Genomic DNA, 111,296 nt, shown 5'->3' with positions numbered 1-111,296 from the left:
GCTGCGGGCCCAGGTCACGGCGCGCGGCCGTCCCGCAGCCGGCGAGCAGCGCCGTCCAGCATTCGGCCGCGGCCCGGTCGGTGCGCACCGCCTGGTCCAGCAGCGGCCACGCGCCCAGGCGGCGAGCCGCGTCCACCGTCAGCGGGAGGAACGTCACCCCTGCTCTCCTTCCGCCACCGCGCCGATCGCGCCGTCACCCACCCGCACGCGCAGCTGGGCACCGGCCTCGACTTCGGAGACGGAGCGGAGTACCTGGAGGTTGCCTTCGGCGTCGACGAACTGCACAACCGCGTACCCGCGGGCCAGCGTCGCGGCCGGCCCGAGCGCGGTGAGCCGGGCCCGCGCGCTCGCGGTCTCGGCCTGGTCCTTGGCGAGCAGGGTCAGCATGGCGCGGCGCGCGCGTTCGCGGTGGACGTCGACGTCGTCCTGGCGGCGCTGGATCGGGCCCAGCGGGTCGGCCAGCGACGGGCGGCTGCGGATCTGGGTCAGCAGCCGCGTCTGGGTGTCGACCCAGCCGTGCAGCGCGCGGCGGCCGCGATCGCGCATCTGGCGGACCCGCTCGGTCTCCTCGCGCAGGTCCGGCACGATCCGCTTGCTCGCGTCGGTCGGCGTCGAACAGCGCAGGTCGGCGACGTGGTCGAGCAGCGGGGTGTCCGGCTCGTGCCCGATCGCGCTGACGACCGGCGTGCCGGCGGCCGAGACCGCGCGGCAGAGCGCCTCGTCGGAGAAGGGCAGCAGGTCCTCGACGCTGCCGCCGCCGCGGGCGATGACGATGACGTCGATCTCAGGATCGGCGTCCAGGATCTTCAGCGCGCGCATGACCTGCGGCACCGCCTGCGAGCCCTGGACGGCGGTGTTGAGCACCTTGAACCGGACGTGCGGCCACCGCGTCTGGGCGTTGACCAGCACGTCCCGCTCGGCGGCCGACGCGCGGCCGGTGATCAGCCCGACGCCCTTCGGCAGGAATGGGATCGGCCGCTTGCGCTGCGGCGAGAAGAGGCCTTCGGCGGCCAGCAGCTTCCGCAGCCGTTCGATCCGGGCCAGCAGCTCGCCGATGCCGACCGCGCGGATCTGGTCGGCGCGCAGGCTGATCGTGCCGCGGCCGAAGAAGAACGACGGCTTCGCGTGCACCACCACGCTGGCGCCTTCGCGCAGCGGCGGCTCCATCTCGCGGATCAGCCAGTTCGGGCAGGTGACCGACATCGAGACGTCGGCCGAGGGGTCGCGCAGCGTCAGGAACGCGGTCTGCGTGTTCGGCCGGGAGTTGACCTGCGTGACCTGGCCCTCGACCCAGACCGTGCCGAGCCGGTGGATCCAGTCGCCGATCTTGCGCGCGACGGTCCGGACCGGCCAGGGCTTCTCGGCGGTGCTCGCTTCGGTCTCGGTCACGGGCCTTCCGTGCCGTCGCCGTTTTCCTTCGCCTGCTCGGCCTTGCGGGCGTTGGCGATCCGGCGCGAGAGCATCCCGGTGAAGGACGAGCGGTCGGCGTTCGCGCGCTCGTAGTCGAGGATCGTCTCGAGCTGGGAGATCGAGAACTGGCGCAGCCGCGCCCGCAGCTGCGGGAGGGTGAGCTGGTCGTAGCCGGTCAGCCCGGCCGGGCCGTCGTACCCGCCGGCGCTGGTGCGCGGGGTCTCGTCCTTGGTCTTCTTGTCGACCGCGGGCGTGCCGGGCTTCGGCTTGTTCTCCTCCGCGGCGTCGTTCTCGCCGTCGGCGTGCTCCTCGGCGAGCGCGCGCTCTTCCTCGGCCCACGGGTCGCCGAGCTCCTCTTCGAGCTCGGCCGCTGACGGAACGTGACCGTTGATGTCCGTGATCTCGGACCGGGGCTCGGGCACGTCGGCGACCGGCGCCAGGTTCGGCCGGGCGGGGGAGACGTCGAGGTCCTCGTCGAAGGTCGCCCAGCTGGGCGTGTCCTCGACCGGGCGCAGGCTCGAGAGGGCGTTGTCACCCTTGATCGCCAGCTCGGTGACGTGCTGCTGCACCCGCATGGACGCCTGCAGGACCTGGCTGACCACGGTCACCGGGAGCCCGGCGAGCTGCCGGGGAAGCTCACGAACCCGCTCGGCGGTGCTGACGGCGAGGCCCGCGGCGACCCGGAGGGGGAGCGGGAATGGCTTCATGCGTATAGCCTGCCGCATCTACGCCATCCTGCCCAACCGAAAGGGTGGGTTCGGGTGCTGAGCGTGACCCCACGCACAGCTCTGAAGAGGGACGAAGCTCACCCGAAAGGGACTTCGAGTTCGTCTCGGGACTGCCCGTACCCTGGGTGCCATGAGTTCAGCGAGTCCCGGAATCGAGCCCGCGGGTACCCCGACGATCACCGGAACCGCCTCCGGCAAGCGGGTGCTGCTGGCCAAACCCCGTGGTTACTGCGCGGGTGTCGACCGCGCGGTGATCGCCGTCGAGAAGGCTCTCGAGGTCTACGGCGCCCCGGTGTACGTCCGCAAGGAGATCGTGCACAACAAGCACGTGGTCGAGACGCTGCGCGAGCGCGGCGCGATCTTCGTCGACGAGACGTCCGAGGTGCCCGAGGGCGCGCTCGTGGTGTTCTCCGCCCACGGCGTCTCGCCGATGGTGCACCAGGAGGCGGCGGACCGGAACCTGCGCACGATCGACGCGACCTGCCCCCTGGTGACGAAGGTGCACAAGGAGGTCAACCGCTTCGCGAAGGACGACTACGACATCCTCCTGATCGGCCACGAAGGCCACGAGGAGGTCGAGGGCACCGCCGGCGAGGCGCCGGACAAGGTCCAGCTGGTCGACAAGGCCGAGGACGTCGACAAGGTCGAGGTGCGCGACCCGTCGAAGGTGATCTGGCTGTCCCAGACGACGCTGTCGGTCGACGAGACGATGGAGCGCGTCGACCAGCTCCGCGAGCGCTTCCCGGGGCTGGCGGACCCGCCGAGCGACGACATCTGTTACGCGACGACCAACCGTCAGGTCGCGGTCAAGGCGATGGCCGCCGAGTGCGACCTGGTGCTGGTGGTCGGGTCGACGAACTCGTCCAACTCGAAGCGCCTGGTCGAGGTGGCGCTGAAGGCGGGCGCCCGGGCGTCGTACCTGGTCGACTTCGCGCACGAGGTCGACGAAGCCTGGCTTTCCGGCGTGACGACGGTGGGGGTCACCTCGGGTGCTTCGGTGCCGGACGAGCTGGTCATGGACCTGCTGGCCTGGCTGGCCGAGCGGGGCTACGGCGACGTCAACGAGGTCACGACGGCGAACGAGAAGATCACTTTCGCGCCGCCGAAGGAGCTGCGCAAGGTCTGAGCTTGGTGAACGGCGGCCACTTCCCGCTCTCGCTCTCGCGGGAGGTGGCCGCCGTTTCGGGTTCAGCGGTCTTCGTCGTCCCAAGGACGGTTCCGGCGCGGCGGCGCCCCCCGGCCCCCGGACGGCCGCCGCGGCGGCGTGTCCCGGCCGTCTTCCGCGGGCGGACGCGGACGTCGCCGCGGAGCATCACCGGCAGCGCGAGGCTGGCGGCGCGGATCACCTTCGTCCGGCCGCGGCGCCCTACGTCCCGCCGCGGGCGGCGGCTTGCGCGCCCCACGGTCACGTTCGGCGGGCGCGGCCCGCTGCGGACGACGTTCACCCTCGGCGGGCGGGCGCGGCCGGCGGGGCGGTTCGCCTTCCCGGCCACGCCGGCTCGGCGGCACCGGGGTCTGGCCGGTGCGGTTCGAGCCCGCCGGCCGCGGCCGGTTCGCGCGCGGCTTCTCGTCACCGTCGTCGTCGGCGGCGGCGCGCTTGGCCTTCTTCGGGGCGTCCGGGTCGCGCTCGCGGGCGATCCGGACGAACCCGATCAGCAGCGTGATGCCGGTGGTGATGGCCATGATCGGGAAGCCGTTGATCAGCGGGGTGCCGATGCTCAGCACCTTCGAGAGCGTGTCGTCGCCCTCGGACCCCGAGGTCAGCAGGATCACAACCGGCACGGTCACGGCCAGCACGAGCGGCGGCATGACCATCGGCCCGAACAGCCCCCGGCGGCGCACCGCGCAGACCGCGATCACGGCCCCGCCGACGTAGAGGACCGTGAAGATCACGGGGATGGTGGTCTGGGTCGGCTTCCCGACGAGGGCGCCGACAACGGCCAGCCCGAGGCCGACGAGAACCGCCGCCCACCACGGAAGCCCCCGCCTCGAACCGACGACAGGACGCTCGTCCCACGGCACGGGGACGTCGTCGGCATCTGGATCGCTCTGGCGATCGCGAATCGCGGTCACAGCACAACACCGTATCTCGTGGTTGTGAAGATCTTGCCAGCACCGCCGCCGACGTGGGTGTATCGCCACCCGGCGGCGTGATTCCGGTGGCGGGGCGGGGTGGTGCTGTGGTGGCGCCGGGGTGGTGCTGTCGTGGTGGTCCAGTCCTTTCGGATCGAGGTGCCGGGGCGGGGTTGTCGCAGGTGGGGGCGTTGGGGTGTGGTTTGGCGGGGTGGGTGCGCTCGGATGTCGAGGGGTCGAGCGCGAACCGCTGGGCGGCTGGCGCGGCGGTGTTCCCGCTCACGCACCGCTGCGGCGATGAGTGGTCGCTGGATGCGGAGCTTCGCTGCGACCTGCCGCTGGGCGGCCGCGAGCGCAGCCCCGCCGGGCTGTGCGGTGGTCGCTGTGGCCGCCGGCCGGTCGAGCCAGGGTCGCCGAGGGCCGGGGGCGTCGGCGGCAACCCGCTGCCTCGGCTGGCGCGAGTCGCTGCGCGACCGCACTTACTGCCGCCTCGCCAGGGCAAGCGAGTCCGTCCGTGACCTGCCGCTGGGGCACCGCGAGCGCAGCCTGCCGGGCTGTGCGGCGGTCGCCGGTCACCGCAGCCGCCAGGTGAGCCACACGTTGCCGAGTGGTGGGGGCGAGTGGCTAGCCGAACCTCGCCATCGCAGTTGGCGCGAGCGCAGGCCGGTGCGTGCGATTGCGCCCACGCACCGCCGAGCACCTAGTCACCCTGCGGGTGACGAGGCGAGCTGCGACGCAGCTCGCTGCGCGACCGCGCACATCGGCCTCGCCCGGTGCCGAGTCCCGCCGCGAGGGCTGGCCGGCCCGAACGAGGGCCGCCGAGCGCTGCGAGCGCAGGTTTGCTGCGCGGCCGCGCCGTCGCGCATATCGCTATCTCGCGGGGCACCATGTCTGGCCGCGAACGCAGGGCCGCTGCGCTGCCAGCATTGCCGCCGTGGCCACCGACCCGCGCACTGCCAGCACTGCCGCGGGCCATCCCGCCCTGGCCGCAGTCCGCTCGCCATCGCGGCCTCGCCCCGCCATGGCACTCCCCGCGGCATCCGATCGGTCGGTTCGCGTACCCAAGCGATCACCTCGCCGACCGACCTCCGGACACCCGAGCCATCCGTCCGAGACCCGGCCCGAGGACCCGCCGTCCAACCGCGACCCGGCGCGAAGAGCCAGCCGCCGCCAAACCTCAGCTAGCCGCCAGTTCGTCCCCCTTCCGCACCGGAGGAACCGGCGCCGGGCTCCCCGACGCCTCGCTGAGCGGAGCCACCGTCGCCCGGAAGGTCTCCAACGCCTCCAGCTCTCGCCTCCGGGCCGACAGGAACCGCTGGAGATGGGTGCTCGACAGGTTCAGCGCGTCCACCGCGCCGCCCGCTGCGCGGTGGGCCGCCGCTGCTCCTGTGCGGACCGCGTCGATGTCTGCTTCGAGTGTTCGGTCGCTGGCCGCGAACAGGGCCGCCGAGGCCAGGACTCCGAAGCCGGTCGGGCCGCACAGGAACACCCGGCGGTCGATGAGCCAGCGCAGCAGCTCCGGGTCGGTGTCCAGCGCCGCGACCACCGCCGCGTCGGACGGGACGAACATGATCGTGCCGTAGATCGCGTCCGCCCAGCGTTGGTAGCCCTTGCCCGCCAGCTCCGCCGCCCGAGACCGGATCTGCCGGACGTGCGTGCGCAGCGCGTCGAGCCGCTCCTCCGGGTTGTCCGTCTCCACCGCTTCGGACCACGTGGCCATGCTCGCCTTCGCGTCGACCGGCACCGTGCGGCCGCCGCCCACCCGCAGCACCATGTCCGGCTTCGCCGCGCCGCCGCCGGCCAGGTCGGTCTGCAACGTGAAATGGAGCTCCTCGCGCAACCCCAGCGCCCGCGCCGTCTCGACCAGCACCTGCTCGCCCAGCTCGCCGCGTCCGCTGATCGACGCGAACGCCACCTCGTACCGCCGCAACGCCAGCTGCTGCTGATCCGCCTTGGCCCGCTCCGCCGCCACCAGCCGGGCCGCCGCGTCCGCCCGGCGCATCCCGTCGTTGTACAGCCGCCACAACACCGCCACGGCGAACAACAGCAGGACCGCGAGCACGATCGCCGCCGTGGTCAGCACTGTCGCCACTGGTCTCTCCTCCCTCCGGGCCGCCTGGATCGGACCGCGGGGACATCATGGCGGACCGCACCGACAAAAATCGCACCCGTTCCGTCGCTCCGGGTAGCTGACCTGCAAACAAATCGGCCGCACGCAGGGCGTGTCCGATCCGCACGCTCGTGTTAGTACACACGTTCGAGTGAGCCGGCGGCGAGTCGGCGCGATTTCGTCGGAGCCGGGTCGTACCTTGGCCACCGTGAGATTCCTGCACACCTCCGACTGGCACGTCGGCCGCACGTTCCACGGCGCCGACCTGCTCGCGGAACAGGAAGCGGTGCTCGGGCACCTCGCCGACCTCGTGGCCGGCGAGGCGATCGACGCCGTCCTGGTGGCAGGCGACATCTACGACCGCGCGGTGCCCTCGGCCGAGGCGGTCCGGGTGGCCACCGCGGCCGTCGCCCGGATCCGCGCGGCCGGCGCGCAGCTGGTCGTCACCCCTGGGAACCACGACTCGGCGCCCCGCCTCGGCGCCTTCGCGGAGTTCGCCGCGGCGGGCGGGCTGCATCTGCGCACCACCGTCGGCGGGCTGGCCGAGCCGGTGCTGTTCGACGACGACCACGGGCCGGTCGCCGTCTACGGAATCCCTTACCTGGAGCCGGAACCGGCCCGCCACGCGCTGGGTGTGCCGGAGGCGCGCGGCCACACCGGCGTGCTCACCGAGGCCATGCGCCGGATCCGTGCGGACCTCGAAACCCGGCCGGGCACCCGGTCCGTCGTGCTCGCGCACGCGTTCGTCACCGGTGGCGAACCCACGGATTCGGAGCGCACGATCGCGGTCGGCGGGGTCGAGCAGGTGCCCGGCTCGGTCTTCGACGGCGTCGACTACGTCGCGCTCGGCCACCTCCACGGCCCGCAGACGCTCGCCGAGCACGTGCGGTACTCCGGCAGCCCGCTGGCATACTCGTTTTCCGAGGCGCGGCAACGGAAATCCGTCTGGCTGGTCGACCTGGACCACAGTGGACTCGCCGAGGTCCGCCGGCACGAGCTGCCCGTCCCGCGCCAGCTGGCCACCCTCCGCGGCGAGCTCGAAAGCCTGCTGGTCGCGCCGGAACACGACACGCTCCTCGACCACTTCCTCTCGGTCACGGTCACCGACCGGGTGCGCCCGGTCGACGCGATGCGGCGGCTGCGCGTGCGGTTCCCCCATGCCGTGCACCTGGAATGGGAACCCGAGGGCGGGTCCGCCGGCGCCCCGCTGCGGTACTCCGACGCCGTGCGCGGCCGGTCAGACATCGAGATCTCGCGCAGCTTCCTCGACGACTGCCGCGGCGCCCCGCCGACCGAGAGCGAAGAGAAGCTCCTTTTCCACGCCCTCGAAGCGGCCGACCGGGGGGCACTCGCGAAATGAGGCTGCACAGGCTGGAGGTCGAGGCCTTCGGGCCGTACTGCGCGCGCGAAGTCGTCGACTTCGACGTGCTCGGCGCCGACGGCCTCTTCCTCCTGCACGGCGAAACCGGCGCGGGCAAGACCACCTTGCTCGACGCGATCGCGTTCGCGCTGTTCGGCGTGGTCCCCGGCGCGCGCAACGAGGCGAAGCGGCTTCGCTGCGATCTGGCCGAGCGCGACCAGATCACCGAGGTCGCGCTGGAGCTCACCGTGCAGGGCCACCGCCTCAAGATCGTGCGCAACCCGGAGTACCAGCGGCCGAAACGACGCGGTGAGGGCACGACCACCCAGCAGGCGCGCGTCTCGCTGAGCTGGGTCGGCACCGCGCCCGCCGGCCTGCCGCCGGAGGGCCTGATCCGGATCGAGGAGGTCGCGCGCACCGTCGAGCGGCTGCTCGGGATGACCGCGGCCCAGTTCTTCCAGGTGGTGCTGCTGCCGCAGGGCGAGTTCGCCCGGTTCCTGCGGTCGGACACCGCCGAGCGCGAGAAGCTGCTGGAGCGGCTGTTCGGCACCGAGCGCTTCGCCGACGTCGAACGCTGGTTCGTCGACCTGCGTGCCGAGCGCGGGCGGTTGCTCTCGGAACGCCAGGGCGAAGTGCGGGAGCTGCTGGCGAGGTACGCGCAGGAGGCGCAGCAGGATCCGCCCGAAGAAGCCGTGGCCGAGTGGGTCGGCAGTGTGCTCGCGACGGCGGAAGAGCGCGTCGGACAGGTCACCGCGGAGGAGAACCGGGCCCGGTCGGCCGCGCAGCGCGCCGACGTCTACCTGCAGGAAGAACGCGCGGGCGCCGAGAAGATCCGGCGGGTCCGCACCGCGCACCTGCGGCTCGTCGAGATCACCGAGCAGGCGCCGCAACGCGCCGAGTGGGCGCAGGAGGTCGCGGCCGCGCGGCGGGCGGCCGGGGTGGCCGTCGAGGCCGAGCTGCTGGATCGCCGGGCCGCCGAACTGACCGAGGCCGAGCAGGCGGAGAAGGCGCGAGGGGCCGAGCTGCGCGAGTTCGGCACCCGGGCGACCGGCGATCTGAAGGCGCGGGCGGCCACCGCGCGCGAAGAAGCCGGCGCGGTGGCGGAGCTGGTCGCCGAGGCCGAGCAGCAGGAGCTCGACGTCATGCGGCGCGACGACCGGAAGCTGGCCGCCGTCACCGCCGGGCAGCAGGTCGAAGAACTCACGGCCGAGCTGGCCGCGATCCCCGGCCAGCTGGGCAAACTGCGGTCGGACGCCCTCGCGGCGGCCGAAGCGGAAGCGAAGCTCGACGGCGCCCGCGCCCGGGTCGACGAGCTGAGGACCTTCGCGCGTGACGCGGCCGAGCTGCCCGAGGCTCGCGCGAAAGTCGGGCGTGGCGAAGCGAAGCTGCGCGAAGTCGTCGACGCGCATCAGGCGGCCCGGCAGCACCGGCTCGACCTGCGTGAGCGGCGCCTCGACGGGATGGCCGCCGAGCTGGCCGCCGCCCTGCCGGCGGGCGGGCCCTGCCCGGTGTGCGGATCGGCTGAGCACCCGGCGCCCGCGAACCGGGACGTCGAGCTCGTCGACCCGGCCGAGGAACGGGCCGCCGAGGAAGCCGAGCAGGCCGCCGACGCGGTGCGGCAGCGGGTCGTCGTCGCGCTGGAAGAGGCCAAGGCGCGGCTGGCGGGCCTGCTGGAGCGGCTGGGCGAGCGGACGGCCGAGTCGATCACGGCCGAGCTGGCCGAAGCCCGTGCCACGGTCGGTTCTTTGACGCAGCAGGCAGCGGCGAAGGCGAAGCTCGGCGAGCAGGTCGTCCTTCTGGAACGCGACCTCGAGCTGCGGACCGAGCGGCGGCACCGCGCCGAGCAGGCGATGGCCGAGGCCACGGCCGACGTCCGGGCGCTGGACGAACGGCTCGCCGAGCGCGAACGCCGTCTGGTCGCCGGGCGGGGTGAGTTCGCGGACGTCGGCGCCCGGCGAACGCACCTGATCGGGCTCGCCGGCGCCTTGGAAGCGGTCGCCGAAGCCAGGACGGCGGTCGCGGGCGCCCGGGAACGCGTTGCCCAGCAACGCACGCTGGTCGAGGCGGCAGTCAAGGCGAAGGGGTTCACGTCGCTGAAGAAGGCGCGGGCCGCGATGCTGCCGGACGAACAGATCGAGAAGCTGGAGCAGGGCATCGCCGAGGCCGAAGCGGCCGCGGCGGGAGCGCGGGCGCTGCTGTCCGAACCGGACCTCTTCGGGATCTCGCCGGACGACGTCGCGGACGTCGGCCGCGCGGCCGACTCGGCGCAGCTGGCGCGGGCCCGCGCCGACTCGGCGTACGCCGCGCTGCGGGTCGCCACCGCGCAGCACAAGGAGCTGAACCGGCTGGCCGGCCTGCTTCGCAAGGCGCTGGCCGGGCTCGCCCCGGCCGAAGCGGAGTACGCCGAGCTGCGCGCGCTGGCCGACGTGGTCAACGGGCGCGGGCAGAACAGCCGGAAGATGTCGCTACGGTCGTACGTGCTGGCCGCGCGCCTGGAGGAGGTCGCCGTCGCCGCCACCCACCGGCTGCGGACGATGAGCCAGGGGCGCTACTCGTTTGTGCACTCGGACGCGGCCGGCGCGCGCGGCACCCGCGGCGGCCTGGGCATCGACGTGCTGGACGATTACTCCGGCACGATCCGGCCGGCGAAGACGCTGTCCGGCGGCGAGTCGTTCCTCGCGTCGCTGGCCCTGGCGCTCGGACTGGCAGACGTCGTCGCCGGGGAGACCGGCGGCGCGCTGCTGGACACGCTGTTCGTCGACGAGGGCTTCGGCACGCTGGACGCCGAAACCCTCGACGTCGTGATGAACATCCTCGACGAGCTCCGCGCGGGCGGCCGGGTCGTCGGCCTGGTGTCGCACGTCGAGGAGCTGCGGCAGCGCATCCCGACCCGGCTGCGCGTCCGGAAGTCCCGCACGGGCTCGACCGTGGAGGTGCGTGCCGGCTGAAGACTCGGACAAGATGAAGGCATGACGGACCAGCCGCCGAACGGCCTGCCCCGCTATCGCCTGCTCACCGGACCGGACGACGCGAAGTTCTGCCACCGGGTCAGCGAGGCGCTGGAGCTCGGTTACCGCCTGCACGGCTCACCGGCCGCGACCTTCGACGGTGACCAAGTGATCGTGGCCCAAGCCCTGCTGTGGCAGGGCGAGCAAGGCTGACGCCGGGTCAGGCCGCGCGCCGGAGGTACATCCCGGCGTAGGAGCACCACGGCGTCCACGCCCGGGCTCGTTCGGACAGCGAATCCGGTGTGATGCCGAGGGTTTCGGCGCCCCTCCGGACGGCGGTGTCACCGGTCAGCAGGACGTCCGGTGCGCCAAGGACGCGCATGAGCACGTAGTCCGCGGTCGACGCCGTGATGCCAGGGCACGCCAGGAGGTCGGTGCGCAGCTCGGCCGCATCCCGGCCGACGTGGACGTCCAGCGTGCCCTCGGCCAGCGCGGCAGCGACACCGGTGACGGCCTCGCCCAGCTCCGCCGTCGCGATCTGGGCCGCCGTCGGGAACAGGCGCGTCACGCCCCACTCGCCCGGCACCTCGTTGCCGAGCGCCGCGGGAACGCGGTCACCGAGCAGGGCGCGGAGCACCAGCTCGTCACCGTCGACCGTGCCCGGGACCCGGATGCCCGGCACGGCTTCGACTATCGGCGCCAGCGCCGCGTCGGCGCCGAGGACACGGGTGACCGCCGCGGGGTCGGCGTCCAGGTCGAGCAGCCGGCGCACCCGGCTGACCGCGCTGCCGAGGTCGCGCAGGTCGGTGAGCAGCAGCTCGCAGCGCACGTGGTCCGGCTCCGGCGTCAACCGGACGACGCCGCTGCCGTGGGCGAGCCGCAGCGTGCGGGCGTACGACGTCACCGTGACTTCCTCGACGCCCGGTACCGCGTAGGCCGCGAAGAAGCGAAGCAACCCAGGCGCGTCGAAAGGCGGCCTGAACGGCAACCGCAGGCTGAGGCGCGTCCCACTGACGTCGCCGTGACGTCCCCGTCGAGAAGCCGCGAAGGCGCGAAGCTGCGACGGCGTTGTCGCGAACACCTCGCGGATCGTCTCGTTGAACTGCCGCACGCTGGAGAAGCCCGCCGCGAACGCGACGTCCGTCAGCGGCAGCCCGGACATCTCGATCAGCAGCCGCGCCGAATGCGCGCGATGCGCCCGGGCCAGCGCCAGCGGGCCCGCGCCCAGCTCGGCGGTGAGCACCCGGCCGAGCTGGCGTTCCGAATAACCGAGGCGCCGCGCGAGGCCCGGCACACCTTCGCGCTCGACGGTCCCGTCCGCGATCAGGCGCATCGCCCGCGCGGCGAGGTCGGCGCGCACGTCCCAGTCCGGCGAGCCGGGCACGGCGTCGGGCAGGCACCGGCGGCAGGCGCGGAAGCCGTTGGACTGCGCGGCCGCGGACGTCGGGAAGAACCGGACGTTCTGCTCCTTCGGCGTCGACGCCGGGCAGGACGGGCGGCAGTAGATGCCGGTGGTGCGGACGGCCATGATGAACTGGCCGTCGAAGCGTGAGTCGCGGGCGGTGACCACGCGGTAGCAGCGCTCGGCGTCGCGCCAGAGTGCGAGCGTTTCGGTGACCATGGATCCGAGCATGCCAGCAGGTCAGCGCCATCGCTGGCGGAAATCCGACGCGGCGCTGGGCGCGTGGGGCCCGGCCGGGCGAGCCACGTAGACTGCGAGATCGTGAGTCTGACCCTCGGTATCGTCGGCCTGCCCAACGTCGGCAAGTCCACCCTGTTCAACGCGCTGACCCGCAACGACGTTCTCGCCGCGAACTACCCGTTCGCGACGATCGAGCCGAACGTCGGCGTGGTGCCGCTGCCGGACCCCCGGCTGGACAAGCTGGCGGAGCTGCACAAGTCGGAGAAGATCGTGCCGGCGGTGGTGTCCTTCGTGGACATCGCGGGCATCGTGAAGGGCGCGTCCGAGGGCGCCGGGCTGGGCAACAAGTTCCTCGCGAACATCCGTGAGGCCAACGCGATCTGCCAGGTCATCCGCGTGTTCGACGACCCGGACGTGATCCACGTCGACGGCCGCATCGACCCGTCGAGCGACATCGAGACGATCAACACCGAGCTGATCCTCGCCGACCTGCAGACGCTGGACAAGGCGCTGCCGCGGCTGGAGAAGGAAGCGCGGACGAAGAAGGAGAACAAGCCCGCGCTGGACAACGCGCAGAAGGCGAAGGAGATCCTCGACGCCGGACGCACGCTGTTCCAGGCGCAGAAGGAAGTCGACTTCGACGCGCTGCGCGAGCTGAGCCTGCTGACGACGAAGCCGTTCCTCTACGTCTTCAACGCCGACGAGTCGATCCTCACCGACGAGGCCCGCCGCGAGGAGCTGGCGAAGCTCGTCGCGCCCGCGGACGCGGTGTTCCTAGACGCGAAGGTCGAGGCGGAGCTGCTGGAGCTGGACGACGAGGAGTCGGTCCGCGAGCTGCTCGAGTCGGTCGGCCAGCCGGAGCCGGGCCTGTACTCGCTGGCCCGCGCGGGCTTCCACACGCTGGGGCTGCAGACGTACCTGACGGCGGGCCCCAAGGAGTCCCGCGCCTGGACGATCCCCCAGGGCGCAACGGCCCCCCAGGCGGCGGGCGTGATCCACACGGACTTCGAGCGCGGCTTCATCAAGGCGGAGATCGTCTCGTACGACGACCTGATGGCGGCAGGCTCGATGGCGGCGGCCCGGGCGGCGGGCAAGGTCCGCATGGAGGGCAAGGACTACGTCATGGCTGATGGCGACGTGGTGGAGTTCCGCTTCAACGTGTAGGCGCTGCGTGAGTCACCAGGTGCTGACGAGCGCCCTGGTCGCGGCGTCGGCATCCTGGCCCGAAATTCGGGCGACCATGGCGGTCTTCAACGCACGTGCAGCCTGCCCGAAGATCATTTCGGACGAGTTGACGAGGTCGAAGCCCGCGCGGTCGATCGTGAGTGTCCCCGCCGGAAGGCTTGGCCCTTCGTCGAGCGCGTCGGCCACTGCTCGGGCGAACTCACCGGGCAGCCCGACGGTGAACGGTTCCTTCCAGAGCTCGCTCGGGCAGGTCGGCTCCTCGTCGGCGTCGAACAGCCCGAAGGTCGCCACGGCGACGGCCAGCTGAGTCCGGTCGCCCTGGCCGGGCACGAACTGTCCACCGACAAGAGCGCGTGGAGCGAGACCGCCGAACCGTCGCAGGACTTCGACGTGCATCCGGATGGGGTTCGCCGGGACGCCGATCGCCGCCCGGGACGATCGCAGCCACTCCGCGGCCTGGTAGGCCGCGGGGTGATCGCCTTCGCCGATCGCGACGAGGCCGTGCCGTTCCACTTCGACGATCATCGTCACGCTCGATCACTGGTTGTTATTTTCATTGGACGCAGGATAAACTGCGCCCAATGAAAGCGTCGCCGAGCCTGCTGCCCCTGTTGCGTTCGCGCATGCAGGGTGAGCTGCTCGCGCTCGTCCTGCTGCACCCGGAGCGCGAGTACACCATCACCGAGCTCGCCGACGCCTGTGGTGTCACGCCCACCGCCGTCCTGCGGGAGGTCGAGCGGCTCGTCGAGGGCGGGATCCTGGACGCCCGGCGGGTCGGGCGGAGCCGGCTGGTCAAAGCCCGCACCGATACCCCCCTCTACCGGCCGTTGAGCGACCTCATCGCGGTCACCTTCGGGCCGATGCCGCTGCTCGCCGAGGCCCTTTCCGGGCTGGCCGGCGTGACCGAGGCCTTCATCTACGGCTCGTGGGCGGCGCGCTACCGCGGTGAACCCGGCCCGCCGCCCGGTGACGTCGACGTCCTTGTTGTCGGCTCGCCCGATCCGGACGAGCTCTTCGACCTGGCCGAAGGCGTGTCGCGGCAGCTGAACCGTGAGGTCAACGTGCACCGGATCTCGCCGGAGTCGTGGGCCGCGGAGACGGCGGATCCGTTTGTCACCAGCGTGCGTGAACGTCCGCTGGTCCCGGTGAACCTCGGCCAGGAGGCCTGATGCCCCAGTGGAACCAAGGACGTGAGCGGATCGACGCGTTCATCACCCGCGGTGCGATCGAGCACGTTCCGGCGTCGCGGGAGGCCGCCGAGGCCGAGCTCGTCCGCGCGCGCACGCACCTGGCTTCGGCGCTGCGGCTGAAGGAAACCGATCCGGAAGGCGCGTACACGCTGGCTTACGACGGCGCGCGGCGTGCGTTGGCGGCCGTCCTGCAGAACCAGGGCCTGCGTGTGACGAGCCGGGGTGGGCACGTCACCGTCTACGAGGCCGTTCTCGCTCAGCTCGACCCGCCGCTGGGGCACGTGCTGCGCCCCTTCAACCGGATGCGGGCCCGCCGCAACGAAGTCGCCTACCGATCCTCGGAGGCGCCTTCGCTGACGGCGGAGGACGTGGCGGCCGACGTCCCGAAAGTGGAGGCCCTCATCGAAGTGGCCGAGAAGGCGATCCCGAACATGCCGCGGTACTGACGGCGGCGGTTCAGCCGAGCAGGCCCATCAGGGCGATGGCGATCAGCACCACCGCGGGGGCGAGGGCGTTGATCCAGGCGCGCTGGGCGGCGGTGAGGGTGGCGGTGCTGTTCATGGCTCTTCCTAAGGCCGAATCCGATGCTTCCGCCCTGCTCAGCGCGCTGATCTTGCGGTTTGTTAGCGGCTGTGATCGAACTCACCGGCATCCGGGTGACGGCGGCCGCGGGCGGTGAACCAGAGCACACCGCCGGCCGCTGCCACCATCGTCGCGAATGCCGCCGTGCCGACCACGATCGCCTGCGTCATGTCTCGTCTCTCCTAGCAAAGTTGTTTACCGAGAGACGTCGAAACGGCCAAAAAGTGCACTGAGCGTAACCGAGGTCACAGAGAAGAAAGCACCGAGTCGATCTCGGCGGCCAGCGAGAAGTCCTTCTCCGTCAAGCCGCCCGCCGAGTGGGTCGAGAGGCGGAACGTCAGCGTGCGCCAGCGGATGTCGATGTCCGGGTGGTGGTCGGCCGCTTCGGCGAGCACCGCGACGCGGTCCACCACCTCGATCGCCTGCGGGAAGCTCGCCAGCTCCACCTCGCGGGAGATCACCGCGCCGGACCGGGTCCAGCCGGCGCCCAGTCGTCCGTCGGCTTCGGAGTCGCTCAAGATTTCCGTCATGTCTCCATGGTCGTACGTCCTGGACTACGCTGCACGGTTGCCACGGGAGTCCGGTCAGCCGGGCTGAGAGGCGGGTCACCCCGCGACCGTTCGCACCTGACCGGATCATGCCGGCGAAGGGAGGGCTCTTCCTCCTCGTCCGGTGAAAGTGCAGGAGGGTAGATGAAACGCAGGGCTGTTCGCGCCGCGACGGCCGTCGCCGCCGTCAGTGCCGTCGCCGCGGCGTGCTCGCTGTCGGACGGTGACGGTGGCACGCAGCAGACGCCCACCGTCACCCTCGTGACGCACGACTCCTTCCTGGCCCCGCAGGAGGTGCTCGACGCCTTCCAGAAGCAGTCGGGCATCAAGATCTCCGTGCTCAAGCAGGGCGACGCCGGATCGCTGACCAACAAGCTCGTGCTGACCAAGGCCAACCCGGTCGGCGACGTCGCGTACGGCGTCGACTCGACCTTCGCCTCGCGCGCGCTCACCGAAGGCGTCTTCGAGCCCTACACCAGCCCGGAGGCCGACCGCGGGCCGCAGCGCTACGCCGTCGACCCCGAGCACCGGCTCTCCGCGGTCGACGTCGGCGACGTCTGCGTCAACGTCGACACGAACTACTTCACGAGCAAGGGCCTCGCGGCCCCGGAGACCTACGACGACCTCGCCGACCCGAAGTACAAGGACCTGCTGGTCGCCGAGGACCCGGCGACCGCTTCGCCCGGGCTGGCGTTCCTCCTCGGCACGGTCGCCAAGTACGGCGAGGCGGGCTGGAAGGACTACTGGACCAAGCTGAAGGCCAACGGCCTCAAGGTCGTCAGCGGCTGGGAAGAGGCCTACACCAAGGACTTCTCCGGCTCGTCCGGCAAGGGACCGCGCCCGATCGTCGTTTCGTACGCCTCCTCGCCGGCCGCCGAGGTGGGTGACGACGGGAAGCCACGCACCAAGGCGCTGCTCGACACCTGTTACCGCCAGGTCGAGTACGCGGGGGTGCTGGCGAACGGCAAGCAGACCGAGAGCGCGCGCAAGGTCGTCGACTTCCTGCTGTCGCAGCAGTTCCAGGCGACGGTGGCCGCGAACATGTACGTCTACCCCGCGCGCCAGGGGGTCGACCTGCCCGCGGGCTGGGCGCAGGTCGCGCCGCTGCCGCAGAAGCCGCAGACGCTGCCCGCGGACCAGGTGCAGGCCGGACGCGAGAAGTGGATCGGCGAATGGCGCACGCTCGTGCAGTCCTAGCCCCACCACGGACGGCCCGAGGCCTCGGCCTGGCGCTGCTCGGCCTGGCCCCGATCGGCTTCCTGGTCGTGTTCTTCGCCTGGCCGGTGCTGGCGATCGTCGGCCGCGGGTTCGCCGCGGGCGGGCTCGACGCGGTCCTGGGCGACCCGCGGACCTGGCAGCTGGCCGGGTTCACGGTGGCGAGCGCGGCCGCGTCGACAGTGGTCGCCGTGCTGGCCGGGCTGCCCGTGGCGTTCGTGCTGGCCCGGGTGAAGCTGCCCGGCGTCGGCCTCGCGCGGACGCTGGTGCTGGTGCCGTTCGTGCTGCCGACCGTCGTGGTCGGGCTGGCGTTCCGGGCGCTCTGGCCGGACGGCGGCGTGCTGCCGATCGTGCTGGCCAACGCCTTCTTCAACGTCGCCGTCGTCGCGCGGACCGTCGCCGGGCTGTGGGCACGGCTGGATTCGCGGACGACCGACGCCGCCCGTGCGCTGGGTGCGTCACCGTGGCGGGCGTTCCGCTCGGTGACGCTGCCGGCGCTGGCGCCCGCGATCGCGTCCGCCGCGGCCGTGGTGTTCCTGTTCTGCGCCACCAGTTTCGGGGTGGTGCTGATCCTCGGCGGCGCGAAGTACCGGACTCTGGAGACCGAGATCTACCTGCGGACGGTCGACCTCCTGGACCTCTCGGGCGCGGCGGCGCTTTCGCTGATCCAGTTCGCCGCCGTGGTCGCCGCTCTCGTTCTCGGCGGCCTGGCGCGACGTCGGAAGGAAGGCGCCCGGACCGGGGCCGGCCAGGCGCGGCGCCCGCGCGGCGGTGAGTGGTGGGCTGTCGGCGTCGCTGGAGTCGTCCTGGCTCTGGTGCTGACGCCGATCGTCGCGCTGCTCGCCGAGTCGGTGTCCAGCTCGGACGGCTGGAGCTTCGCCGGTTATCGAGCGTTAACCAGCACTGGCGAGAAGGGCGCGCTGCAGGTCTCCGGCTGGGACGCCGCGGTGAACTCGCTGAAGGTGGCCGTCGACGCGACGCTGCTCGCGATGGTCGTCGGGGTGCTCGCGTCCGTGGTGCTGGTGGCGCTGCGGCGGTCGCCGACCCGGGCCGCGCGCGGGCTCGGCGAAACCATGGACGCCGTGCTGATGCTGCCGCTCGGGGTGTCCGCGGTGACCGTCGGGTTCGGGTACCTGGTGACGCTCGACGCGCTGCCCGGCGACCTCCGGACGTCGCCCTACCTGGTGCCGCTGGCCCAGGCGCTCGTGATCATCCCGCTGGTCGTGCGGATGGTGCTGCCGGTGCTGCGCTCGGTCGATGTCCGATTGCGGCAGGCCGCCTCGACGCTCGGGGCGAGCCCGCTGCGGGTGTGGCGGGAGATCGACCTGCCGCTGACGCTGCGGCCGCTGGTCGCCGCCGCGGGGTTCGGGTTCGTCGTCGCGCTCGGCGAGTTCGGGGCGACGAGCTTCCTCGCGCGGCCGACGGCGCCGACGCTGCCGGTCGCCGTCGCGTCGCTGATGGCGCGTCCGGGGGAGCTGAACAACCAGATGGCGTACGCCGCGTGCGCGCTGCTGATGCTCGTGACGGTGCTGGCGGTCGCGCTGATCGACCGGCTCGGGGCCGCGCGCGGCCGGGTGGGAGAGTTCTGATGGCGCTGTCGGTGCGGGACCTGACGGTCCACTACGGATCGTTCACGGCGGTGCGCGACGTCCGGCTGGACATCGCCGACGGCGAAGTGCTGGCGCTGCTCGGCCCGTCGGGCTCGGGCAAGTCGACGCTCCTGCGCGCGATCACCGGGCTCGAGCCGTCGGCGCGCGGCACGGTGAGCTGGGACGGCGACGACCTCGGCGCGGTGCCGGTCCACCGCCGCGGCTTCGGGCTGGTCTTCCAGGACGGCCAGCTGTTCGGCCACCGCGACGTCGCCGCGAACATCGCGTTCGGCCTGCGGATGCACGGCGTTCCCCGCTCCCAGTGGGCTTCGCGGGTGGCCGAGCTGCTGGCGCTGGTGGGGCTCTCGGGCTTCGAACGCCGGCGCGTCACGGAGCTGTCCGGTGGGCAGGCGCAGCGGGTCGCGCTGGCCCGGGCGCTGGCGCCGAAGCCGCGGCTGCTGCTGCTCGACGAGCCACTGTCCGGTTTGGACGCCGGGTTGCGCGAGCAGCTGGCGATCGACCTCGCGGACCTGTTGCGGCGCAGCAAGATCACGGCGTTGCTGGTGACGCACGATCAGGAAGAGGCGTTCACACTGGCCGACCGGGTTGCGGTGCTCGACGCGGGTGAGGTCCCCCAGGAGGGCGCGGTCCGGCGCGTGTGGCGCAACCCGGCGGACGACGACGTGGCGCGGTTCCTCGGCGTGACGACCTTCGTGGCCGGCGTCGCGGCGGGCGGAGTGGTGCACACGGAGCTGGGTGACGTCGCGCTCCCGGACGTCGACGACGGCCCGGTCCGGCTCGGCCTGCGGCCGCATGCTTTGCGGGTGGCCGCGGAAGGCGTGCCGGGCGAAGTCGTGGCGGCGGTGCACCGGCGGGAGCACGTCCGGCTCGTCGTGAAGCTCGCGGAGTCCACAGTGGACGCGGTCGCGCCGGCGGCGTCGGACCTGCGGGCCGGGGACGCGGTGACGCTGGAGTTCGACCCGGACGGCGTCGCGCTGGTCGGCTGACTCAGCCGGCCCAGTGCGCGAGGAGGTCCAGCGCGGACTCCGACGGGCTGCCGGGTTCCGCGGTGAAGGTCACCAGCCGCTGGCCCGAGGAGTCCGGCAGCTCGAAGTTCTCGAACCGCAGCGTCAGCTCGCCCGCGACCGGGTGGCGGAAGCGCTTGCGCCCGTGCGTGCGCTGCTGCACCACCCGGCCCGACCACAGCGTCCGGAACGGCTCGCTCCGCAGTGTCAGCTCCCCGATGAGGGTCGCGAGCGCCTGGTCGGTCGCGTAGCGCGCCGCGACCAGCCGCAGCTGGCCGACGGTGGCGCGGGCGACGTCGGGCCAGTCCGGGAACACCTCGCGGCTCGCCGGGTCGAGCAGGCAGAACCGGGCGAGGTTGCGGGACGGCGTCGCCGCGAAGTCGAAGAACAGCTGCGCGGACAGCGGGTTCCACGTGAGGACGTCGAGCCGGTGGTCGAGGACGAGGGCGGGGACGCGGTCCAGCTTCGCCAGCAGCTGCACGAGCTCCGGGCGTGCCCGGCGGGCCGACGGCGGCCGGGCGGGCCGGGCCGACGCGAGGTCGTGCAGGTGACCGCGTTCGACGTCGTCGAGCCGCAGGGTCCGGGCCAGCGCGTCGAGGACCTCGGGTGACGGGCCGCGCGCCCGGCCCTGCTCCAGGCGGACGTAGTACTCGACGCTGATCCCGGCGAGCTGCGCGACCTCCTCGCGCCGCAGGCCGGCCACCCGTCGCCGGGGGCCGGTGAGGATTCCGCTGCCGGCCGGTGTCGCGGCTTCGCGGCGCGACTTCAGGAAGCGGCCCAGTTCCCGGTCCATGCGTGCCAGTGTGCGGCTTTTCCGCGCCGCGGGCCTGGCCCTGCTGGTACCAGGAACGACGGACCGTCCCCACGACAGGGGCTGGGACCGCATGCCGGTGCACGGCAAGCTCGGCCGGGACGAAAGGACTTCCCATGTGCCACAGCACCGAAAGCCGCCCGCCCGCACCGCCGATCCGGGGCGAGGTGGCGGCGGACGGACCCCTGACGCTGACCTCGAGCGTCGAGTTCCTCGCCCACCACGCGGTGCCCGCCGCGCCGAACGGCCGCAAGATCGTCCTGTTGCCGGACGTCCGCGGGGTGCACGCCTTCTACCGCGACCTGACCCGCCGGTTCGCCGAAGCCGGGTTCGAGACGGTCGCCGTCGACTACTACGGCCGCACCGCGGGACTCGGTGCGCGGGACGACGCGTTCGACTGGGAAAGCCACCTGCCGCAGGTGCGGCCGGACGACGTCGCGGAAGACGTCGCCGCCGCACGGGACTTCCTCGGCGACGGGCCGGTGTTCACCGTGGGCTTCTGCTTCGGCGCCGGTCAGTCGTGGCGGCTCTCGGCGGCGGACCTCGGCCTCGCCGGGGTGATCGGCTTCTACGGCCTGCCGAAGCTGGTCGAGGACGTCGTCGACGACCTCGAAGCACCGATGTTGCTGCTGCTGGCCGGCGAAGACGTCGCGACGAGCCGCGCCGAGTTCGACGCCTTCACCGGTCCGCTCGACGCGGCCGGCGTGCCTTACGAGCAGCACGTGTACGCGGGCGCGCCGCATTCGTTCTTCGACCGGTCACACGCGGAGTGGGGCGAGGCCTGCGACGACGCGTGGCGCCGCATCCTCGCCTTCACTCAGCCGTCGCGAGTGGACAGTCGTGCGTAGGCCAGCGACAGCCCGATCACGATGTAGCACGCCGCCCGCAAAGCACCCTCACCCAGCATCTGCGTGCCCATCGGGTCCTGCAGGACCTCCGCCGGGGCCATCGACCAGTCCTTCGTCAGCAGGAACGGGTGCAGCCAGTCCAGCGACGAGAGGAACCCCAGGATCGTGAACACGATGTCGGCCGCCAGGACCGAGGCCACCACCAGCATCGGGTGCTCGGTCCAGCTGGAGATCGCCAGCGCCACCGCGCCGACCGCCCACAGCTGGAGCACCACCCAGGCCGCCATCAGCAGGATCCGGGCCAGCGCGCCGCCCAGGGACAACGTCGTGCCGGACAACGTGAACAGCGAGTCCGTGCCGTTGATGATCAGCCCGGTCACCACGCCCGTCACGCACATCGCCAGCACCGAGACCACCGACACCGTTGCGACGCCGAACGCCTTCACGGCCAGCAGCCGGCCGCGGCCGACCGGGGCGATCAGCCAGCCGCGCAGGGTGCCGTGGGCCGTCTCGCCCGCGATCGCGTCCGCGCCCGCCATGGCCGAGGCCAGCGGCAGGAGCAGGGCCAAGGACATCACGACCGCCGCGATCGGCAGCACGAACGCGTTGTTGACCGCGGACGCCAGCAGCGCCCCGCCGCCCTCGTCCGGGCCGCCCCCGCCGGCCGGGGTGTCGTCGACCAGCGTCAGGCCGATGCCGATGATCACCGGGATCAGCGCCAGCAGCCCGAGCACGGCCAGCGTGCGCGGCCGCCGGAAGATCCAGCGCAGCTCCGCGGCCAGCAGCCGCGGCAGGGGCACCGTGTCGTGGCCCGTGCGGGCCACCGGGGCCTCGAGTACCGCCGTCATTCCGCCCCCTCCGTCAGCCGCGCGAACAGGTCTTCCAGCCCGGTGCGGGCCCGCGTCGCCTCGTGGACCGCGACCCCCGCGCCCACCAGGACCTGCAGCACCCGCGGCGCTTCCGTCGCCGTCAGGTCGGCGCGGACGCCGTCCGGCGTGAGCCGCGCGCCGATCCGGTGCTCCCGCAGCACTTCCACGGCCTGCTCGGCGTCCGGCGTGCGGACCAGCAGGGCCGCGTTCCCGGACTCCAGCAGCTCGGCCAGCTCGCCCTGCGCGACGACGTTCCCGGCCTGCAGCACGGCCACGTGCGTGCAGGTCGCCTCGACCTCGGCCAGCAGGTGCGACGACACGAGCACGGTCACCCCGTCGGCGTGCAGCTCGGCGACGATCCTGCGGATCTCCCTGGTACCAGCAGGGTCGAGGCCGTTGGTCGGCTCGTCGAGCACGACCATCTTCCGCGGCACGAGCAACGCCGAGGCGAGCCCGAGCCGCTGCTTCATGCCGAGCGAGTAGCCCTTGTAGCGCCGCCGCGCGGCGGCGGTCAGCCCGACGCGCTCCAGCGCGGAGTCCACGGCGGACGGGATCCCGGACGACGCCAGCCGCGGTTCGGCCGCGGCGAAGCGCAGCAGGTTGTCGCGTCCGGAGAGGAACGGGTGGAAGCCCGGGCCTTCGACCAGCGCGCCGACGTCCGGCAGCGCGTGCGCCGCGGCTTCGGGCATGCGACGGCCGAGCAGCTCGACCTCGCCCTCGGTCGGCCGGACCAGGCCGAGCAGCATCCGGATGGTGGTCGTCTTGCCCGAGCCGTTGGGCCCGAGCATCCCGACGACGGCGCCTTCCGGGATGTCGAGGTCGACGTGGTCCACGGCGACGGTGCTGCCGTAGACCTTGCGCAGTCCCCGGGTGCGCGCGGCGAGGGGAACCGCCGGGGCGGACGCCTCCGAAGAGACGTCCGCCCCGGACTCCACAGTGGTGCTGGTCACTTCTGACCCAGCGCTTCGTAGAGGACCTGCTCCGGCACCGCGCCGGCGGCGAACCGGCCGTCGTCGGTCAGCACCGCGGTGCCGACCTTCGTGGTGACGAGGTAGCCGCTGCCCCAGGCGCCGTTGACCTTCTTGGCGAAGCGCTCGAGCAGCGCCTTCGGGTCGGCGTTGGCGCCACCGCGGCGCTCACCGGACTGCTGCTTCGGCGCCGCGTTCAGCGCGTCCGCCGGGACCTTGCCCGTGACGACGGTGTCCCAGCCGTCGCCGACGACCTTGGTGTCCTGCTTGGCCTGCTCGGCGAGGTCCTTGTCCTTCTGGTCGACCGTCGGCGTCTTCTCCTGCACCTTGGCGCCCTTCGGCGGGGTGAAGGTGAAGAGGTCGGCCGGCTGCTGGGTGAACTGGATCTCGGTGAACGCGACCTCCAGGGCCGGCGTCGACGTCCCGTTGCTCAGCACCGACACGCGCAGCGGCATCCGCGTCTGCGAGTCGACCGCGACGCGGATCTCGCGCAGCAGCGTCCGCTCGGTCGGCTTCGGCGTCAGGACCAGCTCGTAGGCCGGGCGGTCCGCGACCGTCGCGGTGCCGTCGACCGACACCGTGCTGCTCTCCCGGACCTTCGCCAGCAGCTCGGTGCTCGCCGCGACCGGGTCGGCGGTCTTGTCGCTGCCCGCGCCCTTCTGCTGCGCGACGTCGGCCGGGATGGTCACCTTGGTCGCGGTGTTCGTCTTGGAGCTGTAGTCCCAGACGGTGGTGCCGTTGTGGACGACGGTCTCCTGGCTCGCGCCCTGCGTGACCGCCAGCCGGCTCTTGCCCGCGCCGTCGGTGAAGATGTGCGCCGAGTCCATGTTCAGCGCCGACGCCCCCGGCACCGCGTTGCCCACGGCGGGCAGGCCCAGGTCGTTGCTGACCTTCACCGTGCCGTCGAACGCGCCCGGCTTCGCCTTCACGACCGACTGCACGAGGTCCTCGGCGCTCACCTGCGGCAGCGCCGGCTTGTCGTCGGCACTGGCCGGCATCGCGACGAACGCGAGCCCGCCGGCGCCGAGCGCGGTGCCGACGACCGCGGCGGTGATGCCCTTCGTCTTCGGTTTCATGCGTCTCTCCCTGTGGTGTCCCGGGCTCGAGTGTGCCCGGCTCCCTGGCCACGACGCTTCCCTCTCGAGGCTGAGATACCCCTGAAGGTTCTCCCTTCCACGCTGAGATCGTGCTGAGAGATCCCACAGGACCTGCGCAAACCGGCCATGATGAGGAGCGTGAAACCTCGGGTGCTGGTGGTCGACGACGAACCGGGCGTGCGGAAGGCGCTGCAGCGCGGGCTGCGCGCGGAGGACATGGACGTGGTCACCGCCGCGGACGGCCCCACCGGCCTGCAGCTGGCGGGCACCGGCTCGTTCGACGTCATCCTGCTCGACATCATGCTGCCGGGTTTGTCCGGTTACCGCGTGCTGGAGCGGCTGCGCAAGGACGGCGTCACGACGCCGGTGCTGCTCGTCTCGGCCAAGGACGGCGAGGTCGACCAGGCCGACGGCCTCGACCTGGGCGCCGACGGGTACCTCGTCAAGCCGTTCTCCTTCGTGGTGCTGGTCGCGCAGGTCCGCGCGGTGCTGCGCCGCGCCGGGCCGGAAGCGGGCCGCGGCACGCTGAAGCTCGGCGCGCTGGAGGTCGACCGCGGGCTGCGGCAGGTGCACTGGAACGGCGAGGAGGTCGGGCTGAGCCCCCGCGAGTTCGCGCTGCTCGAGGTGCTCGTCGGGCGCGCGGGCACGGTCGTCACGAAGGACGAGCTGCTGCGCGCGGTGTGGGGTGAGGAGCAGGCCGTGACGCGCAACCTCGTCGAGGTGTACGTCGGGTACGTGCGGCGCAAGCTCGACGCCGTCGGCGCGGGCGCGCTGCTGCGGACCGTGCGCGGGCACGGCTACCTGGCCTCGGACGCCCAGCTCGACGAGGTCATCACCCCGTGATCCCGTGGTGGCGGGGCCGGTCCCTGCAGGTCCGGATCACCGTCCTGGCCGCGACGATCACCCTGGCCTGCCTGCTCGGGCTGGCCGCGCTGGCCGCGGCGAAGCTGTCCCCGCTGCTCATCGACTCGGTCGACCGCGAGCTGGCGGGCGCGCTCGGCCCGGCGAGCGCCGAGGTGGGCGCGGGACGGCCGCTCTCCGGCGCCGCGCCGGTGACCCTGCGGGTGCTGGACATCTCGGGTGCGCCGGTGGACGGCGGCACACCGTCCGGGCTGTCGCCTTCGGACGTCTCGACGCTCAAGGCCGGCCAGCCGGTCCAGGTCGACGGCGCGCGGTACCTCGGCACGGTCGTCAGCGCGCCGGACGGGGCGCAACGGCTGGTCGTCGCGGGCGCCGGCCTGGTCGGGTTCTCGGCCGCGGTGCACTACGGCGGGGTGTGGCTGGTGGTCGTCGCGTCGGTCGGCGCGCTGGTCGCGGGCCTGGCGACGTGGCTGGTGGTGCGGCTGTCGCTGCGGCCGGTGGCGCGCATGCGCGGTTCGGTGCGCTCGCTGCCGCCGGGCGCGCGGCTGGCCCTGCCCGACTCCCACGACGAGCTGCGCGCGCTCGCGGAGGAGTTCAACGCGCTGCTGGAGCGGCAGGAGCAGGCGAGCGACCGGCTCCGGCGCTTCACCGGCGACGCCGCGCACGAGCTGCGGTCGCCGGTCGCCTCGATCCGGGTGCAGGCCGAGGTGGCCGTGACGAACCCGGATCCGGAGCTTTCGCAGGAGACGTTGTCGGACATCTTGACCGAGGCCGAGCGGCTCTCGTCGCTGCTCGACGGGCTGCTGTCGCTGGCCCGCTCGGACGCCGGAGAGGTGCCGGCCGCGGAGCCGGTCGAGCTGGTCAGCGAGGTGCGCGCGGCCGTCGCGCGGCTGCCGGCGGGAGCGCCGGAGACGCGGGTGAGCAACGCCGTCGCGCAGGCCTGGGCGTCGTCCGCGCACGCCGAGGTGGAGCTGGTGCTCGACAACCTCCTGCGCAACGCGTGCCGCTACGCGCGTGGCGAGATCGTGGTGTCGGTGCTGGCGTCGCGGGCGTCGGTGCGGGTGGTCGTCGACGACGACGGCCCGGGCATCGCGCCGGAGCACCGAGAGAAGGTGTTCGACCGCTTCTACCGGATCGCCGACGACCGGGCCCGGTCGTCCGGCGGGACGGGACTCGGGCTGGCCATGGTGGCGGAGACGGTCCGGCGGCGCGGCGGGCGCGTCCAGGTGGGGGAGTCACCGGACGGCGGCGCGCGGTTCGTGGCCGTCTGGCGTACGGCCGCGGGCGGGGAAGCGTGACGGCTCGGCGAGGCCGGGGAAGTGGCTTCCGGGTAGATTCCGGGGCTGTGAACGGTGTGATCGTGGGTGCCGCCCTGGTGCGTGACGGCAAGCTGCTGGCCCAGCAGCGGGCCTGGCCGCCGGGGCACGCGGGGCAGTGGGAGCTGCCCGGCGGACGGGTCGAGACCGGTGAGTCGGACGCCTTCGCGCTGGCCCGCGAGTGCAGCGAGGAGCTCGACGTCGTCATCGAGGTCGGCGACCGCGTCGGGCCGGAGGTGCCGCTGCCCGGGGACAAGGTCCTGCGCATCTACGCCGCGACGCTCGTCTCGCCCGGCGAAGAGCCGCGCGCGGTGGAGCACCTCGCGGTCCAGTGGCTCGGGCCCGACGACCTGGACGACGTCGACTGGCTGCCCGCGGACCGCATCCTGCTGCCGGCCTTCCGCGCGCTGCTGGCCTGACCGCGGCGTGGGCCCGGCGGTGGCGGCGGGAGCTGCTCGAGCGCCTGCCGGACCCGGCCGACCACCCGCTCGTCCCGCGCTGCCACCGCCACCGCTCACCCGACCTTCAACAGGCGCCGATCATCCGCAGCGCCGCGTCGACCCGGTGGGCGCCGCGTTCCCGCGCGCGCTCGGCGCCCGCTTTGCGGACCTTCTCCAGCTCGGCGGCGTCTTCCAACAGGGTTAACGCTCGTTCACGCACGGGCCGCAGCTCCTCGATCACGGCGTCCGCGACGGCGTCCTTCACCGCCCCGTACGACGTGAACTCCTCGGCCAGGTCCGCCGGCGAACCACCCCGGCACGCGGCGAGGATCTCCAGCAGGTTCGCCATCCCCGGCCGGGTGTCCGGGCTGTGCACCGGCACCGAACCGCCGTCGGTGACCGCGCGGCGGATCTTGCGGCGGACCTGGTCGGGCTCGTCGAGCACGAACACCACGCCGACCGCGTCCCGCGTCGACTTCGACATCTTGCGCGTCGGGTCGGTCAGGTCCTTCACCCGCGCGCCCGCGGGCGGGAGCACCGCCTCCGGGATCGTGAACACCTCGCCGTACGTGCTGTTGAAGCGCTTGGCGAGCGTCCGCGTCAACTCGACGTGCTGGCGCTGGTCCTCGCCGACCGGCACCTCGTCCGCGCCCTGCAGGAGGATGTCCGCGGCCATCAGCGCCGGGTAGGTCAGCAGCGACAGTCGCACGCCCGCCTGGCCCTTCGACTTCTCCTTGAACTGGATCATCCGCGCGGCCTCGCCGTAGTTGCAGGTGCACTCCAGGACCCAGGTCAGCGCGCCCAGCTCGCGGGCGAGGTCGGACTGGACGAACACCCGCTCGGGGTCGATGCCGGCGGCGATGAGCACGGCGAGCTGCTCGCTCGCCAAGGATCGGAGTTTCGCCGGGTTGTGCGGAGTCGTCATGCCGTGCAGGTCGGCGACGAAGTACAGGTCGTCCGGCCCGCCTTCGCGAGCCCAGCGGCGGACGGCGCCGAGGTGGTTGCCGAGGTGGACGTGACCCGACGGCGTGATGCCGGACAGCTTGCTCATGTGTCTTCCCTTCGAGGTGGGACCACCCCGGGAGAAGGCACAAAAAAGGCCGCCCGTCCGGGGCGGCCGCTGGAGTTCAGCGCAGGGTCAGTGGGCCGCCGAGGGCGGCCACCAGCTGGCAGTCTGCGCGTGCATGCCCCGACTATAGCCCGATCCGTCAACACTCGGTCACGACGGCCGCGCGCCGGGCCGGACGGGTCTACCGTCTTAACCATGTATGTCGTCCTGCTGAACTACACGGCTCCGATCGAGGAAATCGACTACGCGTTGCCCGACCACGCGGAGTGGCTGAACAAGCAGTACGAGCACGGCCACTTCCTCGCGTCCGGGCGGCGGAACCCGCGCGTCGGCGGCGTGATCATCACGCGCCCGATGTCCCGCGGGAAGCTGGACGCGATCCTGGCGTCCGACCCGTTCGCGGTGAAGCACCTCGCGCAGTACGAGGTGATCGAGTTCTCGCCGACGAAGACGGCGCCCGAACTGCGCCAGGTCAACGAGGCGGTGGCGCACTAGGCGGCGAGGTCCAGCTTCTCCTTCGCCTTCTTCAGCGCGAGCACCGGGCACTTCTTGCAGCGCGGCTTCGACCGGCAGCACTTCTTCTTGACCTTGCCGGCCTTCATCAGCTTGCGCACGACCTTTCGCGGGTCCTGCGGCTTCTTGCCCACGCGCACGCACCTTCCGATTCGGCGACGTTCACCGGGTTTCCACGTTAGGTCAGCCTAACCGACGTGGGGGCGTGGGGCCGCTCACAATGGGGTGGCAGGTATCCTGGGTGAGGTCCGCGTGTGACCAGAGCCGGTCACGGGATGCCTGACGGGCTTACGCGGCCATCCAACCCTTGAAGTTCAGGAGTTCTCGCGTGCCCGCAGCCAGCGCTACCGTCGAAACCGGCCGGGCGACCGGTAAGACCCGGCCCGACCTGCGCAACGTCGCGATCGTCGCCCACGTCGACCACGGCAAGACGACCCTCGTGGACGCGATGCTGCGCCAGTCCGGCGCCTTCGCCGAGCGGGCCGAGCTCGTCGACCGCGTGATGGACTCCGGGGAGCTGGAGCGCGAAAAGGGCATCACGATCCTCGCGAAGAACACCTCCATCCACCGCCAGACGCCCGAGGGCTCGGTGACGATCAACGTCATCGACACCCCCGGCCACGCCGACTTCGGCGGTGAGGTCGAGCGCGGCCTGGCCATGGTCGACGGCGTCGTCCTGCTGGTCGACGCGTCCGAGGGCCCGCTCCCGCAGACCCGCTTCGTGCTGCGCAAGACCCTCGAAGCCGGCCTGCCGGTGATCCTGCTGGTCAACAAGACCGACCGGCCCGACGCCCGCATCGCCGAGGTCGTCGAGGAGACCCACGACCTGCTGCTCGAGCTGGCCAGCGACATCGAGGACGCCGACCACGACGCGATCCTCGACCTCCCGGTCGTCTACGCCTCCGCGCGCGCCGGCAAGGCGAGCCTGGAGCAGCCCGCCGACGGGGAGATCCCCGAGAGCGAGAACCTCGACCCGCTGTTCGACACGCTGCTCCGGCACGTGCCGCCGCCGGCCGCCGACCTCGACGCGCCGCTGCAGGCGCTGGTCACCAACCTGGACGCGTCGAACTTCCTCGGCCGCATCGCGCTGATCCGCATCCACGCCGGCAAGCTCCGCAAGGGCCAGACCGTGGCCTGGATGCGCGAAGACGGCACCGTGCAGAACGTCCGCATCTCCGAGCTGCTCGTCACCGAGGCGCTCACCCGCGTCCCGGCGACCGAGGCCAGCGCGGGCGAGCTCGTCGCCATCGCCGGCATCCCGGACATCACGATCGGCGACACGCTCGCCGACTCCGAGACGCCGGTGGCGCTGCCCCGGATCACCGTCGACGAGCCCGCGATCTCGATGACCATCGGCGTGAACACCTCGCCGCTGGCCGGGCGCAACGGCGGCGACAAGGTCACCGCGCGGCTGGTCAAGGCCCGCCTCGACCAGGAGCTGATCGGCAACGTCTCGATCCGCGTCCTGCCGACCGAGCGCCCCGACACCTGGGAGGTCCAGGGCCGTGGCGAGCTGGCGCTGGCCATCCTCGTCGAGCAGATGCGGCGCGAGGGCTTCGAGCTGACCGTCGGCAAGCCGCAGGTGGTGCTGCGCACGATCGACGGCAAGCTGCACGAGCCGTTCGAGCGCCTCTACATCGACTCGCCGGAAGAGCACCTCGGCGCGATCACCCAGCTCCTGGCCGCCCGCAAGGGCCGCATGGAGGACATGAGCGGCAACGGCAGCGGCCGGATCAAGCTCGAGTACGTGCTCCCGTCGCGCGGCCTGATCAGCTTCCGCACCGACTTCCTCACCGAGACCCGCGGCACCGGCATCGCGAACCACGTGTTCGAGGGCTACTTCCCGTGGGCGGGCGAGATCCGCACCCGCCACAGCGGCTCGTTGGTCGCCGACCGGACCGGCCCGGTCACCGCGTACGCGATGATCCAGCTGGCCGACCGCGGCACGTTCTTCGTCGAGCCGGGCGCCGAGGTGTACGAGGGCATGGTCGTGGGCGAGAACCCGCGCTTCGAGGACCTCGACATCAACATCACCAAGGAGAAGAAGCTGACGAACATGCGTCAGTCCTCCGCCGACGTGATGGAGACGCTGGCCCGCCCGCGCAAGATGGGCCTGGAAGAGGCGCTGGAGTTCTGCTCGGTCGACGAGTGCGTCGAGGTCGCGCCGGCGGTCGTGCGCGTCCGCAAGGTCACGCTCGACGTCAACACCCGCGCGAAGGAGCGTTCGCGCGCGAAGAGCCGCGACAACGCCTGATCCGAAATCGCGAAAACCTCCCGGCGGTCACCGCCGGGAGGTTTTTCGTTTCCGCCGTCAGTCACCCTGGGTGGATATCCGGCCGACCCGAAGTCACGAATTCGGCCGTTCTTCTCCTTATATCTTTATAGGGCTCCGACGGCTTCGAAGCCTGGTGTTCACCCTCGCGTGAATCCCGTCCCGTGTCCGGGCCGTGTTCGTTCCGCCGTTCCGGAACGGTCCGGGAACCCGGACGGTCCTCCGTGCGTCCTTTTCGATAGCGGCACCAAGGGGTGCCGGACCCGGCCGATCCGGGTGTGGGAATCTCGGTTCCGGACGCGAAGGCGGTCGTGGGAGCATGGCTGACCCGATCGGCGGAATCTGGGAGGACGGGGCGTGCGGGTGAATCGCAAGGCGGGGCCGGTACTGGCACTCGCGGCCGTGCTGCTCGCCGCCTGCTCGAACACCCCGCCACCGCCGGTCGTCTCGTCGTCGGTGGCGCCGGTGTCGACCACCGGCAAGACGCCGTCGCAGATCGTCGTCGGGGTCGACGACGTGCTCGGCGGGTACAACCCGCACAACCTCGCGGACTCCTCGCAGGTGACCTCGGCGCTCTCGCAGCTGCTGCTGCCCTCGGTGTTCCGCCAGAAGGACGACGGCAGCACCCAGCTGGACAAGAACCTCATGAAGGCCGCGTCGGTGGTCTCGCAGCAGCCGTTCGTGGTCGGCTACGACATCCGGCCGGACGCGTCCTGGTCCGACGGCGCGCCGATCGCCGCCGAGGACTTCGACTACCTGCGCACCCAGATGCGCGACCAGCCCGGCGTGATCGGGCCCGCCGGCTACCGGCAGATCACCGACCTGCAGTCCCGCGAAGGCGGCAAGCGCGTCGAGGTCACCTTCGCGAAGCCGTATCCCGGCTGGCAGACGCTCTTCTCGGACCTGCTGCCCGCGCACCTGCTCAAGGACGCCCCCGACGGGTGGCGCGGGGCGCTGGCCTCGAACTTCCCGGCCATCGCCGGCCCGTTCTCGATCAAGAGCCTCGACACCGCCCGCGGCGAGGTCATCCTCGAGCGCAACGAGCGCTACTGGGAGAAACCCGCCGCGATCGACCGGATCGTGCTGCGCCGCTCGGACCCGCAGACCCTGCTGGCCGCGCTGCAGAGCGGCAACGACCAGTTCGCGCTGGCCAGGACCACCGGCGACCAGCTCAAGCGGCTCGGCGACCTCGGCCCGGCGGTCAAGCTGCACACGGTGGCCCGGCCGCTGGTGGCCGACGTGCTGCTGCGCCCGGTCAGCGCCACCCTGCACGACACGCAGGTCCGCGCGGGGATCGCCGCGCTCATCGACCGGAGCAAGCTGATCACCGAAGGGGTCAACGGCGGCCCGTCGTCGGCGCTGCACGCCGACGCCCAGGTGAAGGCGCCGTCGATGAGCGGGTACTCGGCGACCATCCCGCCCGGCCCGCCGACCGCTCCCGACGTCGCGAAGGCCGAGGAGTCGCTGAAGGCGGCCGGCTACACCAAGACCGCGGGCAGCTGGCGCAAGAACGGCAAGGCGCTTTCGCTGGTCATCGCCTCGCCCGGCACGCAGGAGCCGTACGCGTCGATCGCCAAAGAGCTCACCGGCCAGCTCGCCGCGCAGGGCATCGAGGTCAACCCGATCACGCCGCAGCCGCGTGACCTGTTCAGCGGCCTGCTGGCGATGCCGGTCGTCGACGGGGTCCAGCAGCCGACCGGCGACTCGGCGGGCAACGTCGGGATCGACATCGCCGTCGTGCCGCAGGCGACCGGCGGCGACACGGCGTCGGTGCTCGCGTCGACGTTCGGCTGCCGGCTGGAGCAGACCGCCACGAACGCCGATCCGAACAAACCCGTCGTTCCGGGCAATTCGGCGGGGTTCTGCGACCCGGCGCTGCAGCCGTCGATCGACGCGGCGCTGTCCGGGTCGACCCCGATCGCCGAAGCGCTGACCACTCTTGAGCCTGAACTTTGGCGCCAGAACGTGGTGATTCCGCTGTTCCAGATGGCTGACACCCTGGCGATCGGCTCCGGCATCTCGGGCGTCACACCGGGTCCCCCCATGGTGGGCCCGTTCGGGTCGGCGGTGAACTGGACTCGCGGCCCGAAGTAATCGCTCGGCTACGCATTCAGTACTACCGGGTGATCTTCACTGACGCCTTCGAGTAGGAGTCTTTGAATCCGTGAGGTAACCGTCGTATTTCTGGATGTCCACTGGAAGTCACCCTTTGGTCACGATCGACCCTGAACTGGTGACTGTCGGTGCTTTTCCTTTCTAGCGTGCACCCGCAGTGCGCCAGTTGAGTGTCGCTTGGCGTGTCGTAGGCTCCGGCCCATCCAAACCGGAGCGGTGTGGGCCCTTGTCCCGATATTCAAGGGCTCAGTGCTAGGAGGGCACACTTCATGAGGAGATCCAAAGCAGTCTCCGCTTTGTCGCTCGTCGCCGGCGCTTCGCTGCTGCTGAGCGCCTGCAGCGGCGGCGATTCGGGTTCGGGCAGCACGGACACCAACGGATCGTCGACCGACGTCAAGGCGATGGCTGTCGGCAAGGCCGAGACCGGTGACCTGTTCAAGCTCGCGGGCACGCCGGCGTACGACGGTACCGTCACGATCGGTATCGACGACGGGTACTCGGGGTACAACAACCAGACCCCGGACACCAACAGCTCGTACAACAACTACATCCTGGCCGCGGTGCTCTCCGGTACGTTGAAGCTCGACGGCAACAACAAGGTGCTGCTGAACAGCGACGTCTTCGAGTCGTGGGACGTCACGTCGAAGGAACCGCAGCAGGTCACCTACAAGATCAAGCCGAACATCAAGTGGTCGGACGGTCAGCCGTACGACTGCAAGGACATGTACCTGGCGTGGCTGTCGCAGAGCGGCCTGGCCAAGGGCCCGGACGGCAAGAACCCGTTCAACTCGGCTTCGACCACCGGCTACTCGCTGATCAACAAGGCGACCTGCAAGGACAACCTGACCTTCGTCACCGACTACAGCGAGCCGTACCTCGACTACAAGGGCCTGTTCAACGCTCCGGCGATCATGCCCGCGCACATCCTCGAGGCCAAGACCGGCATCGCCGACATCACCAAGCTGGCCCCGACCGGCGACCCGGCCCAGGTCAAGGCCGCCGGTGACTTCTGGACGAACGAGTGGAAGGGCTTCAAGGCGGACATCATGCCGTCGTCGGGCCCGTACAAGATCACCGCGTTCGACGCCAACCAGAAGGCCGTCACCCTCGAGAAGAACCCGCAGTGGGCGGGCGGCAAGGGTGGCCCGTCGAAGATCGTCGTCCGCGCCATGGAAGACACCAAGGCCATGGCGACCGCGCTGCAGAACGGTGAGATCGACGTCGCGGCGTCGACCCAGCCGGACGCCACCGCGGCCCAGACGATGAAGGGCCTCGCGGCGCAGGGCGTGACCTACGGGTCGGCCCCGCAGCTGACCTACGAGCACCTCGACCTGAACTTCAAGCGCATGTTCGCGGACAAGGACCTGCGCAAGGCGTTCTTCGAGTCGGTGAACCGCAAGGAGATCACCGACAAGCTGCTCAAGGAGGTCCAGGCGGACGCGGAGCCGCTCAACAGCCTGGTGTTCTTCCAGGGTGAAGAGGGCTACACCGACCTGTACAGCAGCAAGGCGGGCCTGGGCGCCGACGCGGCGGCCAAGACCCTGACCGACGCCGGCTGGGTCAAGGGTGGCGACGGCATCTTCGCGAAGAACGGCGTGCGTGCCTCGTTCAAGATCACGCACAACCAGAACGCGCGTCGCAGCCAGACCGTCGAGATCATCATCTCGCAGGCCAAGGCCGCGGGCATCGAGGTCAAGGACGAGACGGACGCCAACTTCCTCAAGGGTGGCCGCGTTTCGACCGGTGACTACGACATCGCGCTGTTCGGCTGGTCCGCCCAGCCGTTCAAGGCGGAGTCGCGCTCGATTTACGTCTGCCCGGACAACGGTGGTGAGCAGAACTACCAGGCGCTGTGCGACAAGAAGATCGACGACCCGTACACCGCCGCGGTGAAGGCCACCGACGAGCAGGTCAAGCTGCAGAAGTACCAGGAGGCCGACAAGGCCATCGCGGACGACTACGCTTCGCTGCCGCTGTTCCAGACGCCGAGCATGTGGGCGTTCAAGGGCATCGACCGCGTCTACATGCAGTCGTACGACGGTGTTCTGTGGAACGTCGGCGAGTGGGAGCAGAAGAAGTAGGGCTCGTCCCGACTCTTCTTTCCCCTCGCTCCAGATGACCTGGGAGGTACCGGGGGTCCGGCCACAAGCCGGGCCCCCGGTACCCACCGGAAGTAGCTGTTGACCGTAGGGTTACCACCACTACGGTAGACAACCGGGTAGCGGTCCAGCGCACTTCTGACGACCAGGCCCGGATGAGGAGCAGTTCGTTGAACCTGGTGATCTACATCCTTCGCCGTCTGGCGATATCGATCCCCGTCCTGCTGGTCGGGACTTTCTTGTGTTTCGTCATGGTCGCCGGCACCGGCGACCCGCTGGGCGAGCTGCGGCAGAACCCGCAGATCAGCAAGGAAGCGCTGGCCGCCACGGCCACCAAGCTCGGTCTCGACCAGGGCATCATCCCCCGCTACTTCTCGTGGCTCGGTGACTTCCTGACCGGCGACTGGGGCATCTCCATCGCCCAGGGCAACGCCCTCGCGCCGGTCGCCCCCAAGGTGATGGCCGCTCTCGGCGTCACCTTCAAGCTGGTCGTCGGGGCCGAGATCCTCGCGCTGATCATCGGCATCATCGTCGGTGTGCTGGCCGCGGTGAAGCAGTACTCGATCATCGACTACATCGCGACGACCCTCGCCTTCCTGCTCTTCTCGATGCCGATCTTCTGTGTCGCGATCGTGCTTAAGCGCTACGCGATCGAGATCAACGGCTGGGTGCGCGACCTGGGCCTGTCCGACGTGCTCGGCAACCCGTGGCTGCGGACCACCAGCCCGGAGCAGCTGAGGACCGACGGCGTCGGGGACTTCATAACCAGCACGATCGGCGCGTACCTGCTGCCGACCCTGTCGATCATGGCGATCAGCTTCGCCGCGTACAGCCGGTTCCAGCGCGCCTCGATGCTCGAGGTCATGGGCTCGGACTACGTGCGCACCGCGCGCGCCAAGGGCCTCGCCAACGGCCGGGTCATCTTCCGGCACGCGTTCCGCAACGCCCTGATCCCGGTGACGACGCTGTTCTCGGTGAACTTCGGCTCGGTCCTCGCCGGCGCCATCATCACCGAAACGGTCTTCAACTGGCACGGTATGGGCACGCTGCTGGTGGAAGCGGTCACGAAGAACGACACTCAGGTCATGATGGGCTGGCTCGTGGTGATCGCCTCCCTCGTGATCATCGCCAACCTGATCGCCGACCTGATGTACGGCATCCTGGACCCGAGGATTCGCGTTGGCTGACTTGAACTCTCTTATCGCGAGCGAAGCCGCGAGCACCGAAGGCACACTCCCTTCGGAGGCCCTGCCGGAGCCCCGCAGCCAGGGCAAGCTGGTGCTGCGGAAGTTCCTGCACCACAAGCTGGCGATGGCGTCGTCGGCCGTGCTGATCGTCGTCGTGCTGCTCAGCATCCTGATGCCGATCTTCTGGAAGCACAGCTACCAGGACAGCTCGTTCCCGTCCTTCGCCAAGCCGAGCGGCGACTTCCCGCTCGGGACGACGCAGGTCGGCAAGGACATGGTGTCGCAGGTGCTGCGCGGGACGCAGTACTCGCTGCTGATCGCGCTGACGGTGTCGATCCTCGCCACCGTGATCGGTGTCGTGTTCGGCGCGGTCGCCGGGTACCTGCGCGGGTTCACCGACTCGGCGATCTCCCGGGTGACGGACCTGTTCCTGATCATCCCGCAGATCGCCGCGGCGGCCATCCTCGCCAAGGTGTTCGGCGGCGGCACGTGGTACATCGTCGCGCTGGTGCTGTCGGCCTTCGCGTGGATGCCCATCGCCCGGATCACCCGGGCCGAGGCGATGTCGCTGTCGCAGCGCGAGTTCGTCGACGCGGCGCGCGCTTCGGGGGCCGGCGTCTCCCGGATCATCTTCAAGCACCTGGTGCCGAACATGGTCGGCAGCATCACGGTCAACGCGACCCTCGCGGTCGCGCAGGCCGTGCTGGCGGAAGCCGCGCTGTCGTTCATCGGCCTCGGTGTCCAGCTGCCGGACACCTCGCTCGGCCGCGTCATCCTGGAGAACTACGCCCAGCTGCAGACGCGGCCGGCGCTGTTCTTCGGGCCGTTCATCGTGCTCGTGCTGATTTCACTGACGATCAACTTCATCGGTGACGGTCTTCGCGACGCCTTCGACCCGCGCCAGCGGAGAATGAAGGCCTGAACGCACGACGCGGGGGTGACCGGGTTCCGGTCGCCCCCGCGTCCGTTCACCGCCGCCGACCCGCCGGAACTGGGGGTTTCGGATGAACCTGGTGCTCTACGTGCTCCGCCGGCTGGTCATCTCGATCCCGGTGATGCTGGTCGGCACGTTCCTCTGTTTTGTCATGGTGGCCAACACCGGCGACCCGCTTGGCGAGCTGCGGAGCAAACCCGGGATCAGCGCGTCGGCCATCGCCGACACCGAGCACAAGCTGGGCCTCGACCAGAGCGTCTTCGCCCGCTACTTCACCTGGCTCGGGCACTTCCTCAGCGGCGACTGGGGCATCTCGATCGCGCAGGGCAACGCGTTCACGCCGGTGCAGCCGAAGGTGATGGCCGCGTTCGGGGTGACGCTCGAGCTGGTGCTCGCGGCCTCGATCCTGGCGCTCTTCTTCGGGGTGTTGGTCGGGGTGCTCGCGGCGGTCAAGCAGTACTCGATCTGGGACTACGCGGCGACGACGCTGGCGTTCCTGATGTTCTCGATGCCCATCTTCTGCGTCGCGATCGTCCTCAAGGGATACGCGATCCGCGCCAACATCTGGGTGCGCGACCTGGGACTGGCCGACGTCCTGGGTGACCCCTGGCTGCGCACGACGAGCCCGGAGAGCCTCTCGGCCACCGGAGTGGGTGACGCGCTCGCGAAGTACGTCGGCGCGTTCCTGCTGCCGACGCTGTCCATCATGGCGATCACGTTCGCGGCGTACAGCCGGTTCCAGCGGGCGTCGATGCTGGAGGTCCTGGGCGCCGACTACGTGCGCACGGCGCGCGCGAAGGGCGCGTCGAACAGCCGGGTGATCTGGCGCCACGCGTTCCGCAACGCGCTGATCCCGGTGATGACGCTGTTCTCGGTCAACTTCGGCGCCACGGTGACCGGCGCGATCATCACGGAGACGGTCTTCAACTGGCACGGCATGGGCACGCTGCTGGTGGAGGCGGTCAACAAGAACGACCCCCAGGTGCTGATGGGCTGGCTGGTGGTGATCGCGGCGAGCGTGGTGATCGCGAACCTGGTGGCTGACCTGTTGTACGGCATCCTGGACCCCAGAATCCGCGTCGGCTGACAGCGGCTTCCGGACGACACGCGTACCCAGCCGGACGACACGTCGGAGTCCGCTCCAAGGCGGTCGTGTCGTCCGTCCAGGTACGCGTGTTCGCTTCTCGGGTACGCGTGTCGTCCGTCGGTGTACCAACCTGGACCCGGGACCCGCGTCGGCTGAGCTCTCGGTCCGGGAACGACGAAGGCCGCCACCCGAGCCGGGTGGCGGCCTTCAGTGCGTTTCAGAGCCTCAGTCGGCGACTGGGGCCAGCTTGCCGGCCTCCCAGGCCGCGCGGCGCTCGGCCTGCAGCACCGGGTCGGCGACCGGGGCCGCCGACAAGAGACGGCGCGTGTAGTCCTGCTGCGGCGAGTGCAGCACCTGGTCACGCGTGCCGACCTCGACGAGCTTGCCGTGCTGCATCACCGCGACGCGGTCGGCCAGCAGGTCTACCACCGCCAGGTCGTGGCTGATGAACAGGCACGCGAACTGCAGCGACTGCTGCAGGTCGAGGAACAGGTCCAGCACGCGGGCCTGCACCGACACGTCGAGTGCGGACGTCGGCTCGTCGGCGATCAGCAGCGCCGGGTCGAGCGACAGCGCGCGGGCGATCGCGACGCGCTGGCGCTGGCCGCCCGACAGCTCGTGCGGGTAGCGGTTCATGTAGTGCCCGCCCAGCTCGACCTTGTCGAGCAGCGACCGCACCCGGGCCGACAGCTCCTTGCCGCCCAGCACCTTGTGCAGCACCATCGGCTCGGCGATCGACTCGCCGATCGTCATCTTCGGGTCCAGGGTGGACGCCGGGTCCTGGAACACGATCGAGAAGAAGCGGCGCAGCGGCCGGATCTCCTTGGCCGACATCTTGGTGATGTCCTTGCCCGCGATCGCGATGGTGCCCTCGGTCGCGCGCAGCAGGCCGACGGCGCAGCGGCCGACCGTCGTCTTGCCGGAGCCGGACTCGCCGACCAGGCCGACGATCTCGCCCTTGGCGATGGTCAGCGAGACGTCGTCGACCGCGCGGTTCTTGTTCTGGCCGCGGCGGCCGGGGTACTCGAGCACCAGGTTCTTGATCTCGAGGGCCGGCGCGGCCTCCTCGATCACGGCTTCCAGCTCGGCGTCGGCCAGCCGGATCTCCTCGGCGATCTTGGCCGCCTCGGTGCTGTCCGTGGCGATGCCGGCGTCGTCGAGCAGCCGGCGGCCCTCGGGGCGCTGGCCGAGCACCGGCACCGCGGCGAGCAGCCGCCGGGTGTAGTCCTCCTTCGGCGACGCGAACAGCTCGCGCACCGGCGCCTCTTCGACGATCTCGCCCTGGTACATCACGATGACGCGGTCGGCCATGTCGGCGACGACACCCATGTCGTGGGTGATCAGCACGATCGCGGTGTCGAGGGTGTCGCGCAGCTTGCGCAGCAGGCCGAGGATCTCCGCCTGCACGGTGACGTCGAGCGCGGTGGTCGGCTCGTCGGCGATGATCACCTGCGGGTCGCAGGCGATCGCCATGGCGATGACGACACGCTGGCGCAGACCGCCGGAGAGCTGGTGCGGGTACTGCTTGAACCGCAGCGGCGGGTTCGGGATGCCGACCATGTCGAGCAGCTCGACGGCGCGCGCGTCCGCGGCGGCCTTGGAGATCTCCTGGTGGGAGCGCAGGGCCTCGCGCAGCTGCCAGCCGACGGTGTAGACCGGGTTCAGCGCGGTCATCGGCTCCTGGAAGATCATCGCGACCTGGTTGCCGCGGATCTTCTGCATGTCCTTCTCTTTGAGGTCCGCGAGGTTGCGCTCGCCGAGGCGGAGCTCGCCGGCGATCCGGCTGGTCTTGGGCAGCAGGCCCAGCACCGACATCGACGTGACGGACTTGCCGGACCCGGACTCCCCGACCACGGCGACGATCTCGCCGGGCTTGACGTCGAACCCGATGCCCTTGACGGCGTTCACGACGCCGTCCTCGGTCTGGAACGACACGCTCAGGTCGGAGATCGACAGAACGGATCCGGACACGCCGGCGACGTCCGCCGAAGTTGCTTCAGTGCTCACCAAGATGCCCTTCGTGGGGGTACAGACGATCGCGACGCGGCGGTCGCGACTCGCGCGAGGATAACCGAGGGTGTCCCCGACGAAGGTCGGAGCACGGGAATTACGCTCAACCCGTGATCTCCCCGGTACCGCGCAGGCTGCTCTTCGTCCACGCCCATCCCGACGACGAGAGCATCACCACCGGCGCCACGATCGCACGATACGCCGCCGAGGGGGCCGAGGTGACCGTGGTGACCTGCACGCTCGGTGAGGAGGGTGAGGTCATGGCCGGCCTGCCCGAGCTCGCCGGCCTGGGCGCCTGGGCCGCCGACCAGCTGGGCGGGTACCGCGTCGCCGAGCTGAAGGCCGCGTGCGCCGCGCTGGGGGTGTCACGACATCGTTATCTCGGCGGGATCGGGCGATGGCGCGATTCGGGCATGGCGGGCACGCCGTCGGCGTCGCACCCGCGGGCGTTCACCGGCGGCTCGCTCGACGAGCAGGCCGCGCAGCTCGCCGAGGTGATCGAGGAGGCGCGGCCGCAGGTCGTCGTCACCTACGACGCCTTCGGCGGTTACGGCCACCCCGACCACATCCGCGCGCACGAGGTGACGATGGCGGCGGCGACCCGCGCCGAGCCGGTCGTGCGGGTGTTCCACACGGTGGCGGCCAGGAGCGCGACGCACGCCGGGCTGGCCGCGCTGCGGTCCGGTGAGCCGCCCGCCTACCGCGTCCCGCCGGACGACGAGCTGCCGGCAACCCCGGACGAAGAGATCACGACGACGCTCGACGTCGCCGCGTACGTCCCGGCGAAGATCGCGGCACTGCGCGCGCACGCGACGCAGCTGACCGTGGTCGACGGCGCCGTCCCGTACTTCGCCCTCACGAACGAGATCGCCCAGCCGATCCTCGCGAAGGACTCCTTCGTGCTGGCCCACGGGCCCGCCGAGGGCGCGGCGGACGACCTGTTCGGCGGGCTGTGACCGTGCCGGAGCCACTGACCCGGGAGCAGCGGCTGCTCCTCGTGCTGCTCGTCTTCGACACCGTGCTGCTCGGCGTGCTGGAGCTGTTCTTCCTGCCGCTGCGGATCGGGGTGGTGCCGCTGCCGGTGACCGTCCTGGTCGGCGCGGTGACGACCCCCTGGCTGGTGGCGACCACGGCGAAGCTGGTGCGCCCCTCTCTTTCGTGGGTACCCCTCGCGGTGTGGGTGCTCGTCGTCTTCGGGGTCGGCATGCTGGGCCCGGGCGGTGATCTCGTGCTGATCCAGGACTGGCGGGCGCTGCTCCTGCTCGGCGCCAGCGCGCTGCCCGGCGCGATGGTGCTCGGCGGCGGGCTGGGCCGGGCGGCGGGAAGGAAACCGGGACGTGGCTGAGGCGATTTCGGACAAGCAGGTCGTGGCGGTGCTGCGGCCGTTCGTGCGGGCGTGCGGGCCGATGCTGGACGCGTTGCGTGAGTCCGACCCGTTCGGGCTGCAGGCGCGTGCCCGGCGGGAGGAGACCGACGACCTCGCCGGTGTCGAGTCCGGGCTCAAGGCGAAGCTGATCCACGGCGTGACGTCGGTGAAGGTGCCCGGAACCGCCGCGTGGGCGCGCATGACGGGGTACGACCGGTCGAGCTGGTGGATGAACCGCGTCGGCCGCTTCACGGCGCTGCTGACGTCGATCCCCGGCCTCGGCGGAGCACTGGCCGACCGGCTCCCGGTGCAGGACGCGCTGGGAACGGCGTCCCAGGGGCTGCTGCTGTGCGCGATCGCGGGCGAGTACGGCGTCACCGACGTCGGCACGCGGGTCCGGCTGATCGCGTGGGTCCTCTTCGAGCGTGACGTCGACCCGGACCTGGCGGCGGGCCGGCATCCGGACCACGACGAAGCGGCGGAGGCGGACGAAGCGGCGAAGCTGACCGAGGAGCTGACGGAGTCCGAGAAGAAGCACGGCAAGGCGACGGTGAAGGCGGCGGCGAGCACGTTGTGGCGCCTCGGCCGCGGCCTGCTGGCGATCACGGGCGAGCTGGAGAAGCGCCCCCGCGGCAATTTTCTGCACCGGGCGATCGGCATGCTCCCCGTGGTGGGGGCGGCGGGGGACTACCTCGGTGAGCGTTCGGGCCTGCGGGTGGCTTGGAAGCGCGCACACGTTTGGCTGACGGAGCACCGGGGCTGATCTTCCCCGCGCGAGAGCCGTAACAACGCCCCAAGCGGCGGCGACTACGGCCACGCCCCGGCACCGGGGCCGCGAGGGAAGGGAACCGGGACGTGGCCGAAACGATCTCCGACCGGCAGGTGGTGGCCGTCCTGCGGCCGTTCGTGCGGGCCTGCGGGCCGATGCTCGACGCCTTGCGCGAGTCCGATCCCTTCGGGATGCAGGCCCGCGCGGACGATCTCGCCGGTGTCGACTCCGGGCTCAAGGCGAAGCTGATCCAGGGCGTGACCTCCGTGAAGGTCCCCGGGACGGCCGCCTGGACGCAGATGACCGGGTACGACCGGTCGAGCTGGTGGATGAACCGCGTCGGCCGCTTCACGGCGCTGCTCACCGCGCTGCCGGGCCTCGGGGGCGCGCTCGCCGACCGGGTGCCGGTGCAGGACACCATGGGTGCGGCGTCGCAGGGGCTGCTGCTGTGCGCGATCGCGGGCGAGTACGGCGTCACCGACGTCGGCACACGGGTACAGCTGATCGCGTGGGTGCTGTTCCACCGCGACCTCGACGCCGGCCTCGCGGCGGGCCACGACGACACCGCCGAGGCCGAAGAAGCAGCAAGGCTGACCGAAGAGCTCACGGCGTCGGAAAAGAAACACGGCAAGGCGACGCTCAAAGCCGCGGCGAGCACGCTGTGGCGGCTCGGTCACGGCCTGCGCGGCATCACCGAGGAGCTCGAGAAGCGGCCGAAGGGGAAGTTCCTGCACCGGGCGATCGGGAAGCTGCCGGTCGTCGGGGTCGCGGGGGACTACCTCGGTGAGCGGTCCGGGCTGCGGGAGACGTGGCAGCGCGCGCACGCCTGGCTCGGCCGCTGAGCCCGGCGTCAGTTCCAGAAGCGGAACACGCTCGCCCCGATCTGCGCGCCGTCCACGTAGCCGCCGAACAGGCCGAAGATCGAGTACGCGCCGTCCCACAGAGCCGCGTTCGCCGGCTTGATGAACCACAGGATCGCGAACAGGATGATCGGCGCCCACGGGCGGACCTTCGCGCCGAGCTCGCGCGCCTGCGGGGGCAGGTACGGCTCGATCGCGCCCCAGCCGTCGAGGCCCGGGATCGGGAGGATGTTCAAGATGAACGTCACGATCTGCAGCAGCGCCAGGTAGGAGATCGCGATCACCAGGCCGCCCGACATCGGGACCACCGAGACCACCAGCGCCAGCGCCGCGCCGACCGCGAGGTTGCTCAGCGGTCCGGCCAGTGACACCCACGACGACGTCGCCCGTGAGCGCAGCGCGCCGCGGTTGATCCAGACCGCGCCGCCCGGCAGCGGGATGCCGCCGATGATCAGGAAGACCAGCGGCAGCACGATCGAGAGCACCGGATCGGTGTACTTCCGGACGTCGAGGGTCAGGTAACCCTTGTGGGCGACGCTGTAGTCGCCGCCGCGGTAGGCGACCATCGCGTGGCCGAACTCGTGCAACGACAACGACGCCACCCAGCCGGCGGCGACGAAGATCACCACGCCGGCGATGAGCAGGGGGTCGCGGTCGCGGACGAAGATGGTGTTGATGTCACCGAACGCGGCCATGACGCCACCGGCGACGGTGAGCGCGAGGATGCCGAGGAAGACCGGGCTGGGGCGCACTGCTGACTTCTGCACGCCTCCAGTCTTCCGTATGCCCGGTGTGAAGTTACCGGCGTGTCCCCTTGCGCGATCGGGCCGAAGGGTCCCCCGAACTCGCTACTCCGCTTGACCTGACCGCACTACACGGGTGTAATCACAGTGATGTCATTCGCCGTCGAGGGGACGGCGAGTGTCGTTTCACCACCGCCAGCCTGGGGAGTGCTAGGGAGCGAGGAGGCGGACGTGCGGTTGGAAGCCGATGGGAAGGAATGGGGGCACGTCATGGGTTGGGGCGAGATCCCGGAGCAGGCTCTGGGAGATCTCACCGAGCTCATCGATGCCACCGACGAAGAGCAGGATTGGCAGGAACGCGCTCTGTGCGCGCAGACGGACCCGGAGGCGTTCTTCCCCGAGAAGGGCGGCTCCACCCGTGAAGCCAAGCGGATCTGCCTGGGCTGCGAGGTCAAGGACGAGTGCCTTGAGTACGCGCTGGCCCACGACGAGCGCTTCGGCATCTGGGGCGGTCTGTCCGAGCGGGAGCGCCGGAAGCTGAAGAAACGAGCGATTTGAAGCGAGACCGAGGGGTGAGCCGTGTTCGCGGAAAGCGCGAACCACGCTCGCGCTTCAAGTGTCTTCTGGGGGTGCAACCCCCAGACCCCGCCCGGGGGCACGCCCCCGGACCCCCGCTGTGGCTCGGCTGAGCGTGGATCAGCCGGATCTCGGGGGCCGGGGTTTTGCTGGTTTGTGTGACGCGCCCGCGTGGTTCCACCGCGTGGGCGCTTTGCATGGCACGCGGTGTGTGTGGGTTCACCACCGGGTGACGGGCCGGGGCCGTAGGGTGGCCGCACCGATCCGTCGCCTGATCTGGAGCGTTTGTTGCCCCGCACCGCCGCGCCGCCCGTCCTGCGCACCGCGCCCGTTCTGGCCATTGTGGTCTGTCACAACGGCGAAAACTGGCTGCCGCTGGCGCTTTCTTCGTTGCGCCGCAGCACGGTCCGGCCGCGGTACGTGCTCGCGGTGGACACCGGCTCGACCGACGCGACGCCGCGCCTGCTCGCCGAGGCGGCCGACCCCGAGTCGGCGGGCCCGGATTCTTCTCCCGTGCTCTCCGGCGTCATCACGCTTTCGAGTGATACCGGCTTCGCCGCCGCGGTCGCCGAAGCCGTCGAGCACGCCACCGAGCGGTGGGGCGGCGACCCGGGATCGTGGCTGTGGCTGCTGCACGACGACTGCGCGCCGGAGCCGGACTGCCTGAAGGAACTGCTGAACGTCGCCACCAAAACGCCGTCGGCGACCGTGCTCGGCTCGCTCGGGCTCGACTGGGCCGACCCGCGGCTGATCGTCGAAGCCGGGTTGTCGACCGACGCGTCCGGGCACCGCCAGCAGGTCGCCGCGACCGGCGAGGAGCCGGCCGAGGTGCTCGCCGTGCCCAGCGCGGGCTCGCTCGTGCGCCGCGACGCCTGGGACGACCTCGGCGGCTTCGACCCGGATTTCCCGCTGCTGCGCGAAGATCTCGACTTCGGCTGGCGCGCGAACGCGGCCGGCGGGCTCGTGCTCTCCGTGCCGGCCGCGCGGGTGCGGCACGCGCGCGCCGTCACCACCGGGCGACGCACGGTCGACGCGGTCGCCGGGCCGCTCGCCGTCACGAACCGCGCTCACGGCCTGCGCGTGTTCCTCGTGAACTGCTCGCCGTTTTCCTTCTGGCTGGGGATGATCCGGCTCCCGCTGCTCTCGGTGCTGCGCGCGCTGGCCTTCGTCGTGCTGCGCCGCACCGGCGAAGCGCGCGCCGAGTTCGCCGCCGCGACGTACCTCCTCAGTGGACGCGGCGGATTGCGTGCCGCGCGCGCCCACCGACGGCGGAATCCGCGGCCGGGCACGGTTCGCGGGCTCTTCACCGGACGCTGGACGCGGCTGCGCAACGCCGCTCGCGCGGGTGTCGTCGGCTTGGTGCGCCGGGGCGTGGAGAACGACGTCGCGCTCGGGACCGTGCCCGAAACCGTCGAAACCGAGTCGGCGTGGGTGACCCCGGAAGCGCTCGACGCGCGCGAGACCCGTCCGGTCGGGCCGGACGCCTTGCCCGCGGGCGCGCTGCGCGGGGTCAGCTCGCGCGGGTCCGGGCTGCGCCGGCCGGGCACGCTCGTCGCCGTCGCGCTGCCGGAAACCCCGGCGCCCGAACCGGTCGACGTCGCCGAGGAGGCGCCCGAGCCGGAGCTCGTTTTTGTCGAGGTGAACCGGCGGCGCGTGCTGGCCGCCACGATCTTCGCGCCGCCCGTGGTGCTCCTGGTCGTGATGACGGCGTTGGGGCTGTTCGTCAACCGGGCCCGCCTCGGGCTCGACCTCTTCGGCGGCAAGCTGCTCCCGGTCGGCGGGCTGGGGGAGCTCTGGGCGTCGTACCTCGCGCCGTGGCACGCGATCGCCGGCGGCACCGGCGCGCCGACGTCCGCGACGTTGCCGGTGCTCGGCACGCTCGGCGCGGTGTTCGCGCCGATCGGCGGCCCGGCCGCGCTGGTCGCGATCCTGCTCCTCGGCGACATCCCGTTGGCCGCGTTGAGCGCGTACGCGGCGACACGACGGCTTCGCGTGCGCAGGTGGGTCCGGGCGGTCGTCGCCGCGACCTACGCGCTGCTGCCGGCCGCGACCGCCGGGGTGGCGCAGGGCCGGCTCGACGTCGTGGTGGTGCACCTGGTGCTGCCGCCGGTCGCCGCGGGCATCGCCGGGCTGCTGGTGCGGGCGGACACGCGGTGGCTGCACGTCTCGGCGCTCTCGGCGTTCGGCGTGGCGCTGCTCGGCGCGTTCTCGCCGCTGGCGCACGGGCTCGCGCTCGCCGGGCTGCTGATCGGGTTCGTCGTGCTGCCCGCGCCGACCGGGCTGGCGCGCCGGATCGCGTCGGTCGGGATCGTGGTGCTGGTGCCGCTCGCGCTGCTGCTGCCGTGGCCGACGGTGCTGCTCCGGCACCCGGAGCTGCTCGTGCAGGGACTCGGCGGCGCGGCCGCGACGGTGTCCGGCACCGACCTGGCCGGGCTCGACCCGGGTGGCGCGGGCGCGTGGCCGGTGGGGGTCGTGGTGATCGCGGCGGCGCTGGTGGCGCTGGTCGTCCGGCCGACGAAGCTCGCCGCGGGCGGCCTCGCGCTGGGCGCGCTGGGCGCGGGCGGCCTGGTCGTGGTGCGGCTGGTGACGGCGACGCCGCTGCAGGGCGGCGTGGCGACGCACGGCCACGCGGGGGTGCCGCTGCTGATCGTCGGCGCGGGGCTGCTGTGGGTGGTGCTCGGTTCGTGGCAGCGCGGCGGTTCGGCGGGAATGCCGGCGACGTGGCTGCCGAAGGTGTTCGCGGCGGCCGGGGTCGTGGTGTTCCTGGCGCTCGCGGCGAGCGCGGTGGTGGTCGGCGGCCAGGGTCCGCTGCGCGCGGGCGCCCGGCCTTCGCTCGCGCCCGAGGTGACGGCGGAGCTGTCGGCGTCCGGCCGTTCGGTGCTCGACCTGGCGCCGGACGCGACGCGCCAGATCGGCGGCCGCCTGCCCCACTACGGCGACGACGAACTGGCCCCCACCCCCGGCACTCCGGCCCGGCTGGCCGCCTGGCGCCGCGACCTCGGCCAAGGCGACGCGGCGGCGGTGCAACGCACGTTCGCCGCGGCGGCGGCCGCGGGGGTGCAGTACGTGGTCCTGCCGGCGGGCGTCGACCCGCAGGCGTACCCGCCGCTGGCGAAGGAAATGGTGTCGGTGGCCGCCCCGACGTCCGACGGCCGCGGTGTGCTCCGCCTGCTTTCCCCGGCGGGCCAGGTGATCCTGATCTCGCCGGAGCAGGCGAAAGCCGCGGTCACGGGCGGTGGAGCGCCGGGGAACGCCCCGGGCGTGGCGCCGGTGCAGGCGGGCCTGCCGGACGTCCGGGTCCGCGTGTCGGACGGCCCGACCGGGCGGCTGCTGGTGCTGGCGGCCGAACAGGAAGCGGGCTGGAAGGCTTCGGTGGGCGGCAAGAGCGTGCCGATCGTGCCGGCCTGGGGGCACCAGGTGGCGGTGTCGGTGCCGCCGACGTCGTCGGAAGTGACGGTGGAGTACCCGGGGACGGAACGGAACCTGCTGCTGCTGGCCCAGCTGGCGGCGGTGCTGTTCACCCTGCTGACGGCGGTCCCGGCGCGCCGCCGGCGGTGATCGTCACGGCGCAGTGGGTCCGGACGTCGTGGACGAAGCGCTCCCGCGGCGGACCGGCGGCGGCCGTCCGGAACGCGGCGCCGGTCGGGTTCGTCGTGCCTCCGCTGCCGGACGGTGCCGCGCACGTGGTGCGGATGCGCGAGGCGGAGGCGTTCGAGCCGGTCGAAACGACGGCGGACGCGCTGGAGGTGAGCCTGCGCGAGGACGGCGGTCGGCTGCGGGTGCTCCCGCGCGTCGGGGCGTTGTCCGGGCTGCCGCCCCGGCCGCGTCGGCCGCCGGCGGTGCGCCTGGCGCCGGGCGAGTGGGTGCGGTGGCAGCTGAACTACCGCTTCAGCAGCGCGGCGGGGATGCAGGACTGGTCTTACTGGCTGGACACGTTCAACGTCGCGTACGGCCCGATCGAGCCGGAGGTCTTCCTCGGCGTGCCCACGTACTTCGTCGACGAGCGGGGGCCGGTCCGCTGAGACCGGCGCTACTCGCCCTCGATGACGTCCGGCTCCACACCCAGGTACCCGGCCACCTGCTCCACCAGCACGTCGTGCACCAGCTCGGCCAGCTCCGACGGATCCTTCGCCCGGGCCTCCAACGGCCGCCGGTACAACACGATCCGCGCCCGCGTGGGCATCCCGGTCCGGTCCACCCCGGCCGGCACCAGCCGCGACAACGGCACCGCGCCGTCGTGCAGGACCCCGTCCGAAGGCGCCCGCCCGTTCTCGCGGACCTCCGGCACGTCGTCGACCGCCACGTCGAGCTTCGTCAGCTCGTGGCGCCAGCGGGCCTCGATCGGTTCCAGCGCGTCGAGCACCAGCGCGTCGAACCGCTCCGCGCGGCTCGCGGCGGCGGGCAGGGTCGCCGGATACAGCGTCCCGCGCAGGCCCCGGCCGTGCCGGTCCCGTCGCAGGCGCCGCCGTTGTCGGTAGTCACGAGCCGTCGCCACTCCGGAAGTCTATGCGGTCCGCACGTCCCAGCGCGTGTCGCTCCTCCTAGCTTGCGGCGACGCGCTATCGTTTCCGATCGTGCGGAGCGTACGGAAGTGTTCGCGTACCGGCTGTCTCGAGCCGGCTGTGGCCACGCTGACGTATGCCTACAGCGACTCCACCGCCGTCGTCGGCCCGCTGGCCACCGCCTCCGAGCCCCATTCGTACGACCTCTGCGAAGCCCACGCGCTGCGGCTGACCGTCCCCAAGGGCTGGGAAGTCGTCCGGCACGAAGGCGCCTTCGCCGCTCCGGACCCGTCGGCCGACGAGCTGACCGCGCTGGCCGAGGCCGTCCGCGAGGCGGGCCGGTCGGACCAGCCCGCGCCGCCGGTGACCGAGCCGGACGGGCCTTCGGGGCGTCGCGGCCACCTCCGGGTGCTGCCCGGTCGCGCCTGAGCGCGTCACCCACCTCCGCCGCCGGTAGGCTTTCCGCGCGGCGCAGCGGGCGCCGGGACGACTATTCGCGGGGAGACGGCGTGCCAGACCTTTCGGGCATCGTGAAGGCCTACGACATTCGCGGCGTGGTCGGCGAGCAGCTCGACGCGGACCTCGTCCGGTCCTTCGGCGCCGCGTTCGCCCTGCTCATCAAGCCCGAGGCGCCGTCGGTGGTGATCGGCCACGACATGCGGGACTCCTCGCCCAGGCTGGCCGCGGCCTTCGCCGACGGGGTGACCTCGCAGGGCCTCGACGTCGTCAGCATCGGCCTGGCGAGCACCGACGAGCTGTACTTCGCGTCGGGTTCGCTGAACCTGCCGGGCGCGATGTTCACCGCGAGCCACAACCCGGCCAAGTACAACGGCATCAAGCTGTGCCGCGCCGGCGCGTCCCCGGTCGGCCAGGACACCGGGCTCGCCGAGGTCCGCGACACCGTCGAGCAGGGCGTGCCCGAGTTCGAGGGGCAGCGCGGGAGCGTGTCCGAGCGGGACGTCCTCACCGAGTACGCCGCCTACCTGCGCAACCTCGTCGACCTGTCCGGCAGCCGGCCGCTGAAGATCGTCGTCGACGCCGGGAACGGCATGGGCGGGCACACCGTCCCGACCGTCTTCGACGGGTTGCCGATCGAGGTCCTGCCGATGTACTTCGAGCTCGACGGCACCTTCCCGAACCACGAGGCCAACCCGCTCGACCCGAAGAACATCGTCGACCTGCAGGCGAAGGTGCGCGAGGTCGGCGCGGACGCCGGGGTGGCCTTCGACGGCGACGCCGACCGCTGCTTCATCGTCGACGAGCGCGGCGAGCCGGTTTCGCCGAGCGCGATCACCGCGCTGGTCGCCGTCCGCGAGCTGGCGAAGGACCCGGGCGGCACGATCATCCACAACCTGATCACGTCCAAGGGTGTGCCGGAGATCGTCGCCGAGCACGGCGGCAAGCCGGTCCGCACGCGCGTCGGGCACTCGTTCATCAAGGCCGAGATGGCCAAGACCGGCGCCATCTTCGGCGGCGAGCACTCCGCGCACTACTACTTCCGCGACTTCTGGCGCGCCGACACCGGCATGCTGGCGGCGCTGCACGTGCTCGCCGCGCTCGGCGAGCAGGCCGGCCCGCTGTCCGAGCTGACCAGCGCGTACTCGCGCTACGCCGCTTCGGGTGAGATCAACTCGACGGTCGACGACCAGGTCGCGAAGATGATGGCGGTCAAGGACAGCTTCGGGACCCGCTCCGGCGTCGAGCTCGACGAGATGGACGGCCTGACCGTCCAGCTGCCGGGCGGCGCCTGGTTCAACCTGCGCCCGTCGAACACCGAGCCGCTGCTGCGGCTCAACGTCGAAGCCGCCAACGCCGAGGCCGTGCAGGGGCTGGTGGACGAAGTACTCGCGATCATCCGCAGCTGACCCCGTCCACGATGAAGGGACGAACTGTGTCCTGAAGGTGCCCTTCATCACACCTCTCTGCGTGGTATGGAGGAACCATGGCCATCACGCTCGACGCCCAGCTCCTCGAGATCCTGGCGTGCCCGTCGCCCGATCACGCCCCGTTGCGCCCCGGGGCGCCGGACGACCCCGAGGCCGACGCGCTGACCTGCACCGAGTGCGGCCGGGTGTACCCGGTCCGTGACGGGATCCCGGTGTTGCTCCTCGACGAGGCCACCCGTCCCGGCGACACCGGAAACTCCGATGCCGACAGTGCTTGACGACTCGCTGCTCGACGACCCCGGGCGGCTGGCCGAGGCCGACAGCTCGGGGCTGCTCCGGGCCGCCGCGATGGCGGGCGCCCAGGTGCGCGCGACCGCGGAGATGGCTGCTGAGCTGGAGCTGTCCGAGCGGCTCGACGTCGGCCGTCCGCGGTCGGTCGTGCTGATCGACCGGCCCGGGGTGAGCCGCACGCTGACGCGGCTGCTCGCGGCGCTGCTGGCCCCGTCGTGCCCGGTCCCGGTCGTCGTCGCCGAAGTGGTGCCGAGCTGGATCGGCGCGCTCGACGTCGTCTTCGCGCACACCGACGACGCCGGCGACCGCGAGCTCGCCGCGTCGCTGGAACGCGCCGCGCGCTTCGGCGCTTCGGTGGTGCTCTCCGCGCCGTCGGAAGGGCCGGTGGCGGCCGCCGTGGCGGGCAAGGGCCTGCTGCTGGCGCCGCGCATCCCGGTGCCGCCGGAGCTGGCGTTCCCGCGCGGCCTGGCCGCCGGGCTGCTCACCGCGAACGCGCTGGGCCTGCTCGTCTCGGACGTCCAGGCGCTGGCCGACCAGCTCGACCTGGAAGCCGAAAAGGACTACCTCGCGCGGGAGTCGTTCGCGAACCCGGCGAAGGCGCTCGCGCTGCGCGTCGCCGACCACGTGCCCCTGCTGTGGGGGCTCGACCCGGTGGCGGTCGCCGTCGGCGAGCACGCTGCGCACGCGTTCGCGGCCCACGCGGCCACGGTGTGTGACGTTGAAGACTATCGGCAGGCACTCGCGCGTCCCGCGTTGCGGCGGGCGGCACAATCGGGCGGCCGGGAGCGTGACATCTTCGCCGATCCGGACGATTCCTCTGGTGAAATCCAGACTCGGGTGCTGCTTCTCTCGGTGCGAACCGGTCCGGCCACGGACGCGGCGCGGTTCCAAGCGGAGGACCTGCTGCCCGGGGCGGACGTCATCGCGCCGGCCGAGGAGATCGAGGCCGACGAAATCGTGCGGGCCGCGGTGCTGGCGCTGCGGTTCGAACTGGCGGCGGTCTATCTCGGGCTGGCGGCGGGCAGCATCGGCGGCGCGGGCCGCTTCGCACCCGCCACGGCGTGAGACGCGCCGAGCACCGGCGCCGGCCGGTGCCGAAGGAGTGGAGTTGAGGTGACAGTGGAGCTGCTGCGCAACGCGGTGCGGCCCTACGCCTGGGGATCGCGGACGGCGATCCCCGAGCTGCTGGGCCGTCCGGTACCCGCGCCGCACCCCGAGGCCGAACTGTGGATGGGCGCCCACCCGGGTGACCCGTCGCACGTCATCGGCCCCGACGGGACCGAGCGGAGCCTGCTCGAGCTGGTCGACGCCGACCCGGTGCGTCAGCTCGGCGAGCGCTGCGCGACGCGGTGGGGTGGGCGGCTGCCGTTCCTGCTGAAGATCCTCGCCGCGGAGGAGCCGCTGTCGATGCAGGCGCACCCGTCGGCGGCGCAGGCCGCGGAGGGGCACGCCCGCGAGGAGAAACTGGGCATCCCGCGGGAGGCGGCGAACCGCAACTACCCGGACCCGACGGCGAAGCCGGAGCTGGTCTGCGCGCTGACGGAGTTCCACGCGCTGGCCGGGTTCCGCGAGCCGGAGCGCACGGTGAAGCTGCTGAAGGCGATCGAGACGCCGGGGCTGGCGAAGTACACCGGGCTGATCGAGGCGCAGCCGGACCCGTCGGGGCTGCGGGCGCTGTTCACGACGTGGATCACGCTGCCCCAGGCGTCGCTCGACTCGCTGCTGCCGGAGGTGCTGGACTCCTGCGTCCGGCACGTCCAGGAGCACGGCGAGTTCGCGGTCGAGTGCCGGACGATCCTCGAGCTGGGCGAGACGCACCCGCGGGACGCGGGCGTGCTGGCGGCGTTGCTGCTGAACCGGCTGACGCTGCGCGCGGGCGAGGCGATCTACCTGCCGGCCGGCAACCTGCACCTGTACCTGCACGGCACGGCCGTGGAGATCCTGGCGAACTCGGACAACATCCTCAGGTGTGGTCTGACGCCGAAGCACGTCGACGTCCCGGAGCTGCTGCGCGTGGTCGACTTCACGTGCGGCGAGATGCCGGTGCAGTGCGGTGAGACGGGCGAGCGTCTTTCGGTGTATCGAACGGACGCGCCGGAGTTCGAGCTGTCCCGCGTCGAGTGGGCGGCGGGCCAGGACGACGAGATCTCGGTCGACAGCGCCGGTCCGCAGATCCTGCTGTGCACGGCGGGCGACCTCCTGGTGACGGCGGACGACGGCGAGAAGGTCGAGCTGCGCCGCGGCCAGTCGGTCTGGCTGCCGGCGGCGGACCCGCCGGTGCGGGTGCGCGCCGTGGGTGGCGCGCGGTCCCAGCTGTTCCGCGCCACTGCGGGGACTTGCGAGGACTGACTCGGGTCTGTTCGAAAGCCACCACCGGTCGGACCGGTGGTGGCTTTCGTTGTTTCGCCGGGGGCGGCGGTTCTGTGTGCGTTCCGTGTGGCGGCGTCGGGAACTATCAACACCAAGGGGGGGGGACCCTGGTGCGCCGACGCGCGCAGCCGGTCCGCTGGGGGTGGCGCCGGACGGCAACGCCCGGCGCCCATGGGCTGAGGGTGGTGCCGCGAGGGGGCGGCACCACCCAGCTCGGGGCTTGAGGGGGAGGCGGGGCGGTCGCGGCGGGCGGATCTCACGCGGTTGGGGCGGGTCTCGCGTAGTTGGGGGCGGATCTGGCGAGGTTGGGGCCGGGCTCGCGCGGCTCCCCGCAGCTCCCGGAGGTAGTGCTTGCTCAGCGCGTCCCGCGCCGCGGCGAGGGCGAGGTGGAGAGCGGCACGTGATCAGGGGCGAGTCTGGCGTGATTGCGGGCGGAACTCGCGTGATTGGCGGCGGATCTGGCGTGATTGGAGACGGATCTCGCGTGATCAGGACCGGCCTGGCGTGGCTGGAGACGGAGCTGGCGTGATTGAGCGCGGATCTCGCGTGGCTGGGGAGGCATCTCGCGTGATCGGGGAGGCATCACGCGTGCTTGAAGGGGCATCACCTGTGATTGGGTCGAGTCTGGCGTGGTTGGCGGCGTGGCTGGCGGCGGATCTCGCGTGATCGGGGGCGGATCTCGCGTGATTGAGGGCGGATCACGCGTGACTGGAGGGGCATCTCGCGTGATTGGGGAGGCATCACGCGTGATTGGAGGGTCGACACGGCCGTCGGCGGGTCAGACTGGGGCTGTTAGTGCGAGTAGGGCCTGGCGTAGGACCGCTGCGCTTGCGTCGCGCGGGTCTGCCAGGTTTGCCGCCTCGGTGGCCGCCTCCAGGGCGCCCGCGGCGTCGCCGGTTGCCTTGCAGGCCTGCTCGAGGACCAGCCACGTCAGGCCTGTCGCGGACTTTCCGCCCATCTCGCGGAACTCGGCCAAACACGCCCGCAGCACCGGGATCGCCTGCGCCGCCCGGCCTTCGCCGATCCAGCTCGCCGCCAAGGCTCGGGTGCACGACAGCTCGCGGGGCCGTTCGTCCAGCTCCCGCGCCAGCTGTAGAGCCTCGCCGAACGCTGTTGTCGCTCGGTCGCGGGAGCCCGTCGCCGCCGAGATCGCGCCCAGGGTGCGTAGGGTCTTCGCCAGGGCCGAGCGGGCCATCGAGCCGCGCAGCAGGTCGACCGACTCCGTGATCGCCGCGGTCGCCTCGGCGCCGTCGCCGGTCAGCAGGGACGACCACGCGAACCCGTGCAGCGCCGTGCCGATCTGGCGCGGGTCACCCGCTTCGCGCGCCGAAGCCACGGCCAGCCGGTCGACCTCCCGGGCTTCGGCCACCCGGCCGAGCCGCAGCAGGGCCGCCGACTCCGCGGTGCGCACCAGAAGGGCCTCCGGCTGACCGTCCACAGTGAACAGTTCGCGAGCGTCCGCGGCGGTCTGCAACGCTTCTTCCGCGCGTCCCAGCCCGATCAGGCAATGCGCCAGGTTCGCCAGGACCCACGCGTGCGTATGACGATCCCCCTGCGCTTCAAGCTCTTTCGCACAGTCACGGTACGCCGACGCGGCCTCCTCGTACTGCCCGCGCGCGTGCCGCAGCAACGCCAGGATGGCCGCCGCCCGGAGGTCTTCAGTCGCCGCCAACACCGTTTCGTACGCCGCGCGCATGTCGGTGTAATGGCCGTGCAGGTACAGGTACACGCTGAGCTTGTCCAGCAGCAGCAACGCTTCCCGCGCGTCCAACGTCCCGACGAGCAGCAGGAGGTTCGCCCGCTCGGCCGCGAACCACTCGTCCGGACGCTCGAGCAGCCGCGCCACCAGCACACCGGGCAACGGCTGCGCGAGCGGCTCGTGGGTCATCGGCGGCATCGGCACCGTGCGCGGCAGGCGGGCCGCGGCCGCGTCGGCGAGGGCCAGCGTCGCCGCGAGGACCGTCGGCTCGCCACCTCGCTCCGGCGGCCCTTCCGCCGCGTACAACCGGACGAGGTCGTGCATCCGGTACCGGCCCTCACCCGTCCCGTCCGGGCCGCGGGCCTCCAGCAGGCTCGCCTCGACGAGCTCTTCGACGGCCTCGTCCGGGTCGTCGACCAGCGTCGTGACCGCCCAGGCCGGGAGGTCGGCCAGCCGGCACCGGCCGAGCAGCCGGAACGCGCGCCGCGCCGGTGGCCGCAGACCCTCGTAGCTCAGCGCGATGCTGCTGCGCACGGCCAGGTCGCTGACGGTCAGCTCGTCGAGCCGGCGGACCTCGTCCTCGAGCCGGTCGGCCAGCTCGCCGAGCCGCAGGTGCGGGCGGATGGCCAGCCGGCTGCCCGCGATCCGCAGGGCCAGCGGCAGCCGCGCGCACGCCGCGACGATCCGGACGGCGTCGGCGCGCTCCCGGTCGACCCGCTCGCCCGCCAGCCGGTTCAGGAGCGACGCGGCGTCGTCCTCCGACAGCGGCCCGAGGGGCAGCCGGTGCGCGCCGGCCAGCCCGCTCAACCGGCGACGGCTCGTCACGAGCACCGCGCAGCCCGGCGTGCCCGGCAGCAGCGTGCGGACGTGCCCGGGGTCGACGGCGTCGTCGAGCACCACCAGCACCCGCCGGTCGGTGAGCCGGCCGCGGAACGCCGCCGCGCGCGCCCCGACGTCGTCCGGCACCGCCGGGCCGGGCACCCCGAGCGCGCGCAGCAGGTCGGCGAGCACCGCGCCGATGTCGCGGCCCGCCAGCGGCACGTACAGCTGGCCATCCGGGAAGCGCGCCCGCAGCCGGTGCGCCGCCCGCACGGCCAAGGTGCTCTTGCCCGCGCCCGGCTCGCCGCTCAGCACCGCGACGGGGACGCGCTGCGCGTCGCTCAGCACGTCCGCGAGCTCGGCCAGTTCGGCGTCGCGGCCGGTGAAGTCGCCGATGTCCGGCGGCAGCTGGCAGACCGGCCACACCGGCGGCGGCATCCGCGGCACGGGGTCGTCACCCCGCAGGACGGCCGCGTGCACCCGGCGGGCCTCCGCGCCGGGCTCGACCCCGAGCTCGTCGATCAACGTGGTCCGCAGCCGCCGGTAGACCTCGAGCGCGTCCCCCTGCCGCCCGGCGCGGTGCAGCGCGATCATCAGCTGCGCGGCCAGCCGCTCCCGCAGCGGGTGCTCGGTGATCATGGCCTGCAGCTCGCCGGTCAGCTCCCCGTGCCGGCCGGCGGTGAGCTCGGCGTCGACGCAGTCCTCGAAGACGGCCAGGCGTTCGGACTCCAGCCGCGCGACGTCGGCGTCGAGCCGCGGCACGTGCAGCCCGGCCAGCACCGGCCCGCGCCACAACCCGAGCGCCCGCCGGTAGTGCCCCGCCGCGGTGAGCGCGTCCCCGGCGCGTCGCCCTTCGGCGACGGCCTCCCGGAAGCCGAGCAGGTCCAGCTCCTCCGGCTCGACGCGCAGCCGGTAGCCGGGCGGCCCGTGGTCGACGCGCAGGCCGTCGATCCGGTCGCGCAGCCGCGAGAGGTAGGTGTGCAGGTTCGACGTCCACGACTTCGGCGGCCGCTCCGGCCACAGCGCTTCGACCAGCACGTCGACGTGGACGTGCTGGTTGGCGTTGAGCAGCAGCACGGCCAGCAGCGTGCGCTGGCGATCGCCACGCAGGACCGGCCACTGGCCCGGCGGGCTCTCGACCGCGAGCGGACCGAGCACGGCGAAGTGCGCCATGTCACCTTCCCCCAGTCTGGTGAGCAGGGAAAGCCACGGTAGCGGAGGGGTACGACAGAAAACGGCGCTCCGGTCGACCCGGCCGGTGACGACCGACCGGGGCTGCTCCCATTACGCTCCACCCGGACATTCAGGACCAACCAGGGGAGCGGTCGTGTCAGCTGGAGGCGGAACCAAGGCGATCATCGCCGCGCTCGCGGCGAACGCCGGAATCGCGGCCGCGAAGTTCGTCGGCTTCCTCGTCACCGGGTCGTCGTCGATGCTCGCGGAGTCCGTGCACTCGCTGGCCGACACCACCAACCAGGGCCTGCTGCTGCTCGGCCAGAAGACGTCGAAGCGCGCGGCCGACAAGGAACACCCCTTCGGGTACGGCCGCGACCGGTACTTCTACTCGTTCATCGTCGCGCTGATGCTCTTCACCCTCGGCTCGGCCTTCGCGATCTACGAAGGCGTCCACAAGGTCGGGCACCCCGAACCGCTCGACGCGCCGATCGTCGCGGTGATCATCCTGGTCGTCGCGGTCGGGCTGGAGGGCTACAGTTTCTACACCGCCGTCGGCGAGTCGAGGAAGATCAAGGGGAACACGAGCTGGTGGGGCTTCATCCGCCAGGCCAAGGAGCCCGAGCTCCCCGTGGTGCTGCTGGAGGACGCGGGCGCGCTGATCGGGCTCGTCTTCGCGCTCCTCGGCGTCGGGCTTTCGGTCGTCACCGGCAACCCGGTCTGGGACGGCGTCGGCACCCTCGCGATCGGCGCGCTGCTGGGCGTCATCGCGATCATCCTCATCGTCGAGATGAAGAGCCTGCTCATCGGCGAAGGCGTCACCGAAGGGGTGCTCGCGACGATCGTCGACGAGCTCGCCGCGGGCAAGGTCGAGCGGGTCATCCATATCCGCACGCAGTACATGGGCCCGGACGAGCTGCTGGTCGCGGCGAAGCTGGCCATGGTGCCCGGCCTCGACACCGCCGAGCTGGCCACGGCCATCGACGACGCCGAGGCCCGCGTGCGCGCCAAGGTGCCGGTCGCGAAGCTGATCTACCTCGAACCGGACCTCGACCGCAGTCTCGCGCGGTAGGGTCGCGCGCTCGGCGAGCCGTCACGCTCCTGACCCGATAGGGTGACCTACTGCGATACATGCAGGCCAGCCGCAGGAGGTCAACGGTGCCCGGAACGGGATTGTGGCGCACTAAATCCATCGAGCAGTCCATTTCGGACACCGACGAGCCGGACACCAAGCTCCGGCGGAACCTGAGCGCCTGGGACCTCACGGTCTTCGGTGTCGCGGTCGTGATCGGCGCGGGCATCTTCACGCTCACCGCCCGCGCGGCCGGTGACTACGCGGGCCCGTCGGTCTCGCTGGCCTTCGTGTTCGCCGCGATCGCCTGCGCGCTGGCGGCGCTCTGCTACGCGGAGTTCGCCTCGACGGTGCCGGTCGCGGGCAGCGCGTACACGTTCTCCTACGCCACGTTCGGCGAGTTCATGGCGTGGATCATCGGCTGGGACCTGATCCTCGAGCTCGCCGTCGGCGCCGCCGCCGTGTCGAAGGGCTGGTCGGTCTACCTCGAAACGGTGCTGGGCTACCTGTTCGGCAAGGGTGCGAAGACGACGTTCGACATCGGCAGCGTCACGGTCGACTGGGGCGCGCTGGTCGTCGTGGCGATCCTGACGACGCTGCTCGCCGTCGGAACGAAGCTGTCTTCGCGGGTCTCGATGGTGATCACCGGCATCAAGGTCGCCGTGGTGCTGTTCGTGATCATCCTCGGCATCTTCTACATCAAGGGAGCCAACTACTCGCCGTACGTCCCGCCGGGCTCGACCGGCGGCTCCGGCGAGACCGGCGTCGACCAGTCGCTCTTCTCGCTGATCGCGGGCGGCGCGAGCAGCTCGTACGGTGTCTTCGGGCTGCTGGCTGGCGCCTCGCTGGTGTTCTTCGCGTTCATCGGCTTCGACATCGTGGCGACCACCGCGGAGGAGACGAAGAACCCGCAGAAGTCCGTGCCGCGCGGCATCTTCGGCTCGCTGATCATCGTCACCGTGCTGTACGTCGCGGTCTCGCTCGTGGTCGTCGGCATGACGTCGTACAAGGACCTGGCCACCTCGGCGGGCGACGGCAGCCACAAGACGCTCGCCACGGCGTTTTCCGCCAACGGCGTCGACTGGGCGGCCAACCTCATCTCCTTCGGCGCGCTGGCCGGCCTGACCACCGTCGTCATGGTGCTGATGCTCGGCCAGGTCCGGATCATCTACGCGATGTCCCGCGACGGCTTGATGCCGCGCGGCCTGGCGAAGACCGGCGAGCACGGCACGCCCAAGCGCGCGACGCTGATCGTCGGCGGCCTGGTCGCCCTCGCGGCGACGTTCTTCCCGGCCGACAAGCTCGAAGAGATGGTCAACGTCGGCACGCTCTTCGCGTTCGTGCTGGTCTCGGCGGGCGTTCTGGTGCTGCGCAAGACGCGGCCCGACCTGCCCCGCGCGTTCAAGGTGCCGCTGGTGCCGCTGATCCCGATCCTGGCCATCCTGGCCTGCCTCTGGCTGATGCTGAACCTGACCGTGCTGACCTGGCTGCGGTTCATCGTGTGGATGGTGATCGGCGTGGTCCTCTACTTCGCCTACAGCCGCCGCCACTCGCTGCTCGGCAAGCGGCAGGCGGACGGCGTCGAAGCGCCCGCCAAGGCACCGGACGCCTAGCTTCACCCACCCGATCGTGGCGGCCCCGCCGACCTGTGTTCATGCAGGTCGGCGGGGCTTTTTGCGCATCCGCCCGGACCGGTCAGCGGATGACGATCTTGCTTTTTGTGCCTAAAAGGGGACCCCGTGTAGCGGGCGAAGTGACGTGCGATACCTTTCGATCCTTCGTGTGGCACCGATGGGTGAATTACAGCAGCGTGATTCAACCGTCGGTAGCGGCGCGATCACAGATTTCGCAGGTTCTCTTCCCCGCCGGTACAGGAGTTCTGAATGCGCAGTCGTACCTTCCGCGGCGCGATCGCGATCGTCGCGCTGACCACCGCCGCCCTTCTCGGCACCGCCGGCTCCGCGCTGGCCTGCCACAGTGACGACAACCGCCCGCACCCGACGCCGGGCAAGGCGACGCCGTGCGCCGAGGGCACGGACCTCAGCCAGAGCGACGTCGACTTCAAGATCGTCAGGAACCGCCTCAACATCTCGCAGGTGCACGAGGGCGTCACGGTGAAGCGCATCGTCGTCATCGGTGGCGACGACGGCTTCAACGACTACACCCCGGGCGCCAAGGGCCTCGAGAAGAACGCGCCGTGGAACGACCTGCGCGCGCCGTTCAGCCGCAACGGCCACCAGGCCGACATCGACAAGTGGTACCTCTGCGGCACGAAGACCAAGCCGACCGAGACCTCCAAGCCGCCGGCCACCAAGCCGACCGAGACCACGAAGCCGAGCTCCCCGGCGACCTCCGACACCTCGGTCTCGCCGACCAGCTCCACCGCTCCGGCCGCCGTCCCGGCGGGCAACGAGTCCGGCACCGGTGGCGGCCTGGCCAACACCGGTTTCGACAACATGTGGCTGGTGTGGATCGCCGCGCTGCTGCTGCTCGGTGGTGGCGGCCTGCTCGCGCTGCTGAAGTTCCGCCGCAAGGCTTCCGAGTGAAGCTGAGCTAGCTCACGGTCGAAGGCCCCTCGCTCCGGCGAGGGGCCTTCACTGTTTCGAGGGGAAGTCCCACAGCAGGCCCTGTTCGCCGCCGCGCGGCTTGCCGAGACCGGCGGCCATCGCGACGGCGTGGTCCCATTCGGCGTCGACGACGTAGTCCTGGTGCTTGAGCACCCCCGCCGCCCAGCGGTGCCGCCCGGTCGGGCCGCGCAGCGGGTCCGGCAGCCAGTGGTCACCGCCGAGGATCAGGACGCCGTTCTCGTCGGCCTTCGCCTTCAGCGGGCCCGAACCGCCTTCGGGCTGGAAGCCGACGCCGTAGAGCTGCCGGTCGGAGACCTCGTGCCGCCACGTCGTCACGCCGCCGCCGAAGATGTCGGTGCCGCGGCATAGGGCGCGCCACCGGCCCTCGAGGTCGGCGAACAGCCGCTCGAGCGCCTCCTGCGGCAGCAAGGCCGGGAACGCGCGCTGGTACCCCCACTGCAGCGGCGAACCGGCGGTCAGCACGCCGACGCGCTCGAGGTCCTCGGGCGGCAGTTCGGCCGCGAGCCGGGCGGCGGCCATCACCGTGAGCAGGCTGCCGAGGTTGTAGCCGGAGAGCACCACGCGTGTCCCCGGGTCGGCGAGGTGTTCCCGCGCCCGCGCCGCCAGTTCCGGGACGACCTTGAGCGCGTAACACGGCGGCACGGTCGGGTGCGCCGCGCGCGGCCAGAAGCACACGAGGTCGGCCAGCGCCCCGAGGTGCCGGCTGCGCTGCGGGGTGCGCGCGGCCGTGTAGACCACGCGCAGCAGGCCCGCGGCCAGCGCGCCGAGCGCGACGACCCCGATCGCCGACAGCGGCTTGAACCAGCCGGGGACTACGCCGAACCCGAAGCGCAGCACCAGCAGCGCGGCGCCGCCCGCGGACATCGCCGAAGCGACGGTCAGCGCCAGGTGGTGCAGGTGCCGCCGTTCCCACGCCGAGCGGGCCCACGCCGCCGCGGCCTGGGCCTCCTGCCGCTCGTCGTGCTCCATCAGCTCGACGATCGCCGGGACGCCCCGCCGCAGCCGGCGCAGCGGGACGGCGACCGCGAAGCCCAGCCCAGCGAGCACCGCGGCCAGCGCCAGCCCGGCGCCCCACAGCACCGTGACCAGCACGTACGTGTCGGGCACCTGCAGGTGTTCGGCCCCGGAAAGCCGTCGCACGGCTTCGGTGAGACCGGCGCCGAAGCCGCCGCCGAGCAGCCCGGCCAGCGCGAGCACCGGTGCGGCCGCCCAGCCGCCCGCCCACGGCCGCAGCCGGCGCGGCTTGTGCTTCCAGCCGGGCCGGGCCAGCACCGCGGCCGGCGCCAGGAACAGCGCGAACAGCACCGTGACGACGACCAGTGCCGCGCCCAGCCCTTCGACGACGCCGTTGGTCCCCGGCAGCGGGCCCGTGCCGGGGCGCAGCCGCACCGCGGCCACGACGACCAGCAGCCCGGCGAACGCGAGCACCCCGGGCCGCGCGAACCGGCCGGTGTCGACGCCGATCGCGGCGGCGATGACCGTGGCCAGCACCAGCGCCAGCGTGACGATCCAGACGACCAGGTCGAAGCCCTCGCCCGGCACGCGGAACGGGCCGCCGAGCAGCAGCAGCGCGACCGACGCCAGCGCGGCGACGGTGTGCAGGCAGCGCAGCGCGGGCGTCTCCGGGTCGGCGCGCATCCGCAGCGGCCCCGCGGTCAGGTCGCCGTCGGCGTGCACCGCCCAGGTCGCCGACGAAATCCGGTGCAGCACGAAGATCACGAGCAGCAGGGGCAGCACGCCGACCGCGATCCGCGCGGGGACCGAGCGGACGGCGTCCGGGACCACCGGCAGGCAGCCCGACCCGGGCGCGAGGCACTGCGCGGCGAACAGGTCGAGCGCGATCGCCGCGAGCTGGCCCATCAGCAGCATGGTCAGCAGCAGGGCGCCGACGCGCAGCAGGCCGCGGCACACCGCGCCGAGGACCCGCGCGAGCCGCCTGTCCGGCGACGCCGGCGGCAGCATCCAGAACGCGACATTGGCCAGGGAGAACGGGAACAGCAGCGCCCAGGTGGCCTTCGCGGCGCCGCCGGAGGTCATGCCGTGCCACAGGTACCCCTCGAGGGTCCGCGGGATCGACCGGCCCAGCGCCGGCAGCACCGGGCCGGGCGCCGGGCGGCGCAGCCGGTCCGCCGGGCGGATCACCCGGCCCAGCCCGTCGCCGGCGACGTCGACGGTCGCGACCGCGTCGAGCAGCGTTTCGCCGCTGGTGCCCACGAGCCCGGCGACGCGGATTTCGACGACGCGGGTGTCCGAGCCGGGCATGGCCACGGTAAGGGTCTCCTAACCATCTGGGGACTGTGGAGCGGACAACGGTAGTGTTCCGGTGTCGTCGAGTCTTGGAGGAATCGCCACTATGACCCCCGAAAGCGTTGCCCAGCGGCACCAGACCCGCGGCGGCATCGAGTTCGCCGTCGCCGACCTCGAAGCCGCCGAATTCGGCCGCAAGGAGATCCGCCTCGCCGAACACGAGATGCCGGGCCTGATGGCGCTGCGGCGCGAGTACGCGGAGGTCTACCCCCTGCGCGGGGCGCGGGTCTCCGGTTCGCTGCACATGACCGTGCAGACCGCCGTGCTGATCGAGACGCTCGTTTCGCTGGGCGCCGAGGTGCGCTGGGCGTCCTGCAACATCTTCTCGACCCAGGACCACGCGGCGGCCGCGGTCGTCGTCGGCCCGCACGGCAGCACCGAGGAGCCCAAGGGTGTCCCGGTGTTCGCGTGGAAGGGCGAGTCGCTCGAGGAGTACTGGTGGTGCACCGAGCGCATGCTCACCTGGGACGGCGAGGGTCCGAACATGATCCTCGACGACGGCGGTGACGCCACCATGCTCGTCCACAAGGGCACCGAGTTCGAGAAGTCGGGCGTCGTGCCGACCCCGGACGAGAACACCTCGGACGAGTTCCGCGTGTTCCTCGAGCTGCTGCGCGCGTCGGTCGCGGCCGACACCGGCAAGTGGACGAAGATCGGCGAGGGCATCCGCGGTGTCACCGAGGAGACCACCACCGGCGTCCTGCGGCTGTACCAGCTCGCCGCGGCCGGTGAGCTGCTGTTCCCGGCGATCAACGTCAACGACGCGGTGACGAAGTCGAAGTTCGACAACCGCTACGGCATCCGCCACTCCCTGATCGACGGCATCAACCGCGGCACCGACGTGCTGATCGGCGGCAAGGTCGCGGTGGTCTGCGGGTACGGCGACGTCGGCAAGGGCGCGGCGGAGTCCTTGCGCGGCCAGGGCGCGCGCGTGGTCGTCACCGAGATCGACCCGATCTGCGCGCTGCAGGCGGCGATGGACGGCTACCAGGTCCGCACGCTCGAGAACGCGCTGCCCGAGGCCGACATCGTCATCACGACGACCGGCAACAAGGACGTCGTGCTGGTCGAGCACATGGCGAAGATGAAGCACCAGGCGATCCTGGGCAACATCGGCCACTTCGACAACGAGCTCGACATGGCGGGCCTGCAGCGCTACCCGGGCATCCGGCGCATCACCATCAAGCCGCAGGTCGACGAGTGGATCTTCCCGAACGGCAACACGATCATCGTGCTGTCCGAGGGCCGGCTGCTCAACCTCGGCAATGCGACCGGGCACCCGTCGTTCGTGATGTCGAACAGCTTCTCCAACCAGGTGATCGCGCAGGTCGAGCTGTTCACCAAGCACGAGGAGTACGACAACGAGGTCTTCCGCCTCCCGAAGAAGCTCGACGAGAAGGTGGCGAAGATCCACCTGGACGCGCTCGGCGGAGAGCTGACGAAGCTCACCAAGGAACAGGCCGAATACATCGATGTGGATGTGGAAGGGCCGTTCAAGCCGGAGCACTACCGGTACTGAGGTTTTTGCGTTTCAGCAGGTCAAGGCCGCCCCGAAAGTGTTCGGGGCGGCCTTTTGTATTGCGTCATGAACAGTGATAGCTCGAATGGGTGACGTGTTATCATGGTGGGGTGAAACAGTTGATCACCCGGATCGACGACGAGCTGCACGCCCGGTTGAAAGCGCGAGCCGAAGCCGAAGGGCGCAGCATGAACGACCTGGTCACGGAAGCGTTGAGGGGCGTAGTGGCGAAGACCGAAACCCGCGCGGAGTGGAAGCGGCGACTGATCGCCGAGGGAAAGATCGTGCACGTCGAGCCGCCGGCTCGGGTGCCGACCCTCGACGAGATCGAAGACCTGTCCCGGGGCTGGGGCACGGCAGTGAGCGAGGCGCTCGACTGGACCCGAGGGGAGTGGTGACCATGCTGTACGTCGACACCAGCGCGTTGGTGACCGCCTACCTGCCGGACGAGCCGGAGCACGACAAGTTCCGCAAGCTGCTCCTCGAGGGTGGTGGCCCGATCGTGAGCAGCGACTTCACCCGGATCGAGTTCGCCGGCGCCATGACGGCCGCCAAGCGGACCGGCCGCATCCCCGATCCCGCAGCGGTGCTGGCGCACTTCGACCACCTCGCCTCCCCGGACGGGGACCTGGTGCTCATCCCGTTCCACCCGGACCGGGTCATTCCCGCGGCCCGGCGGCTGGTCACCGAGAACTACCCCGTGCGCACCCTCGACGCGATCCACATCGCGGTCGCGATGCACGACACGGCCGAGCTGACCGCTGGTGAACCGGTCACCTTCGTCACGCGTGACCAGCGTCAAGCCGAAGCGGCCGAGGCCAACGGATTCGAGGTGCTGTGACCGTCAACCTCTTCGCCGGTATCGCCGTCCGCGACTTCGCGGGCGCCGTCGCTTGGTACGAGAAGCTCTTCGGCTCCCCGCCGACGTTCGTCGTGCACGAGACCGAAGTGCTGTGGGAAGTCACGGAACACGGCTCGGTCTACGTCGTCGAGCGGCCCGAGCGGGCCGGGCTCGCCATGCACACCCTCTTCGTCGAAGACCTCGACGAGCGGGTCGCCGGGATCTCCGCGCGAGGCATCGAACCGGCCGACCAGGAGGAGTACGACAACGGCGTCCGCAAGATCATCTACCGCGACCCCGAGGGCAACGAGCTCGGCATCGGCGGCGGGCCCGCCTGACTCAGGCGCGCCGCGAGCGGGCGATGCCCCACCCGACAAGCGCGCCGGCCACGACGGTGAGTGTGACCCCCGCGATCATCACGGCGTCCCGGAACTGCGCGGTCTGCAGCGCGCTCCAGTGCGCCGTGGTGATGTCGCCGGTGAACAGGGCCGCGAGGATCGTGCCGGTGACCGCGATGCCGGCGCCGGACGTCACCTCGGTTGCAGTGTCGGTGAGGGCCGCGCCGATCGTCGTGCGGTTCTCCGGCAGGCCGCGCAGGACGTTGACGCCGGCGACCGCGCCGACCACGCGCATCCCGGCGGCCACCAGCACCAGCGTGATGGCGACCCACACGTACCCGAGCCGGCTGAACAGGCCGTAGAACGCGAGCCCGGCCACCACCGCCGAAGCGCTGAGCCACGCCGCCCGCTCGAGGCCGACGCGCTGCACGAACGGGCCGACAAACGCGCCGCCCGCGACCAGGACCACCACCTGCGGCAGCAGCCCGGCGGCCGCGAGCGCGGGCGGCCAGCCCCAGTCGAGCTGCAGCTGCAGCGTCACCAGGTAGCCGAGGCCCGCGGTCGCCAGCCCGGCCGCGGCCTTGAACGCCAGGCCGCTGGAGACGAGCGGGTGCGCGACGAGCTTCAGGTCGAGCAGCGGGTGCCGCGCCGAGCGCTCGCGGAGGACGAAGAGCACCGCCGTCACGACGGCCGCCGCGGTGGCCGCCCACGGTGTCCACGAGCCGGTGCCTTCGTGGACGAACAGTGTCGGCGCGACGAGCGCGAGCACGATCGTCACCGTGCCCAGCGCCGCGCCGGGGACGTCGATGGGGTCGCGGTGCAGGTCGGCCGGGTTGTCGGGGGAGATGCCGGACCGGATGCCGATGATCGCGAGGAGCGCGATCGGCACGTTGACCAGCAGCAGGACCTGCCACGGCGCGATCGCGAGCACAAAGCCGCCCGCGGTCGGGCCGATCGCGAGCCCGACCAGGCCGACCGTCGAGATGAGGGTCGTCGCGCGGACGCGCAGGCCGTCGTCGTCGAACAGTCGGAAGGCCAGGGCCATCGACCCCGGGGTGGTCATCGCGGCCGCGACGCCCATCAGCACCCGGACGGCGATGAGCTGTTCCGCGTCGGTGACGAACGCGGTCGCCAGGCTCGCCGCGCCGAGCAGGGCCAGGCCGATGAGCATGACCCGGCGCCGGCCGAACCGGTCGGCGACCGCGCCGAACGCCAGCATCAGGCCGCCGAAGACGACCGCGTACGCGCCGGTCACCCACTGCAGCGTGGTGGTCGACGCGCCGAGCTCGCGGCCGATCGTCGGCAGCGCGACGTTCAGGATCGAGTTGTCGAGCATCTCGAAGAGGAACACCGCGGACAGGCCCGCCAGGGCGATCCACGCCTCGCGCAAGGACCGGGGGGACCGGGCGGTGACAATGTCGGTGGTCATGCCACTAAGTTAACTCACTAAGTTTAGTGACACAAGAGAGGGTGGTCGGATGCCCAGGACCAGCGAGCGGGGCGGGCCGCAAACGCGGGCGAAGATCTCGGAGGTCGCGACCCGGCTGTTCCTCGAGCGCGGGTTCGACGAGGTCACGGTCGCCGAGGTCGCGCGGGAGGCCGGCGTCTCGAGCGTGACGGTCTTCAAGCACTTCCCGCGCAAGGAGGACCTCCTGCTCGACCGCCAGGTCGACGCGGCCGACGTCCTGCGCTCCGCGGTGCGCGACCGCGCTCCGGGCGTCGACGTGCTCGACTCCCTGCGCGACGCGACCTTCCGGCTCCTCGACGAGCGGCACGGGCTGTCCGGCGTCGCCGACGGGGCGATCCCGTTCTTCCGGACGGTCGCCGCTTCGCCCGCCCTGCTCGCGCGGGTGCGGGAGATCGGCTCGGACCTGCAGCGGCTCCTCGCCGACGAGCTCGCGAGCGACCCGGCCTACGACGGCGACGGGCCGCTGTTCGCCGCGTTCTTCATCGGCGGTTACGGCACGGTGCTGGTGGAGACCGCGAGCCGGCTCATCGACCAGGGTGACCCGGACGCCGTGGCGGCCGACCACCGCGAACGGCTGGAACGGCTGTTCACCGCACTGCGGAACGGAGTGGGGTGATCAGTTCCACTCGACGGCGACGCCGGCCAGCCCCGGCCCGGCGTCGCTGAAGAACGCGCTGCTCACGCCGCCCATGTCGCACGCCAGCTCCTCCGCCACGACCGGCAGGGCGTCGTCGCGGGCGCGGACCTGACGCGTGCAGCGGGCCGGCAGCGCGTTGCGGTCGAAGCGCAGCTGGACGAGGTAGCTCGCGCACCGGTCGCGCAGCATGCGGTAGTACCCCGGTGACGCCGAGCCCGAGTCGTCGCGGACCTCGAAGCAGAACACGTGGATGTCGCCCTCGGCGAGCTTGCGGTCGAACAGCAGCTCCGTCGCCATCGTGTCCGCGTCCGGGTTGCGGCGCATCCGCCCGACGCGGCAGCCCTCGTCGGTGATCAGCTCGACGTCGTCGATCCGGCAGCCCGGATCGCCGTTGTAGACGGTCAGGTAGCGGTCGGGGCCGTGCCGCCGGGCGCGCGTCACCAGGCGCGTACGGAGGCTGACCTGGCGGTGCTCGGCGTCGAACTGGATCGTGTCGTGGACCGACAGCAGCTCGAGGTCGGCGTTGTAGTGGTTGGACGACGGGTACGCGCCGAGCTCGGCGAGCAGGTCCTCGACGATCGACCCCATGTCACCGGAACGCAGGTCGTGGAACGACGCCGCGGGCTGGTGGCCACGGCGGACCAGTCGCGGTCCGATGAGGACCACGAGGGCGTCCGCGGGCAGCTGGAGGACCGATTCGAGGGCCCGGACCGCCGGGAGCGCCTTCGGCACTTCGGGCTGGCGCAGCCCGCGTTGCCAGTAACTCAGCGTCGACTGTCCGATTTGGACCCCGCGCAGGGCGAGGTGGGCGCGCAGCCGCGCCAGGGAGAGGCCCCGGTAGGCGATCGCCAGCCGCAGGGCGTGGTGGAACTCGCCGGTGCGGAGCGCCTCGGTCAGCTCTTTGGGCAGCTCGGCGACCGATGCCCGGGTCGCGCGGGCGCCATCGATGATCAGTGGGAGGTTCCCGTCTTGTGCCACCGCTCGTCCCTTCACCCGACCAGTGTGTGCGCTGGGCGTGAACACCGCGGAACGTTCACGTTAGCAGCGTAGAGTGGCGGTGCCGACCCCCGTTCAGGGTGGTTGGCCACGTGATGGTGACTGTTCCGCGTTCCGGCTGTGCCCCGGAACGGTCCGTTCAGCCAGATGGCGTTCTTGCTCCTTGTGACCGCGTTGTTCACCGTTGTGACCACCGCTGGTTCGCCCACGTTCGAGCAGGAGGCCGTCCGTGCTGGTGAAGTCGAGCCGGGTACCCGCCACGTTGGCCGTGTGCCTGATGTTGTGCCTGGTCGCGCCGGCTCAGGCCCTGGCCGCCGCGCCCGGAGTGCCGCCCGCCCACCAGACCCGGATCACGATGCAGGCGCAGCAGAAGAACCAGTGGTGCTGGGCCGGTTCGGGCGCCACGATCGCCGCGTCCCACGGCGTCGGGGTCAGCCAGACGCGCTTCTGCCAGCTCGCCCACGGCGAGACCGGCCAGGACTGCGCGAACCTGACCGGCACGCTCGCCGACCCGCAACGCGCCTTCGCCCGGCTCGGGTTCAGCTCGCCCGGCCGGTACCTCGACCACCGCGTCTCCTACGCCGACGTCCGGACGCAGACCGCGGCCGACCGGCCGATCGAGACCCGCGTCGGCTACCGCTCCGGCGGCGGCCACACGCACGTCGTCTCCGGCTACGACACCGGCGGCGACTGGGTCACCTGGAGCGACCCGGGCGCGTCCCGCCGGTACAACTGGTCCACCTACGGCTACTACACGCACAACTCGTCGTTCACCTGGACGCACACGCTCACCGGGATCGCCCGATGAGCAGGCGGGCGCTCGTGCTCGCCGTGCTGACCGGCTCGGCGCTGCTGATGACGGCACCGGTGTCAGGCGCGGCCCAGGCCGCCGGCATCAGCAGCGCCGACGCCGTGGCCGCGCACACCGCGGCCGCGGCGCCCGGGCTCCGGGACACCCTCGTCCGGTTCTTCGCGCAGGCCCCGGGGGCGCAGGCGCCGGTCTCGGTGGAGATCGCGCCGGACGCCTACGCCGTCTACGAGCTCTCGCCGGACTTCGTCGGGGGCAAGCCGGGCGCGGCGCCGGGGGACTTCGCCTACTTCGCGATCCCCGTCCGGGCCTCCGACGGCCGCACCGCGACGCTCTGGTCGGTCCGCGACGGCGACAGCGCCTGGCAGATCGGCAACATCGCCTCGGGTGACGTCGAAAGCGCGTACGCGCGGAAGCTGCCGGCGGGCGCCCAGCTGCTGCACGAGCCGCAGGTCGACGCCTGGTACGCCGTCTGCGACGGCCGGGTCACGTCGTTGTCGGACGACCGGGCCGCGATCACCGTGGCCGACTACCAGCGGACGGTTTCGGGGCGGTACGCGGACAAGCTGCCCGGCTCGGCCTACGCCCGCGACGGTGAGGCCGGCGGCTACGACGCCACCTCCCAGGTGATGCCCCGCGGGGACGGCGGCCCGGCGCCGTCGAGCCACGACACGGGCTGGGTGCCGTTGCTGATCCTCGTCGGCGTGCTCGCGGTCAGCGGCGCCGGGTACGTGCTCCACCTGCGGCGGAACCCCGCATGAGACGTGCCGGCGGGCCCGGTGTCGATCCCCTTCCACCGGGCCCGTCGGTCCACCACCGATAATGACGCGCGTGGGTCGACTGGTGGTCATCGAAGGGCTCGACGGCGCGGGCAAGCGGACGCTGACCGACGGGCTGACGGCGCAGCTGCGCGCCAAGGGCGCGAGCGTGGTGTCGCTGGCGTTCCCGCGGTACGGCGAGAGCGTGCACGCGGACCTCGTCAAGGAGGCGCTGCACCGCGGGCACGGCGACCTCGCCGACTCCGTGTACGGCATGGCGGTGCTCTACGCGCTGGACCGCAGCGGCGCCGCGGACCACATCCGCGCGCTGCGGGACGCGCACGACGTCGTCCTGCTGGATCGTTATGTCGCATCCAACGCCGCGTACGCGGCCGCACGCCTGCGGCAGGACGCGAACGGCGAAGTCGTGAAGTGGGTGTGGGAGCTGGAGGTCGGCCGGTTCGGCCTGCCCCGCCCGGACGCGCAGTTGCTGCTGCGCGTCGAGCCCGCGGTGGCGGCCGAGCGCGCCGAACGCCGCGCGGCGGTCGAGACCGACCGGGAGCGCGACGCCTTCGAGACCGACGACGGCCTCCAGCGCCGGTGCGCCGCGGTGTACGACGAGCTGGCCGCGTCGGGCTGGCTGGCGCCGTGGCACGTCCTGGACGGCGTCACGGGGGTCGACCTCGAAGCGCTCGCGACGACGCTGCTAGGCCAGTAGCCGCGCCGGGTCGAAGTGGCCGATGGGGTGGGCCGTGCCGCCGTCGACCACCAGGTCCGCGAGGACCTCGCCGATCACCGGGGCGAACTTGAACCCGTGGCCGGAGAAGCCGCACGCGAGCACAACGCGCTCTTTGGCCGGGTGCCGGGCCACCACGAAGCTCTCGTCGGCGGTGTCGGTGTACATGCACGTCGCCGCACGGAGGAACGCGCCGGGCAGCGTCGGCAGGTGCCGCTTCACCACCGACGTGATCTCGTGGATCTCGTCAGCTGAGACGTTTCGGTCGATCCCGTCGGGGGTGCACGGCCGGCCGCCGCTGTGGAACGCGACCTTCACGCCGTCCGCGGGCGCGTTGTGCGCCGGGAAGCCGTAGAACGTGTAGCCGTCGCCTTCCCAGATGTAGACGGGGTGTTCCCGGAACGGCGCCACCCCACCGGACGGCGCGAACCAGTACTGCACCTGCCGCCGGACCGTGAACGCGACGCCGAAGTCGCGCAGCAGCTCGGCCGCCCACGCGCCGGGAGCCAGCACGAGTCGGTCGGCCGTGTAGTAGTTGTGCGAAGTGCCGACGCGCACGCCGCCGGCCATCGTGCTCCAGGTGAACACCTTCTCCTCGTGGTGCAGCTCCGCGCCGCACCGCGCGGCGAGCTGCAGGTGCGCGGCGACGCTGCCCTCGGGGGACACCAGGCCGGCGCCCGGCTCGTACAGCCCGACCTCGTCCGCCGACGGCGTCATGGTCGGGAACCGGCGCCGGATCTCCCGCGCGTCGAGCAGCTCGTGCGGGACGCCGAACGCCGTCGCCGAAGCGAGGCTGCCGGTGATCGTCCGCGAGTCCGCCGTGCCGACCATGATCCCGCCGCAGCGCGTGAACAGCCGCCGTCCGCTGTCGCGTTCCAGGCCGTCCCACAGTTCGTGCGCGCGCAGCAGGAGCGGGACGTACTCGGGGCCTTCGAGGTACGCCTGGCGCGTGATCCGGGAACCGCCGTGGCTCGACCCGCGGTTGTGCACCGGCGCGAACTGGTCGAGGCCGAGCACCCGCTGCCCGCGCTGCGCCAGCCGGTACGCCGCGGCGCTGCCCATGCCGCCGAGGCCGACCACGATCACGTCGTAGTGCGTCATCCGACCCTCCCCGGCACGCGGGTCCCGGCGTGCTCGATCGCCACCGGCGTCCCCGGCTTGCCGTACTCGACCGGCAGCCAGGCGTAACCGATGGTTCTTCCTGTGGTGTGGCCGAAACCGGCGCTGGTGACGTACCCGGCCGCGCGGCCTTCGACGTACACGGGTTCCTTGCCCAGCACGACGTCCTCGGCCGTCAGACGCGTCAGGCGGCGGCTCACCGTCGCTTCGGAACGGTCCTTCAGCGCGTCGCGGCCGAGGAAATACCCCTTGTCCATGCGGACGGCGAAGCCGAGCCCGGCCTCGTAAGGATCGTGTTCGGTGGTGAAGTCGACCCCGGCGGTACGGCCGCCTGCTTCCAGTCGCAGGCTGGTCAACGCTCGATAACCGGCGACGACGATGTCCCGTTCGCGCAGCTCGTCCCACAGGCGGCGGCCCAGATCGGCCGTGGTGTGCAGCTCCCAGCCGGGTTCGCCCACAGTGGACAGTCGCAACGCGACGACCGGGACGTCGCCGACGTACGTCTCCTCGGCGGCGCAGTCCGTTGTGGACAGTTCGGGCAGGACCTCGCCGCTCGACGGTCCCCACACACCGAGGCAGCACGTTCCCGGGGTGGTGTCGTGGATCTGCACGGTGCCGTCGCCGGGCAGGTGCCGCCGCAGCCAGTCGAAGTCCAGCCGGCCACCCGCGCCGACGTGGAAGCGCTCGACGCCGAGCCGGGCGACGGCCAGCTCCCCGCGCAGGCCGCCGTCTTCGCCGAGCAGCAGTGTGCGGGTCACCGTGCCCGGCGGTGTTGCCAGGTCGTTGGTGGTCATGGCCTGCAGGAACGGCAGCGCGCCCGGCCCGGTGACGGCGAGCCGCGGCGCGGGCGTGAGATCGAACATCGCGACGCGCTCACGGGCCACGCGCGCTTCCGCGCCCACCTCGGTTGCGTACCGCTCCGGCCGCGCCCAGCCGTCCACCGTCCCGAAGTGCGCGCCGAGTGCCTCTTGGCGCTCGTGAAAGGGGCTGGTGCGCACCGGCGCGGTGAACCGGGCCGACGGCGCGAACCGGGCGAGGTCACAGCCGTGCAGGGCGAGCGACGGCTGCCCGTCGACGAGCCAGCGCGCCAGCTCGCGCGCGGCTCCCGCGGAGTGCTCGACGCGGATCGCCTCGGCCACCCAGAAGCCGTCGAGGTCCGGGTGCTCACCGAGCAGCGGTCTGCCGTCCGGGGTGCCGGGGAGCACGACCGCCGTGGTCGACTCGACGCCGGCGTCACGCAGTGCGGGCAGCAGGTCGGCCGCCGCTGCGACACCGAAGCCGAGCCGGTCGACGTGCTCGCGGACGTACCTTCCGGTCCCGAGGTGACGCAGCACGGGCTTGCCCGCCTGGACGTGTTCGTCGTTGTGGCCGGCCAGATCCGGCAGCGGCGACGTCAGCGAGTACTCGTGGGTCAGCGCCACCTGCGGGACGCTCAGCCCGACGAGCCCGCCCGAGCCGTCACAGGAGACGACCACGTCGGCACGGAACCGCCCGGCCGCGGTGACCACGCCGGTGACGCGCCCGGCCGCACGCTCGATCGTCACGGCTTTCTCGGTGGTGAAGCGGGCTCCGCGCGCTTTCGCCCGCCGAGCCTGAGCTTCGGCCGCGCGCCGGGCGTGCACGAGGCCGTCGCCAGGGACGTGGAACCCGCCGAGCACGCGGGTCCGGTCGAGGAGCGGGTGCAGGTCGGCGCACTCGTGGGGGGTGCGCAGGAACCCGCGCACCCCCCACGACGTCGCCCAGCCGTGCCGCCGCTTCAGCTCCGTGACCTGGTCCGGAGTGGTCGCGAGCTCCAGGCTGCCCACCGGGTTGAAGCACCACTGGCCGTCGAGACCGGCGTACTTCGCGACGGTGTACTTCGCGAACTCGGTCAGCGTCCGGTCCGGGTCGGTCCGGAACACCAGCCCCGGCTGGTCGCCGGCGTCGTCGACCCCCAGGACGGTGACGTCGGTCCAGCCGCGTTCGGTGAGTTCGTCGGCCAGTGCGCAGCCGACGAGGCCGGCGCCGAGGACGACCACCCGGGGCCGTGCTGCCATCGCGTTCCCTTCCGGGGCGACGAAGTTGCGTCTTCGGCAACAAAGTGCGTCATGCGCGACGCACTGTCAAGCGCCCGAAAAGGTGCCCGCTCAGGCCCGGGTGAACTCCATGACCCAGTTGGGTTCCCAGCTCTGCCCGCCGTCGGCGGAGAACTCCTGCTCCCAGCGGGCCGAGGTGTCCGTGATGTCCGACCAGATGTAGTGCGCCCGGATCGGCTTCCCCTCGTGGACGTCGTCGCCGTAGAAGTCACCGCGGCCGTCGGTGAAGGTCCCGGCGACCGGCGGCTGGAGCACGCCGGTGCGGCTGTTGGCCCAGTAGATCGACCACTCCTTCCGCTCGACGTCGAACAGGCGCAGCGTGAAGCCGCGGAAACCGCGGTCCGGGAAGAGGATCTCCTCGGTGTTGCCGCCGCCGTCGAACAGCGGGGTGCAGGTGGTGGTGCCGGGGAAGACGTCCCAGTCGTCACTGCCGGCGAAGAGGGTGCGGAGCCGCCGGCTGACGACGGTCCAGGAGCCGTGGAAGAAGGCGAAATCGGTCATGCCGGTGATCTTGGGCCGCCGTCACTGACATCTTCTGTCAGTGGTCGCTGGCAGACTTCGCCGGGTGCGTGCGAGCCGGCTGGTGTCCCTGCTGCTGTTGCTGCAGAACCGCGGGCGGATGAGCGCGTCGCGCCTCGCGGCCGAGCTGGGCGTGACCGCGCGGACCGTGTACCGCGACGTCGAGGCGCTGGCCGCCGCGGGTGTCCCGATCTACGCCGAGGGCGGCCCGAACGGCGGCTACCAGCTGCTCGACGGCTACCGGACCCGGCTGACCGGCCTCACCGCGGGCGAGGCCGGTTCGCTGTTCCTCACCGGCCTGCCGCAGCCGGCCGCCGAGCTGGGCCTGGGCGCCCAGGTGGCCGCGGCCGAGCTGAAGCTGATGGCGGCGCTGCCGACGCCGTACCGCGACGCGTCCGTGCGGATCCGGCAGCGGTTCCACCTCGACGCGCCCGGCTGGTACCGGGAAGCGGACCCGGTGCCGCAGCTGCTCGCGGCCGCGGAAGCCCTGTGGCAGGACCAGGTCGTCGAGGTCCGCTACCGCCGCTGGTCGCCGACGCCCGGCGTCGTGACGCGGCGGCTGCGCCCGCTCGGCCTGGTCCTCAAGGCGGGGGTCTGGTACCTGGTCGCCGGGCCGCGGCCGCGTACCTACCGCGTCACCAACATCGAACGGCTCACGGCGCTGGACGAGCACTTCACCCGGCCCGAAGGCTTCGACCTGGCGGAGTTCTGGCGTGAGCACGTCGAACGATACGAAGAGAGCGAAGCCGCCGAGACGGCCGTCGTACGGCTCTCGCCGGCGGGGATCGCCGCCCTGCCGGACATCCTCGGCCCGCGGGCCACCCGCTTGGCGCTGCGCACGCTCGAACCGCCGGACGCCGACGGCTGGCAGCGCGCGACGATCCCGCTGGAAAGCGTGCCCCACGCGGCCGCCGGGCTGCTGCGGCTCGGCGCGGACGCGCAGGTGCTGGCCCCGGCCGAGCTCGTCACGCACCTGGCGGAGACGATCACGGCGATGGCCCGGCTGTACCCCTAGTCCCGGAAGTAGCCCAGCTGCGCGGAAAGCTCGTCGGCCGCGTCGGTCATCGGCCGCACGATCTGCTTGACCCGCTGCTTCGACAGCCGGTACGACGGCCCCGACGCGCTCATCGCGGCGACGACGTCCCCGCCCGGGCCGTGGATCGGCACGGCGACCGCGTGCATGCCGAGCTCGAGCTCCTCGTAACAGGCCGCGAAGCCGTCTTCAAGGACCCGTTCCAGCTCGGTCATCAGCTCGTCCGGCTCGACGGTCGTGCGCGGGGTGTACTGCTCCAGCTTCCGCTTGAGCACCCGCTTGCGCTCGGTGTCGCCCATGTACGCCAACAGGATCTTGCCGCTGGACGTCGCGTGCAGAGGGGTGCGCTGGCCGGTCCAGTTCTGCGTGGTGATCGCCGCCGCGCCGCGCGCCTGGCTGATGTTGATCGCGACCCCGTCGTCGGCGATGGCGATGTTGACGGTCTCGCCGAGCTCCTCGGCCAGCGTGCGGCAGCTGACGCGGCCGAGCTTCGCCAGGTCCATCCGGCCGGTCGCGGCGCCGGCCAGCCGCACGATGCCGAACCCGATCGCGTACTTCCCGCGTTCGCCGAGCTGCTCGACGAGGCCTCTGGACTCCAGGACGCTGAGCAGCCGCGACGCCGTCGACTTGTGGACGCCCAGCTCGCCCGCGATTTCGGTGATGCCGGTTTCGCCGTTCCGGGCGAGCAGCTCGAGGACGCTGATCGCGCGGTCGACCGACTGCACCTGGCTTTGAGTTGCGTTGCCCGAGTCCTGGTTCCGCATAGCGCAACAGTATCCGTTTTGCGCCGTCCCTATCGGCTGAGTGGGCGAATCTCTTGACGCGGCCGCCGTCGGAACCGGATTGTTGCGCAGGAAGCGCAGTGTCGCGCGATGCGCAACTTTCACCCGTTGTCCCGGTTTCCCGTCACCCGTTCCCGGAGGCCCCGATGATCCGCGCCTGCGCCACCGCCGACCTGCCCGAGGGGGAGTCCCTCCGCATCGAAGGGCCCGTCCCGATCGCGCTGTTCCACACCGAAGACGGCTTCTTCGCGATCGACGACACCTGCACCCACCAGGACGCTTCCCTCGCCGACGGCTGGCTCGAGGGCTGCTTCGTCGAATGCCCGCTGCACGCGGCGCGGTTCGACCTGCGCACCGGCGTGCCCACCTGCCTGCCGGCCAAGGCGCCGGTGCGGACCCACCGCGTGGTCGTGACCGACGGCGCCGTGTTCGTCGACGCGCCCGTCCCGGCCCTTCCCTGAGCCTTCCTCCGCAGGTCCGTGAAGGCCGCGTCCCGGCCTTCACGGACCGTCCAGGGGCACCCGGATGGAGCAGGGGCCGGTGCCGATCTTGATCTTTCTGGTGGTCAAACACGCGGGTCGTGCGTGCGGGCGCCGGAACTAGTGCGAATATGTGGACATGAAGGCACGTGTTCTCGTGGTCGACGACGACCCCGCCCTCGCGGAGATGCTCACCATCGTGCTCCGTGGGGAGGGGTTCGACACGGCCGTGGTCGCCGACGGCTCACGCGCGCTGCCCGCGCTGCGTGAGCTGAAACCCGACCTCGTCCTGCTCGACCTGATGCTGCCCGGGATGAACGGGATCGACGTCTGCAAGGCGATCCGCGCCGAGTCCGGGGTGCCGATCGTCATGCTCACCGCCAAGAGCGACACCGTCGACATCGTCCTCGGCCTGGAGTCCGGCGCCGACGACTACGTCGTCAAGCCGTTCAAGCCGAAGGAGCTGGTCGCCCGGGTCCGCGCCCGGATGCGCCGCACCGAGGCCGAACCCGCGGAGTCGCTCACGATCGGCGACCTGGCGATCGACGTGCCCGGCCACGAGGTCACGCGTGAGGGCAAGGCCATCCCGCTGACCCCGCTGGAGTTCGACCTGCTGGTGGCGCTCGCGCGCAAGCCGCGTCAGGTGTTCACCCGCGAGGTGCTGCTCGAACAGGTGTGGGGCTACCGGCACGCCGCCGACACGCGCCTGGTGAACGTGCACGTCCAGCGCCTGCGCTCGAAGGTCGAGAAGGACCCGGAACACCCCGAGGTGGTGTTGACCGTTCGCGGCGTGGGGTACAAGGCCGGCCCGCCGTGATGAGTCGATGACCCTCGAGGCCCCGAGACGGCTTCCCGCGTTCGCGCGTTCGACGGCACGCCTGGTCCGGCGTGTCGTCGTTTTCGCGCGCCGGCGCGCGGTCGCGTTCAACGAGCTGTGGAAGCACTCGCTGCAGTTCCGCGTCACGGTGTCGACGCTCGCGCTGTCCTCGGCCGTCGTGTTCGTGCTGGGCATGGTGCTGCAGAACCAGATCACCGAGCGGCTGCTGGACACCAAGCGCGAAGCCGCGATCGCGCAGACCCGCGCGGCCGCCGACACCGCCGCCGGTGAGCTGGTCGGGCTCGGCGGCGAGAACTACGACGCGATGACGCTCCGGCTCCAGAACGCGTTGAAGAAGATCGCGATCACGCCGACCAGCCAGGACGCGGCCGGTTCGGCGGCGGGCACGTTCGTCCCGGTGCTCGCCAGCGGCGGCCGCGACCAGTCCGGCGCCGTGTCGGCGTCCGCGGGCCCGTTCGAGAACGTGCCGCCGCGGCTGCGCCAGTTCGTCGAGGCCGACCAGATGAGCTGGCTCGAGCACACGGTCACCGACGGCGCCGGCATGCGCACGACGTACCTGATCGTCGGCACGCCGCTGAACACCGTCGCCAGCCCGCTGCAGCTGTACCTGCTGTTCCCGCTGACGACCGAGCAGAACACCGTCTCGACCGTGCAGAACACGCTGCTGGTCGGCGGGCTCGTGCTGCTGCTCCTGCTCGCGGGCATCACGAACCTGGTGACCCGCCAGGTGGTGCGCCCGGTCCGGCAGGCCGCCGCGGCGGCCGAGCAGTTCGCCGGCGGCGACCTCGACCAGCGCCTCACCGTGCTCGGCGAGGACGACCTGGCGAAGCTCGCCGTGTCCTACAACGGGATGGCCGCCAGCATCCAGGGCCAGATCCGCCAGCTCGAGGAGTTCGGCGGCCTGCAGCGCCGGTTCACCTCCGACGTCTCGCACGAGCTGCGCACACCGCTGACCACCGTTCGGATGGCCGCGGACGTGCTGCACGCGTCGCGCGAGCAGTTCCCGGCCGGGCTCGCGCGCTCGACCGAGCTGCTGGTCGACGAGCTCGACCGGTTCGAGGCGCTGCTCGGCGACCTGCTGGAGATCAGCAGGCTCGACGCCGGCGTCGAGGAGCTGTCGGCGGAGTTCATCGACGTCCGCCCGATCGCGACGCGCGCGGTCGAGCAGGTGCGGGTGATCGCCGGCAACGCGGGCAGCTCGGTCGAGCTGGTGCTGCCCGACGAGGAGGTCGTCGCGGAGGTCGACGCCCGGCGCGTCGAGCGGATCCTGCGCAACCTGCTCGCCAACGCCGTCGACCACAGCGAGGGCAAGCCGGTGGTGCTGACGGTCGGGGCGAACGAAACCGCCGTCGCCATCACGGTCCGGGACCACGGCGTCGGCCTGCGGCTCGGCGAGGCGGACCTGGTGTTCAACCGGTTCTGGCGCGCCGACCCGTCGCGCAACCGCCGCACCGGCGGCACCGGGCTCGGCCTGGCGATCAGCCAGGAGGACGCGCGCCTGCACGGCGGCGAGCTCGACGCGTGGGGCGAGCTGGGCCAGGGCGCCTGCTTCCGGCTCCTGCTGCCGCGCCGCCAGGACGTGCCGGCCGGTGACCCGCCGCTGGTGCTGCCGCCGCCCGACCGCGTCGCCGCCGAGGTGCCGCTCGGGATCATCGAGGTGCCTGCTCCGGAAGCGATCTTCGCCGAACGTGAGGAAATCGGGCATTGAAACGGCTTTTGATTGCCTTGGCGTGCCTGGTGCTGGTGGCCGGCTGCGCGAACGTGCCACTGGAGTCCCAGCCCGTCGTCGTCTCGGGCGAACGCCAGGGGCAGGGCTCGGGTGACGTCGTGCCCGAGCCGCAGCCGGGCATCGACGCGCTGACGCTGGTCCGCGACTTCATCGGCGCGACGCTCAAGCCGGGCCAGGGCTACGCGGCCGCTCGCGCCTACCTGGACGACGCGGGGCGCGCGAACTGGCGCCCGAGCCGCAGCCTCACGATCATCCAGAACACCTTCGGCACGGTCTTCGACACCAACCCGCAGCCCGACCCGAACACCGTGGTCGTCAACGTGCGCGGGATCGACATCGGCACGCTGGACCAGAACAGCGCGTTCGTGCCGGACTACAGCTCGGCGCTGGTGCAGGTGAAGGTCCGCAAGCAGGCGAGCGGCCAGTGGCGGATCATCGACCCGCCGCCCGAGCTGTACGCGACCGAGTCCGACTTCAGCGAGAACTACACCGCGGTGCCGGTGAGCTTCTACTCGGACACGGCGGCGACGTTCGTCCAGGACCGGCGTTACGTCGTCGCGAAGCCGCAGTCCGGGCTGCCGGGCAAGGTGATGGACCTGCTGGTGAACGGCCCGTCGACGAGCCTGGCCGGCGCGGTGCGCAACCTGCTCGGCGAGCCGATCGAGATCGACACGAACGTCAAGAGCCTCGACGACGGGACGCTGGTGGTGCCGCTGTCGGGGCTGACGGGCGTTCCCGACGAGGTCCGGAAGCTGATCGCGGCGCAGATCGTCCTTTCGCTCCAGTACGTGACTTCGGCGCGGATCCGCATCCTCGCCGACGGCGCCCCGCTGGTGGCGAACCACCCGGACTGGCGGTCGAACGAGCTGCCCGCGTACGGCGCGCCGCTGTCGCTCAGCCTGGAGCTGCTGGGACTGATGACGGTGGGCGGCCGCGTCCGTTCCTTGGGTGACGGCGCTCCGGTGCCCGGGCCGGCGGGCAACGGCGGTTACGACGTCGTGAGCGCGGCCCAGTCGATCGACGGCAAGCGCCTGGCGGTGGTGGAGCGCGACGGCGGCCAGGTCCGGCTGCGGATCGGCGACCTCGGCCACGACCTGACCCCGGTCACCCTCGGCGGCAGCACGCTGAGCCGTCCGACGTGGCGGCCCGGCACCGGCGAGGTGTGGACGGTGGTCGACCAGATTTCGGTGGGCCGCCTGGTGGTGGGCCCGAACGGCCAGTGGACGCCGTTGCAGGTCAACGCCACGGACCTGACCCAGCAGGGCGGCATCACGGAGCTGCGGTTCTCCCGCGACGGCGCCCGCGTGGCGGCGATCGTCAACGGCCAGCTGTGGGTGGCTTCGGTGGTCGGCACGAACGACACGGTGGCCCTGCGCGAGCCCCGCCACCTCCAGCCGCACGACCTCCAGGAGGTCGTCGACGTGGACTGGGTGGGCCCGGACTCGCTGGTGGCGGTGACGAGGTCGAACTCCCAGCCGGTGGTCAAGGTGACGGTGGACGGCCAGCGCATGGACGCGTTCAACAGCTCCAACCTGACGGTCCCGGTCCACGGCGTGACGGCGGCCCCCAGCCGCCAGATCGTGGTGGCGGACGCGAGCGGCCTGTGGACGGCGTCGGCCCTGGGCGAGGTGTGGCGGCCCCAGAACCACACGATGAAGGACGCGGACCCGTTCTACCCGGGCTGATCGTGTTTCACCGGTTCGGGTGACGTCCGGACGTTCGAAACTGTCGGTGCCGGTGGTGACACTGTCCGTGTGCTGAGGAAACTGCTCGATCTGTTGATCCCGAGCCGCTGCGCCGCGTGCGGAGCCCGCGGGGCGCCGTGCTGCGCGGAGTGCGCGAAGGTGTGGGGCTCGGTGTCGGAGGTGGTCCGCGTCCCGACTGCGGGTGTGGTGCGGGTGTTCGCCCTGGCCCGGTACCGCGGGGTCGGGCGGCGGTTGCTGATCGCGTACAAGGAGCGGGGACGGCGGGATTTAGCGCCGTCGCTGGGGCGGGCTTTGGCAGAGGCTTTGGCTGTGTTGCCGTTGCGGGTTTCCGCGGCTCGGGCCAGTCCGCCGGGTTGGGCCGCCCGCTCGTCCGCCCGCTCGACCGAGCTGGGCGGCGCCTCTCCGGCGTTCTCGGCGGATGCCGCCACCGCGCCCCGCGCGGCCCTCGCCACACCCCCGCCGCGGGTGATTTGCCTTGTCCCGGCGCCCAGCCGCCCCTCGGCGTCGCGGGTGCGCGGCGGCCCGCACGTCGAGCGGCTGGCCTCTTTCGCGGCAAGTTCCCTGGTCACGCGCGGTTTCGAGGTGGTCGTCGCCCCGGCTTTGGAACTGGCGGGCGGAGCCCGGGACGCGGTCGGCCTGGACCGGGCGGAGCGCATGGCCAACCTCGCCGGAAGGCTACGTTTCCGCGAATCCGGCCGGCCACCACCGGGCTTCCCGATCGTGGTGGTGGACGACGTGGTGACCACGGGAGCCACGGCCGCGGCTTGTGTCCGAGCGCTGGCTTCGGAGGGTTTCGAGGTCGCGGCTGTTCTCACCCTGCTCGCGGCCGGGTGAGACCGGCGCTCGAGGAGGTGCCACGTCGGCGGGCGGGTCAGGCCGAGCTGCCGACCGGGTGAGAACCGGCGCCCTGGGAGACGCCACTTTGGCGGGCTGGTCGGGCCGGGCGAGCCACCGTTCCGGGCCTCGGCGGCCCACGGATCCTGCTGCGCTGCTGTGCGGAGGAGGGGCGCGGCGGTGATCGTCGCAACCCCTGCCAACTCGGCAGCGAGGTGAGATGGAGGCGAGCCGAAGAGCGCTTTCAACCGCCGCGCACCCCCAACCTCCAAGCCGCGACCGTCGCCGATCCCATCACTTGGTCCCACCGGCAAAGGAGCAACCAAACAACTCTCGCGGCCGGGTGAGACCGGTGCCCGAGCACGTGCCACCTCGGCGGGCGGCTGAGGCCGAGCTGCCGACCGAGATGCAGCCGGCGTTCAGCCCGTCGTGTACACCGGCCCGTCAACCTCCGGCCGCGGCGGCCTCCGACCCGACCACCCGGTCCCACCGGCAAAGGAGCAACCAAACAACTCCCGCGGCCGGGTGAGACCGGCGCACGTGCCACCTCGGCGAGCGACTCAAGCCGAGCGAGCCATCGTCCCGGCTCCCGCGCCAACCCGGCCGCGAAGTGAGATGCAGGTGAGCCCAAGACCGTTTTCAACCCATCGCGCGAACCCACTCCACCATTCCCAAGCACAACCCCAACCACCAACCCCCACCAGCAAAAGGAGCAACCACCAAAACAACCCTCGCGACCGGGTGACCCCACCGTCACCTACACGAGTGACATCCACCGGGAACGCAACCCGCCTCGCGCCCGTTGTCCGGGCATGAGGGTGTTGATCACGACCACTCGGCCGCCACACCACTCCACCGGAGTGGCGGCTGCGGCGGACGGGGCCGTCACCCTCGGCGTCCACCAGCCGGCAGCGATGCGCCGTCCGTGTGAAAGCACGCTGCGTGCACCGCGTCCGACCAGCGGGTGTTTTCTGGTGTTCACCCCCCGCTCACTGCGCCGGGTGACGGAGTCTCATTCCTCGACATCCCCCGGCTCGGGGGCTGTTGCAACGGGCGTGAGGAAGCTAACGTGCTCCGCAATCAGCAATCCCCGCAGGCAGGGAGGTGACGAGCCCATGTCCCTGGCGCCGGAGGTGCGCTGAGTCCGCGTTCGGGCTCCGGCACGAGACGTCGTGAACCGTTCCCGAACTCCTTCTCAGCCCGCGATCCGGGCTTCCGTCCCCGCAATACCGGCGCCGTGTGTGAACTCAACAGCTCGCAGTCATCTCAGCGAGGGAGGTCGTGTATGGACATCGTCGTTAAGGGCCGCAACGTGGAGGTGCCCGACCACTATCGGGCACTCGTCAGCGAAAAGCTGGCCCGCCTCGAGCGCTACGACAGGAAAGTCATCCGGTACGACGTGGAGCTGTTCCACGAACCCAATCGGCGCCAGGCCAAGAGCTGCCAGCGCGTCGAAATCACCGGAAAGGGGCGTGGCCCGGCCGTACGCGCTGAAGCGTGTGCCGCCGACTTCTACGCAGCGCTCGATTCCGCAGTCACGAAGCTGGAGAACCGGCTGCGGAGGACACACGACCGGAGGCGCGTGCACTACGGGCGCAGCCGCCCGGAGTCGGTCGCCGAAGCGACCTCGGCACTGCCGGGTGGTGGATCCCCGGCCGCAGCCAGTCCCGCCGCGCAGACCGCGGTGTTGGACGCCCCCGAAGCCGAACCGCAGACGAACGGCTTCGCGGTCGCCGGAGAGATCCACCTGCCGCAGCAGCAGAGCTGGGCCGACGACGACCTGGGTCACCAGCCCGGCCGCGTCGTCCGCGAGAAGCAGCACACCGCGGAGCCCATGACGGTGGACCAGGCTCTCTACGAGATGGAGCTGGTCGGCCACGACTTCTACCTCTTCAACGACTCGGATGCGGGCCGGCCCAGCGTGGTCTACCGGCGGAAAGGCTTCGACTACGGCGTGATCCGGCTCGGCTGAGCCGGTTCGAAGGAGGCCTCGCCGATGGCCCGCACGCGCCCGCGTGCGGGCCATCCGCATGTCAGGACCTACGGCGTGTGCACACGACGCCCACCGTTCCCTACGATGGGGTGGGACGGTGGCGCCGACCACGGCGGCCGCCGCGGGAAAACCTGCCCGGGACCGGCCCGGGCGCAGTCATGATCAGCTAGTGAGGTCGACCGGATGGTGCTGAACCGCCTGCTCCGCGCGGGTGAGCAAAAGATGGTGAAGCGGCTGGGCAGGATCGCCGATCACATCAACACCCTCGAAGACGAGGTCAAGGACCTGACCGACGCCGAGCTGCGGGCCAAGACCGAAGAGTTCCGCAAGCGGAACGGCGATGGCGAGTCCCTCGACGAGCTGCTGCCGGAGGCCTTCGCGGTCGTCCGGGAGGCGGCCAAGCGGGTGCTCGGCCAGCGCCACTTCGACGTCCAGCTGATGGGCGGCGCCGCGCTGCACCTCGGTCAGGTGGCCGAGATGAAGACCGGTGAGGGCAAGACCCTGACCTGCGTGCTGCCCGCCTACCTCAACGCGATCCCGGGCAAGGGCGTCCACGTCGTCACGACGAACGACTACCTGGCCAAGCGCGACTCGGAGTGGATGGGCCGCATCCACCGCTTCCTCGGGCTCGAGGTCGGCGTCATCCTCTCGGAGCAGCAGCCGGAGGTCCGGCGCGCCCAGTACAACGCCGACATCACCTACGGCACGAACAACGAGTTCGGCTTCGACTACCTGCGCGACAACATGGCGTGGAGCCTCGACGACTGCGTGCAGCGCGGGCACCAGTTCGCCATCGTCGACGAGGTGGACTCGATCCTCATCGACGAGGCCCGGACGCCGCTGATCATCTCGGGCCCGGCGGACCAGTCGTCGCGCTGGTACGTCGAGTTCGCGCGGCTCGCCCCGCTGATGAACGGCATCGACACCACCACCATGGGCTCGCGGGAGCGCGTCGAGAAGACGAACCTGATCAACTCGAAGTACCACTACGAGGTCGACGTCCGGAAGCGCACCGTCGCGGTCACCGAAAAGGGCGTCCGGTTCATCGAGGACCAGCTCGGCATCGACAACCTGTACGAGGCCGCGAACACCCCGCTGGTCGGGTACCTGAACAACGCGCTGAAGGTCCAGGAGCTCTTCCACCGCGACAAGGACTACATCGTCCGCAACGGCGAGGTCGCGATCGTCGACGAGTTCACCGGCCGCGTGCTCCACGGGCGCCGCTACAACGAGGGCATGCACCAGGCGATCGAGGCCAAGGAAAAGGTCGAGATCAAGGCCGAGAACCAGACGCTCGCCACGATCACGCTGCAGAACTACTTCCGGCTCTACGGGAAGCTGTCCGGCATGACCGGTACGGCCGAGACCGAGGCCGCCGAGTTCCACCAGACCTACAAGCTGGGTGTGGTGCCGATCCCGACGAACCGGCCGATGGTGCGCGCCGACCAGCCGGACCTGATCTACAAGACCGAGGAAGCGAAGTACGAGGCGGTCGCCGAGGACATCGCCGAGCGGCACGAGAAGGGCCAGCCGGTCCTGGTCGGCACGACGAGCGTCGAGAAGTCCGAGCGGCTGTCGAAGCTGCTGGTGAAGCTGAGCGTGCCGCACGAGGTGCTGAACGCGAAGCACCACGACCGCGAGGCGCTGATCGTCGCGCGCGCCGGCCAGAAGGGCGCCGTCACGGTCGCCACGAACATGGCGGGCCGCGGTACGGACATCGTGCTCGGCGGCAACCCCGACCTGATCGCCGACCACGTGCTGCGCGAGCAGGGCCTGGACCCGGTCGAGCACTCCGAAGAGTACGAGGCCGCGTGGCCCGCCGTCCTGGAGAAGGTCAAGGAAGAGTCGAAGGCCGAGGCCGAAGAGGTCCGCGAAGCCGGCGGCCTGTACGTGCTGGGCACCGAGCGCCACGAGTCGCGCCGCATCGACAACCAGCTCCGCGGCCGGTCGGGCCGGCAGGGTGACCCGGGCGAGTCCCGCTTCTACCTGTCGCTCGGCGACGAGCTCATGCGCCGCTTCAACGCGACGATGGTCGAGCGCGTCATGACGACCATGCGGCTGCCCGACGACGTGCCGATCGAGCACAAGATGGTCTCCAAGGCCATCAAGAGCGCGCAGACGCAGGTCGAGCAGATCAACATGGAGCAGCGCAAGGACGTCCTCAAGTACGACGAGGTCATGAACGAGCAGCGCAAGGTGATCTACGCCGAGCGCCACCGCGTCCTGGCCGGCGAGAGCCTGCGCGACCAGATCGAGGGCATGCTCGAGGACGTCGTCAACGCCTATGTGGACGGTGCGACGGCCAACGGTTACGCCGAGGACTGGGACCACGAGAAGCTCTGGACGGCGCTGAAGCAGCTCTACCCGGTCAGCCTCGACTGGGAAGACCTGATGGACGACGGCGACCTCGACGCGAACGGCCTGCGCGAGGCGCTGCTGCAGGACGCCCGCGACGCCTACGACAAGCGCGAAGCCGAGATCAACGCGCTCGTCGGGCCGGACGGCATGCGGACCCTGGAGCACCAGGTGATGCTGACGGTGCTGGACCGCAAGTGGCGCGAGCACCTGTACGAGATGGACTACCTCAAGCAGGGCATCGGCATGCGGGCGCTCGCGCAGCGCGACCCGCTGATCGAGTACCAGCGCGAGGGTTTCGACATGTTCCGCGCGATGCTCGACTCGCTGAAGGAGGAGGCCGTCGGCTTCCTGTTCAACCTGCAGGTCGAGCGCGCCGAGGCGCCCCCGGCCGAGGACGCGGCCGCCCTGCCGGCGGGAGTCGGCTCGGGCAACGGCCAGGCCGCGGCGGAGGGGCGCCACGCCCGTCCGGCGCCGCCCCAGCCGCCGACAACCGACACCGAGTCCGTCCCGGCCGCCCTCCGCGGCAAGGGCCTCGGCGGCGGCGGCCAGCAGCCGGGCGTGACCCTGTCGGGCCCGGGCGAGGACGGCGAGGTCGAGTCCCACGCCGACGGCGGAGCCGAGCCCGCGAGCGGAGGCGGCGGGGGGACTCGCCGTGACCGCCGCGCTGCCCAGCGCGACGCCGCGAAGAAGGGCAAGAAGGGCCCGCGTCGCTGACGAGGTGACCACGGAACCGGGGGGGGGGGGGGGGGGGGGGGGGGGGGGGGGGGTGGGGGGGGGGGGGGGGGAGAGGGGGGGGGGGGGGGGGGGGGGGGTTTTTCTCGTCAGTACCCCCCCCCCCCCCCCCCCCCCCCCCCCCCACCCCCCGCCCCCCCCCCCCCCCCCCCCCCCCCCGGTTTTGCGTAGGGACGCCCGCGACGACGACGGTCGGCGGAGATGAGGCTTCCGCCGCCGCGGGGTCCACTTCGCACTGCGTGGCCTTGGGGGCGGCTGGTGGCCCGACTTGGCTGCCGCTGCCACCTGCGCGCATCGGCCGAGCGCGCCGCGGCGTCCACTTCGCACCGTGGGCCATGGGCGCTGTCCACTTCGCACCCCGCGCTGTCCACTTCGCACGGCGGCCGCCGGCCAGCGGCGGCGGGGAGCGTGCCCTCTTCACCCGCCTCACGCCGCTGCTCGCTGCGGCAGCCGGGCCGGACGCTGCGGCTTCAGCAACGCGAACCGCACACAACGCCACCCCGACGGTGTCCGCGTGAAGCGGGCCGCCAGGGCGTACGACCGGCCGTCCGCCTCCACTCGCGCGCACGCTTCGATCACGTCCGGGACCGCCGTGCACGTGTGGACCGTCTGCGTCCGGTGCCGCGGCTGGCGCGTCCGCGGCGCGCTCAGTCCCGCGTAGACCTCCGGCGCCACCAGCGCGCGGATCTGCGCCGCCGGGCGGCGGCCGTCGTAGGCCTCGAGGAGCATGTTCAGCAGCAAGCCCACGTCACCCGATTCGAGCTGGCGGGGCACCGGCCACCGGGTTGCGGCGTGGCGGTGCTCCTCCGGGGTCAGCGCTGCCGGACGGTCAGCCCGGCGTGGCGCTTCGTAGTGGACGAGCGTTCTCAGGCGATGTTCGTCGATCATTTTCTCCCCTCCCGGACTCGGCATTTCGCCGCGTCCACCGCTTAGAGGGCGGAACCGGCCGGAAAGGAGACAGGAATCGCTCGATTAGGCACAGAACCGCGGAAGGGATGGATTCCCCGGCAGTGTTGCGCTAGGCGAGACACCGCGTAGCCACCCGGCTATGGTGTGCCGGGTGCTGAAGGGGTTATTGGTCGATTTCGCCGGGGTTCTCACCGATCCCGACGCCGGCCGCTTCTACGACTACCTGGCGGCCGTCCGTGAACGAGGCGTCCGCACCGCGCTGCTGTCCAACGCGCCAGGGGCGTCGAACGAGGTCAAGAACACGATGTTCGACTATTTCGACGCGCTGGTGTTTTCGGGCGAAGTCGGCGTGGCCAAGCCGGATCCGGCGGTATACCGGATCGCGGCCGACCGGCTCGGGCTGCCCGCCGCGCGGTGCGCCTTCGTCGACGACTCGGCGGCGAACATCCGGGGCGCCGTCGAGGCGGGGATGGTCGGCGTGCACCACCGGTCCGTCGAGGAGACGCTCGCCGAACTGGACGTGCTGTTCCCGGACGGGTGAGACGGTCAGCGGCCCCGGCGCACCAATTCGAAAGACAGGACCGCCGCCGCGGCCGAGACGTTCAACGACTCGACGTCACCCGGCATGGGAATGGACAGCCATCCCGTGACGAGCTCGCCGACTTCGGCGCCGACCCCGGCCGTCTCGCCGCCGAGCACGAACGCCGCGCGCTGCGGCAGCTCGACGTCGAACACCGTGGTGCGAGCCGACGCGCCCAGCGCGTAGATCCCGAAGCCGGCTTCGGTGAGCATCTCGGCCGCGTCGCGCGCGGACCCGCAGCGCAGCACCGGCGCGCGGAACGCGACCCCGGCCGAAGCCTTGACCACCAGCGGGTCGAGCGCCGCGACGCCGCGGCGCGGCACGATCACGCCGTCCAGCCCGGCGGCGGTCGCCGTCCGCAGGATCATCCCGACGTTCGCGGGGGTGGTGATGCCGTCGAGCAGCAGCACGCGCGACGGCGGCCGCCGGTCCGAAAGCGCGGCTTCGAGCGCGCGCATCCGCGGCGCGACGACGTCGGCGAGCACGCCCTGGTCCTGCTTGCCGTTGCCGGCGAGCACCTTGACCCGGTGGGCGCTGGCGCGCTGCACCTGCACGCCCGCGGCCTTCGCCGCGCGCTGGATCTCCACCGCGCCCGGGCCCCGGGCGGTGTCGGCGAGGATCACCTTGTCCACCTGCAGACCGTCGTCCGCCAGCGCTTCGAGCACCGGCTTCCGGCCGTACACGGTCAGGAAGCGGTCCTTCGGCGAGACAGTCGACTCATCACCCACACCGGGCAGTCTCGCATTGTGCGACGATCGCCTCATGCCCGACCGCCTCTCCGCGCTGGACGCCTCGTTCCTCTACCTCGAGGACCACGCGACCCCCATGCACGTCGGCGGGGTGGCGATCTTCGAGCGGCCACGCTCCGGGTTCAGCTACGCGCAGCTGCTCGACCTCGTCGGGGCGCGGCTGGCCTACCTGCCGCGATACCGGCAGCGCGTCGCCGAGGTGCCGGGGCACCTGGCGCGGCCGGTGTGGGTGGACGACGTCGACTTCGACCTCAACTACCACGTCCGGCGCTCGGCGCTGCCCCAGCCGGGCAGCGACGAGCAGCTGTTCGACCTGGTGGCCCGGCTGATGTCGCGGCGGCTGGCGCCGGAGCGGCCGCTCTGGGAGGCGTACTTCATCGAGGGGCTGTCCGGCGACCGCGTGGCGTTGGTCACCAAGACGCACCAGTCCGTTGTGGACGGAGTCGGCACGATCGAGCTGGGCCAGCTCATCCTCGACCCGACGCCGGCCGAGCCGGAGCCGTTCGAGGACATCTGGACGCCGCGCCGCGAGCCGAACCGCACGCAGCTGGTGCTGGACGCGATCAGCGAGGGCGTGCAGCGCCCGGGCGAGGTCGTGGAGAACGTCCGGTCGGCGGCGAACGACGCGTTCGCGACGGCGGGCAAGCTCGCCGAGACGGTCGGCGGGGTGGCGTCGACGCTGCGCACGCTGGTGAAGCCGGCGCCGTCCGGGCCGCTGAACGTCCGGGTGTCCGGCGGCCGGGTGTTCTCCGTGGTGCGCACGCGGCTGGAGGACTACCGGAAGATCCGCGCGGCGCACGGCGGCACGGTCAACGACGTCGTCCTCGCGGCCATCACGGGCGCGCTGCGCGAGTGGCTGCTCTCGCGCGAGGAGTCGCTGAACCCGAACGCGACGATCCGCGCGCTGGTGCCGCTGGCGGTGCGCGACGCGGAGACGGCGGAGTACTCGACGCCGGCGCTGGTCGGCAACCAGGTGGCGGCGTACCTGGTCGACCTGCCGGTCGGCGAGCCGAACCCGGTCCTGCGGCTGCAGCACATCGGCCACGCGATGGCCGAGCACCTCGACTCGGGCCGTTCGGTGGCGGCGCGCGGGCTCCTCAAGGTCGGCGGCTTCGCGCCGGCCACGCTGCATTCGCTCGGCGCGCGGGCGGCGGGGTCGCTGTCCGGGCGCATCTTCAACGTCATGGTGACCAACTCGCCGGGCCCGCAGATGCCGATGTACGCGGGAGAGGCCAGACTGGTCGAGATGTTCCCGGTGATGCCGCTGATGCGCACCCAGGCGCTGGCGATCGGGGTGACGTCGTACCACGGCGGCGTCTACTTCGGACTCAACGGCGACCGCAAGGCCGCGTTCGACGTCGACCTCGTGGCCGGGATGATCGAAGAGTCCTTGGAAGAGCTGAAGGGTGCGCACTGGTGAGGGTCTATCTGCCTGCGACCATCGCGATGCTTCGCGACCTCGAGACCTCGGGGGAGTTCCGCGCCCGCAGCGGAACGGCGTTCGCGCTGACGCCGGCGTTGCGCGAGGCGTACTCGAGCGGTTCGGACGAAGAGCTGGAGTACGCGGCGCTGCTGGACGCGGCCCGGGCCTCGCTGCGCCTGATCGCGGCGGAGGAGAAGGGCGAGCCACGCCGGGTGGTGATTTCGGCGGACGTCGAGGGCGTGACGCTGCGCCCGGACCTCGACGCCCCGGTGGTCCGCATCGGCGGCCCGATCCCGTTTTCGGCGGTGGCGGCCATCCACGTGGACGCGGCCGAGGCGGCCGAGGCGGTGGCCGCCGCGTCTGCGGTGATCGACGCGGCGGATCTGGGCGACCCCGATGCGGAGTTCACGCTGGGGGACGCGGAAGACCACGAGCTGGCCTGGTACGCGCCGCAGGAACTGCCGTTCTTGCTGGAGCTTCTCTGAGTTGTCCACAGGTGGGTGCACCTGTGGACAACTTGTGGGTCAGTCCTCCGTGAACCACTCCGGCCCCGGCACCGGCCGTTCACACCGCCACCCGGTGGCCGCCGTCAGCTTCGCCGAATCCACCCGCTGCGACCGCGCCATCGGCTCGGCCATCGGGACCCGCGACAGGAGCCACTTCGGCACGGCCCGCGCCTTCCGGACCCCGGCTGCCGCGGCCATCGCCTCACCCAGCACACCCTTCACCACCGCCGGCGCCCCCACGTTGTAAACGCCCGAAGGCGCGTCCAAAGCCGCCACCGCTGCCGCCGCCGCGTCGGACGGGTGGATCGCCGTGGTCCAGTCCTGCCGCGAGCCCATGATCAGCGGCGCCCCGCGCCGGGCCGCGGCCAGGAGCGTTGCCGTCAGTGCGTCCGTGCCCACCAGGGTGCCGATCCGGAGCCGGACCACCGTGCGATCAGTCAACGCCGCCACGTTCTCGTGGGCCGTCACCGAAGACGCCGTCACGCCGCGAGGGCGCAGGGGAGCGTCTTCCGTGAGCAGGCGGTCGCCGCCGTCGGCGTAGACGAACGTGATCCCCTCCTGGACGACCGTGCGCACCTCCTCGACCTCCCGGACCGCCGCGGCCAGCGCCGCGCTCCCGGCCAGCCGGACGCGGTCGTTGAGGGCCCAGGCGGACCGGCTGGTCGGCTTCGGCGGAATCCGCGTGGCCAGGTTCAGCACCGTGTCGTGCCCGCGCAACGCCGTGACCAGCGAAGACGTCTCGAACAGGTCGCCGGTCACGGGCTTCGCGCCGGTCGCCTCCAGCGCCGCGACCCGGTCGGCGGACCGCGCGAGGCCGCTCACCTCGTGCCCTGCCTCCAGCAGCCGCCGCACCGCGGGGCGGCCCAGCACGCCCGTCGCCCCGATCACCATCACTCGTTTGCTCATGCGGCCTGGACGAGACGGCGGGAGAAGACGTGACTAGCCGACTTCGCCCGGGGGCGGCGGCTGGATGTCGGCCGGTGCGCCCCAGTCGCTGTAGCGCGTCGTGATGCGGGCTTCGCCGCCCTGCAGTGCCGGCGAGAGGACGATCTGGAGCGGCCGGTGCGTGGCGTCGAGCCAGAGCTCCACCGGGAACTTGCCGCCGAGCCGCCCGGCTTCGTCGGCCGACAGGCCCGCGGGCAGGTCGCTGCCCAGCCGGGCCAGCTCCAGGTCGACGCGGTAGTGCTCGGCCGCCACGCCGCCGAGGTCGGTGCGCTCGGCCGAGACGATCGTGCCCGCCGTGCGGATCTCGCCGAGCGTGTGCGCCGGGTCGTTCTGCGCCGCCAGCTGCGCGAGGCTGCCGCCTAGGACCTGCGAAAACGGGTCCGTGCCGTCCTGGGCGACCACCACCCACGGCTTCCCGGCGCCGACCTCGTCGCGCGAGCCCTCCGGCACCTTCGCGTACAGCTTCCCGCCGACCAGCCGCAGCTCCATCGGCTCGCCGATGAAGTCCGTCGTCATCACCTGGGACGTCCCGCCGGCGCCGAAGCGCGCCTGGCCCTGGCCCTTCGACCGCACCGAGCCGACGGCGACGTCGGTGGCGAACTTCGCCGAGCCGCCGGCCGTGGTCGCCGCCGTGGCCGCGTCGGCCAGCGCCCGGGCGTCGGAGAACGACGGGGGCGGCGGCGGATCGGAGCACGCGCCGGCCAGCAGGGCGAGCACCAGCACGACGGCGGCTTTGCGCATGGGGACAACAAAAACACAGCGGCTCCCCCGAACCCGTTCGGGGGAGCCGCCGCTACGCACCGTCGCTAGCTCAGCGGCCGGCCTTCTTCATCAGTTCGCCGAGGTCGACGACCTGCTCGGCGGGCGGGGCCGCCACGTCGACCTGGGTGCCCCAGTCGCTGTACTTCATCGTGAACTTCGACTCGGTGCCGCCGGGCATGCCCAGCGCCTGCATCATCGAGGTCTGGTCCATCGTGACCTGCACCGGCAGGTTGTCCTTGTCCAGCCACAGCTCGGCCGGGATCTTGAGGTCCTTGCCCTTGAGCATGTCGGTGAGCTTCTGGCGCGCCGCGGCCGGGACCTGGCCGGTGAACTGGTCGACGGCCTTGGCGACGTCGAGCTCCACCTTGTAGTGGTTGACCTGCTTGCCGTTCAGCTCGGCCTGGTCGGAAGAGATGATCCGGCCGGCCTTCGAGACCTGGTCCAGGATCTTGCTCGGGTCGCTCTGCTCCGCCGACTGCGAAAGCGCGCTCCCCATCGCCTGCGAGATCGGGTCGGTGCCGTCGGCCGAGATCTTGGCCCACGTCTTGTCGGTGCCCATCTCCTTCTGCTGCTCGGCGGGCAGCTTGATGTACATGACCTTGTCGACCATGCGCATCTCGGTGGTCTCACCGGCGGCGGTGCTGGTCATCGAGAACTTGGTGTTCGCGCCGTCGATGGCCATCGCGCCGGTCGCGCTGAGGGTCTGGCCGGCGACCGAGCCCTCCATCGTGAACTTCGCGGACTTGGACTTCTCGGTGCCCTGCTTCGACGCCGACGCCAGCTGGATCGCGTCGGTGAACGGCGAGGCGAGGCCGCTGCCGCCGTCGGGCTGGGACTGGCCCGCGGCCGGCTGGGCCGTACCGGTGGCGGAGTTGCCGGAGCACGCCGACAGCGTCAGCGCCAGCGCGACGGCGCTGGCGGCGACCAGGGTGGTCTTACGCATCAAAATCCCCTCAGGATCGGATCTTCCGCTCGGCATATCGCCCGAACGGGCGAATGGTTACCGATGTGACGGTGACGATCCGCATCGGGTTCCGCGTTGCCTCAGGAATCCGTGGCGCGAGTCACTTCGTGGCCACCCCGCGAGGCCAGCAGGCGCCGCAGCGAGGCGAGCCGCTCGGGCAGCGCCGTGCCGTCGGTGACGACGTCGTCGAGCGCGCAGTCCGGGTCCTCGGGCGGCCCGAGGTGCCCGCAGCCCGACGGGCACTCCTCGGCGGCCGCGGCGAACTCTTCGAAGGCGTCGACGATGTCGTCCGCGGTGACGTGCGCGAGCCCGAAGGACCGCACGCCGGGCGTGTCGATGACCCAGCCGCCGTCCGGGAGCGGCAGCGCCACCGCGGCGACGGACGTGTGCCGCCCCTTGCCGACCGCGCTCACCACGCCGGTGGCCAGCTCGGCGTCCGGCACCAGGCGGTTGACCAGCGTGGACTTGCCGACGCCGGAGTGCCCGACCAGCGCCGTCACGCGGTCCTTCAGCATCTCCGCGAGGCCCTCGGGCTCTTCGTCGTAGCGGGTCACGATCGCCGGGATGTCGAGGCCCGCGTAGCCCGCGAGGAGCTCGTCCGGGCTGGCCAGGTCGGCTTTCGTCAGGCACAGCACCGGCTCGACGCCGCCCGCGTAGCAGGCGACGATGCAGCGGTCGATGAAGCCGGTGCGCGGCGGCGGGTCGGCGAGCGCGGTGACGATCAGGAGGCGCTCGGCATTGGCGACGACCAGCCGTTCGTACGGGTCGGTGTCGTCGGCCGTGCGCAGGAGGGAGCTGCTGCGCTCGTCGACGCGGATGATGCGCGCGAGCGTGTCCGGCTTGCCGGAGACGTCACCGACGATCCCGACGCGGTCACCGACCACCACCGGCGTCCGGCCCATCTCGCGGGCCCGCATGGCGGTGATCACCCGTCCGGGGTCGGCGTTGACCGCGCAGGTCCAGCGGCCGCGGTCCTTGCCGATGACCATGGCGTTGACGGCGTCGGCGTGCTCGGGACGGCGCTTGCTGCGAGGCCGGGTGCCCTTGCCGGGGCGCACGCGGACGTCGGACTCGTCCAGCTTGCTCCAGTCGTTGCGCGCCAAACCCGTCGTCCTCTCGTGCACCGGTGCCCACCCGAATGATCCCACGCCGCTCGCCACGGCCCTGGCCTGCGTGTAACGATGGCGTCCCGGCTGTTCCGGTACGCGAGGAGGTTGGTCATGTGCGGCCGCTACGCCGCCACGAAGGACCCGGCGAAGCTGATCGAGGAGTTCGACGCGATCGACCTCACCGAAGGCCACGCGCGCGCCGACCACAACGTCGCGCCGACGAAGACCGTGGTCACGGTCGTCCAGCGGCACCCGCGTGACGACGAGGGCCAGGTACTCGAGGACGAGCCCGCCGAGCGCTCGCTGCGGATGATGAAGTGGGGCCTGGTGCCGTTCTGGGCCAAGGACCCGTCGGTCGGCTCGCGGATGATCAACACGCGCGCCGAGACCGCCGCCGAGAAGCCCGCCTTCCGCCGCGCGCTCGTGTCGCGACGCTGCCTGGTGCCCGCCGACGGCTGGTTCGAGTGGCGCCGCACCGGCAAGGAGAAGGAGCCGTTCTACATGACGGAGCCGGACGGCTCCTCGATCGCGTTCGGCGGGATCTGGGAGAGCTGGCACCCGAAGGACGACAAGGACGCGGCGCCGCTGATCACCTTCTCGATCATCACGACCGACTCCGCCGGGCAGCTCACCGACGTCCACCACCGGATGCCGCTGATCGTGCCGAAGGCGCACTGGGACGGCTGGCTGGACCCGGACCGCGAAGACGTCAAGGACCTGCTGGTGCCGACACCCGAGAACATCGTGTCGTCGCTGGAGCTGCGGCCGATCTCGAGCCGGGTGAACAACGTCCGCAACAACGGCCCGGAGCTGCTGGAGCGCGTCGACCCGGCGCAAGAGGGCGCGCTGTTCGACGTGCCGAAGTCATGACCGCCCTCGCGATCGAAACCGCGTACGGCCCGGCCCGGGTCTACCTGCACTGCGCCGAGGAAGGGGTGGCGGTGCTCATGCTCGGCCACGGCGCGGGAGGCCGGCTCGGCGCGGCGGACCTGGTCGCGGTGACGCGCGCGGCGCAGGGCGCCGGCGTGCACGTGGCGCTGGTCGAGCAGCCGTACCGGGTGGCCGGCCGCCGCGCGCCGGCCCCGGCGAACCAGCTGGACACGGCGTGGCTGACGATCGCGGACGAGCTGTCGGAGCGCTTCGACTCCCTGCCGCTCGTGTTCGGCGGCCGCTCCTCGGGCGCCCGCGTCGCCTGCCGGACGGCGGCGGCCGGGCAGGCGGTGGCGGTGCTGTGCCTGGCGTTCCCCGAGCACCCGCCGGGCCGCCCGGAGAAGACGCGCCAGCCGGAGCTGGACGCGGTCGAGGTCCCGGTGCTGGTCCTGCAGGGCGAGAGTGACCCGTTCGGCCGCCCGAAGGCGGGCCCGCACCACGAGATCGTCCTGGTCGACGGCGACCACAGCCTGTCGAAGGACCTGGACACGGTGGCGCGGGCGGCGACGGAGTGGCTGTCGCGGGTGCTGCGCCCGCTGGGTTGAAGCGTTTCCGTCCGTCATTCCCAGGCGTGGGTGACGACGCGGTGCACGACGACCTCTGGCGGACGCTCCAGGTCGTGAGCGAGTGGATCCGGACGGCCGACACCAAGGCCGGAGCGACCTTCGCCGTCGGCGGCGCCGTCCTGGCGGTGGCGGCGACCCGGCTGCGCGGATCACCCGCCCCGGGCGTGCCGGCCGCGGTGGCGTTGTCGGTGGCGATCGTGCTCGGGGCGGCCAGCGTCCTGCTGGCGATCTGGACGGTCGTCCCGCGAGCGCGTCGGCTGGGCACCCAGGCGATTTCGCACTACGGGACGATCGCCGCGTTCGGCTCGGCGGCCGAATACCGCGCTGCCGCGCTCGCGATCCTCGGGGAGCCTGACGAGCTGGCGAAGAACCTCACGCAGCACATCTGGGTGTTCTCCCGCGCGGCCGAGCGCAAGTACCGCTTCGTGGCCTGGGCGATCCGGCTGCTCGCTGCCGCCATGCTCGTCGGTGCGAGCGGCCTGCTGCTGCCTTAGGCGTCCTGACCTGCGGCCGGCAGGTGGGTAGCCGCCGCCGTCGGGGAGGTTGCCGAGTTTCTTGATGTCGACGTGCACCAGGTCGCCGGGCAGCACGCACCGGAAGCGATCGCGGTGGACGGCAAATCCGTGCGTGGCGCCTTCGCCCGCACCGGCGGGGCCGGGGTGCATCTGCTCTCGATGCTGACTCACCGAGGCGGGGCGTTCTCGGCGAGCAGGACCAGTATCGCCTGCTCGCCCGCTTCACCGCCCGGCCCTGGCCGGCCGGGGAGCACCACACCAGTACCGGCATCGGGCACGGCCGCCTCGAGCACTGGGTCCGCGACGTCACCTACGACGAGGACCGTTCCCGGGTCCGCACCGCACCTCGGGACCGGTGGGGGCCGCTCTGCGGGCCCCTGGGCCATAAACCCGCAGGTCAGGCCGCGATCGCCGCCACAACAGCCCCAGTCAGCCGGATCAAATCCCCCGGGGCCAGCTCCACCTCAAGCCCCCGCCGTCCGGCCGAACAGAACACCGTCTCGAACTTCTCCGCCGACTGGTCGACCACCACCGGCAGCCGGCTCCGGTGGCCCAGTGGCGAGATCCCGCCCAGCACGTACCCCGTCGCCCGCTGGGCCGCCGCCGGGTCGGCCATCTTGGCTCTCTTACCGCCCGCCGCGGCCGCCAGTGCCTTCAGGTCCAGCTGGCCCGTGACCGGGACCACGCCCACCGTCAAGCGGCCGTCGACCTCGGCCACCAGGGTCTTGAACACCCTCGCGCGGTCGAGGCCCAGGGCCTCCACCGCCTCCAGGCCGAACGACTCCGCGCGCGGGTCGTGGTCGTACGCGTGCAGCGTGTGCGCCACCTTCTGCTTGGTCAACGCCGCGGTCGCCGGGGTGCCCTTGCCAGCCATGGGACGGAAGTCTAGGGAATGTCCACTGCCCCCGATCGGTTGTACGGGACGTGACCACCACCCTTGCCACCACACGCTCTCGCAGCCGTCGCCGCCCCGAGGCACCGGCGAACCGCGGTGTGCCCGGCCCCCGCGTAAACTCGACGTCGCCGTATGCGCGCACGCGCGTCGACGCCGAGCGGGAAGGGAACGGTTTGCCGAGCACGCAGAACTCAGCGCCGGAAGAAGCGACCGAGGCGGAGCGCGCCGAGCGCTTCGAACGGGACGCGATGCCGCTGCTCGACCAGCTGTACTCGGCCGCGATGCGGATGACCCGCAACCCCGCCGACGCCGAGGACCTGGTCCAGGAGACCTACCTGAAGGCGTACGCCGCCTTCGCGTCGTTCAAGGCCGGGACGAACCTGAAGGCCTGGATGTACCGCATCCTGACCAACACCTACATCAACGGCTACCGCAAGCGGCAGCGGCAGCCGGTGCAGCAGCCCACCGAGGAGATCACCGACTGGCAGATCGCCAAGGCGGAGAGCCACACCTCGAGCGGGCTGCGGTCGGCCGAGGTCGAGGCGATGGACAACCTGCCCGACACCGACGTCAAGGCCGCCCTGCAGAAGCTGCCCGAGGAGTTCCGGCTGGCCGTCTACCTGGCCGACGTCGAGGGCTTCGCGTACAAGGAGATCGCCGAGATCATGGACACCCCCATCGGCACCGTGATGTCCCGCCTGCACCGCGGCCGCGCCCAGCTGCGCGACCTGCTCGCCGACGTCGCGACCGAGCGCGGGTTCATCCGTGGCGCCAAGGAAGAGGTGGCCGGGCGATGAACGACATGTGCGAAGGCGCGTCCGACAAGGTCCGCTGCGAAGAGGCGCTCGCCGACATCTACCTGCTCCTCGACCGGGAGTGCAGCGCCGAGCGTGACGCCGCGCTGCGCGCCCACATCGAGGACTGCCCGCCGTGCCTCGAGGAGTACGGCATCGACGAGCACATCAAGCAGCTCCTGGCCCGCAAGTGCGGCGGTGACCACGCCCCGGCCGAGCTGAAGAGCCGGCTGCGCGCGTCGATCCGCCAGACCGTCGCCACGCGCGGCGGCGTGACGGTCGAACGCACCGAGATCACCCTCGAGCAGCGTTCCGAATAGCGCCCGAGCACGACAAAGGCCCCCGCACCTGGAGTGTGGGGGCCTTTTGCGTGCCGGCGCCGGCTCAGGAGTTGGGCTTGCCACCGTGGTTCGCGGCGTTCTTCTTCCGGCTGCGACGCTTGCGAGCGCGCTTCGACATGTTCACTCCTCGTCGTCAAAGCTGGTCAACCTCTCAAGTGTGTCATGACGTCCCGTTCTGGTTGGATGGGGCTGGTCCGGTGGCGCGCGAGGAGGGTGTTGATGGCCGAGATCAGGGCCGAGATGGTCGGCACCGTGCTCCAGGTCGTCGCCGAGCCGGGCGCCGCGCTGAACGCCGGGGACACCGTGCTGATCCTGGAGTCGATGAAGATGGAGCTGCCCGCCGTGAGTGCGAAGGCGGGCACGCTGACCAGCCTCGCCGTCGCGAAGGGTGACCGGGTCCAGCAGGGCGACGTGCTCGGGACGGTCGAGTAACCGTGTCGACGCTCGCCGAACTGCTCGCCGACAACACCGGCCTCCCGGGGGAGGCGGCGGACCACCTCCAGACCGTCGTCGCCGAGTGGCAGCTGCTGGCCGACCTGTCCTTCGCGGACTTCCTGCTCTGGGTCCCGGTGACCGAGGAGCTGCAGCCGGACGGCGGTGACTTCGTCTGCGTCGCGCACGCGCGGCCGACCACGGCGCCCACCGCGCACCCGGAGGACGTCGTCGGCACGCGGTTCACGGTCGAGGAGCACCCGCAGCTGGCCAAGGCCATGCGCGAGGAGCGGATCTGCCGCGAGGAGGACCCGCACTGGTACCGCGACCTGCCGATGCGGCGCGAAGCGATCCCGGTGCGCTTCCACGACGACGTCGTCGCCGTGATGAGCCGCGAGACGAACCTGGCCGCGCCGCGGGTGCCCTCGCCGCTGGAGATCGCGTACCTGGGCAGCGCCGGCGACCTGTGCCAGATGATCGTCGACGGCACGTTCCCGCCGAGCGGCTCCAACGCGACCGACACGCACACGTCGCCGCGGGTGGGGGACGGCCTGATCCGGCTCGACTCGAGCGGCACGGTCGTGTTCGCCAGCCCGAACGGCCTGTCCGCCTACCACCGGATGGGGCACGAGTCCGACCTGGTCGGGACGCGCCTGGCGCCGTTGACGCGGTCGCTGATCCGCGACCCGTTCGACGCGACCGAGGTGTCCCACCGGATCATCGAGGCCCTCGACGGGAAGCCGTCGAGCCGCACCGAAGCCGATTCGCGCCGCGGCGCGGTGGTGCTGTTCCGCGCGCTGCCGCTGCGGCCGGCGGGGCAGGCGGCCGGCGCGCTGGTGCTGGTCCGCGACGTCACCGAGGTCAAACGCCGCGACCGCGCGCTGCTGTCCAAGGATGCGACTATCCGGGAGATCCACCATCGGGTGAAGAACAACCTGCAGACGGTGGCGGCGCTGCTGCGCCTGCAGTCCCGGCGGACGTCGTCGGAGGAGGCGCGGCTCGCGCTCGCCGAGTCGGTGCGGCGCGTGACGTCGATCGCGCTGGTGCACGAGGCGCTGTCCATCTCGGTGGACGAGCGGGTCGACCTCGACAAGCTGCTCGACAACGTGCTGCCGATGGTCGGCGAGGTCGCCACCGCGGAGTCGCAGGTCGGGCTCTCGCGGAAGGGCTCGTTCGGGGTGGTCGTCGCGGAGATCGCGACCCCGCTGGTGATGGTGCTGGCCGAGCTGGTCCAGAACGCCATCGAGCACGCCTTCCCGGCGGGCCGCTCGGGCAAGGTCGAGCTGATCGTGGAGCGCTCGGCGCGCTGGCTGGACGTCGTCATCCGCGACAACGGCCGCGGCCTGCCGTCCGGGTTTTCGCTGGAGCGGTCGGACGGCCTGGGCCTGCAGATCGTGCGGACGCTCGTGGAGTCGGAGCTGCGCGGCTCGCTGTCGCTGCGGAAGGTGCGCGCCGAGGAGTCGTCGACCCGGGTGTCCGGGACCGAGGCCGCGCTGCGCATCCCCCTTTCGCGTCGCCTTTAGACAGTCGCGTTTGGACTCACGCGCCGCCGGGCATTTCCGGTGCGGTGGACGTGATCGGGTGCGGATCGCGGGAGGGACAGACGTTGAAGGCCCGGCACGTGGTGCTCGTGTGCCGGGCCGTTCAACGTCTCGCGGGAGGACTTGAAGTCCTGGTGAGGTTTCAGCACACCCGTTGCCAGGTGGTTTCACCTCGGTTGTTAAGCTCGAACCGGGTAGGTATCACCCCAGACGGCGTGGGCACAACAATGCCCGCCGGGTGAAGTTCCTGCATGGTTCGGGGTAAAGCTGGTGCTTCGAGTGGAACTATCAGGCGTTGGTACGCGTGCCGATGTGCGTACGGCGGCGCTTGAGCGCGCGTCGCTCGTCCTCGCTCATGCCGCCCCACACGCCCGCGTCCTGGCCGCTGGCCAGAGCCCAGGCCAAGCAGTCGGAAGCGACGGTGCAGCGGTGGCACACGGCCTTCGCCTGAGCTACCTGCGACAGAGCAGGACCGCTGGTTCCCACCGGGAAGAACAGCTCGGGGTCCTCGTCTCGGCAGGCCGCGTCGTGGCGCCAGTCCATGTTCGTGAGCTCCTTCATATGGCGCGGGAGGGCCGCGCCACAGTCGTTTTATGGCGGTCATGTTTCCGGGTGCTTGTGAATGCTTTCACGAAGCACCGCGTTCGACAAGGGTTTCTTGAAGATCGGTGAGTCAGGTCACCCGGCCGAGCGACCCCTCTGACCTGCGGTTTCTCTCCGAAACAGCCGCCCGAAGGGAAGGCTGATGCGGTGAGTGGAGCTTCTGCGTCGACGAACGGCAGCTTGCACTTTGCCGCAGGCGATCAGCGGTCCCGTCGTCACACGATCACTGTGAGTGCGTCGGGGACGCTGAAGAACTCCACCCTGGTCCGCTGGCCGACGAGGTCGCCGTCCACCTGGAAGTTTACCGGTTCAGCTGCGTCGATGCGGATCATCGGCAGGTCGTCGTGACGCACGAGACGTTTGCCCTTTTGGTTGCTCTTCGTAGCCAAAGCACGGCGTACATGCTTGAACACCGTGGGCAACCCCAGACCGTTCAACGCGAACAAACCCAGTCCCGTCTCGAACGAGCAACCCGGGTTGAGGTGGACCGGACGCTCGCCCAGGTAGCTCCACGGATCGGTGTTCGACACGAAAGCGGTCAGCGCCTCGGCGGGTTCCTCACCCGGGACGCGGATCGTGAGGGCCGGCCGGCCCAGCGGCGGCCGGAAGTAGGAGCGGACGGCGGCCCGCATATAGAGGCCGGCGGTCGTCTGCTTGCCCCGGCGCTTGGCGACGCGGCCGACGACGTCGGCGTCCCAGCCGAGGCCGGAGTTGAAGGTGAACCAGTGCCCGTCGGCCAGGCCGAGGCCGACGCGGCGCGAGCGGTCGTTCTCCAGTGCGTTGAGCAGCTGGTGGGTGGCCTCGACGGGATCCGCGGAGATGCCGAGGGCGCGCGCGAACACGTTGGCCGAGCCACCGGGCACGACACCCAGGGCCGGGACGCGCCCGATCTGCGTCGGATCACCGTCGGCGTCGGCCAGCAGGCCGTTGACGACCTCGTTGACCGTGCCGTCGCCGCCGTGGGCCACGACCAGGTCGATCCCGTCGCGCGCGGCCGAGCGCGCGACCGCCATGGCGTGCCCGCGGTAGTCCGTCTCGACGACGTCGAGCTTGACCTGGCTCGCGAGCGCGTGCGCCAGGACGTCCCGGCCACCGGCGGTGGTCGAGGTGGCCTGGGGGTTCACGACGAGGATTGCGCGCACTACCGCAGGGTAGGTGACTTCCGGCGGCCCGAGAACCTTCCGGCGCCGCATGGTGACGGGCGCAACCCTGGGAACAGCACCTTCGCGACCCTGTGCCCGGCGGTCCTCCTTCACGTGCGAGTGTCCCCGCTCGTCGTGACAAGTGCACCCGGGCGACCGCCCGCTCATCGACGACACCTGAATTCTCAGCGCCCGGGCGGTCCCGGGAAAACGGCCGACCGGGTGGCATACGATCAAAATGGCTCACGCACGGTGACTCGCCCTGGTCGGGTCCACTGTGCTCCCGCAAAGGACCCCGGAAGGCCGCCGCAGTGAAGCTCTCGCCCGCTCCCCGTGAGGTCCGGCTGGCCGGCGTGGTCACCGCGGTGCCGTCGCTCGCCCTGCTGGTGTTCGGGGTGGTGGTGCTGGTGGACGGCCTGGGCACGCCGACGCTGCCGGGCAACAACGTCTTCGTCCTCGCCGGCACCTACATCGTGGTGGCGCTGGCGTTCCTGGCCGCGTCGGCCGGGCTCGTGCTGGGCCAAACGGCCGCGCGTTCGCCGGGGGTCGTGATCGCGCTGATCCTGATCGGGCTCGGCTGGTACCTGCTCGGGCCGTCCGGCCAGCCGCTCTGGGGGGTGCCGGTCGCGCTGTTCGGCGTCGCGATCCTGGTGCTGCTGTTCCGGGCGCCGTCCCGGGCCTGGGCGCTGGGCCTGCGCGAGGGCGAGACCGAGTCGGAAGCGGCCGAGCGCGGCGGCCTCGCGGGCCGCCGCGCCGAGCGCGAAGGCCACGAAGAGGACTGACCCGGCGTGCTCACCCCCGCAACTCGCGTGATTGGGCCCGTAACTTGCGTGATTGAGGCCGGAACTCGCGTGATTAGGGCCGGAACTCGCGAGTTACGGCCTCAATCACGCCGGATCCGGGTCTGATCACGCGAGTTCCGGCTCTGGTCACCTGGGTTACGCCTGGGCGGCCAGGGCCTGCAGGGGTGCGTCGGTGAGACGGTTGACCGTCCACTCGTCCATCGGGACCGCGCCGAGGGCCTTGTAGAACTCCGTTGCCGGGTTCCAGTCCAGGACCGACCACTCGAGCCGCGCGTAGCCGTTCGCGACGCACTCGGCCGCCAAAGCTGCCAGCAGTGCCTTGCCCAGGCCGGAGCCGCGGTGGGCCGGGAGGACGAAGAGGTCCTCCAGGTAGATCCCGTGCACCCCCCGCCACGTCGAGAAGTTGAGGAACCAGATCGTGAAGCCGGCGATCTCGCCGTCCACCTCGGCGACGTGCCCGAACACCTTCGGCGCGTCGCCGAACAGCGCCTCGTGCAGCTGCTCGGTGGTCAGGTGGCAGTCGTCCGGGGCGCGTTCGTACTCGGCCAGCGCGTAGGCCAGGCCGACGGCGGCCTCGACGTCGTCGGGGCGGATCCGGCGGATGCGGTTGTCGGGCACGGTCAGTCCTCCAGGGCGGGCGGCAGGTTGAGGTGTTCGATCTGGGGTTCGCCGCGTTCGTCGCCGAGCACCGCGATGCCGGCCGCGTCCAGGCCGAAGTGGACACCGGCGGTGGCGGGCAGGCCGACCCAGCGGGCCACCAGCACCCGGCTGAAGTGCCCGTGCCCGACCAGGATCACGTCGCCGGCTTCGGTGTCACGGCGGGCGCGCTCGAGGACGCGGTCCGCGCGGGCCGAGACCTCCGAAGCGCTTTCGCCGCCGGGGATCGGGTGTGTCCACACTGTCCAGCCCGGCACGGTTTCCCGGATCTGCGGGGTGGTGATGCCCTCGTACTCGCCGTAGTCCCACTCGGCGAGGTCCTCGGTGACGTCGTCGACGCGCAGCCCGGCCAGCGCGGCCGTCCGCAGCGCTCGCGCGCGCGGGCTCGACAGCACCAGCGACGGGCCGCCGAGCAGGCTCCGGAGCGTGCCGCCGGCGGCGAGCGCCTGGCCTTCGCCGGCGGGGGTGAGGGGGATGTCGGTGCGGCCGGTGTGCCGTCCGTTCACCGACCATTCGGTCTGGCCGTGCCGGAGGAGGAAGAGACGGTTCGCCACAGGGGCGAATATATCCGGGGGTTTGCCGGGCGGCCGGGCGTCTGCTTAGCTACTGAGCAGTAGCTAAGCTGGAGGAGAGCCGCATGTCCGAGACGCCGACGTTCGCGCTGTGGCACAAGCTGGCCGCGAAGCCGGGCGGGAAACAGCTGTTCAGCGCCGCGATGTGCCTGCGCGTGCCGTACTTCCGCACGGTGCTGCCCTCGGTGCGCGAGCTGCGGCCCGGGCACTGCGAGGTCGGTGCCCCGAAGTGGTGGGGTGTTTACAACCACATCGGCACGTTCCACGCGATCGCGGCCTGCAACCTCGCCGAGATCGCGATGGGCATGCTCGCCGAAGCGACCGTCCCGCCGACGCACCGCTGGCTGCCGAAGGGCATGACCGTCGAGTACGTCGCGAAGGCGGAGACGAGCCTGCGCGCGGTCGCGTCGGTGCCGGAGCTGCCGGAGTTCGGCGACGAAGGCTTCGAGCTGCCGGTCCCGGTGACCATTTCGGACACGAACGGCCGGGCCGTGGTCACCGGGACGATCACCATCTGGGTGACGCCGAAGAAGCGTTAGAGCGGCTTGTACTGCACGTACGTCGTCTGGTGGAACGTGTTCTCGCCTGACGGCGACGGCAGGCCCAGCTGCCGGTCGGCGAGCCGGCCGAGCGCGCCGCAGCCCTGCGTGGCGGGCAGCTTCAGGTCCGGGTCGACCACGCCGAAGTGGAACGTCGGCGGGTCCTGCGAGATCACCGTGGGCGGCACCGCCGGGTCGTCGTGGACGACGGTGTGCAGCGGCTTCGCGGCGGTCCCGATGCTGCAGTCCTTGCGCAGCAACGGGTGGCGCAGCACGGCGTAGACGTCGAGCTCGCCGCGCCGCTCGTTGTTGCTCTGGAAGTCCGAAAAACCGCCGTACCGCAGCTGGATCGTCGCGCCCGCCAGGCCGGGGACGCGCACCGGCGCGTGCCGCAGGGCCCCGAAGGCCTGCGCGTACTGGCCGTTCACGCGGCCCTCGCTGAACGTCAGCCGCAGCTCGCCGAGCGGGATCTCCCGGCCGCCGATCGTCAGTTTTCCTTGGGAAACAAAGGCTTCGCAGCGCCACGTGCCCGGGTCGGCGTTCGACGGCGGTGCCGGGCAGTCCGCGAAATCGAACGTCGGCAGCTCGTCGGCGGACGCCGTCCCGGGCGCGACCCCCAGTGCGGCCACGGCGACCGCGGCCACCCCCAGTGCGAGAAGTTTCATGCGGTGAGCTTGCTCGCACCGCGCGGCGCGGACATCCGGGATCGCCCCCAGGGGAAGACCCGAAATTTCCCTCGACCGGGTGAAACGCGTTCTGATTAGTTAACACCGTTCACTGAACTGGGTCATGATCGGCACATGTCTGCCTTCTCCCGCCGCCGGTTCCTCGGCCTCGCCGCCCTCAACTCCGCCGCCGCCCTCGGGCTGACCACGGTCTCGACGCGGCCCGCGACCGCCGCGCCGCTGCCGGAGTACTCCCCGGCGGTGGTTGTCGGCACCGGCTACGGCGCCGCCGTCACGGCGTTGCGGCTCGGCGAGGCCGGCGTGCCGACGCTGATGCTCGAAATGGGCAGGCTGTGGACCACCCCGGGCGCCGACGGCAAGGTCTTCTGCCCGATGCTGACCCCGGACGAGCGCGCGATGTGGTTCAAGGACCGCACCGAGGCGCCGCTCGCGTCGTTCCTCTGGCTCGACCTGGCCAACCGCGACATCGGGCGCTTCGCCGGTGTCCTCGACCGCGTGAACTACGGCGACATGGCGGTGTACCTCGGCCGCGGGGTCGGCGGCGGTTCCCTGGTCAACGGCGCGATGGCGGTGACGCCGAAGCGGTCCTACTTCGAGGAGATCCTGCCGTCGGTCGACGCCGCCGAGATGTACGGGAAGTACTTCCCGCGGGCGAACGCCGCGCTCGGCGTCAACGTCGTCGACCCGCGGTGGTTCGAGACCTGCCGGTCGTACCAGTACGCCCGCGTCTCGCGGAAGGCCGCGCGCAAGGCCGGGTTCGGCACGGTGTTCGTGCCCAGCGTCTACGACATGGACTACCTGCGGCGGGAGGAGGCGGGCACGGTCCCGCGCTCGGCCGACGCGTCCGAGGTCATCTACGGCAACAACCACGGCAAGCGCTCGCTCGACAAGTCCTACCTCGCCGCCGCGCTCGGCACCGGCCGGGTGACCATCAGGACGCTGCACGAGGTCCGCGAGATCATCCACCAGCCCGACGGCGCGTACACGCTGGTCGTGCGCGAGAGCGACGAGCGCGGCACGGTGCTCGCGACCCGGCACGTCACCACGAAGCACCTGTTCCTCGGCGCGGGCAGCCTCGGCTCGACGGAGCTGCTGGTGCGCGCCCGCGACACCGGACGGCTGCCGGAGCTGCCCGAGGCCGTCGGGCAGGGGTGGGGCACCAACGGCAACGTCATGTGCGGCCGCGCCAACCACGTCTGGGACACCACCGGCAGCCTGCAGTCCGGCATGCCCGCGCTCGGCATCGACAACCGGTCCGACCCGGTGCACCCGGCGTTCGCCGAGATCGCGCCGGTGCCCGCCGGGATCGAGACCTGGGTCAGCCTCTACCTGGCGATCACGAAGAACCCCGAACGCGGGCACTTCACCTACGACGCCGCGAGCGACTCGGCGAAGCTGCGCTGGACGGCGTCGCAGGGCCAGCCGTCGATCGACGCCGCCAAGGCGTTGTTCGACAAGGTCAACCGGGCGAACAGGACGATCTACCGCCACGACCTGTTCGGCGACACCCGCCCGTTCGAGAACCGCTTCACCTACCACCCGCTGGGCGGGCTGGTGCTCGGCGAGGCGACCGACGGCTACGGCCGCGTCAAGGGCTACCGGAACCTGTACGTCACGGACGGCTCGCTCATCCCGGGCAGCACCGGCGTCAACCCGTTCGTGACGATCACCGCGCTGGCCGAGCGCAACATCGAGCGAGTGCTCGCCGAGGACTTCAGGGGCTGAGCTTCGCCAGCGATCCGACAAAACCGTCGTCGGTGGCGGCGAAGAACTCGGCGTCGGCGGCTTCGACGTCCTTCAGCGCCTTCGCGACCAGGGCCAGGCCCGCTTCGGTGACTTCGAGGCGCTTCGCACGGGCGTCCGCCGGGTCGTCGGTGCGGGCGAGCAGGCCGCGTTCGGCGAGCTTGCGGACGACCTGGCTGGTCATCATCGTGTCGGTCCCGGCCTGCTCGGCCAGCTGCCGCTGGGTGGGTGGCTCACCCGAGCGGGTGAGCCACCACGTCGTCGTGAGCAGCACGAACTGGACGTGCGTGAGGTCGTGCGGGGCCAGCGCGGCCCGCATCGCCCGCTGCCAGGCCAGCGTCACGCGCCACAGCAGGAAGCCGGGGCTGCGCTCGGGGCCGGGCAGGCGGGACTCCGGGGCGGTCATACCCGCGAGGATGCCGCATGGGTCGTCTCGGCCAGGCGAGCGAGCGCGCGCATGGCGTCCGGGGTGTCTTCCGTCACCTGTTCGCCGAAGCCCTCGGGCCCGTCGACCGTGACGCGGTAGGTGATCCGCGTGCCGCCGCCGGCCTCGGTCAGGACGTGCTCGAACCGCAGGTGCGCGTCCGGCAGCCGGGTCTCGTCGGTGAAGCTCCGGCCCTCGGTGACCTCGGTCAGCGTGAACGGGATCGGCGGCAGGCCGTCCATCGTCATGGTGCCGCTCGTGCCGGCGGCGAAGGGGCCGTCGACGACCACCGAGCGGACGCCCGCGTCCCACTCCGGCCAGCGGGCGGTGTCGGCCCAGAGCGGCCAGATCGCGGCGGCCGGCGCGGTGGACGTCTCGGTGTGCTCGTACTCGAAAAGTGTCATGCGAGCAGACTATATGCGCGCTTACTAAATCCGCAAGCACGAAATTCGCCCAGCTCGGCGATGATCAGTGCGCCGAACGCAGCTTGTCGTAGTAGGCGACGCAGTCTTCGTACAGCGGGAGCAGGCCCTGCTCGCGGGCCTCGGCCAGCGTCGGCGCGGCGCGGTCCTTGTCCGACAGGACCGGCTCGATGTCCGTGGGCCAGGGCAGGCCCAGCGCGGGGTCGAGCGGGGTGATCCCGTGCTCGCCCCCGGGGTTGTACGGCTCCGAGCAGAGGTACGCCATCACCGTGTCGTCCTCGAGGGCGAAGATGCCGTGGCCGAGACCCTCGGCGAGGTAGACGGCGCGGTGCTCGCGGGAGTCGACGAGGACGCTGTCCCAGGAGCCGAACGCCGGTGAGCCGACGCGGAGGTCGACGATGACGTCGAGGAACGACCCGCGCGGGCAGTAGACGTACTTGCCCTGGCCGGGCGGCGTGTCGGCGAAGTGGATGCCGCGGATGGTGCCGCGGCGGGACACGCTCTCGTTGGACTGGCCCAGCCGCAGCGGGTGGCCGGCCGCCTCGCGGAAGACGTCCTCCTGGAAGGGGGCGAGGAAGTGGCCACGGTCGTCGGGGAAGACCCGGGGGGAGAACACGTAGGCGTCCGGGATGTTCAGCCGGCGGAATTGCATGGCCCCAGCTTATCCGGTGCCATAAAAACCGGACAGACGTCTTGGGAATTGCCGGAAATACGCGCCGGTGTGACATCAACCGCACCGAGGGGTCCACCGCGCGGGCGGACCTGTCACAATGATTGGACCGCCGCGTCCGCGGCCATCGCCAGACCCACGGCACCGATGGCCGACGTGACGCCTCGCCGACAGGCCGGCGCTACCGCGCTGGGCTGCCGTGCCGGAGGAGTCAGCCCGTCAGTTGGGTGCGCCTTCGCTCCCGCTGTTGTGGTCCCCCGCTCGCAGGCCCAGGAGTAATTCCAGTGACCCACGTCCATACCGCGAGTTCCGTCATTCCTACTGGAGGAATCACGGAACCGACGACAGGAAACCCCATGAGCGACCCTACCGGCGCCGTCGCGCCGGTCACCGACGAAGAGATCTTCACCGGGCACGAGGGCGGCAAGCTCTCGGTGGCGGCCACCCGGCCGATTTCCAGCCCGCGTGACCTTTCGATCGCGTACACCCCCGGGGTGGCGAAGGTGAGCCGCGCCATCGCCGAGGACGCCGCGAAGGCCAAGCGGTACACGTGGGCGGACCGGCTCGTCGTCGTGGTGAGCGACGGGACGGCGGTGCTCGGCCTGGGTGACATCGGCGCGAGCGCGTCGCTGCCGGTCATGGAGGGCAAGTCGGTGCTCTTCAAGACCTTCGGCGGCCTCGACTCGATCCCGCTGGTGCTGGACACCACCGACGTCGACGAGATCGTCGAGACGCTGGTGCGGCTGCGGCCGTCCTTCGGCGCGGTCAACCTCGAGGACGTCTCCGCGCCGCGGTGCTTCGAGCTGGAGGACAAGCTCAAGGAGGCGCTCGACTGCCCGGTCATGCACGACGACCAGCACGGCACGGCGATCGTCACGCTGGCCGCGCTGCGCGGCGCCAACCTGGTCCTCGACCGGGCGATCGCCGACCAGCGCGTGGTCGTCTCCGGCGCCGGCGCGGCGGGGGTCGCCTGCGCGCGGATCCTGCAGGAGGCCGGCATCGGCGACGTCACCGTGCTCGACTCGCGCGGCATCATCCACACCGACCGGGACGGCCTGAACCCGATCAAGCAGCGGCTGGCTTCGACGACGAACAAGGCGGGCCTCCGCGGCGGCCTCGCCGAGGCGCTCGAAGGCGCGGACGTGTTCCTCGGCCTGTCCGGCGCGACGATCGACGAGTCGCTGCTGGGCCGGATGGCGGGCGGCGGCATCGTGTTCGCGCTGTCCAACCCGGACCCGGAGGTGCACCCGGACGTCGCCGCGCGCTACGCGTCGATCGTGGCCACCGGGCGCAGCGACTTCCCGAACCAGATCAACAACGTGCTGGCGTTCCCCGGCGTCTTCCGCGGCGCGCTCGACTCCGGCGCGCGGGCGATCACGGAGAACATGAAGCTGGCGGCCGCCGAGGCGATCGTCTCGGTCGCGACCGACGACCTGGGCCCGGACCGCATCGTCCCGTCGCCGCTCGACCCGCGTGTCGCCCCCGAGGTGGCGGCCGCGGTGGCGAAGGCGGCGGAAGCCGACGGCGTCACGGCCTGAGCAGCCTGCCGCAGCTGTCGTGGGGGGGGGGGGGGGGGGGTGGACGAAGAGGGCCACCCACAAAAGAAGAGAGAGGGGAGAGGGGGGGGGGGGGGGGCCAGACCCAGAGAGCGGGC

At 71.6% G+C, this 111,296-nt stretch carries 108 protein-coding genes and 1 riboswitch (1 of these 109 running past the window's edge); of the genes, 66 read left to right on the top strand and 42 right to left on the bottom strand.

Annotation, left to right across the window (positions count from 1 at the left end):
* The 3 genes in view from ACZ63J_RS44770 to ACZ63J_RS44760 are tightly spaced (each overlapping or abutting the next) and all read right to left on the bottom strand, a layout consistent with a single transcriptional unit that may run on beyond the window.
* A protein-coding gene (locus tag ACZ63J_RS44770) for a hypothetical protein (RefSeq protein ID WP_465314286.1) crosses the window boundary here: on the bottom strand, window positions 1–157 show its start. 233 nt of this gene lie to the left of the window's left edge; the window shows 157 of its 390 coding nt (coding positions 1–157); it begins with the start codon at window positions 155–157; its stop codon lies beyond the left edge, outside the window.
* The gene (xseA, locus tag ACZ63J_RS44765; protein ID WP_465314285.1) at window positions 154–1,389 is read right to left on the bottom strand and encodes an exodeoxyribonuclease VII large subunit; all 1,236 of its coding nucleotides are present in this window, start codon (window positions 1,387–1,389) and stop codon (window positions 154–156) included. The genes ACZ63J_RS44770 and xseA overlap by 4 nt, the downstream gene beginning before the upstream one ends.
* Window positions 1,386–2,117 (bottom strand): lipid droplet-associated protein, encoded by a 732-nt coding sequence (locus ACZ63J_RS44760; RefSeq protein ID WP_465402464.1) that lies wholly within the window; start codon window positions 2,115–2,117, stop codon window positions 1,386–1,388. Before ACZ63J_RS44760 ends, xseA begins: the two co-directional genes overlap by 4 nt.
* A gap of 151 nt (window positions 2,118–2,268) precedes the next feature.
* Here ACZ63J_RS44760 and ACZ63J_RS44755 point away from each other — a divergent pair, with 151 nt between their 5' ends.
* On the top strand, window positions 2,269–3,264 hold the full coding sequence (locus tag ACZ63J_RS44755) for a 4-hydroxy-3-methylbut-2-enyl diphosphate reductase (protein WP_257926457.1): 996 nt from the start codon (window positions 2,269–2,271) through the stop codon (window positions 3,262–3,264).
* A 62-nt stretch (window positions 3,265–3,326) separates the two neighbouring features.
* Here ACZ63J_RS44755 and ACZ63J_RS44750 read toward each other — a convergent pair whose 3' ends face one another.
* Together ACZ63J_RS44750 and rmuC are read right to left on the bottom strand one after the other, a co-directional pair.
* Window positions 3,327–4,211 carry a DUF6542 domain-containing protein gene (locus ACZ63J_RS44750; RefSeq protein WP_465402467.1) on the bottom strand — a complete coding sequence of 295 codons (885 nt, stop codon included), beginning with the start codon at window positions 4,209–4,211 and terminating at the stop codon, window positions 3,327–3,329.
* Window positions 4,212–5,388: 1,177 nt separating this feature from the next.
* On the bottom strand, window positions 5,389–6,303 hold the full coding sequence (gene rmuC, locus ACZ63J_RS44745; protein WP_465314280.1) for a DNA recombination protein RmuC: 915 nt from the start codon (window positions 6,301–6,303) through the stop codon (window positions 5,389–5,391).
* 226 nt (window positions 6,304–6,529) lie between these two features.
* On the opposite strand from rmuC, the gene ACZ63J_RS44740 reads away from it, so the two are divergent.
* From ACZ63J_RS44740 to ACZ63J_RS44730, 3 genes are read left to right on the top strand one after another with little or no spacing between them, the layout of a single operon-like run.
* Window positions 6,530–7,681, top strand: a complete 1,152-nt coding sequence (locus ACZ63J_RS44740; protein WP_465402468.1) for an exonuclease SbcCD subunit D — start codon at window positions 6,530–6,532, stop codon at window positions 7,679–7,681.
* On the top strand, window positions 7,678–10,629 hold the full coding sequence (locus ACZ63J_RS44735; RefSeq protein WP_465402470.1) for an AAA family ATPase: 2,952 nt from the start codon (window positions 7,678–7,680) through the stop codon (window positions 10,627–10,629). Before ACZ63J_RS44740 ends, ACZ63J_RS44735 begins: the two co-directional genes overlap by 4 nt.
* 21 nt (window positions 10,630–10,650) lie before the next feature.
* Window positions 10,651–10,842 (top strand): DUF1737 domain-containing protein, encoded by a 192-nt coding sequence (locus ACZ63J_RS44730; protein WP_125312655.1) that lies wholly within the window; start codon window positions 10,651–10,653, stop codon window positions 10,840–10,842.
* Between the two features lie 7 nt (window positions 10,843–10,849).
* On the opposite strand, the gene ACZ63J_RS44725 is transcribed toward ACZ63J_RS44730, so the two are convergent.
* Window positions 10,850–12,250 carry an AlkA N-terminal domain-containing protein gene (locus tag ACZ63J_RS44725; protein WP_465402472.1) on the bottom strand — a complete coding sequence of 467 codons (1,401 nt, stop codon included), beginning with the start codon at window positions 12,248–12,250 and terminating at the stop codon, window positions 10,850–10,852.
* A gap of 102 nt (window positions 12,251–12,352) precedes the next feature.
* Between ACZ63J_RS44725 and ychF the strand changes: the two genes are divergently transcribed.
* A complete protein-coding gene (ychF, locus tag ACZ63J_RS44720; protein WP_465336158.1) occupies window positions 12,353–13,435 on the top strand; it encodes a redox-regulated ATPase YchF in 1,083 nt (360 codons plus the stop codon).
* 12 nt (window positions 13,436–13,447) lie between these two features.
* Here ychF and ACZ63J_RS44715 read toward each other — a convergent pair whose 3' ends face one another.
* Window positions 13,448–13,981 carry a hypothetical protein gene (locus tag ACZ63J_RS44715; RefSeq protein ID WP_465402474.1) on the bottom strand — a complete coding sequence of 178 codons (534 nt, stop codon included), beginning with the start codon at window positions 13,979–13,981 and terminating at the stop codon, window positions 13,448–13,450.
* 56 nt (window positions 13,982–14,037) lie between these two features.
* Between ACZ63J_RS44715 and ACZ63J_RS44710 the strand changes: the two genes are divergently transcribed.
* Both ACZ63J_RS44710 and ACZ63J_RS44705 read left to right on the top strand, forming a co-directional pair.
* A complete protein-coding gene (locus tag ACZ63J_RS44710) occupies window positions 14,038–14,625 on the top strand; it encodes an ArsR family transcriptional regulator (RefSeq protein ID WP_465402476.1) in 588 nt (195 codons plus the stop codon).
* Window positions 14,625–15,092: a hypothetical protein gene (locus ACZ63J_RS44705; RefSeq protein WP_465314272.1), complete on the top strand. Its 468-nt coding sequence runs from the start codon at window positions 14,625–14,627 to the stop codon at window positions 15,090–15,092. The genes ACZ63J_RS44710 and ACZ63J_RS44705 overlap by 1 nt, the downstream gene beginning before the upstream one ends.
* 177 nt (window positions 15,093–15,269) lie before the next feature.
* On the opposite strand, the gene ACZ63J_RS44700 is transcribed toward ACZ63J_RS44705, so the two are convergent.
* Both ACZ63J_RS44700 and ACZ63J_RS44695 read right to left on the bottom strand, forming a co-directional pair.
* Window positions 15,270–15,398: a hypothetical protein gene (locus ACZ63J_RS44700; RefSeq protein WP_364453334.1), complete on the bottom strand. Its 129-nt coding sequence runs from the start codon at window positions 15,396–15,398 to the stop codon at window positions 15,270–15,272.
* Between the two features lie 75 nt (window positions 15,399–15,473).
* Window positions 15,474–15,758: a 4a-hydroxytetrahydrobiopterin dehydratase gene (locus tag ACZ63J_RS44695; RefSeq protein ID WP_465336160.1), complete on the bottom strand. Its 285-nt coding sequence runs from the start codon at window positions 15,756–15,758 to the stop codon at window positions 15,474–15,476.
* Between the two features lie 32 nt (window positions 15,759–15,790).
* Window positions 15,791–15,898, top strand: a riboswitch (TPP riboswitch).
* A gap of 22 nt (window positions 15,899–15,920) precedes the next feature.
* Here ACZ63J_RS44695 and ACZ63J_RS44690 point away from each other — a divergent pair.
* Genes ACZ63J_RS44690 through ACZ63J_RS44680 form a run of 3 tightly spaced genes read left to right on the top strand, consistent with a single transcriptional unit; the run spans window position 15,921 to window position 19,587 of the window.
* Window positions 15,921–16,973, top strand: a complete 1,053-nt coding sequence (locus ACZ63J_RS44690; protein WP_465402478.1) for a thiamine ABC transporter substrate-binding protein — start codon at window positions 15,921–15,923, stop codon at window positions 16,971–16,973.
* Complete coding sequence (locus tag ACZ63J_RS44685) at window positions 16,949–18,580, top strand: ABC transporter permease (RefSeq protein WP_465402480.1); 1,632 nt, start codon at window positions 16,949–16,951, stop codon at window positions 18,578–18,580. Before ACZ63J_RS44690 ends, ACZ63J_RS44685 begins: the two co-directional genes overlap by 25 nt.
* Window positions 18,580–19,587, top strand: a complete 1,008-nt coding sequence (locus tag ACZ63J_RS44680) for an ABC transporter ATP-binding protein (protein WP_465402482.1) — start codon at window positions 18,580–18,582, stop codon at window positions 19,585–19,587. Before ACZ63J_RS44685 ends, ACZ63J_RS44680 begins: the two co-directional genes overlap by 1 nt.
* Window position 19,588: 1 nt before the next feature.
* Here ACZ63J_RS44680 and ACZ63J_RS44675 read toward each other — a convergent pair whose 3' ends face one another.
* Window positions 19,589–20,398, bottom strand: coding sequence for a helix-turn-helix transcriptional regulator (locus ACZ63J_RS44675; RefSeq protein ID WP_465402484.1), 810 nt, complete (start codon window positions 20,396–20,398; stop codon window positions 19,589–19,591).
* Window positions 20,399–20,532: 134 nt separating this feature from the next.
* On the opposite strand from ACZ63J_RS44675, the gene ACZ63J_RS44670 reads away from it, so the two are divergent.
* Entirely contained in the window at window positions 20,533–21,264 is a 732-nt protein-coding gene (locus ACZ63J_RS44670; protein ID WP_465402486.1) for a dienelactone hydrolase family protein, read from the top strand.
* On the opposite strand, the gene ACZ63J_RS44665 is transcribed toward ACZ63J_RS44670, so the two are convergent.
* Genes ACZ63J_RS44665 through ACZ63J_RS44655 form a run of 3 tightly spaced genes read right to left on the bottom strand, consistent with a single transcriptional unit; the run spans window position 21,234 to window position 24,177 of the window.
* Complete coding sequence (locus ACZ63J_RS44665; RefSeq protein ID WP_465336166.1) at window positions 21,234–22,112, bottom strand: ABC transporter permease; 879 nt, start codon at window positions 22,110–22,112, stop codon at window positions 21,234–21,236. The genes ACZ63J_RS44670 and ACZ63J_RS44665 overlap by 31 nt on opposite strands.
* Window positions 22,109–23,083 carry an ABC transporter ATP-binding protein gene (locus ACZ63J_RS44660; protein ID WP_465314264.1) on the bottom strand — a complete coding sequence of 325 codons (975 nt, stop codon included), beginning with the start codon at window positions 23,081–23,083 and terminating at the stop codon, window positions 22,109–22,111. Before ACZ63J_RS44660 ends, ACZ63J_RS44665 begins: the two co-directional genes overlap by 4 nt.
* Window positions 23,080–24,177: a LolA family protein gene (locus ACZ63J_RS44655; RefSeq protein WP_465402488.1), complete on the bottom strand. Its 1,098-nt coding sequence runs from the start codon at window positions 24,175–24,177 to the stop codon at window positions 23,080–23,082. Before ACZ63J_RS44655 ends, ACZ63J_RS44660 begins: the two co-directional genes overlap by 4 nt.
* A gap of 147 nt (window positions 24,178–24,324) precedes the next feature.
* Here ACZ63J_RS44655 and ACZ63J_RS44650 point away from each other — a divergent pair, with 147 nt between their 5' ends.
* Genes ACZ63J_RS44650 through ACZ63J_RS44640 form a run of 3 tightly spaced genes read left to right on the top strand, consistent with a single transcriptional unit; the run spans window position 24,325 to window position 26,794 of the window.
* Entirely contained in the window at window positions 24,325–25,041 is a 717-nt protein-coding gene (locus ACZ63J_RS44650) for a response regulator transcription factor (protein WP_465314262.1), read from the top strand.
* Complete coding sequence (locus ACZ63J_RS44645) at window positions 25,038–26,357, top strand: ATP-binding protein (protein ID WP_465336169.1); 1,320 nt, start codon at window positions 25,038–25,040, stop codon at window positions 26,355–26,357. The genes ACZ63J_RS44650 and ACZ63J_RS44645 overlap by 4 nt, the downstream gene beginning before the upstream one ends.
* Before the next feature lie 47 nt (window positions 26,358–26,404).
* On the top strand, window positions 26,405–26,794 hold the full coding sequence (locus ACZ63J_RS44640; protein WP_465402490.1) for a (deoxy)nucleoside triphosphate pyrophosphohydrolase: 390 nt from the start codon (window positions 26,405–26,407) through the stop codon (window positions 26,792–26,794).
* Window positions 26,795–26,900: 106 nt separating this feature from the next.
* Here ACZ63J_RS44640 and trpS read toward each other — a convergent pair whose 3' ends face one another.
* The gene (gene trpS, locus ACZ63J_RS44635; protein ID WP_465402492.1) at window positions 26,901–27,866 is read right to left on the bottom strand and encodes a tryptophan--tRNA ligase; all 966 of its coding nucleotides are present in this window, start codon (window positions 27,864–27,866) and stop codon (window positions 26,901–26,903) included.
* A gap of 213 nt (window positions 27,867–28,079) precedes the next feature.
* Here trpS and ACZ63J_RS44630 point away from each other — a divergent pair, with 213 nt between their 5' ends.
* Window positions 28,080–28,379, top strand: coding sequence for a YciI family protein (locus ACZ63J_RS44630; RefSeq protein WP_465336172.1), 300 nt, complete (start codon window positions 28,080–28,082; stop codon window positions 28,377–28,379).
* Here the strand turns inward: ACZ63J_RS44630 and ACZ63J_RS44625 are convergent.
* Entirely contained in the window at window positions 28,376–28,531 is a 156-nt protein-coding gene (locus ACZ63J_RS44625) for a hypothetical protein (RefSeq protein WP_465314257.1), read from the bottom strand. The genes ACZ63J_RS44630 and ACZ63J_RS44625 overlap by 4 nt on opposite strands.
* 194 nt (window positions 28,532–28,725) lie before the next feature.
* On the opposite strand from ACZ63J_RS44625, the gene typA reads away from it, so the two are divergent.
* From typA to ACZ63J_RS44595, 6 genes are all read left to right on the top strand, one after another.
* Window positions 28,726–30,651: a translational GTPase TypA gene (typA, locus tag ACZ63J_RS44620; RefSeq protein WP_465402494.1), complete on the top strand. Its 1,926-nt coding sequence runs from the start codon at window positions 28,726–28,728 to the stop codon at window positions 30,649–30,651.
* Window positions 30,652–31,026: 375 nt separating this feature from the next.
* Window positions 31,027–32,763 (top strand): ABC transporter family substrate-binding protein, encoded by a 1,737-nt coding sequence (locus ACZ63J_RS44615; protein ID WP_465402496.1) that lies wholly within the window; start codon window positions 31,027–31,029, stop codon window positions 32,761–32,763.
* A gap of 290 nt (window positions 32,764–33,053) precedes the next feature.
* A complete protein-coding gene (locus ACZ63J_RS44610; RefSeq protein WP_465402498.1) occupies window positions 33,054–34,865 on the top strand; it encodes an ABC transporter family substrate-binding protein in 1,812 nt (603 codons plus the stop codon).
* A gap of 188 nt (window positions 34,866–35,053) precedes the next feature.
* Window positions 35,054–36,070: an ABC transporter permease gene (locus ACZ63J_RS44605; protein WP_465402500.1), complete on the top strand. Its 1,017-nt coding sequence runs from the start codon at window positions 35,054–35,056 to the stop codon at window positions 36,068–36,070.
* Entirely contained in the window at window positions 36,063–36,992 is a 930-nt protein-coding gene (locus ACZ63J_RS44600; RefSeq protein WP_465402501.1) for an ABC transporter permease, read from the top strand. The genes ACZ63J_RS44605 and ACZ63J_RS44600 overlap by 8 nt, the downstream gene beginning before the upstream one ends.
* Window positions 36,993–37,074: 82 nt before the next feature.
* The gene (locus tag ACZ63J_RS44595; protein ID WP_465402503.1) at window positions 37,075–38,091 is read left to right on the top strand and encodes an ABC transporter permease; all 1,017 of its coding nucleotides are present in this window, start codon (window positions 37,075–37,077) and stop codon (window positions 38,089–38,091) included.
* A 225-nt stretch (window positions 38,092–38,316) separates the two neighbouring features.
* On the opposite strand, the gene ACZ63J_RS44590 is transcribed toward ACZ63J_RS44595, so the two are convergent.
* Window positions 38,317–40,098 (bottom strand): ABC transporter ATP-binding protein, encoded by a 1,782-nt coding sequence (locus ACZ63J_RS44590; protein WP_465336178.1) that lies wholly within the window; start codon window positions 40,096–40,098, stop codon window positions 38,317–38,319.
* A gap of 113 nt (window positions 40,099–40,211) precedes the next feature.
* Here ACZ63J_RS44590 and mshB point away from each other — a divergent pair, with 113 nt between their 5' ends.
* The 4 genes from mshB to ACZ63J_RS44570 all read left to right on the top strand — a co-directional run bounded on the left by mshB (window position 40,212) and on the right by ACZ63J_RS44570 (window position 43,078).
* Window positions 40,212–41,057, top strand: a complete 846-nt coding sequence (gene mshB / locus ACZ63J_RS44585; RefSeq protein ID WP_465402505.1) for an N-acetyl-1-D-myo-inositol-2-amino-2-deoxy-alpha-D-glucopyranoside deacetylase — start codon at window positions 40,212–40,214, stop codon at window positions 41,055–41,057.
* Window positions 41,054–41,446 (top strand): hypothetical protein, encoded by a 393-nt coding sequence (locus ACZ63J_RS44580; protein WP_465402506.1) that lies wholly within the window; start codon window positions 41,054–41,056, stop codon window positions 41,444–41,446. The genes mshB and ACZ63J_RS44580 overlap by 4 nt, the downstream gene beginning before the upstream one ends.
* Entirely contained in the window at window positions 41,439–42,230 is a 792-nt protein-coding gene (locus ACZ63J_RS44575) for a hypothetical protein (RefSeq protein ID WP_465314247.1), read from the top strand. The genes ACZ63J_RS44580 and ACZ63J_RS44575 overlap by 8 nt, the downstream gene beginning before the upstream one ends.
* Before the next feature lie 92 nt (window positions 42,231–42,322).
* Window positions 42,323–43,078: a hypothetical protein gene (locus tag ACZ63J_RS44570; RefSeq protein ID WP_465402508.1), complete on the top strand. Its 756-nt coding sequence runs from the start codon at window positions 42,323–42,325 to the stop codon at window positions 43,076–43,078.
* Window positions 43,079–43,086: 8 nt separating this feature from the next.
* Here ACZ63J_RS44570 and ACZ63J_RS44565 read toward each other — a convergent pair whose 3' ends face one another.
* Window positions 43,087–43,848, bottom strand: a complete 762-nt coding sequence (locus ACZ63J_RS44565) for a site-2 protease family protein (protein ID WP_465402734.1) — start codon at window positions 43,846–43,848, stop codon at window positions 43,087–43,089.
* A 261-nt stretch (window positions 43,849–44,109) separates the two neighbouring features.
* Here ACZ63J_RS44565 and ACZ63J_RS44560 point away from each other — a divergent pair, with 261 nt between their 5' ends.
* The 3 genes from ACZ63J_RS44560 to ACZ63J_RS44550 all read left to right on the top strand — a co-directional run bounded on the left by ACZ63J_RS44560 (window position 44,110) and on the right by ACZ63J_RS44550 (window position 48,437).
* Window positions 44,110–44,397, top strand: coding sequence for a WhiB family transcriptional regulator (locus ACZ63J_RS44560; RefSeq protein ID WP_465314302.1), 288 nt, complete (start codon window positions 44,110–44,112; stop codon window positions 44,395–44,397).
* Window positions 44,398–44,703: 306 nt separating this feature from the next.
* The gene (locus tag ACZ63J_RS44555; RefSeq protein ID WP_465402510.1) at window positions 44,704–47,973 is read left to right on the top strand and encodes a glycosyltransferase; all 3,270 of its coding nucleotides are present in this window, start codon (window positions 44,704–44,706) and stop codon (window positions 47,971–47,973) included.
* Window positions 47,970–48,437: a hypothetical protein gene (locus ACZ63J_RS44550; RefSeq protein ID WP_465402512.1), complete on the top strand. Its 468-nt coding sequence runs from the start codon at window positions 47,970–47,972 to the stop codon at window positions 48,435–48,437. Before ACZ63J_RS44555 ends, ACZ63J_RS44550 begins: the two co-directional genes overlap by 4 nt.
* An 8-nt stretch (window positions 48,438–48,445) precedes the next feature.
* Here the strand turns inward: ACZ63J_RS44550 and ACZ63J_RS44545 are convergent, their stop codons facing one another.
* The gene (locus tag ACZ63J_RS44545) at window positions 48,446–48,910 is read right to left on the bottom strand and encodes a metallopeptidase family protein (protein WP_395926432.1); all 465 of its coding nucleotides are present in this window, start codon (window positions 48,908–48,910) and stop codon (window positions 48,446–48,448) included.
* Between the two features lie 79 nt (window positions 48,911–48,989).
* Here ACZ63J_RS44545 and ACZ63J_RS44540 point away from each other — a divergent pair, with 79 nt between their 5' ends.
* The 5 genes from ACZ63J_RS44540 (at window position 48,990) to manA (ending at window position 53,443) form a co-directional block, all read left to right on the top strand.
* Window positions 48,990–49,346 (top strand): DUF3499 domain-containing protein, encoded by a 357-nt coding sequence (locus ACZ63J_RS44540; RefSeq protein ID WP_465314245.1) that lies wholly within the window; start codon window positions 48,990–48,992, stop codon window positions 49,344–49,346.
* 80 nt (window positions 49,347–49,426) lie between these two features.
* Complete coding sequence (locus ACZ63J_RS44535; RefSeq protein ID WP_465402514.1) at window positions 49,427–50,782, top strand: phosphomannomutase/phosphoglucomutase; 1,356 nt, start codon at window positions 49,427–49,429, stop codon at window positions 50,780–50,782.
* A 77-nt stretch (window positions 50,783–50,859) separates the two neighbouring features.
* Entirely contained in the window at window positions 50,860–51,081 is a 222-nt protein-coding gene (locus ACZ63J_RS44530) for a Trm112 family protein (RefSeq protein WP_465314243.1), read from the top strand.
* Entirely contained in the window at window positions 51,065–52,159 is a 1,095-nt protein-coding gene (locus ACZ63J_RS44525) for a hypothetical protein (protein WP_465336186.1), read from the top strand. The genes ACZ63J_RS44530 and ACZ63J_RS44525 overlap by 17 nt, the downstream gene beginning before the upstream one ends.
* Before the next feature lie 54 nt (window positions 52,160–52,213).
* Window positions 52,214–53,443: a mannose-6-phosphate isomerase, class I gene (manA, locus tag ACZ63J_RS44520; protein WP_465402735.1), complete on the top strand. Its 1,230-nt coding sequence runs from the start codon at window positions 52,214–52,216 to the stop codon at window positions 53,441–53,443.
* Between the two features lie 799 nt (window positions 53,444–54,242).
* On the opposite strand, the gene ACZ63J_RS44515 is transcribed toward manA, so the two are convergent.
* The gene (locus tag ACZ63J_RS44515; RefSeq protein WP_465402516.1) at window positions 54,243–57,155 is read right to left on the bottom strand and encodes an AfsR/SARP family transcriptional regulator; all 2,913 of its coding nucleotides are present in this window, start codon (window positions 57,153–57,155) and stop codon (window positions 54,243–54,245) included.
* 154 nt (window positions 57,156–57,309) lie between these two features.
* On the opposite strand from ACZ63J_RS44515, the gene ACZ63J_RS44510 reads away from it, so the two are divergent.
* The 3 genes from ACZ63J_RS44510 (at window position 57,310) to ACZ63J_RS44500 (ending at window position 60,773) form a co-directional block, all read left to right on the top strand.
* Entirely contained in the window at window positions 57,310–58,227 is a 918-nt protein-coding gene (locus tag ACZ63J_RS44510; protein WP_465402518.1) for a cation diffusion facilitator family transporter, read from the top strand.
* Between the two features lie 86 nt (window positions 58,228–58,313).
* Complete coding sequence (locus tag ACZ63J_RS44505; RefSeq protein ID WP_465314239.1) at window positions 58,314–59,840, top strand: amino acid permease; 1,527 nt, start codon at window positions 58,314–58,316, stop codon at window positions 59,838–59,840.
* 270 nt (window positions 59,841–60,110) lie between these two features.
* Window positions 60,111–60,773: an LPXTG cell wall anchor domain-containing protein gene (locus ACZ63J_RS44500; protein WP_465402520.1), complete on the top strand. Its 663-nt coding sequence runs from the start codon at window positions 60,111–60,113 to the stop codon at window positions 60,771–60,773.
* A gap of 48 nt (window positions 60,774–60,821) precedes the next feature.
* Here ACZ63J_RS44500 and ACZ63J_RS44495 read toward each other — a convergent pair whose 3' ends face one another.
* Window positions 60,822–63,077 carry a hypothetical protein gene (locus tag ACZ63J_RS44495; RefSeq protein WP_465336706.1) on the bottom strand — a complete coding sequence of 752 codons (2,256 nt, stop codon included), beginning with the start codon at window positions 63,075–63,077 and terminating at the stop codon, window positions 60,822–60,824.
* A gap of 91 nt (window positions 63,078–63,168) precedes the next feature.
* On the opposite strand from ACZ63J_RS44495, the gene ahcY reads away from it, so the two are divergent.
* The 4 genes from ahcY to ACZ63J_RS44475 all read left to right on the top strand — a co-directional run bounded on the left by ahcY (window position 63,169) and on the right by ACZ63J_RS44475 (window position 65,820).
* Window positions 63,169–64,641 carry an adenosylhomocysteinase gene (gene ahcY, locus ACZ63J_RS44490; RefSeq protein ID WP_465314236.1) on the top strand — a complete coding sequence of 491 codons (1,473 nt, stop codon included), beginning with the start codon at window positions 63,169–63,171 and terminating at the stop codon, window positions 64,639–64,641.
* A 110-nt stretch (window positions 64,642–64,751) separates the two neighbouring features.
* On the top strand, window positions 64,752–65,039 hold the full coding sequence (locus ACZ63J_RS44485; RefSeq protein ID WP_329055426.1) for a FitA-like ribbon-helix-helix domain-containing protein: 288 nt from the start codon (window positions 64,752–64,754) through the stop codon (window positions 65,037–65,039).
* On the top strand, window positions 65,033–65,482 hold the full coding sequence (locus tag ACZ63J_RS44480) for a type II toxin-antitoxin system VapC family toxin (protein WP_465314234.1): 450 nt from the start codon (window positions 65,033–65,035) through the stop codon (window positions 65,480–65,482). The genes ACZ63J_RS44485 and ACZ63J_RS44480 overlap by 7 nt, the downstream gene beginning before the upstream one ends.
* Entirely contained in the window at window positions 65,479–65,820 is a 342-nt protein-coding gene (locus ACZ63J_RS44475; protein ID WP_465402522.1) for a VOC family protein, read from the top strand. Before ACZ63J_RS44480 ends, ACZ63J_RS44475 begins: the two co-directional genes overlap by 4 nt.
* Window position 65,821: 1 nt before the next feature.
* On the opposite strand, the gene ACZ63J_RS44470 is transcribed toward ACZ63J_RS44475, so the two are convergent.
* Window positions 65,822–67,249, bottom strand: coding sequence for an MFS transporter (locus tag ACZ63J_RS44470; protein ID WP_465402524.1), 1,428 nt, complete (start codon window positions 67,247–67,249; stop codon window positions 65,822–65,824).
* A 49-nt stretch (window positions 67,250–67,298) separates the two neighbouring features.
* On the opposite strand from ACZ63J_RS44470, the gene ACZ63J_RS44465 reads away from it, so the two are divergent.
* Window positions 67,299–67,904 carry a TetR/AcrR family transcriptional regulator gene (locus ACZ63J_RS44465; RefSeq protein ID WP_465402526.1) on the top strand — a complete coding sequence of 202 codons (606 nt, stop codon included), beginning with the start codon at window positions 67,299–67,301 and terminating at the stop codon, window positions 67,902–67,904.
* Here ACZ63J_RS44465 and ACZ63J_RS44460 read toward each other — a convergent pair whose 3' ends face one another.
* Window positions 67,905–68,903, bottom strand: coding sequence for a hypothetical protein (locus ACZ63J_RS44460; protein WP_465314230.1), 999 nt, complete (start codon window positions 68,901–68,903; stop codon window positions 67,905–67,907).
* A gap of 247 nt (window positions 68,904–69,150) precedes the next feature.
* Between ACZ63J_RS44460 and ACZ63J_RS44455 the strand changes: the two genes are divergently transcribed.
* From ACZ63J_RS44455 to ACZ63J_RS44445, 3 genes are all read left to right on the top strand, one after another.
* The gene (locus ACZ63J_RS44455; RefSeq protein ID WP_465402528.1) at window positions 69,151–69,729 is read left to right on the top strand and encodes a papain-like cysteine protease family protein; all 579 of its coding nucleotides are present in this window, start codon (window positions 69,151–69,153) and stop codon (window positions 69,727–69,729) included.
* Window positions 69,726–70,490, top strand: coding sequence for a hypothetical protein (locus tag ACZ63J_RS44450; RefSeq protein WP_465402529.1), 765 nt, complete (start codon window positions 69,726–69,728; stop codon window positions 70,488–70,490). The genes ACZ63J_RS44455 and ACZ63J_RS44450 overlap by 4 nt, the downstream gene beginning before the upstream one ends.
* Window positions 70,491–70,551: 61 nt before the next feature.
* Entirely contained in the window at window positions 70,552–71,205 is a 654-nt protein-coding gene (locus ACZ63J_RS44445) for a dTMP kinase (protein ID WP_465402531.1), read from the top strand.
* Here ACZ63J_RS44445 and solA read toward each other — a convergent pair.
* The 3 genes from solA to ACZ63J_RS44430 form a co-directional block, all read right to left on the bottom strand.
* Window positions 71,194–72,324, bottom strand: a complete 1,131-nt coding sequence (gene solA, locus ACZ63J_RS44440; RefSeq protein WP_465402533.1) for an N-methyl-L-tryptophan oxidase — start codon at window positions 72,322–72,324, stop codon at window positions 71,194–71,196. The genes ACZ63J_RS44445 and solA overlap by 12 nt on opposite strands.
* Complete coding sequence (locus ACZ63J_RS44435) at window positions 72,321–74,378, bottom strand: FAD-dependent oxidoreductase (RefSeq protein ID WP_465402535.1); 2,058 nt, start codon at window positions 74,376–74,378, stop codon at window positions 72,321–72,323. The genes solA and ACZ63J_RS44435 overlap by 4 nt, the downstream gene beginning before the upstream one ends.
* 90 nt (window positions 74,379–74,468) lie before the next feature.
* A complete protein-coding gene (locus ACZ63J_RS44430; RefSeq protein ID WP_465402537.1) occupies window positions 74,469–74,918 on the bottom strand; it encodes a hypothetical protein in 450 nt (149 codons plus the stop codon).
* 64 nt (window positions 74,919–74,982) lie between these two features.
* Here ACZ63J_RS44430 and ACZ63J_RS44425 point away from each other — a divergent pair, with 64 nt between their 5' ends.
* Window positions 74,983–75,951, top strand: coding sequence for a helix-turn-helix transcriptional regulator (locus ACZ63J_RS44425; RefSeq protein WP_465402539.1), 969 nt, complete (start codon window positions 74,983–74,985; stop codon window positions 75,949–75,951).
* Here ACZ63J_RS44425 and ACZ63J_RS44420 read toward each other — a convergent pair.
* Window positions 75,948–76,733, bottom strand: coding sequence for an IclR family transcriptional regulator (locus tag ACZ63J_RS44420; protein WP_465314222.1), 786 nt, complete (start codon window positions 76,731–76,733; stop codon window positions 75,948–75,950). The two genes, ACZ63J_RS44425 and ACZ63J_RS44420, sit on opposite strands and share 4 nt — an antisense overlap.
* Window positions 76,734–76,897: 164 nt before the next feature.
* On the opposite strand from ACZ63J_RS44420, the gene ACZ63J_RS44415 reads away from it, so the two are divergent.
* The 7 genes from ACZ63J_RS44415 to secA all read left to right on the top strand — a co-directional run bounded on the left by ACZ63J_RS44415 (window position 76,898) and on the right by secA (window position 87,402).
* Window positions 76,898–77,212 carry a bifunctional 3-phenylpropionate/cinnamic acid dioxygenase ferredoxin subunit gene (locus tag ACZ63J_RS44415; RefSeq protein WP_465336205.1) on the top strand — a complete coding sequence of 105 codons (315 nt, stop codon included), beginning with the start codon at window positions 76,898–76,900 and terminating at the stop codon, window positions 77,210–77,212.
* 157 nt (window positions 77,213–77,369) lie between these two features.
* Window positions 77,370–78,047: an MtrAB system response regulator MtrA gene (mtrA, locus tag ACZ63J_RS44410; protein WP_005150760.1), complete on the top strand. Its 678-nt coding sequence runs from the start codon at window positions 77,370–77,372 to the stop codon at window positions 78,045–78,047.
* Window positions 78,048–78,054: 7 nt separating this feature from the next.
* On the top strand, window positions 78,055–79,776 hold the full coding sequence (gene mtrB, locus ACZ63J_RS44405) for an MtrAB system histidine kinase MtrB (protein WP_465402541.1): 1,722 nt from the start codon (window positions 78,055–78,057) through the stop codon (window positions 79,774–79,776).
* A complete protein-coding gene (locus tag ACZ63J_RS44400) occupies window positions 79,773–81,482 on the top strand; it encodes an LpqB family beta-propeller domain-containing protein (protein ID WP_465402543.1) in 1,710 nt (569 codons plus the stop codon). Before mtrB ends, ACZ63J_RS44400 begins: the two co-directional genes overlap by 4 nt.
* A 72-nt stretch (window positions 81,483–81,554) precedes the next feature.
* Complete coding sequence (locus ACZ63J_RS44395; RefSeq protein WP_465402738.1) at window positions 81,555–82,337, top strand: ComF family protein; 783 nt, start codon at window positions 81,555–81,557, stop codon at window positions 82,335–82,337.
* 1,285 nt (window positions 82,338–83,622) lie between these two features.
* A complete protein-coding gene (gene hpf, locus ACZ63J_RS44390) occupies window positions 83,623–84,309 on the top strand; it encodes a ribosome hibernation-promoting factor, HPF/YfiA family (RefSeq protein WP_465336208.1) in 687 nt (228 codons plus the stop codon).
* Between the two features lie 204 nt (window positions 84,310–84,513).
* Window positions 84,514–87,402: a preprotein translocase subunit SecA gene (gene secA, locus ACZ63J_RS44385; RefSeq protein WP_465402544.1), complete on the top strand. Its 2,889-nt coding sequence runs from the start codon at window positions 84,514–84,516 to the stop codon at window positions 87,400–87,402.
* 444 nt (window positions 87,403–87,846) lie between these two features.
* Here the strand turns inward: secA and ACZ63J_RS44380 are convergent, their stop codons facing one another.
* Window positions 87,847–88,308, bottom strand: coding sequence for an Rv3235 family protein (locus ACZ63J_RS44380; protein ID WP_465402546.1), 462 nt, complete (start codon window positions 88,306–88,308; stop codon window positions 87,847–87,849).
* Between the two features lie 187 nt (window positions 88,309–88,495).
* On the opposite strand from ACZ63J_RS44380, the gene ACZ63J_RS44375 reads away from it, so the two are divergent.
* The gene (locus ACZ63J_RS44375; protein ID WP_465402740.1) at window positions 88,496–88,870 is read left to right on the top strand and encodes an HAD-IA family hydrolase; all 375 of its coding nucleotides are present in this window, start codon (window positions 88,496–88,498) and stop codon (window positions 88,868–88,870) included.
* A gap of 5 nt (window positions 88,871–88,875) precedes the next feature.
* Here the strand turns inward: ACZ63J_RS44375 and ACZ63J_RS44370 are convergent, their stop codons facing one another.
* Window positions 88,876–89,637 carry a TrmH family RNA methyltransferase gene (locus ACZ63J_RS44370; RefSeq protein ID WP_465402548.1) on the bottom strand — a complete coding sequence of 254 codons (762 nt, stop codon included), beginning with the start codon at window positions 89,635–89,637 and terminating at the stop codon, window positions 88,876–88,878.
* A gap of 34 nt (window positions 89,638–89,671) precedes the next feature.
* Between ACZ63J_RS44370 and ACZ63J_RS44365 the strand changes: the two genes are divergently transcribed.
* Both ACZ63J_RS44365 and ACZ63J_RS44360 read left to right on the top strand, forming a co-directional pair.
* Entirely contained in the window at window positions 89,672–91,078 is a 1,407-nt protein-coding gene (locus ACZ63J_RS44365) for a WS/DGAT/MGAT family O-acyltransferase (RefSeq protein WP_465402550.1), read from the top strand.
* Entirely contained in the window at window positions 91,075–91,566 is a 492-nt protein-coding gene (locus tag ACZ63J_RS44360) for a DUF6912 family protein (protein ID WP_465312877.1), read from the top strand. Before ACZ63J_RS44365 ends, ACZ63J_RS44360 begins: the two co-directional genes overlap by 4 nt.
* 39 nt (window positions 91,567–91,605) lie before the next feature.
* On the opposite strand, the gene ACZ63J_RS44355 is transcribed toward ACZ63J_RS44360, so the two are convergent.
* The 4 genes from ACZ63J_RS44355 to rsgA form a co-directional block, all read right to left on the bottom strand.
* Window positions 91,606–92,493 carry an NAD-dependent epimerase/dehydratase family protein gene (locus ACZ63J_RS44355; RefSeq protein WP_465402551.1) on the bottom strand — a complete coding sequence of 296 codons (888 nt, stop codon included), beginning with the start codon at window positions 92,491–92,493 and terminating at the stop codon, window positions 91,606–91,608.
* Between the two features lie 33 nt (window positions 92,494–92,526).
* Window positions 92,527–93,273 (bottom strand): SCO4651 family lipoprotein, encoded by a 747-nt coding sequence (locus ACZ63J_RS44350; RefSeq protein WP_465402553.1) that lies wholly within the window; start codon window positions 93,271–93,273, stop codon window positions 92,527–92,529.
* A 70-nt stretch (window positions 93,274–93,343) separates the two neighbouring features.
* A complete protein-coding gene (locus ACZ63J_RS44345; RefSeq protein ID WP_465402555.1) occupies window positions 93,344–94,237 on the bottom strand; it encodes an SCO4651 family lipoprotein in 894 nt (297 codons plus the stop codon).
* Between the two features lie 101 nt (window positions 94,238–94,338).
* Window positions 94,339–95,361 carry a ribosome small subunit-dependent GTPase A gene (gene rsgA, locus ACZ63J_RS44340; protein ID WP_465402742.1) on the bottom strand — a complete coding sequence of 341 codons (1,023 nt, stop codon included), beginning with the start codon at window positions 95,359–95,361 and terminating at the stop codon, window positions 94,339–94,341.
* Between the two features lie 117 nt (window positions 95,362–95,478).
* Here rsgA and ACZ63J_RS44335 point away from each other — a divergent pair, with 117 nt between their 5' ends.
* The 3 genes from ACZ63J_RS44335 to ACZ63J_RS44325 are packed head-to-tail and all read left to right on the top strand — an operon-like array spanning window position 95,479 to window position 97,357.
* On the top strand, window positions 95,479–96,237 hold the full coding sequence (locus ACZ63J_RS44335) for an SOS response-associated peptidase (RefSeq protein WP_465402557.1): 759 nt from the start codon (window positions 95,479–95,481) through the stop codon (window positions 96,235–96,237).
* Window positions 96,234–96,842 (top strand): alpha/beta hydrolase family protein, encoded by a 609-nt coding sequence (locus ACZ63J_RS44330; RefSeq protein ID WP_465312871.1) that lies wholly within the window; start codon window positions 96,234–96,236, stop codon window positions 96,840–96,842. The genes ACZ63J_RS44335 and ACZ63J_RS44330 overlap by 4 nt, the downstream gene beginning before the upstream one ends.
* Before the next feature lie 26 nt (window positions 96,843–96,868).
* Window positions 96,869–97,357, top strand: a complete 489-nt coding sequence (locus ACZ63J_RS44325; protein WP_465402559.1) for a Pycsar system effector family protein — start codon at window positions 96,869–96,871, stop codon at window positions 97,355–97,357.
* A 418-nt stretch (window positions 97,358–97,775) separates the two neighbouring features.
* Here the strand turns inward: ACZ63J_RS44325 and ybaK are convergent, their stop codons facing one another.
* Entirely contained in the window at window positions 97,776–98,252 is a 477-nt protein-coding gene (gene ybaK, locus ACZ63J_RS44320; RefSeq protein ID WP_465402561.1) for a Cys-tRNA(Pro) deacylase, read from the bottom strand.
* Window positions 98,253–98,446: 194 nt separating this feature from the next.
* Here ybaK and ACZ63J_RS44315 point away from each other — a divergent pair, with 194 nt between their 5' ends.
* Both ACZ63J_RS44315 and rsrA read left to right on the top strand, forming a co-directional pair.
* Window positions 98,447–99,070 (top strand): sigma-70 family RNA polymerase sigma factor, encoded by a 624-nt coding sequence (locus ACZ63J_RS44315; RefSeq protein WP_465312868.1) that lies wholly within the window; start codon window positions 98,447–98,449, stop codon window positions 99,068–99,070.
* Complete coding sequence (gene rsrA, locus ACZ63J_RS44310; RefSeq protein WP_284744382.1) at window positions 99,067–99,387, top strand: mycothiol system anti-sigma-R factor; 321 nt, start codon at window positions 99,067–99,069, stop codon at window positions 99,385–99,387. Before ACZ63J_RS44315 ends, rsrA begins: the two co-directional genes overlap by 4 nt.
* Before the next feature lie 64 nt (window positions 99,388–99,451).
* On the opposite strand, the gene ACZ63J_RS44305 is transcribed toward rsrA, so the two are convergent.
* Window positions 99,452–99,526, bottom strand: coding sequence for a 50S ribosomal protein bL37 (locus ACZ63J_RS44305; RefSeq protein ID WP_370444718.1), 75 nt, complete (start codon window positions 99,524–99,526; stop codon window positions 99,452–99,454).
* A gap of 101 nt (window positions 99,527–99,627) precedes the next feature.
* Between ACZ63J_RS44305 and ACZ63J_RS44300 the strand changes: the two genes are divergently transcribed.
* Together ACZ63J_RS44300 and ACZ63J_RS44295 are read left to right on the top strand one after the other, a co-directional pair.
* Window positions 99,628–99,840 carry a biotin/lipoyl-binding carrier protein gene (locus ACZ63J_RS44300; protein ID WP_465312866.1) on the top strand — a complete coding sequence of 71 codons (213 nt, stop codon included), beginning with the start codon at window positions 99,628–99,630 and terminating at the stop codon, window positions 99,838–99,840.
* Window positions 99,841–99,842: 2 nt separating this feature from the next.
* Window positions 99,843–101,363 carry a sensor histidine kinase gene (locus ACZ63J_RS44295; protein WP_465312865.1) on the top strand — a complete coding sequence of 507 codons (1,521 nt, stop codon included), beginning with the start codon at window positions 99,843–99,845 and terminating at the stop codon, window positions 101,361–101,363.
* Window positions 101,364–101,669: 306 nt separating this feature from the next.
* On the opposite strand, the gene ACZ63J_RS44290 is transcribed toward ACZ63J_RS44295, so the two are convergent.
* Together ACZ63J_RS44290 and ACZ63J_RS44285 are read right to left on the bottom strand one after the other, a co-directional pair.
* Complete coding sequence (locus ACZ63J_RS44290) at window positions 101,670–101,924, bottom strand: WhiB family transcriptional regulator (protein ID WP_072481920.1); 255 nt, start codon at window positions 101,922–101,924, stop codon at window positions 101,670–101,672.
* A 275-nt stretch (window positions 101,925–102,199) separates the two neighbouring features.
* A complete protein-coding gene (locus ACZ63J_RS44285; protein WP_465402563.1) occupies window positions 102,200–103,126 on the bottom strand; it encodes a diacylglycerol/lipid kinase family protein in 927 nt (308 codons plus the stop codon).
* A 311-nt stretch (window positions 103,127–103,437) separates the two neighbouring features.
* Between ACZ63J_RS44285 and ACZ63J_RS44280 the strand changes: the two genes are divergently transcribed.
* Window positions 103,438–103,908, top strand: coding sequence for a hypothetical protein (locus ACZ63J_RS44280; protein ID WP_465402565.1), 471 nt, complete (start codon window positions 103,438–103,440; stop codon window positions 103,906–103,908).
* 156 nt (window positions 103,909–104,064) lie between these two features.
* Here ACZ63J_RS44280 and ACZ63J_RS44275 read toward each other — a convergent pair whose 3' ends face one another.
* Entirely contained in the window at window positions 104,065–104,547 is a 483-nt protein-coding gene (locus tag ACZ63J_RS44275; RefSeq protein WP_465336221.1) for a GNAT family N-acetyltransferase, read from the bottom strand.
* A 2-nt stretch (window positions 104,548–104,549) separates the two neighbouring features.
* Window positions 104,550–105,140 carry an acid phosphatase gene (locus ACZ63J_RS44270; RefSeq protein ID WP_465402567.1) on the bottom strand — a complete coding sequence of 197 codons (591 nt, stop codon included), beginning with the start codon at window positions 105,138–105,140 and terminating at the stop codon, window positions 104,550–104,552.
* An 83-nt stretch (window positions 105,141–105,223) separates the two neighbouring features.
* Here ACZ63J_RS44270 and ACZ63J_RS44265 point away from each other — a divergent pair, with 83 nt between their 5' ends.
* Window positions 105,224–105,697, top strand: coding sequence for a hotdog fold domain-containing protein (locus tag ACZ63J_RS44265; RefSeq protein ID WP_465402568.1), 474 nt, complete (start codon window positions 105,224–105,226; stop codon window positions 105,695–105,697).
* On the opposite strand, the gene ACZ63J_RS44260 is transcribed toward ACZ63J_RS44265, so the two are convergent.
* Window positions 105,694–106,362: a hypothetical protein gene (locus ACZ63J_RS44260; protein ID WP_465402570.1), complete on the bottom strand. Its 669-nt coding sequence runs from the start codon at window positions 106,360–106,362 to the stop codon at window positions 105,694–105,696. The two genes, ACZ63J_RS44265 and ACZ63J_RS44260, sit on opposite strands and share 4 nt — an antisense overlap.
* 135 nt (window positions 106,363–106,497) lie before the next feature.
* Between ACZ63J_RS44260 and ACZ63J_RS44255 the strand changes: the two genes are divergently transcribed.
* The gene (locus ACZ63J_RS44255; protein WP_465402572.1) at window positions 106,498–108,108 is read left to right on the top strand and encodes a GMC oxidoreductase; all 1,611 of its coding nucleotides are present in this window, start codon (window positions 106,498–106,500) and stop codon (window positions 108,106–108,108) included.
* Here ACZ63J_RS44255 and ACZ63J_RS44250 read toward each other — a convergent pair.
* The 3 genes from ACZ63J_RS44250 to ACZ63J_RS44240 all read right to left on the bottom strand — a co-directional run bounded on the left by ACZ63J_RS44250 (window position 108,098) and on the right by ACZ63J_RS44240 (window position 109,624).
* A complete protein-coding gene (locus ACZ63J_RS44250) occupies window positions 108,098–108,532 on the bottom strand; it encodes a MarR family winged helix-turn-helix transcriptional regulator (RefSeq protein ID WP_465402574.1) in 435 nt (144 codons plus the stop codon). The genes ACZ63J_RS44255 and ACZ63J_RS44250 overlap by 11 nt on opposite strands.
* On the bottom strand, window positions 108,529–108,954 hold the full coding sequence (locus tag ACZ63J_RS44245) for an SRPBCC family protein (RefSeq protein WP_465402576.1): 426 nt from the start codon (window positions 108,952–108,954) through the stop codon (window positions 108,529–108,531). The genes ACZ63J_RS44250 and ACZ63J_RS44245 overlap by 4 nt, the downstream gene beginning before the upstream one ends.
* A 64-nt stretch (window positions 108,955–109,018) precedes the next feature.
* The gene (locus tag ACZ63J_RS44240) at window positions 109,019–109,624 is read right to left on the bottom strand and encodes a dTDP-4-dehydrorhamnose 3,5-epimerase family protein (RefSeq protein WP_465402578.1); all 606 of its coding nucleotides are present in this window, start codon (window positions 109,622–109,624) and stop codon (window positions 109,019–109,021) included.
* 374 nt (window positions 109,625–109,998) lie between these two features.
* Here ACZ63J_RS44240 and ACZ63J_RS44235 point away from each other — a divergent pair, with 374 nt between their 5' ends.
* Window positions 109,999–111,180: an NAD(P)-dependent malic enzyme gene (locus ACZ63J_RS44235; protein ID WP_465336229.1), complete on the top strand. Its 1,182-nt coding sequence runs from the start codon at window positions 109,999–110,001 to the stop codon at window positions 111,178–111,180.
* The last annotated feature ends 116 nt before the right edge of the window (window positions 111,181–111,296 follow it).

It is taken from the genome of Amycolatopsis sp. NPDC104863 (assembly GCF_055582965.1).
The sequence above is the reverse complement of the archived record's forward strand: the minus strand, read 5'-3'. Positions and strand labels throughout refer to the sequence as shown.

Coding starts and splice junctions, on each gene's coding strand:
- ACZ63J_RS44500 (WP_465402520.1), top strand. CDS start 60,111: ATGCGCAGTCGTACCTTCCGCGGCGCGATCGCGATCGTCGCGCTGACC.
- ACZ63J_RS44725 (WP_465402472.1), bottom strand. CDS start 12,250: ATGGTCACCGAAACGCTCGCACTCTGGCGCGACGCCGAGCGCTGCTAC.
- ACZ63J_RS44495 (WP_465336706.1), bottom strand. CDS start 63,077: ATGCCCGGCTCGGACACCCGCGTCGTCGAAATCCGCGTCGCCGGGCTC.
- ACZ63J_RS44560 (WP_465314302.1), top strand. CDS start 44,110: ATGGGTTGGGGCGAGATCCCGGAGCAGGCTCTGGGAGATCTCACCGAG.
- ACZ63J_RS44420 (WP_465314222.1), bottom strand. CDS start 76,733: ATGCGGAACCAGGACTCGGGCAACGCAACTCAAAGCCAGGTGCAGTCG.
- ACZ63J_RS44355 (WP_465402551.1), bottom strand. CDS start 92,493: ATGAGCAAACGAGTGATGGTGATCGGGGCGACGGGCGTGCTGGGCCGC.
- ACZ63J_RS44595 (WP_465402503.1), top strand. CDS start 37,075: ATGAACCTGGTGCTCTACGTGCTCCGCCGGCTGGTCATCTCGATCCCG.
- ACZ63J_RS44705 (WP_465314272.1), top strand. CDS start 14,625: ATGCCCCAGTGGAACCAAGGACGTGAGCGGATCGACGCGTTCATCACC.
- ACZ63J_RS44470 (WP_465402524.1), bottom strand. CDS start 67,249: ATGACCACCGACATTGTCACCGCCCGGTCCCCCCGGTCCTTGCGCGAG.
- ACZ63J_RS44710 (WP_465402476.1), top strand. CDS start 14,038: ATGAAAGCGTCGCCGAGCCTGCTGCCCCTGTTGCGTTCGCGCATGCAG.
- ACZ63J_RS44255 (WP_465402572.1), top strand. CDS start 106,498: ATGTCTGCCTTCTCCCGCCGCCGGTTCCTCGGCCTCGCCGCCCTCAAC.
- ACZ63J_RS44690 (WP_465402478.1), top strand. CDS start 15,921: ATGAAACGCAGGGCTGTTCGCGCCGCGACGGCCGTCGCCGCCGTCAGT.
- ACZ63J_RS44760 (WP_465402464.1), bottom strand. CDS start 2,117: ATGAAGCCATTCCCGCTCCCCCTCCGGGTCGCCGCGGGCCTCGCCGTC.
- ACZ63J_RS44450 (WP_465402529.1), top strand. CDS start 69,726: ATGAGCAGGCGGGCGCTCGTGCTCGCCGTGCTGACCGGCTCGGCGCTG.
- ACZ63J_RS44290 (WP_072481920.1), bottom strand. CDS start 101,924: ATGGACTGGCGCCACGACGCGGCCTGCCGAGACGAGGACCCCGAGCTG.
- ahcY (WP_465314236.1), top strand. CDS start 63,169: ATGACCCCCGAAAGCGTTGCCCAGCGGCACCAGACCCGCGGCGGCATC.
- ACZ63J_RS44730 (WP_125312655.1), top strand. CDS start 10,651: ATGACGGACCAGCCGCCGAACGGCCTGCCCCGCTATCGCCTGCTCACC.
- ACZ63J_RS44235 (WP_465336229.1), top strand. CDS start 109,999: ATGAGCGACCCTACCGGCGCCGTCGCGCCGGTCACCGACGAAGAGATC.
- ACZ63J_RS44655 (WP_465402488.1), bottom strand. CDS start 24,177: ATGAAACCGAAGACGAAGGGCATCACCGCCGCGGTCGTCGGCACCGCG.
- ACZ63J_RS44380 (WP_465402546.1), bottom strand. CDS start 88,308: ATGATCGACGAACATCGCCTGAGAACGCTCGTCCACTACGAAGCGCCA.
- ACZ63J_RS44675 (WP_465402484.1), bottom strand. CDS start 20,398: ATGGACCGGGAACTGGGCCGCTTCCTGAAGTCGCGCCGCGAAGCCGCG.
- ACZ63J_RS44345 (WP_465402555.1), bottom strand. CDS start 94,237: ATGCGTAAGACCACCCTGGTCGCCGCCAGCGCCGTCGCGCTGGCGCTG.
- ACZ63J_RS44630 (WP_465336172.1), top strand. CDS start 28,080: ATGTATGTCGTCCTGCTGAACTACACGGCTCCGATCGAGGAAATCGAC.
- ACZ63J_RS44665 (WP_465336166.1), bottom strand. CDS start 22,112: ATGACGGCGGTACTCGAGGCCCCGGTGGCCCGCACGGGCCACGACACG.
- ACZ63J_RS44240 (WP_465402578.1), bottom strand. CDS start 109,624: ATGCAATTCCGCCGGCTGAACATCCCGGACGCCTACGTGTTCTCCCCC.
- ACZ63J_RS44330 (WP_465312871.1), top strand. CDS start 96,234: ATGACCGCCCTCGCGATCGAAACCGCGTACGGCCCGGCCCGGGTCTAC.
- ACZ63J_RS44365 (WP_465402550.1), top strand. CDS start 89,672: ATGCCCGACCGCCTCTCCGCGCTGGACGCCTCGTTCCTCTACCTCGAG.
- secA (WP_465402544.1), top strand. CDS start 84,514: ATGGTGCTGAACCGCCTGCTCCGCGCGGGTGAGCAAAAGATGGTGAAG.
- ACZ63J_RS44755 (WP_257926457.1), top strand. CDS start 2,269: ATGAGTTCAGCGAGTCCCGGAATCGAGCCCGCGGGTACCCCGACGATC.
- mtrA (WP_005150760.1), top strand. CDS start 77,370: ATGAAGGCACGTGTTCTCGTGGTCGACGACGACCCCGCCCTCGCGGAG.
- ACZ63J_RS44250 (WP_465402574.1), bottom strand. CDS start 108,532: ATGACCGCCCCGGAGTCCCGCCTGCCCGGCCCCGAGCGCAGCCCCGGC.
- ACZ63J_RS44245 (WP_465402576.1), bottom strand. CDS start 108,954: ATGACACTTTTCGAGTACGAGCACACCGAGACGTCCACCGCGCCGGCC.
- ACZ63J_RS44335 (WP_465402557.1), top strand. CDS start 95,479: ATGTGCGGCCGCTACGCCGCCACGAAGGACCCGGCGAAGCTGATCGAG.
- ACZ63J_RS44430 (WP_465402537.1), bottom strand. CDS start 74,918: ATGACCGATTTCGCCTTCTTCCACGGCTCCTGGACCGTCGTCAGCCGG.
- ACZ63J_RS44650 (WP_465314262.1), top strand. CDS start 24,325: ATGATGAGGAGCGTGAAACCTCGGGTGCTGGTGGTCGACGACGAACCG.
- ACZ63J_RS44735 (WP_465402470.1), top strand. CDS start 7,678: ATGAGGCTGCACAGGCTGGAGGTCGAGGCCTTCGGGCCGTACTGCGCG.
- trpS (WP_465402492.1), bottom strand. CDS start 27,866: ATGAGCAAGCTGTCCGGCATCACGCCGTCGGGTCACGTCCACCTCGGC.
- ACZ63J_RS44525 (WP_465336186.1), top strand. CDS start 51,065: ATGCCGACAGTGCTTGACGACTCGCTGCTCGACGACCCCGGGCGGCTG.
- ACZ63J_RS44680 (WP_465402482.1), top strand. CDS start 18,580: ATGGCGCTGTCGGTGCGGGACCTGACGGTCCACTACGGATCGTTCACG.
- ACZ63J_RS44610 (WP_465402498.1), top strand. CDS start 33,054: ATGAGGAGATCCAAAGCAGTCTCCGCTTTGTCGCTCGTCGCCGGCGCT.
- ACZ63J_RS44530 (WP_465314243.1), top strand. CDS start 50,860: ATGGCCATCACGCTCGACGCCCAGCTCCTCGAGATCCTGGCGTGCCCG.
- ACZ63J_RS44695 (WP_465336160.1), bottom strand. CDS start 15,758: ATGACGGAAATCTTGAGCGACTCCGAAGCCGACGGACGACTGGGCGCC.
- ACZ63J_RS44415 (WP_465336205.1), top strand. CDS start 76,898: ATGATCCGCGCCTGCGCCACCGCCGACCTGCCCGAGGGGGAGTCCCTC.
- ACZ63J_RS44515 (WP_465402516.1), bottom strand. CDS start 57,155: ATGGCGCACTTCGCCGTGCTCGGTCCGCTCGCGGTCGAGAGCCCGCCG.
- ACZ63J_RS44265 (WP_465402568.1), top strand. CDS start 105,224: ATGTCCGAGACGCCGACGTTCGCGCTGTGGCACAAGCTGGCCGCGAAG.
- hpf (WP_465336208.1), top strand. CDS start 83,623: ATGGACATCGTCGTTAAGGGCCGCAACGTGGAGGTGCCCGACCACTAT.
- ACZ63J_RS44300 (WP_465312866.1), top strand. CDS start 99,628: ATGGCCGAGATCAGGGCCGAGATGGTCGGCACCGTGCTCCAGGTCGTC.
- ACZ63J_RS44445 (WP_465402531.1), top strand. CDS start 70,552: ATGACGCGCGTGGGTCGACTGGTGGTCATCGAAGGGCTCGACGGCGCG.
- ybaK (WP_465402561.1), bottom strand. CDS start 98,252: ATGGCTGGCAAGGGCACCCCGGCGACCGCGGCGTTGACCAAGCAGAAG.
- mtrB (WP_465402541.1), top strand. CDS start 78,055: ATGACCCTCGAGGCCCCGAGACGGCTTCCCGCGTTCGCGCGTTCGACG.
- solA (WP_465402533.1), bottom strand. CDS start 72,324: ATGACGCACTACGACGTGATCGTGGTCGGCCTCGGCGGCATGGGCAGC.
- rsrA (WP_284744382.1), top strand. CDS start 99,067: ATGAACGACATGTGCGAAGGCGCGTCCGACAAGGTCCGCTGCGAAGAG.
- ACZ63J_RS44260 (WP_465402570.1), bottom strand. CDS start 106,362: ATGAAACTTCTCGCACTGGGGGTGGCCGCGGTCGCCGTGGCCGCACTG.
- ACZ63J_RS44435 (WP_465402535.1), bottom strand. CDS start 74,378: ATGGCAGCACGGCCCCGGGTGGTCGTCCTCGGCGCCGGCCTCGTCGGC.
- ACZ63J_RS44700 (WP_364453334.1), bottom strand. CDS start 15,398: ATGACGCAGGCGATCGTGGTCGGCACGGCGGCATTCGCGACGATGGTG.
- ACZ63J_RS44685 (WP_465402480.1), top strand. CDS start 16,949: ATGGCGCACGCTCGTGCAGTCCTAGCCCCACCACGGACGGCCCGAGGC.
- ACZ63J_RS44670 (WP_465402486.1), top strand. CDS start 20,533: ATGTGCCACAGCACCGAAAGCCGCCCGCCCGCACCGCCGATCCGGGGC.
- ACZ63J_RS44715 (WP_465402474.1), bottom strand. CDS start 13,981: ATGATCGTCGAAGTGGAACGGCACGGCCTCGTCGCGATCGGCGAAGGC.
- ACZ63J_RS44465 (WP_465402526.1), top strand. CDS start 67,299: ATGCCCAGGACCAGCGAGCGGGGCGGGCCGCAAACGCGGGCGAAGATC.
- ACZ63J_RS44350 (WP_465402553.1), bottom strand. CDS start 93,273: ATGCGCAAAGCCGCCGTCGTGCTGGTGCTCGCCCTGCTGGCCGGCGCG.